Origin of the sequence: Burkholderia sp. AU28863 (assembly GCF_002223195.1) — a bacterium.
GTDB lineage: Bacteria > Pseudomonadota > Gammaproteobacteria > Burkholderiales > Burkholderiaceae > Burkholderia > Burkholderia sola.
In genome coordinates this window covers 114,112-227,658 of sequence record NZ_NKFE01000003.1, presented here as the reverse complement: position 1 = coordinate 227,658, position 113,547 = coordinate 114,112, and the positions used below count along the sequence as shown (strand labels likewise).

The window sequence follows — 113,547 nt, the reverse complement described above, 5'->3', positions numbered from 1 at the left end:
TCGGCTGGAAGGGGCTCATCAACGATCCGCATCTCGACAACAGCTTCAAGATCAACGAAGGACTGCGCACCGCGCGCGAGCTGCTGCTGCAGATCAACGAAATGGGGCTGCCGGCCGCGACCGAATACCTCGACATGATCAGCCCGCAGTACATCGCCGACCTGATTTCGTGGGGCGCGATCGGCGCACGCACGACCGAGTCGCAGGTGCACCGCGAGCTCGCGTCCGGGCTGTCGTGCCCGGTCGGCTTCAAGAACGGCACCGACGGCAACGTCAAGATCGCGGTCGACGCGATCAAGGCCGCGTCGCAGCCGCACCATTTCCTGTCGGTGACGAAGGGCGGCCATTCGGCGATCGTGTCGACGGCCGGCAACGAGGACTGCCACGTGATCCTGCGCGGCGGCAAGACGCCGAACTACGACGCGGACAGCGTGAACGCCGCGTGCGCGGACATCGGCAAGGCCGGCCTCGCCGCGCGCCTGATGATCGACGCGAGCCACGCGAACAGCTCGAAGAAGCACGAGAACCAGATCCCGGTGTGCGCCGACATCGGCCGCCAGATCGCGGCGGGCGACGAGCGCATCGTCGGCGTGATGATCGAGTCGCACCTGGTCGAGGGCCGCCAGGACCTGAAGGAAGGCTGCGCGCTGACCTACGGCCAGAGCATCACCGACGCGTGCATCGCGTGGGACGACAGCGTGAAGGTGCTCGAAGGCCTCGCGGACTCGGTGAAGGCGCGCCGCGTCGCGCGCGGCAGCGGCAACTGACGGACGCCGACAGGCTGACCGTATGGCCCCGCCTGTCGGCGAACCGGCCATGCGGCCAGCGTGCGGTCGGCGGGTTGCTCTGCTAGACTAGCTAACATCATCTAGCTAATGAGGGATTGGCCATGTCGACCGTCAACATGCATGATGCCAAGTCGCGGCTTTCCAGCCTCGTGGAAGCGCTTGAATCGGGGCGCGAAGCCGAAGTCGTGATCGCCCGCAATGGTCATCCGGTCGCCCGGCTCGTTCCGTACACCGCGCCGAAGCGGATCGGCGCAGCCCGTCAGTTGCTTGCCGGATTGAACATTCCGACAAGCGTCGACACATTCAATGCCGGCGATGAATCGATCGCCGCCGACTTCGATGTCAGCTCGGACCAGGGGCTTGCACCGTGAAGCTGCTGCTCGATACGCACATCGCGCTGTGGGCGGCTGAAGGCGCGCCGCACCTTTCGGCAAAAGCGGCCGCATTGATCGAACATCCCCAGAACACGCTGTACGTCAGCGCCGCGTCGATTTGGGAAATCGCGATCAAATACCGCAAAGGCAATCTGCCCGTCCATCCGAGAGACGCACGTTCGGCATTTCGGCTTGCGGGTTTTGCAGAGTTGCCGATCAGCAGCGATCACGCCGAGGCAGTCGCCGCGTTGCCGGATTTCCCGGACCATGCCGATCCGTTCGACCGCATGATGGTCGCGCAGGCGCTGCACGAAGGCATGCCGCTCGTCAGTGCCGATCCGAAGGTGTGGCGCTACCATGCAACGCTGATGTTGCGCGCCTGAAGTCGCCCGCACGGCGCCGCAAGTAAAAAGCCCGGCTCACGCCGGGCTTTGTCATTTCGTCGTTGCCTCGGCCGCAACCGGCCGTCAGATCCTCACTCGAGCGCGCCCGACCCGAAGATCTCGGTGTTCACGCGTTCCGGCGCGACGCCGAGCGCGACGAGCGCATCGCGCTGCGCCTTCATGAACGCGATCGGCCCGCAGATGTAGTAGTCCGCGTCCGGCACCAGCGCGTACTGCTGCACACGCTCCGGCGTAAGGCGCCCTTCGAGGTCGTGATCGATGCCGGCACGATCGTTCGGGCCGACCAGTTCATACAGCACCGTGCCCTTCACGTTCGCGTGCTCGCGCGCCGTGTCGTTCAGCCAGTCGCGGAACGCGTGCACCGCGCCCGAACGGCATGCATGGATGAACCGCACGTCGCGCTGGCTGCCTTCGGCGATCAGCGTCGACGCCATCGACATCATCGGCGTGATGCCGACGCCGCCCGAGATCAGCACGACCGGCGTATCCACGTCGCGCTTCAGCGAGAAATCGCCCATCGGCGCGGTCACCTCGACGATCGCACCCTCTTCGACGCCATCGTGCATCAGCGTCGACACCTTGCCGGCCGGGATCGCGTCGGCCTTGCCGGCCTCGCGCTTCACCGAGATGCGCAGCCATTTGCCATGCGGCGCGTCCGACAGGCTGTACTGGCGCGGCTGGTCGACGCCAAGATCGCCGACGAAACGCTTCACCGTGATGTACTGGCCCGGCTCGAAGGTCGGCGCGTCGCCGCCGTCGGCGGGCGTCAGGTAGAACGACGTGATCTCGTCGCTTTCACGCACCTTGCGCGCGACCTTGAACGGGCGGAAGCCGCTCCACGCGGCATTCGCGTACAGGTCGGCCTCGGCGCCGATCAGGATCTGCGCGAGCTGGCCGTACGCGACGCGCCACGCTTCGAGCGTGGCGGCATCGACCGCGTCTCCCAGCACCTCGACGATCGACGCGAGCAGGTTCTCGCCGACGATCGGGTAATGTTCGGGGCGGATGTTCAGGCTCGCGTGCTTGTGCGAGATGCGCGACACCGCGCCGCCCAGCGCGCCGAGGTTGTCGATGTTCGCCGCATACGCATAGACGGCCTTCGCGAGCGTCTCCGGCTGGCTGCCGGTCTTCTGGTGCGTCTGGTTGAACAGGTTCTTCAGTTCCGGATGACGCGCGAACATGCGCTGATAGAAATGCTTCGTGATCGTCGCGCCGTGCTCGGCGAGGACAGGGGCGGTGGCCTTCACACGGGCCATCTGGTCAGCGGTGAGGTGGGTCATGTTCGTTCTCCGTTAAACATGCTCATACAATACATGTTTAAAAACAAGGCCCCCCTCGGGCAAATTGTCGCAGTGCGCAAAACATGACGCCGCGCTAGCGGACGCGCCCGCGCTCCCACAGCACGTCGGCGCCGCCGCCGGCGCGGTTCAGCACGCGCGCCAGCACGAACAGCAAGTCGGACAGCCGGTTCACGTACCGCCGCGGCGCATCATTGAGCGTGTCGCCGCGGCCGAGCGCGACGATCGAGCGCTCCGCGCGGCGGCACACGGTTCGGCAGACGTGCGCGAGCGACGCCGCGCGCGAACCGGCCGGCAGGATGAATTCCTTCAGCGGCGGCAGCGTCGCGTTGTAATCGGCCAGCCACTGGTCGAGGCGCGCGAGATGCGTGTCGTCGAGCACCGCGTGGCCGGGGATGCACAGCTCGCCGCCGAGATCGAACAGGTCGTGCTGGATCGTGACGAGCGCGGTGCGTACGTCGTCCGGCAGCGGCTCGGCCAGCAGCACGCCGAGAGTCGAGTTCAGTTCGTCGACGTCGCCGATCGCGGCGATCCGCGCGTCGTCCTTGCCGATGCGCCGCCCGTCGCCGAGCCCGGTGGTGCCGTCGTCGCCCGTGCGCGTCGCGATCTTGCTCAAGCGGTTGCCCATGCGAATGTCCTCTCGTGCGCGGCCGCGACGCGGCCCGGTTGGCTGGAACGCGATTATCGCAGCCCGCGGCGGGAGGCGCAGCAGGCGTTACAGCGTAGAATGGGCCGACAGTATGACAAGCAGTCAGGAGACATCGTGAACCACCCTGCCCCGCCGGCCGCCACGCACCGCCCGCTGCCCCCCGCCATGCTCGATGCGCTGCGCGCCGCTTTCGGCGAGCGCGTGTCGACCGCCGACGCGGTCCGCGCCCATCACGGCCGCGACGAATCCCCGTTCGATCCGCAACTGCCCGACGCCGTCGTGTTCGCGCGCAGCACCGACGACGTGCGCGAAGTCGTGTCGCTGTGCTCGCTCTACAGCGTGCCGCTGATCCCGTACGGCGCCGGCTCGTCGCTCGAAGGCCACCTGCTGGCGGTGCGCGGCGGCGTGTCGCTCGACCTGTCGGAAATGAACCGCGTGCTGTCGATCAACGCCGAAGACCTGACCGTGACGGTCGAGCCGGGCATCACGCGCAAGGCGCTCAACGAAGCGCTGCGCGACACCGGCCTGTTCTTCCCGATCGATCCGGGCGCCGACGCCAGCATCGGCGGGATGACCGCGACGCGCGCATCCGGCACCAACGCGGTGCGCTACGGCACGATGCGCGAGAACGTGCTCGGCCTCACCGCGGTGCTCGCGGACGGCCGCGTGGTGAAAACCGGTTCGCGCGCGCGCAAGTCGTCGGCCGGCTACGACCTCACGCGACTGTTCGTCGGGTCCGAAGGCACGCTCGGCGTGATCACCGAGATCACGCTGCGCCTGCACCCGCTGCCCGAAGCCGTATCGGCCGCGATCTGCACGTTCCCGACGATGGGCGACGCGGTGCGCACGGTGATCGAGACGATCCAGATCGGCGTGCCGATCGCGCGCGTCGAATTCGTCGACGCGCTGGCCGTGCGCTCGATCAATCGTCACTCGAACCTGACGCTGGCCGAAGCGCCGACGCTGTTCTTCGAATTCCACGGCACCGACGCCGGCGTGAAGGAACAGGCCGAACTCGTGCAGGCGCTCGCCGGCCAGAACGCCGGCCAGGGTTTCGAATGGGCGACGCGCCCCGAGGATCGCACGCGGCTCTGGTCCGCGCGCCACAACGCGTACTTCGCGATGCTGCAGTTGAAACCCGGCTGCCGCGCGGTGACGACCGACGTGTGCGTGCCGATCTCGCAGCTCGCCGCATGCGTCGAGGAAACCGAGGTCGACCTGCGCGCGTCGTCGCTGCCCTGCCCGATCGTCGGCCACGTCGGCGACGGCAATTTCCACGTCGCGATCCTGATCGATCCCGACAAGCCGGAGGAGCTCGCCGAAGCCGAGCGCATCAACGACCGGATCGTCGAGCGCGCGCTGCGGCTGGGCGGCACCTGCACGGGCGAGCACGGCGTCGGGCTGCACAAGATGCGCTTCCTGCCGAAGGAGCACGGCGACAACGCGATCGACACGATGCGCGCGATCAAGCTCGCGCTCGATCCGCGCAACCTGATGAATCCGGGCAAGATTTTCACGTGCTGACCCGGCGGCGCGACATCGCGCCCCACGCAGGAGACCTCATGAACGCTCCCGTCGAACTGTCGAGCGCCGCACGCGCGCAGCGCCAGCGTGAAGTCGTGCAGGCGCTGATGGCCGTGTTGCCGACGCACTGCCTGCTGTACCGCGACGAGGACACGGCGCCGTACGAATGCGACGGCCTGTCCGCGTACCGCCGGCTGCCGCTCGCGGTCGCGTTGCCCGAGACGGAGTCGCAGGTGCAGCGGATCGTGCAGATCTGCCGCCGCATGGACGTGCCGATCGTGCCGCGCGGCGCCGGCACGAGCCTGTCGGGCGGCGCGCTGCCGATCGCGCTCGGCGTCGTGCTGTCGCTCGCGCGCTTCACGCGCATCGTCGAGGTCGACCCGTACGCGCGCACCGCGACCGTGCAGCCCGGCGTGCGCAACCTCGCGATCTCGGAGGCGGCCGCGCCGTACGGCCTGTATTACGCGCCCGATCCGTCGTCGCAGATCGCGTGCACGATCGGCGGCAACGTCGCGGAGAACTCCGGCGGCGTCCACTGCCTGAAATACGGGCTGACCGTGCACAACGTGATGCGCGTGCGCGCGGTGACGATCGACGGCGAGGTCGTCGAATTCGGCTCGCTCGCGCTCGACATGCCGGGCCTCGACCTGCTCGCGGTGATGATCGGCAGCGAAGGGATGTTCGCGATCGTCACCGAGGTCACGGTACGGCTGATCCCGAAGCCGCAGACCGCGCAGCTCGTGATGGCGAGCTTCGACGACGTCGTCAAGGGCGGCGAGGCGGTGGCGGCGATCATCGCGTCGGGCATCATCCCGGCCGGGCTCGAGATGATGGACAAGCCGGCCACGCAGGCCGTCGAGGCATTCACGCACGCGGGCTACGACCTCGACGCGAAGGCGATCCTGCTGTGCGAATCGGACGGCACGCCGGAAGAAGTCGCCGAGGAGATCGTGCGGATGACCGCCGTGCTGCGCGAACACGGCGCGACGCGCATCCAGGTGTCGCGCAACGAGCACGAGCGGCTGCGCTTCTGGTCCGGCCGCAAGAACGCGTTCCCGGCCGCCGGCCGCATTTCCGCCGACTATTACTGCATGGACGGCACCGTGCCGCGCCGCGCGATCGGCCCGCTGCTCGCACGCATCGAGCAACTCGAAACGCGCTACGGGCTGCGCTGCATCAACGTGTTCCATGCGGGCGACGGCAACATGCATCCGCTGATCCTGTACAACGCGAACGATCCCGACGAGCTGCACCGCGCCGAGCAGTTCGGCGCGGAAATCCTCGAATGCTGTGTGGAATTCGGCGGCAGCGTGACGGGCGAGCACGGCGTCGGCATCGAAAAACTCAATTCGATGTGCGTGCAGTTCTCGCCGCAGGAGCGCGATGCGTTCTTCGCGGTCAAGCGCGCATTCGATCCGGCCGGGCTGCTGAACCCGGACAAGGGCATCCCGACCCGCGCGCGCTGCGCCGAATACGGTCGCCAGCACGTGCGCGGCGGGCTGCTGCCGCACCCCGACCTGCCGCGTTTCTGAGCGGCGCGGGTCGCGGCACCGCACCGGCCGCCGCGGTGCGATGGTCCACCGCGCCCGCGCGGCGCGGTCGCGCGCCGGCGCCGGCATGCCGTACGCGAGACGGGGCTTAGGGATAGTCGCGATGTGGAATCGCGCCACCCCGGTACAATCGACCGAACAACAAGTCGAGGCAGCAACGGAACATGGAAGAGGACGACATCGTCGCCGGATGGGCCGAGCGCGTTCGCGCGGCCAGTGCCGACGGCCGGCCGCTGCGGATTCGCGGCGGCGGCACCAAGGACTGGTACGGCCAGGCGCTCGAGGGCGAAATACTCGACACGCGCGCGTTTCAGGGCCTCGTGTCGTACGACCCGGCCGAACTCGTCGTCACGGTCCGCGCGGGCACGCCGCTCGCGCAGCTTGAAACCGTCCTCGCCGAGTGCGGCCAGATGCTGCCGTTCGAGCCGCCGCACTTCGGCCGCGCGGCGACCGTCGGCGGCTGCGTCGCGGCCGGCCTCGCGGGCCCGCGCCGCGCCACCTGCGGCGCCCCGCGCGATTTCGTGCTCGGCGTCACGCTGATGAACGGCCGCGGCGACATGCTGCGCTTCGGCGGGCAGGTCGTGAAGAACGTCGCCGGCTACGACGTGTCGCGGCTGATGGCCGGCGCGCTCGGCACGCTCGGCCTGATGCTCGACCTGTCGATCAAGGTGCTGCCGATGCCGGTCGCCGAAGTCACGCTCAAATTCGAGATGACCGCGACCGATGCGGTGCGCAAGCTCAACGAATGGGGCGGTCATCCGCTGCCGGTCAGTGCGAGCGCGTGGCGCAACGGCACGCTCGTGCTGCGCCTGTCGGGCGCGGAAGCGGCCGTCAAATCCGCGAAAACGCTGCTCGGCGGCGAAGTCGTCGACGCGGTCGAGGCCGAGCGCTTCTGGGCCGGCCTGCGCGAGCACACCGACCCGTTCTTCAACGGCATCCCGCCCGGCTATGCGCTGTGGCGCCTGTCGCTGCCGTCGATCACCGAACCGATGCACCTGCCCGGCACCCAGTTGATGGAATGGGGCGGCGCGCAGCGCTGGTGGATCACCGACGCCGACGCGCAAACCGTGCGCATGAGCGCGAAGCAGGCCGGCGGCCATGCGACGCTGTTCCGCGCGGGCGAGACCTACGACCGCAGCGCGGGCGTGTTCACGCCGCTGCCCGCGCCGATGATGAAGATCCACCGCGGGCTGAAATCTGCCTTCGATCCCGCGCGCATCTTCAATCGCGGGCGGCTTTACCCCGAACTCTGAGGGCAGGATGCAAACGAATCTCGCCGATTTCATCCGCAACACGCCCGACGGCGACGAGGCCGACGCGATCCTGCGCAAGTGCGTGCACTGCGGCTTCTGCACCGCGACCTGCCCGACCTATCAACTGCTCGGCGACGAACTCGACGGCCCGCGCGGACGCATCTACCTGATCAAGCAGATGGTCGAAGGCGCGGCCGTCACGCGCAGCACGCAACAGCACCTCGACCGCTGCCTCACGTGCCGCAGCTGCGAGACGACCTGCCCGTCCGGCGTCCAGTACGGCCGGCTCGTCGAAATCGGCCGCAAGCACGTCGAGGCGCAGGTGGAGCGCCCCGCGCAGCAGCGGCTGATGCGCCGCGTGCTCGCGAGCGTCGTGCCGAACGCCGCGCTGTTTTCGCCGGCGATGCGGCTCGGCCAGCACGTGCGGCCGCTGCTGCCGAAGCGGCTGCGCGACAAGGTGCCGCCGCGCACGCGGCTGCTCGAATGGCCGCATCGCACGCATACGCGCAAGATGCTGATGCTCGGCGGCTGCGTGCAGCCGTCGATGCTGCCGAACATCAACATCGCGACCGCGCGCGTGCTCGACGCGCTCGGCATCGAGACGGTCGTCGCGCCCGACGCCGGCTGCTGCGGCGCGATCCGCCTGCACCTGAACTATCACGACGAAGCGCTCGACGACGCACGCCGCAACATCGACGCGTGGTGGCCCCACGTCGAACAGGGTGTCGAGACGATCGTGATGAACGCGTCGGGCTGCGGCGCGACGGTGCTCGAATACGCGCACCTGCTGCGCGACGATCCGGCCTACGCGGAAAAGGCGCAGCGCATCGTGTCGCTCACGCGCGACATCTCCGACGTGCTGCTCGCGTTCGAGGCCGAACTCGCGACGATCGCGCGGCGCCGCGCGATCCATACGGTCGCGTACCACCCGCCGTGCACGCTGCAGCACGGCCAGCAGTCGCGCGGCAAGGTCGAGCGCCTGCTCGAGACGCTCGGCATCGACGTGCGGCTGCCGGCCGACAGCCACCTGTGCTGCGGCTCGGCCGGCACCTACTCGCTGACGCAACCCTCGCTGTCGTACCGGTTGCGCAAGCAGAAGCTGCTGAAGCTGCAGGCGCTCGAACCGCAGATGATCGTATCCGGCAACATCGGCTGCATCGCGCACCTGCAAAGCGGCACGCAGGTGCCGGTCGCCCACTGGATTCAGCTCGTCGAGCATTTGCTGTACGGCTAGGTCCGTGCGCATCACGGGTGGGCGGGCGCACGCGCGGCGTCCGTATAATGAGCGGATCGATGCGCCGCGTGTCGCGGCGCATCGGCTTCATGTCCGCTTCCGTGCTGCCTCCGTGCCTGCTTTCGTGCCCGTCATGTCCGATCTCGCCGCCCGCCTCGACTCCGTTCACCGCCGCATCGCCGACGCCGCCCGCGCGGCCGGCCGCGATCCCGCCACCGTCTCCCTGCTCGCCGTGTCGAAGACGTTCCCGGCCGACGACGTGCGCGCCGCGCATGCGGCCGGGCAGCGCGCGTTCGGCGAAAACTACGTGCAGGAATCGATCGACAAGATCGACGCGCTCGCCGACCTGCGCGCGAGCCTCGAATGGCATTTCATCGGGCCGCTGCAATCGAACAAGACACGCCCCGTCGCCGAGCGCTTCGACTGGGTCCATTCGGTCGACCGGCTGAAGATCGCCCAGCGCCTGTCGGAACAGCGCCCCGCGCATCTGCCGCCGCTCAACGTGTGCGTGCAGGTGAACATCAGCGGCGAGGCGTCGAAGAGCGGCGTCGCGCCGGCCGACGTGGCCGAGGTCGCGCGCGCGGTCGCCGCGCTGCCGTCGCTGCGGCTGCGCGGCCTGATGGCGATTCCCGAACCGGCCGGCGACACCGACGCGCAACGCGCGCCGCATCGCGCGCTGCGCGCGTTGTTCGACGCGTTGCGCGCCGACGGCCTGCCGCTCGACACGCTGTCGATGGGCATGTCCGCCGATCTCGAAGCCGCGGTGCTCGAAGGCGCGACGATCGTGCGCGTCGGCACCGCGATCTTCGGCGCGCGCGATTACGCGCACTGACCGCCGCGCCCTTTTCCGCCTTTCCGTTCACTCACTCGCTCATTCCCGACATCATGAAAATCGCATTCATCGGCGGCGGCAACATGGCCGCGGCCCTGATCGGCGGCCTGATCAAGCGCGGCGTCGCCGCGGACGGCCTGTACGCCATCGACGTCAACGAAGACGTCCGCGCGCGCGCCGTGCAGCAGTTCGGCATCCGGACCGGCGCGGCCGTCGACGCGACGCTCGCCGATTACGACGCGATCGTGCTCGCGGTGAAGCCGCAGGTGCTGAACGACGTCGCGCAGGCGCTCGCGCCGCACCTGAAGTCGCAGCTCGTGATCAGCATCGCGGCCGGCATCCGCGGCGCGGATCTCGCCCGCTGGCTCGGCGGCTACGCGCGCGTCGTGCGCACGATGCCGAACACGCCCGCGCTGGTCGGCATGGGCGTGACGGGCCTGGCCGCGCTGCCGGGCGTCGACGCGGCCGGCCGCGAACTCGCGTCGAGCGTGCTCGGCGCGGTCGGCGAGATCGTGTGGTTCGACGACGAAGCGCGGCTCGACGCGGTCACCGCGATTTCGGGCAGCGGCCCCGCGTACGTGTTCTATTTCATCGAAGCGCTGCAGGAAGCCGCGCGCCGTCTCGGCATGAACGACGAGCAGGGCCGCGCGCTCGCGGTCGCGACGTTCACGGGGGCCGCGCAGCTCGCCGCGCAATCGGGCGAACCGGCGAGCGTGCTGCGCGAACGCGTGACGTCGAAGGGCGGCACGACCGCCGCCGCGCTCGCGGCGTTCGACGCGCAGGGCGTGAAGGAAGCGATCGTGCGCGGCGCGCTCGCGGCCGAAGCGCGTGCGAAGGAAATGGGCGACGAGCTCGGCCGCGCGTAAGCGCGACAGCGGCGCCGGTTTGGCCGGCTCCGGACGTAAAAAAAGCGACCGTCAGGTCGCTTTTTCGTTGGCGCCGCGCGAAAAGGCGCGCGCCGCGTCGTTCAGCTGCCGGCCAGCAGGTAATGCACGGCGATGCCCGCGAACAGCGCGCCGCCGAGCCAGTTGTTGTGGCGGAACGCCGCGAAGCACGGCATCCGTTCGCGATCCTTGATCAGCGTGTAGTGATACAGCGCGCAACCGACCGCCGCCGCCCAGCCCACCCAGTACGCGAGGCCGAAGCCGAGCGTCACGCCGACCCACACGTAGATGCCGAGCGTCGCCGCGTAGCACGCCATCACGGCCGCGACGTCGAAACGGCCGAACGTCAGCGCGGACGTGCGGATGCCGATCTTGATGTCGTCGTCGCGGTCGACCATCGCATATTCGGTGTCGTACGCGACCGACCAGAAGATGTTCGCGACCAGCATCACCCACGCCAGCACCGGCACCGTGTCCTGCACGGCCGCGAACGCCATCGGGATGCCGAAGCCGAACGCGATGCCGAGATACGCCTGAGGAATCGCGAAGAAGCGCTTCATGAACGGATAGGAGCCGGCGACGAACAGCGCGACGACCGACAATTCCTTCGTCAGCGTATTGAGCGGCAGGATCAGCAGGAATGCGATGAACGACAGCCCGACCGCGATCGCGACGGCTTCCCATGCGCGGATCTTGCCCGACGTCAGCGGCCGGTCGGCCGTGCGCTTCACGTGACGATCGAAATCGCGGTCGGCGTAATCGTTCATCGCGCAGCCGGCCGAGCGCATCAGCAGCGTGCCGAGCGTGAAGATTACGAGCAGCGGCCAGCGCGGGTGGCCGTCCGACGCGATCCACAGCGCGTTGAGCGTCGGCCACAGCAGCAGCAGGCTGCCGATCGGCTTGTCCATCCGGACGAGCCGCAGGTACAGGGGAAAGCGGGCAAGCATGGCGAAGCACCGGGAACGGAATCACGGCATTTTAGAGCCGACCGGTGCCCGGCGTCATGTCGGCGCGATCCGCGGCCGACGGTGGCGGCGGGCCGGCGGGCCGCCGCGGCCCGCTGCGCGCGGCCGCGCCGCAACGCACGTCAATCAGGGGCCAGATTCAACGCCGCCCCGGAGCGGGCCGGCTGCCGTCTCCGGCCGCGCCACGCTTACGCGAGCAGCGACCGCAGCATCCATGCGGTCTTTTCATGCGTCTGCAGGCGCTGCGTGAGCAGGTCGGCGGTCGGCTCGTCGCTCGCCGCGTCGGCGATCGGGAAGATGTCGCGCGCGGTGCGCACGACCGCCTCGTGCCCTTCGACGAGCTGGCGAATCATGTCCTCGGCGGCCGGCACGCCCTTCGCTTCCGGCACCGACGACAGTTTCGCGAATTCGGCGAACGTGCCGGGCGCGACAACGCCCAGCGTGCGAATGCGCTCGGCGACGGAATCGACCGCGAGCCACAGTTCGTTGTACTGCTCCTCGAACATCAGGTGCAGCGTGTTGAACATCGGTCCGGTCACGTTCCAGTGGAAATTGTGGGTCTTCAGGTACAGCGAAAACGTATCGGCGAGCAGGCGCGACAGGCCGTCCGCGATGTTCTTGCGATCCTTGTCGCTGATACCGATGTTGATCTGCGTGGCGTTGCCTTTCTTGGCCATCTTCGGGACTCCTCATTCGACATGTTGAACCGGCGAAAATGCGTCGAGCAATCCGCATGCCGCGTCACGCGGCATCCGTTCGCGACTCGTCATTCTAGCGTCGCGAACCGGTCGTCGCTGCGTTCAGCCGCCGGCGGCCGACACGATCGGCGCCAGTGCATGCAGCGCCTGCGAGACGAGCTCCGCCGCCCCGCCGACGACGATCGCGAAGCCGACGACGTAGCGCGCCAGCTCCACCGGCGAGCGCAGAATGGGCGACGCGGCCGCGCGCACGTTGAGCATCATTTGCGTCATGGTCGTCACTCCTTTGACAATACATCGTTCAGGGAAGAAACGGCCGGTCGCTGGACCGGCCGTTTCACGTTACTGCATTACCGCATTACTGCGTTGGTGCGCGACTGCATCAGCACGCGGCCGGGTTCATGCGAGGTCGAAGCGGTCGAGGTTCATCACCTTGTTCCAGGCCGCGACGAAATCGCGCGCGAACTTCTCCTTCGCATCCGCGCTACCGTACACCTCGGCCAGCGCGCGCAACTGCGAGTGCGAACCGAAGATCAGGTCGACACGCGTGCCCGTCCACTTGACCGCGCCCGTCGCGCGGTCGCGCCCTTCGAACACGTCGTTCGCGGCCGACACCGGCTTCCATTCCGTGCCCATGTCGAGCAGGTTCACGAAGAAGTCGTTCGTCAGCGTTTCCGGACGATCGGTGAACACGCCATGCTTCGCATCGCCGACATTCGCGCCGAGCACGCGCAGGCCGCCGACGAGCACCGTCATCTCCGGCGCGCTCAGCGTCAGCAGCTGGGCCTTGTCGACCAGCAGCGCCTCGGCCGGCGTCTTGTACGCGTGCTTCAGGTAGTTGCGGAACCCGTCCGCCACCGGCTCGAGCACGGCCATCGCGTCGACGTCGGTCTCTTCCTGCGACGCATCCGTGCGGCCCGGCGCGAACGGCACCGTGATCGCAACGCCCGCGCTCTTCGCCGCCTGCTCGACGCCCGCCGCACCGGCCAGCACGATCAGGTCGGCCAGCGACACCTTCTTGCCGCCCGTCTGCGCATCGTTGAACGCCTTCTGCACGCCTTCGAGCGTTTCGAGCACCGCCGCGAGCGCCGCCGGCTGGTTCACTTCCCAGTCCTTCTGCGGCGCGAGGCGGATGCGCGCACCGTTCGCGCCGCCGCGCTTGTCCGAGCCGCGGAACGTCGCCGCCGACGCCCATGCGGTCGACACGAGCTGCGACACCGACAGGCCCGTGGCCAGCACCTTCGCCTTCAACGCGGCGACGTCGGCGTCGTCGATCAGCGGGTGATCGACGGCCGGGACCGGGTCCTGCCACAGCAGGTGTTCAGCCGGCACTTCCGGGCCGAGGTAACGGGAACGCGGGCCCATGTCGCGGTGCGTGAGCTTGAACCACGCGCGAGCGAACGCGTCGGCGAATTCGGCCGGGTTCTCGTAGAAGCGGCGCGAGATCTTTTCGTAGGCCGGATCGAAACGCAGCGACAGGTCGGTCGTCAGCATCGTCGGACGATGCTTCTTCGACGCGTCGTACGCATCGGGGATCACTTCGCCGGCATCCTTCGCGACCCACTGGTGCGCGCCGGCCGGGCTCTTCGTGAGCTCCCACTCGTAGCTGAACAGGTGCTTGAAGAAGTCGTTGCTCCACTGGGTCGGCGTCGACGTCCACGTGACTTCGAGGCCGCTCGTGATCGTGTCCTTGCCCTTGCCCGTGCCGAACGTGCTCTTCCAGCCGAGGCCCTGCTGCTCAATGCCCGCGGCTTCCGGCTCGGGGCCGACGTTCGACGCCGGGCCGGCGCCGTGCGTCTTGCCGAACGTGTGGCCGCCCGCGATCAGCGCGACCGTTTCCTCGTCGTTCATCGCCATCCGCGCGAACGTCTCGCGGATGTCGTGCGCGGCGGCGACCGGGTCGGGGTTGCCGTCCGGGCCCTCCGGGTTCACGTAGATCAGGCCCATCTGCACCGCGGCGAGCGGGCTTTCGAGCTCGCGCTTGCCCGTGTAGCGGCTGTTCGGGCCACCGCTCAGTTCCAGCCAGATCTTTTCCGAACCCCAGTAGACGTCGTCCGGTTCCCACGTGTCGGCGCGGCCGCCCGCATAGCCGAACGTCTTGAAGCCCATCGATTCGAGCGCGACGTTGCCGGTCAGGATCAGCAGGTCGGCCCACGAGATGTTGCGGCCGTACTTCTGCTTGATCGGCCACAGCAGGCGGCGCGCCTTGTCGAGGCTCACGTTGTCCGGCCAGCTGTTGAGCGGCGCGAAGCGCTGCTGCCCGCCGCCCGCGCCGCCGCGGCCGTCGGCCGTGCGGTACGTGCCGGCGCTATGCCATGCCATGCGCACGAACAGGCCGCCGTAGTGGCCGAAGTCGGCCGGCCACCAGTCCTGCGATGCCGTCATCAGCGCGTGCAGGTCCTGCTTCACCGCGGCGAGATCCAGCTTCTTGAACGCTTCGGCGTAGTCGAAATCCGGGTCCATCGGATCGGACAGCGCCGAATGCCGATGCAGGACGTTGAGGTTCAGCTGATTCGGCCACCAGTCCTTGTTCGTCGTGCCGCTGCCTGCGGTGTGGTTGAACGGGCACTTCGTTTCGTTCGACATGCTTTTTCTCCTTGTCTTGCTCGTAGGCCCCCACGTGCCGGGCGCGGTTCGTGGAGCATTGCGGGGGATGAAACGGAACAGGCGGTTCCTCCTGTCGTACTACGGGATGTCGTGCGCGGCCTTCGACACGCGTTCCCGTTGCCACGCACCGCACGCGGGGCGCTCGCGAAAGCGGCTGCCGGCACCCGTCGTGCCGGCGAGGCGGCCGGCTAGTCGGGTATCGGACATGCAATGCTCGCTCATCGCTCGACGGCGGGTGAATCGGGGGAACACAGGACCGGCGTGCGGCGGCACTCATCCGCCATACACACGGTCCGCCAGGTATGCGAACGCAATCGGGCGCAGGCTGCGGACCGCCGCCCTGGCGCGATGTACGACCGTGTCGCGCGACGGGGTGTTCCGCTGCGCGCGCTGCAATACCGACCGCATCATGACATCCTCCTTTGACGCTTGCATTCAACCTGCATCCCGCGCGTCGGTGCGACGCCGATCCATGTAGAGGATTCTATCTATATCTATCAATTACTTGAATTTGATAAATTTCATCTATGCGATAGGGAAAAATAAACGGAGTCGTACGACCCCGTTCATCACGCTGCCACACCTGCATGCGCGAGCGCGTCAGTTCATCGTGGCCGGCATGTCGAGCTTCGCGACCCCCGGCAGCTCGCACGCGGCGATCGCGTCGCTGATCGCGTCGATCGCGGGCATCCGCGTGAAGCTCTTGCGCCATACGAGCACCACGCGGCGGTCGGGCACCGGTTCGTGGAACGGCACGTACGACAGAAGCTCGGCATCGGGGCCGTTCGCGCGCGGGCCGATCTCGGCGACCGACATCCGCGGCAGCACGGTGATGCCGACGCCGCTCGCGACCATGTGGCGAATGGTTTCGAGCGACGAGCCCTCGAAGGTCTTCTGGATGCCGTCGGCCGTCTGCGAGAAACGCATCAGTTCCGGGCACACGCCGAGCACGTGATCGCGGAAGCAGTGGCCGTTGCCGAGCAGCAGCATGGTTTCCTGCTTCAGGTCCTCGGCGTCGATTTCGTCGCGCTTCTCCCACGGATGGCCGGCCGGCAGCGCGACGACGAACGGCTCGTCGTACAGGGGCCGCACCATCAGGCCGGTCTCGGGGAACGGCAGCGCCATGATCGCCGCGTCGATCTCGCCCTGCTTCAGCAGTTCGAGCAGCTTCAGCGTGTAGTTCTCCTGCAGCATCAGCGGCATCTGTGGAACCCGCTGGATCATCTGCTTGACGAGCGTCGGCAGCAGGTACGGCCCGATCGTGTAGATCACGCCCAGGCGGAACGGGCCGACGAGCGGGTCCTTGCCCTGCTTCGCGATCTCCTTGATCGCGAACGTCTGCTCGAGTACGCGCTGCGCCTGGGTGACGATCTGGTCGCCGATCGGCGTCACGCTCACTTCGCTCGCGCCGCGCTCGAAAATCTGCACGTTGAGCTCGTCTTCGAGCTTCTTGATCGCCACCGACAGCGTCGGCTGGCTCACGAAGCACGCTTCGGCCGCGCGGCCGAAATGCCGCTCGCGCGCGACCGCGACGATGTACTTCAATTCAGTCAGGGTCATTGTGGGTCAATCAGAAATATACAGGCGATAGGTTTAATTTATACACCCGTTTGCACCGGTTCGCCAAGTTTCTCTGCATCGCGATGCGTCGAGTGGCGGCGTTCGATCCGGCCCCAAAGTCGGTCGATCAGGCCTTCAGGTACTGTTCGCGCGCGCCGAGCCAGCGCGCGAGATGCTGGGTGACGACCTCCGGATACGCGGCAATCAGCCGCGCCGCGGCCTCGCGGGCCGGATCGATCAGCCAGCCGTCGGTCTCGAGGTTCGCGAAGCGCAGCATCGCCGCGCCCGACTGGCGCGCGCCGAGGAATTCGCCGGGGCCACGGATTTCGAGGTCGCGCCGCGCGATCTCGAAGCCGTCGGTTGTCTCGCGCATCGTCTTCAGCCGTTCGCGACCGGCGATCGACAGCGGCCCGGTGTACAGCAGCACGCACACCGACGCCGCGGTGCCGCGCCCGACGCGGCCGCGCAACTGATGCAGCTGCGCGAGGCCGAAACGCTCCGCGTGCTCGATCACCATCAGCGATGCGTTCGGCACGTCGACGCCGACCTCGATCACGGTCGTCGCGACCAGCAGCTGCACTTCGTTGCGCGTGAACGCATCCATCACGGCGGCCTTGTCGGCCGGCGACAGCCGGCCGTGCACGAGGCCGACCTTCAACTCGGGGAGCGCCGCGGCCAGCGTCTCGTAGGTTTCGACGGCCGTCTGCAGCTGCAGCGTCTCGCTCTCCTCGATCAGCGGGCACACCCAGTACACCTGGCGCCCGGTCAGCGCGGCCTCGCGCACGCGGGCGATCACCTCGTCGCGCCGCGCGTCGCCGACGAGGCGCGTCAGCACCGGCGTGCGACCGGGCGGCAGCTCGTCGATCGTCGACACCTCGAGATCCGCGTAGTACGTCATCGCGAGCGTGCGCGGAATCGGCGTGGCCGACATCATCAGCTGGTGCGGCTGGAAGTCGCGCGCGCCGTTGGCCGCATTCGCGGCCTTCGCGCGCAGCGCGAGACGCTGCTCGACGCCGAAGCGGTGCTGTTCGTCGACGATCACGAGGCCGAGCCGCGCGAATTCGACCGTGTCCTGGATGATCGCGTGCGTGCCGATCACGAGCTGCGCGGTGCCGAGCGCGGCCGCCTCGATCGCCGCGCGTTTCTCCTTCGCCTTCAGGCTGCCCGCGAGCCACGCGACCGTGACGCCGAGCGGCTCGAGCCACGCGCGCAGCTTGCGCGCGTGCTGCTCCGCGAGGATTTCGGTCGGGGCCATCAGCGCGGCCTGGTAGCCGGCATCGATCGCCTGCGTGGCGGCCAGCGCCGCGACGACCGTCTTGCCGCTGCCGACGTCGCCCTGCAGCAGCCGCTGCATCGGGTGCGCGAGCGTGAGGTCGTGCGCGATCTCGTCGACGACGCGCGCCTGCGCGCCCGTCAGCGTGAACGGCAGCGCCGCGTAAAAGCGCGTGGTGAGCGCGTCGGCATCGGTCGCGGTGCGGCGCGGCATCGCGGGCGCGGCGCGCGTGCGGCGCTCCTCGTGCGCCCGCTTGAGCGACAGTTGTTGCGCGAGCAGTTCCTCGAACTTGATGCGCGTCCACGCGGGATGCGAGCCGTCCATCAGCGCGGCTTCGTCGGAATCGACGCCCGGGTGGTGCAGGATGCGCACGGCCTGCGCGAGCGTCGGCACGCCGAGCGGCTTCAGGTAATCGCGCTCGATCTCGGGCGGCAGCAGCTCGGGCAGCGGCGTGCGCTCGACCGCGTTCTCGATCGCCTTGCGCAGATACGCCTGCGACACGCCGGCCGTGCTCGGATAGACGGGCGTGAGCACCTGCGGCAGCGGCGCGTCGGCTTCGACGACGCGCACCGCCGGATGGACCATCTCCATCCCGAAGAAGCCGCCGCGCACGTCGCCGCGCACGCGCAGCCGCTGGCCGACGGCCATCTGCTTGACCTGCGACCCGTAGAAATTCAGGAAGCGCAGCACGAGCTGCTCGCCGTCGTCGTCCTGGATCTTCACGACGAGCTGGCGGCGCGGCCGGTACGCGACTTCGTTGTCGAACACGACGCCTTCGGTCTGCGCGATGCCGCCCGGCAGCAGCTCGCCGATCGGCGTGAGCGTGGTCTCGTCCTCGTAGCGCATCGGCAGATGCAGCACGAGATCGATCGAGCGCGTGAGGCCGAGCTTCGCGAGCTTGTCGGCGGTTTTCACAGGTTTCTCGGCGGCCGGCTTCTTCTTGCGCTTCGTGCCGGATGCGCCGGGCGCGCCAGCTTCGTCGCCGCCCGCGCCCGGTTCGACGTCGGGCGCGGCGGCCGCGGGCTGCGCGAGCCGGCCGTCGGCGCCGCGCTTCGGCCCGGCGCGGCGCGCACCGGCGCCCGGTGCGGGAGGCGCGGGCGTGGCGGCATCGTCCGCGTCGAACGGATCGGCGGAATCGGCGACGGCAGCGGGGGAACGGCGTGGTGACACAGGCATCGGATCGTCTGGGTGCTTCGCAAGGCAAGTACAATAGCGGCTTTCACGTCGTCCGAACCAACGACGCCGGCCAGGCCGCGCATCCCGTCATCATAGCGGCTCGCGCGCCCCATTTACGCGTTTCCGCCCCGCCGGCGACGCCCGCCGGCCGCTTCGAACCAGCCCGCATGTTCACGCTTTCCGATTTCGATTTCAATCTGCCACCCGAGCTGATTGCACAAACCGCGCTGCCCGATCGCACCGCGAGCCGCCTGCTCGAGGTCGACGGCACCGTCGAACCCGCACGCCTCGTCGACCGCCGTTTCGCCGAATTGCCGTCGTGCATCGCGCCCGGCGACCTGCTCGTGTTCAACGATACCAAGGTGCTGAAGGCGCGCTTCTTCGGCCAGAAGGCCAGCGGCGGCAAGATCGAGGTGCTGATCGAGCGCGTGACCGGCACGCACACGGCGCTCGCGCAGATCCGCGCGAGCAAGTCGCCGGGCGCCGGCACGACGCTGCGTCTGGCCGACGCGTTCGACGTGACGGTCGGCGAGCGCGTCGAGCCGTTCTTCACGCTGCACTTCCCCGCGCCGTGCCTCGAGCTGATCGAGCAGCACGGCCGCCTGCCGCTGCCGCCGTATATCGAGCACGATCCCGACGCGACCGACGAAACGCGCTACCAGACCGTCTACGCGAGCAATCCGGGCGCGGTCGCCGCGCCGACGGCCGGGCTGCACTTCGACGAGCCGCTGCTGGAGAAGCTCGACGCGATGGGCGTCGAGCGCGCGACGCTCACGCTGCACGTCGGCGCCGGCACGTTCCAGCCGGTGCGCGTCGAGAACATCGCCGAGCACAAGATGCACAGCGAGTGGTACGACCTGCCGCAGTCGCTCGTCGACAGGATCGCCGCGACCCGCGCACGCGGCGGCAACGTGATCGCGGTCGGCACGACGTCGATGCGCGCGCTCGAAGCCGCCGCGCGCGCGGCCGACGAAGCGGGCCGCCCGCTCGCGGCCACGCAGGCCGAGACCGACATCTTCATCACGCCCGGCTACCGTTTCCGCGTGGTCGACCGGCTCGTCACGAATTTCCACTTGCCGAAATCGACGCTGCTGATGCTGGTGTCCGCGTTCGCGGGCGTCGAGACGATCCGCGCCGCGTACCGGCACGCGATCGAAGAACGCTATCGCTTCTTCAGCTACGGCGACGCGATGCTGCTCACGCGGCGCGACACGCCGGAGGCGCCGGGCGCGTAAGCGCGGCGGGCGCGATCACGCACCGGCCTGCGATTGCGCAGCAGCCGTTGCGCGCCGCGCGGTCGCGCCCAGCGCTGTCGCCCCGTTTTCCCGCCGTACGCGCTACGATGCGCGCACCCGCTTTTCCCCGCCGCCGGTTGCCCAGCGGCGTTTCCAACATGCGCCGAACTGTTCTTCGGTGGCAAGGAGAATGACACGATGACCGAAGGTTCATCCCACGATACGCACGCCCCCGTGCAGGACCGCCCGGCCAACGGGCTCGAATTCGAACTGCTGACGACCGACGGCCACGCGCGCCGCGGCCGCGTGAAGCTCAACCACGGCACGGTCGAGACGCCGATCTTCATGCCGGTCGGCACGTACGGCACCGTGAAGGCGATCCAGCCGCGCGAACTGCACGAGATCAACGCCCAGATCATCCTCGGCAACACGTTTCACCTGTGGCTGCGCCCGGGCCTCGACACGATCGACGCGCACGGCGGCCTGCACGGCTTCATGGGGTGGAACAAGCCGATCCTGACCGACTCGGGTGGCTTCCAGGTGTTCTCGCTCGGCGATCTGCGCAAGATCACCGAGGACGGCGTCACGTTCGCTTCGCCGATCAACGGCGACAAGCTGTTCCTGTCGCCGGAAGTGTCGATGCAGATCCAGAAGGTGCTGAACTCCGACATCGTGATGCAGTTCGACGAATGCACGCCGTACGCGACCAACGGCGTGCCGACCACGCACAAGGAAGCGGCCGACTCGATGCGCATGTCGCTGCGCTGGGCGAAGCGCTCGCTCGACGAATTCGACCGGCTCGGCAACCCGAATGCGCTGTTCGGGATCGTCCAGGGCGGGATGTTCGAGGACCTGCGCGACGAATCGCTCGCGGGCCTTGCCGAACTGGGTTTCCACGGCCTCGCGATCGGCGGGCTGTCGGTCGGCGAGCCGAAGGAAGACATGATGCGCGTGCTGCGGCACGTCGGCCCGAAGCTGCCGGCCAACAAGCCGCACTACCTGATGGGCGTCGGCACGCCGGAGGATCTGGTCGAGGGCGTCGCGAACGGCATCGACATGTTCGACTGCGTGATGCCGACCCGCAACGCGCGCAACGGCTGGCTCTTCACACGCTTCGGCGACGTGAAGATCCGCAACGCGACGCACAAGAACTCGCTGAAGCCGCTCGATGCGACCTGCACGTGCTACACGTGCCAGAACTTCTCGCGCGGCTACCTGCATCACCTGCACCGGGTCGGCGAGATCCTGGGCGCGCAGCTCAACACGATCCACAACCTGCACTACTACCTGCAGTTGATGAGCGAGATCCGCGACGCGATCGAAACGCATACGTTCGACGCATTCCGGCAGCGCTTCGCGGAGGATCGGGCCAGCGGGGTCGACTGACGGGCCGGTGGCCCGCCCGCTGTCCGCCACATAGGACGAGTACTAAATTGAGCCGCCCCGATACCGGTCGCGACCGCCAAACATTACAATTGCCTTTCCAAACAAGCCGCAACGGTATCGGATCCTGCTTTAACAGCTTGATCCGAAAGCGCATTTGCCGCGCCGTTTGCGCATGGGGCCGGTGGTAGAATAACCGGCTTATTTTTCGATCTTCCCCTACGGAGAGACCAACGTGCCGTTCATTTCCAATGCCTTCGCGCAAGGTGCCGGTGGCGCCGAATCGAGCCTGATGAGCTTCCTGCCGCTCATCCTGATGTTCGCGGTGCTGTACTTCATCATGATCCGTCCGCAGATGAAGCGCCAGAAGGAACACCGCAACATGCTCGCGGCCATGGCGAAGGGCGACGAAGTCGTCACGAGCGGCGGCCTCGTCGGCAAGGTGACGAAGGTCACCGAAGGCTACATCGGCGTCGAAATCGCCGAAGGCACCGAAATCACCGTGCAGAAGGCTGCCGTCACGACCATTCTGCCGAAGGGCACGATCAAGTCGCTGTAAGGCTTAACACCGAGCGTCCGGCTCCCCGCGCCGTGCCCGCCTGAGAGAGCGGGCCGCCGCGGCGCCGGACGCGACGCTTTCACGCCAACCACCCGTTCGGCCCCCTCATGAATCGTTACCCACTCTGGAAATATGTCGTGATGGTCGTGGCGCTCGCCATCGGCCTTCTGTACACATTGCCCAACTTCTTCGGCGAAGCGCCGGCGGTGCAGGTGTCGAGCGGCAAGGCCACGGTCAAGCTCGACTCGACCACGCTGACCCAGGTCGAATCGGCGCTCGCGTCTGCGCAGATCAAGCCGGACGACATCACCTTCGAGAACACGGCGACCGGCGCGAACATCCGCGTGCGCCTGAAGGACACCGATACGCAGCTGCGCGTCAAGGACCTGCTGCAGAAGTCGCTGAACACCGACCCGAACGATCCGCAGTACGTCGTCGCACTGAACCTGCAGAGCGCGTCGCCGCGCTGGCTGACCGCGCTGCACGCGCTGCCGATGTATCTCGGCCTCGACCTGCGCGGCGGTGTGCACTTCCTGCTCCAGGTCGACATGACGGGCGCGCTCACGAAGAAGCTCGACTCCGACGCGTCCGACGCGCGCACGCTGCTGCGCGACAAGAACATCCGCGACGGCGGCGTGAGCCGCGTCGAGCAGTCCGTGGTCGTCAACTTCAGCGATGCGCAGACGGCGGAAGACGCCCGCAAGGTGCTCGCCGCGTCGATCACCGAGCTGCAATGGGCGACCCAGCCCGGCGGCGGCGGCACGCAAGTCGTCGGCACCTTCACGCCGGCCGTGCAGAAGGCCGTCGAGGACGCCGCGCTCAAGCAGAACCTGACGACGCTCCACAACCGCGTGAACGAGCTCGGCGTGTCCGAGCCGATCCTGCAGCAGCAAGGCAGCGACCGCATCGTCGTCGAACTGCCGGGCGTGCAGGACACCGCAAAGGCGAAGGACATCATCGGCCGCACCGCGACGCTCGAGGCGCGCCTCGCCGACCCGATCAACACGCACCCGAACCCGAACGACCCCGTGCCGCCGGGCGAGGAGCTGTTCACGCAAGGCAACCAGGTGCCCGTGCTGCTGAAGAAGGACGTGATCTTTACCGGCGACCGCATCATCGACGCATCGGCCGGCTTCGACGAACATCAGCGTCCGTCGGTCAACATCCGCCTCGATTCGGCGGGCGGCCGCGCGGTGCGCACGGTGTCGCGCGAGAACATCGGCAAGCCGATGGCGATGGTGCTGTTCGAGAAGGGCAAGGGCGAAGTGCTGACGGTCGCGACGATCCAGTCCGAACTCGGCGACCGCTTCCAGATCACGGGCCAGCCGACGCCGCAGGCCGCGGCCGATCTCGCGCTGCTGCTGCGCGCCGGGTCGCTCGCCGCGCCGATGGACATCATCGAGGAACGCACGATCGGCCCGAGCCTCGGCGCCGACAACATCAAGATGGGCATCCACTCGGTGATCTGGGGCTTCTGCGCGATCGCCGTGTTCATGATCGCGTACTACATGCTGTTCGGCGTGGTGTCGGTGATCGGCCTGTCGGTGAACCTGCTGCTGCTCGTCGCCGTGCTGTCGCTGATGCAGGCGACGCTGACGCTGCCCGGTATCGCGGCGATCGCGCTCGCGCTCGGCATGGCGATCGACTCGAACGTGCTGATCAACGAGCGCGTGCGTGAAGAACTGCGCGCCGGCCAGCCGCCGCAACTCGCGATCCAGGCCGGCTACGCGCATGCATGGGCGACGATTCTCGACTCGAACGTCACGACGCTGATCGCCGGCCTCGCGCTGCTCGCGTTCGGCTCGGGCCCGGTTCGCGCGTTCGCGATCGTGCACTGCCTCGGCATCCTGACGTCGATGTTCTCCGCGGTGTTCTTCTCGCGCGGGATCGTCAACCTCTGGTACGGCGGCCGCAAGAAACTGAAGTCGCTCGCGATCGGCCAGGTGTGGAAGCCGGAAGGCGCCGCCGCCGCGTCGTTCACCGACGCGGACGAATCGACCGACACCGCGCGCGCCGCGAAGCTCGCCGCCCCGGCGAAGGGCAACGCGCCGCGCGCCGGCAAGCCGCAGCTGCGCAACCGCGCGCAGCAACGCGTGTCGCCGAAGAAACCGGGCTCGACCCAATAAGGCCCCGGAGACGAAGCCATGGAATTTTTCCGCATCCGTAAAGACATTCCGTTCATGCGGCACGCGCTGGTGTTCAACGTGATCTCGCTGGTCACGTTCCTCGCCGCCGTGTTCTTCCTGTTCCACCGCGGGCTGCACCTGTCCGTCGAATTCACCGGCGGGACGGTGATCGAGGTGCAGTACCAGCAGGCCGCGGAGCTCGAGCCCGTGCGCGCGACGCTCGGCAAGCTCGGCTATGCCGACGCGCAGGTGCAGAACTTCGGCACGTCGCGCAACGTGCTGATCCGCCTGCAGCTGAAGGAAGGCCTCACGTCCGCGCAGCAGAGCGACCAGGTGATGGGCGCGCTGAAGGCGCAGAGCCCCGACGTCACGCTGCAGCGCGTCGAGTTCGTCGGCCCGCAGGTCGGCCGCGAGTTGGCGACCGACGGTCTGCTCGCGCTCGCGTGCGTCGTGATCGGCATCGTGATCTACCTGTCGTTCCGCTTCGAATGGAAGTACGCGGTGGCGGGCATCATCGCCAACCTGCACGACGTCGTGATCATTCTCGGCTTCTTCGCGTTCTTCCAGTGGGAATTCTCGCTGGCGGTGCTCGCGGCGATCCTCGCGGTGCTCGGCTACTCGGTCAACGAGTCGGTCGTCATCTTCGACCGGATCCGCGAGACGTTCCGCCGCGAACGCAAGATGAGCGTGCAGGAAGTGATCAACCACGCGATCACGACCACGATGTCGCGCACGATCATCACGCACACGTCGACGGAAATGATGGTGCTGTCGATGTTCTTCTTCGGCGGCCCGACGCTGCACTACTTCGCGCTCGCGCTGACGGTCGGCATCATGTTCGGCATCTACTCGTCGGTGTTCGTCGCGGGCTCGCTCGCGATGTGGCTCGGCATCAAGCGCGAAGACCTGATCAAGGACAAGAAGACCGCGCACGATCCGGACGATCCGAACGCGGGCGCGCAGGTTTAAGCGCCGCGCCGTTTCGGCGGATATACGAAGGCCGGTCCTGTTGGACCGGCCTTTTTTCATGCAAGCGTCGCTGCCCTCTTCTCCCGGCGCGATGGCCCGGGCGGCTTGGCTACGGTGTCGTGCCGGGCTGACTGGTGCCGCCGCGTCGAGATGCCGACGGCACCGTGCTACTTCAACGGCAAGTCAGACACCGCATCGCGTAATTGCGCGGCGCGTCTGTTATTGAGTTCTGCGACACAGGCCAGACGCTGCATCTCAAGTGCATTGCCAATAGCACCGCCGCCCAATGAGGAGGCAAATGCGCATTGCGCTTTGCGATATTTGATGAAAGCTTTCTTCGAGGCGGCCAGCCTGATTTTTGCCAGATTGACGTATTTGACGTCCTCATCCCACTTGGCAAACGCCACACGTACTTTTTCTTCGGCACGCTTTAGCTCGACCTCGCTTGCCTCTTGCTTCCGCTGCAAACATTCTCTTACTCCGGTTATTTCATACGAGCATTCGCCGCGCAGTTCGCGCTCGCTTTGAACTGGAGCATTCGGCGCAGCCATCGAGATGAGCGGGGAAAAGGCAGCTGCTACCAGAAGCGCTATCTTGCGCATACGGTCTCCGTCCCTTTGTGCATCGCTTTCAACACATAATCCAGTTTCGTAGCGTAATTGATATCGCGACCTCCGTTATAGCGTTGTGCTATCAACTTTGTGGAGATCTGCCGCCAGCTTGTGATGACGCGTTGCACAGATGCTTTCTGATACTTCAACGCCTGCCCAGGTCGTAGAACGGTAGCGGTCGGATTGAGCTTTCTCAGCGTATCTACTGTGCTTGCTTGCGCTTTTGCAATCTTGTCGAGGCTATCGCCGGGCTTAACGATGACCTCATAGATTTTGACATCGGCGTTCGACACGCTGCGGTACTCGTAATGGGCCGTTTTCATCAGCAAGTAACCGATCCCCGCACGAATGTTATGTGCCGGCATGCTTCGGACCGACCCCATTGTCAGCTGTCCGTTCCAGGCCGGTGGCAGAATCAAGTCGCCACCTTCGTTTCCCGACAGCAGGGATGCCAGCCCTGGATCGCCAGAGACGCCGATGCGCATGGGCTTGCTGTTCCATTCCGAGTCGGCCGCACCAGATTCGACCCATAGCATCGCCTTGATAAGTTGCCAATCCAACGGCCTGTATCCTGCTATCCCGGAAAGATGGCGGTTGTACTCGTCGACTGCCATCCGGATTTCGCAATCCCAGGAATCCCATCTGGTATCGCCTACCGCCTTGTCGATGCCGTCCTGCCATTTCTCGAAGCCTGTCTTCGATGGTGCTTGACCCGCCATATCAGTCCTTTCCAGTTAATTGCCGGGTGGTGTGCGAAATATCCCGCAAGACTCTACAAAGTGCAGGACAAAATCGCCATAAGACGTGACTGAATTTTGGAAGGCTCATTTTGAGCCTGAGCGGCGCTCGCAGAAATGCCATCAGCTCGCGAGCGCGGCTACATGACTGCATGCTTGGCGGTACAAAAATCGCAGCCGCCTCAAAGGGCGGCTGCCCCCCGCCCGCGTCGCGTCGAAGCGTCACCGAAACCCGAACCGCCGCCGCAGCACGACCAGCGCCGCGAGGCTCAGCACGGCCGCGAACATCAGGTAAAAGCTCGGCGCGGTCTTCATCCCCGTCTCGCGGATCAGCCACGCGATGATGAACGGCCCGAAGCCGCCGAAGATCGTCACCGCGACGTTATACGCGAGCGACATCCCGGTCGTGCGCGTCTGCACCGGAAACACTTCGGACAGGAGCCCCGGCAGCGCCGCGAAGTAGCCGGTCATCAGGAACGCGAGCAGCACCTGCAGCGCGATCAGCGTGCCGAAGCCCGGATGCGCGACGAGATACGCAAACGCCGGATAGATCAGCACGAGGATGCCGATGGCCGGCGCGATCATCACGCGCACGCGGCCGTAGCGATCCGACCAGTGGCCGACGAGCGGCGCAAACGCCATCTGGATCACGCCGACGACGAGAATCGCCGCAAAGGCGGCGGACGGCGCGAGGCCGAGCTGCTTCACGCCGTAGGTCGGCATGAACAGCACGAGATAGGTCGCGACGGTGCCGAGCACGACCACGCCCATCGCCGCGACGAGACGCGCCTTGTGCGACGCGAACGTATCGCGCAGCGGGTTCGCGGTGCCTTCGGCCGCGAGGAATTCGGGCGTCTCGTCGACCTTGGTGCGGATGTAGTACGCGACCGGCCCGAGCAGCAGCCCGAAGAAGAACGGCACGCGCCAGCCCCACGACGCCATCTGGTCGGCCGTGAGTTGCGCGTTCAGCACGGTGCCGAAGCCCGCAGCGAGCAGCGTCGTGAGCCCCTGGCTCGCGACCTGCCAGCTCGCGAAGAAGCCGCGCCGCCCCGGCACGTGCTCGGCGAGGAACGCGGTCGCGCTGCCGAACTCGCCGCCGGCCGAGAAGCCCTGCATCAGCCGCGCGGCGACGAGGATCACCGGCGCGGCGACGCCGATCGTCCCGTAGGTCGGCAGCACCGCGATGATCAGCGTGCCGGCCATCATCAGCAGGATCGACAGCGTGAGCGCGGCCTTGCGGCCCGCGCGGTCGGCATACGCGCCGAGCACGATCGCGCCGAGCGGCCGCATGAAGAACGACACGCCGAACGTGCCGAGCGTGAGCAGCAGCGACACAGTGTCGTTGCCGGCCGGGAAGAACAGCTTCGAGATCGTCACCGCGAAAAAGCCGTAGACGACGAGATCGAACCATTCGAGCGCGTTGCCGATCGACGCGGCGACCACCGCGCGCCACACGCGCGGCGACGAGGCAATGGAGCTGGACTGCGTGACGGCATGCATCGGCGATCTCCTTGTCGTTGTACGTTCTGTTCGGGGCGGCCACCGTCGCGCCGTCGGCCTGCCCGGCGCCGCAGGATTCGCATGGCCACATGCGGCGCTCGGGCGATTATAGGCGCGCAAAAAAAACCGCCGCGCCCCGGTAACGGGAGCGCGGCGGTTAGTCCGCGGCGGCCGGCGCAATGGCCGGCCCCGCCAGCGAGTCTTACTGCTGCTTGACCGCTTCGGCCGTGATCAGCAGCTTCGTCTTCATCTTGAAGCCGTACTGCTTGCCGTAGTCGAGGCCGAAATCGTCGCGGCTGAATTCGCCGACCGCATCGACGCCGCACACTTCACGCTTGAGCATCGGGTGCGGCATGCACTTGAACGAATCGATCTTCAGCGTCAGCGGCTTCGTGACGCCATGCAGCGTCAGGTTGCCGACCACCGACACCGGCTTGTCGCCGTCGAACTTGATCGTGCCCTTGTAGTTCGCCTGCGGGAACTTCGCCGCATCGAAGAATTCGGCCGTCTGCAGGTGCTCGTCGAGCTTCGCGCTGCCCGTGTGGATCGACGCGATATCGGTCGTCACGTCGACCGTACCGGTCTTCGCCGCGCGATCGAGCGTCACGGTGCCGCTCGACTTGTCGAACTTGCCACGCCAGACCGACAGGCCGCCGAAGTGGTCGGCTTCGAAGCTCGGGTACGTGTGGCTCGGGTCGAACTGGTAGGTCGCGCTTTCGGCGAAGGCCGAGAACGACAGCGAGGCGGCCAGCGCGCCGGCGGCGATGATCAGATGCTTTTTCAAACTTTTTCTCCTAGGAACGGCGCCGCGCCCTCGCGCGGCATTCAGTTGACGCGGCAACCAGCCGCTTACTTCGTAGCGACGAGATGGAACTTGATCTGCACTTCGTCCGCGACGATCGACGTGTCCTTCCACTCGCCGGTGCCGACGTTGAAGGCCGAACGCTTGATCGGCAGCACGCCGTCGAAGGTCTGTGTCGCGCCGTTTTGCGCGACCGTGACGGGCACCGTGACGGTCTCGGCCTTGCCCTTGATCGTCAGCTTGCCGGTCACGTTGTACTTGTTGCCGCCGGCCGGCGCGATCGCCGACGACACGAAGGTCGCCTGCGGATAGGTCTTCGCGTCGAACCAGTCCTTGCCGGCGACTTGGTCGTTGTACATCTTGTCGCCGAGGTCGAAGCTCGCGACGTCGATCGTCATTTGCGCGCTGCCCTGCGCGGCTTTCGCCGGGTCGAACTTCACCTGCGCGGAAAACTTCTTGAACGCGCCTTCGGTCGGCACGTTCATCTGCTTCGACACGGCGGACACCTTGCTCTTCGCGAGATCGACGTCGGCATGCGCCGCGCCCGACGCGACAAGCGCCGCCGCGGCGAGCGCGGTCAGCATGGAGCGGGAGAAAGACACTTTCATGGGATCCTTCATTTGGCAAAGGGAAGCATGCGCGACAACAGGCCGTCGCGGTCCAACAACTGGTGCTTGAGCGCCGCGAGCACGTGCATCGCGACGAGCGCAAGCAGAATGTAATTCAAAGAGACGTGCAGCGTCTTGAAGGTTTCCTTGAGCGCCGGATCGGGGTCGATCAGACGCGGCAGCGGCACGACGCCGAGATAGACGACCGGGATGTTCGACGCCGAGCTATACAGGTAGCCCGTCACCGGAATCACGATCATCAGCACGTACAGCAGCATGTGCACGCCGTGCGACGCCGCGCGCTGCCACGCCGGCGTGCCGCCCGGCAGCGGCGGCGGCACGTGGGTCGCACGCCACAGCACGCGCACGACGGCCAGCGCGAACACCGTCACGCCGATCCACTTGTGCCACGAGAAGTACTTCAGCTTGGTCGGCGTGAAGCCGGGGATGTCCGTCATCACCCAGCCGAGCGCGAAGCCGCAGACGATCAGCAGCGCGATCAGCCAGTGCAGTGCGATCGCGGGGTGCGCATAGCGTGCCGGCACGGCCGGCGGCGATTTCGATGCCATCTTGGGTTCCTCAGTTCAGCGAACGGCTGCGCCGGTAAATTCGTCCGACGCATGTCAAGGGCGCCATGCTACCGCAACCTTTTGACGCGCGCGGACTCTGAGGACAGGCGCGCCAGCCGGCTGACGGCTTCCCGTCATGTTACCGACCGGTCACGCAATTCATGATCCTTGACCCATCGAAAAAGCCCTTTTGGTAAGATTGGCGCGGGTTCCGGCCCCGTCGACGCGTTTCCCCAGCCGTCGCGACACCGCCTTTTCCATGCAACGATACGACCTGATTGCCTGCCACGAATGCGACGCACTGTTGCATAAACCGCGCCTCGCCGGCCGCGAGATCGCGCGCTGTCCGCGCTGCGACGCGCTGCTGTATCGCAACAGCACCACGCAGATCGAGCGCATCACCGCGCTCGCGGTCGCGGCGCTCGTCACGTTCATCATCGCGCAGACGTTCCCGATCCTCGAAATGGACCTGAACGGCACGCGCGTGCAGACGACGCTGATCGGCGCGATCGACGCGCTGTGGCATCAGGACATGGCGATCGTCGGCGTGATGGTGTTCTGCTCGACCGTGCTGTTTCCGCTCGTCGAGATGGCCGCGCTGCTTTACGTCCTGCTGCCGATCCGCCGCGGCGTCGTGCCGCCCGGCCTCAACGTCGTGCTGCGCACGATCCAGCTCGTGCGGCCGTGGGGGATGATCGAGGTGTTCATGCTCGGCATCGTGGTCACGATCGTGAAGATGGTGAGCCTCGCGCGCGTCGTGCCCGACGCGGCGCTGTTCGCGTTCGGCGCGCTCACGCTGATGACCGCCGTCGTGCTGATGTTCGACCCGCGCACGGTGTGGGACATCGCCGACGACCTGCGCGCCGGCCGCGCGCCCGGGCAGCCCGACCCCGCCGCGCCGCTGCCGGACGCGCCCCGCCGATGACGCGCCCCACGCCGACCGCCGCCCGCGAGGGCTACGCCAGCTGCCACGCGTGCGGGCTCGTGCAGACGATCGACCACCCGCACGCGCATTGCGCGCGCTGCGGCAGCGCGCTGCACGTGCGCACGCCGAACAGCATCATGCGCACGTGGGCGCTGCTGCTCGCGGCCGCGATCCTCTACATTCCGGCGAACCTGCTGCCGATCATGCGCACGTCGTCGATCGTCGGGTCGCAGCAGGACACGATCATGAGCGGCGTCATCTATTTCTGGACGTCCGGCGACTGGCCGCTCGCCGTCGTCGTGTTCGTCGCCAGCATTCTCGTGCCGATGCTCAAGCTCGGCGTGCTGACGATCCTCGTCACCAGCGCGCAGCGCCGCGCCGCCTGGCGGCCGCTGCAGCGCACGCGCCTCTACCGGATCGTCGAGCGCATCGGCCGCTGGTCGATGCTCGACATCTTCGTCGTGACGCTGACCGTCGCGCTCGTCCATTTCCGTTCGCTCGCCGTCATCACGGCCGGCCCCGGCGCCCTCGCGTTCGGCTCGGTCGTGATCCTGACGATGCTCGCGTCGATGCAGTTCGATCCCCGCCTGATCTGGGATCCAGTCGAAACCTCAGGGAATCACCATGAATAGTCCACAAGGCCCGCAGCACGACGCGCCCCGGCCGCCCGATCCGACGATCTCGACGAAAAGCGGCTGGCTGCCGTCGCTCGTCTGGCTCGTGCCGCTGATCGCCGCGCTGATCGGCATCGGCCTCGTGATCAAGTCCGTGCGCGAGCGCGGCCCGGAAATCACGATCAGCTTCCACAGCGCCGAAGGGCTCGAGCCGGGCAAGACCCAGGTCAAGTACAAGGACGTCGAGATCGGCACGGTCAAGACGATCAAGCTGTCGAAAGACCTGTCGCGCGTGCTGGTCCAGGTGCAGCTCAAGAAGGAAGCCGAGGATTTCGCGGTCAAGGGCTCGCGCTTCTGGATCGTGCGGCCGCGCGTCGGCGCGACCGGCGTGTCGGGGCTCGGCACGCTGCTGTCCGGCGCGTACATCGGCGTCGACGCCGGTCACGGCCAGGACACGCTGACCGACTTCACCGGCCTGGAGACGCCGCCCGCCGTCACGGGCGACCAGAAAGGCACGCAGTACGTGCTGCGCGGCGATTCGCTCGGCTCGGTCGATATCGGCTCGCCGGTCTACTACCGCCGCGTGCAGGTCGGCCAGGTGGTCGGCTTCTCGCTCGACAAGGACGGCACGGGCGTGACGTTCAACGTGTTCGTCAATGCGCCGTACGACCAGTACGTCGGGATGAACACGCGCTGGTGGCAAGCGAGCGGCGTCGACCTGCGGCTCGATTCGAGCGGCCTGAAGCTGAACACGCAGTCGCTCGCGACCGTGATCCTCGGCGGCATCGCGTTCCAGACGCCGCCGAACCAGGGCACCGGCACGACCGCGCCGAACAACACGACGTTCCGTCTCGGCTCCGACGAGGGCGACGCGATGCGCGACCCGGACGGCCAGCCGCTGCAGGTCGTGATGAACTTCAACCAGTCGCTGCGCGGGCTCGCCGTCGGCGCGCCGGTCGATTTCCGCGGCATCGTGCTCGGCGAAGTGACGAACATCGGCATCGACTTCGATCCGAAGACGAAGAACTTCCTGATGCCGGTGACGATGAACGTGTATCCGGAACGCCTCGGCCGCCGCTTCCGCGAGACGATCGAGAGCAAGGGCGAACCGGCGCGCCGCGAAATCGTCGAGCGGCTCGTCCAGCACGGGCTGCGCGGCCAGCTGCGCACCGGCAACCTGCTGACGAGCCAGCTGTACGTCGCGCTCGACTTCTTCCCGAAGGCGCCGGCCGTGAAGATCGACACGGCCCGCCAGCCGCTCGAGCTGCCGACCGTGCCGAACACGCTCGACGAGCTGCAGCTGCAGGTCGCCGACATCGCGAAGAAGCTCGACAAGGTGCCGTTCGACCAGATCGGCGCGAACCTGAACAGCGCGCTCGCGAATGCCGACAAGCTGTTCAAGCAGCTCGACACGCAGGTCGCGCCGCAAGCGCGCGACACGCTGTCGGCCGCGAAGCAGACCTTCTCGACCGCCGAAGCGACGCTGCAGCAGGATTCGCCGCTGCAGTCCGACGTGCGCGGCGCGCTGAAGGAGCTCACGCGCACGCTGCAATCGCTGAACGCGCTCGCCGACTATCTGGAGCGCCACCCCGAATCGCTGCTCAAGGGCAAGCCAGGAGATAAGCAATGACGACACGCGTGAACGGTTTCGCAAGCGGCGCGGCGGCAGTCTTCGCCGCACTGGCGCTCGCCGCGTGCAGCTCGCCGCCCGCGCGGTTCTACACGCTCAGCCCGGCCGACGCCGCGGCGCCGCTGCGCACCGCGCCGGCCAACCCGGCGTTCCTGATCGAGGTGCCGTCGGTCGGCGTGCCCGAGCAGGTCGCGAAGAACCAGCTGGTCGTGCAGAAGAACGCGGCGCAGGTCGACGTGCTGGAGCAGGAACGCTGGGCGGCGCCGCCCGCCGACGAGATCCGCCGCGCGCTGTCGGACGATCTCGCCGCGCAGCTCGGCACGATCGACGTCGCGAATTCCGCGTATCCGGCCGGCGTGCCCGTGTACCGCATCAGCGTGAACGTGCAGCGCTTCGAGTCGTGGCCGGGCAAGCGCGCGGCGATCGACGCCGTATGGAGCGTGCGCTCGCTCGCCTCGCAGGCCGTGATGACCTGCCGCACGAGCGTCGCGGAACCGGTCGCGGACGGCTACGACGCGCTCGTCGCCGGCCACCGGCGCGCGCTCGACGTGATTGCCACCCAGGCCGCGGCCGGCGTGCGTGCGATGGCCGCCCGCCGCGGCGCGGTGTCCGCGGCCGGCGGCAAGACGGCCGCCGCGCCGGCCGTGCCGTGCCCGGCCAACCCGACGGCCGGCGGCGACGCCGGCGCGACGGGCAAGTCCGGCGCATAAGCGAACGCAGACGGCGCGCGGGGAAACGTTCGACACGGCGTTCGCCTGCGCGGGGTCGAACGGCGCGGCGCGTCCCGTCGCACACGCCGAAAGCCGGACGCCAGCGGCACGCCGCCGCAGCCGGCCTCGCGCGCCGCCATCGGCCGGACGGACATGACATTCTTTGTCAAAAGCCGCCGGAACCCGCGCCATGCAATGCGGTCGGCTTGCGTTTTCCGGCCCGATTGACGATCCTACGCACTTTCAGGCTCGCGCCGTTCGTCGTGCGCGCCAGCCAGCGGCGCCGGGCCGCGTTCGGCCCGACCGCCGTGCCTCCCGGCGCCCGCACGCGAATCGCGTGCACCGCGACGGGGCAGCCGCATCGCGGGTCGCCGCGCATCGTCCGGCCACCGGCCCCGTCTCACCCGTTCTCACCGGCGCCGCGCCGTTTCCCCGGCCGGCATCCCGAACCCGCCCGTCCCGGGCTTTCGCTATTCCGTTTATGTTTCGTTCCCTGACGACCCTGATCAAGAAGTGGCGCGCGTCGCGCAATGCCGGCCACCAGCTCGATGCGCTGCTCGCGCACGCCGACGCCGGCGCGTCGTACGCCGAGCGCAGCGAATGGCTGATCGAGCTCGCGCACTGGCTGCGCCGCAACGGCACGGTGCTGGACGCGCCGGCCGAGCGCGACGCCGACACGCGCGCGTATCCGGCCCATGCGCGGCTGCGCTACCTGTTTCACGTGCTCGATCGCAACCCCGCGTGGAAAGCGCACGCGGCGCGCATCCTGCGCGGCATCCTGCGCGAGTGCGACGGCATCTCGCTGCTGTGCGATGCGGGCATGCCCGTGCATTCGGGCTTCTTCGGCGCGCTGTTCGAGCGGATCGACTCGTCGCTGATCCCGCCCGCGCCGAACCGCCGCGAGCTGTCGGCGCTGTTCACGCTGATGTTCCCGACGCCCGAGGACGCGAAATGGATCGACGCGCTGCCCGACGATCTGCTCGCGCGCGTCGCCGAGCTGATCTCGTTCGACGTCACCGACGAAGAGCGCCACGAGCCCGGCTCGTTCTCGCGCGACCTGCTGGCCGCGCTGCACAACCTGACCTGCCAGATCAGCTCGACCGGCCTGTCGCAGACGGTGCGCAGCCGGCTGTCCGACGACGACGCGCGCAAGCCGCTGGAACGCCAGCCGCTCGAATCGCAGCCGTTCTACCGCCTCACGCGCGCGATGCTCGCGGTCGAAACCGCGCATGCGGCCGTCGAGGACGGCGGCGACCCGAGCAAGCTGCTGCACGAGGTGAATTACCTGCGCGTGCTGCTCGACGAATGCCGGATCGCCGTCGACGAGGTGTTCGCGCACCTGTACCGCAACGGCGTGTCGGTCGACATCGTGTTCCAGGTCGAGCGGATGCGCATGCGCATCCTGCGCGCGGAAATGCTGCTCAACGCGTGGATGGCGCGCGACGACCTGCGCGGCATGGCGCACCTGACGGCCGAACTCGTCGATGCGAACCAGAGCAGCCAGAGCGTCGCGCACCTCGTGCGCAGCAACTTCTCGCTGTTCGCGCGCAAGCTCGTCGAGACCAACGCGGACACCGGCGAGCACTACATCTCGCGCGGCCGCGCCGAGTATCTGAAGATGCTGCGGATGGCCGCGGGCGGCGGCCTCGTCACCGTCGCGACCGTGTGCGTGAAGTTCGCGATCACGGGCGCGCACCTGCAGTCGATGCTCGAAGGGTTGCTTGCAGGCATCAACTACGCGGCCAGCTTCATGCTGATGCACTTCCTGCACTTCACGCTCGCGACCAAGCAGCCGGCGATGACCGCGCCGACGCTCGCGCGCGAGCTCGACGACACGGGCCACGACGAAGGCGTGAAGGCGTTCGTCGGATCGGTGATCGCGCTGATCCGCACGCAGGCGGCCGCGATTTCCGGCAACGTGCTCGTCGTGCTGCCGGTGTGCCTGCTCGTGCAGCTGTTCGCGGGCAACGTGCTGCACGCGAACCTGATCTCGCCGGAGAAGGCGCACGCGACGCTGCACTCGTTCTCGCTGCTGGGCCCGACGCCATTCTATGCGGCGCTCACCGGCGTGCTGCTGTGGGCGTCGAGCCTGCTCGCGGGCTGGGCCGACAACTGGTTCGTGCTGCACCGGGTCGGCGACGCGCTCACGTACAACCGCCGGCTGCGCCTGACGCTCGGCGCGGCCGGCGCCGCGAAGCTCGCGCACTTCTGCCGGTCGAACGTCGCGGGCGTGGTCGCGAACGTCGGTCTCGGCCTGATGCTCGGCCTCGTCCCGGCGATCGTCACCGTGTTCATGTTCCCGTTCGAGGTGCGGCACGTGACGCTGTCGGCCGGCTCGATCGGGGTCGCGCTCGGCGTGCTGGGCAAGGGTGCGCTCGGCACGCCCGAGCTGTGGTGGGCCGGCGCGGGCGTCCTCAGCATGGCGATCCTCAACGTGCTCGTGAGCTTCGCGCTCGCGTTCACGATGGCCGTGCGCTCACGCAGCCTGCGCCCGACCAAGGTGCGCGCGCTCGTGGCGGCGATCGTCCGCACGGTGCTGTCGAATCCGCTCGCGCTGTTCTGGCCGGCGGCCAACCCCGCCACGCGCGCCGGCCAGCCGGGCGCGCACTGAGCCGCGGCGGCGCGGCGGCGGCGGCCCGCCCGCCCTTCGCCGCCCGCCCGGCACGCGCGAGCGGCCGTCGCGCCGGCGGCGCCGCGCCGAAACGCCGGCCCCGGTCGCCGCGCCGCGTACAATAGTGGACTTTTGCACGTCCTCACCCGCCTTATGTCCTCGCCCACCCTGTTCGAATTCTTCGCCCCCTGCCCGCGCGGCCTCGAAGCGGCGCTTGCCGCCGAGCTGGCCGAAATCGCCGGCCGCCACCTGAACGGCGCGCCGTTCACCGCGGGCGCGCAGGTGCCGGGCGGCGTCCATTTCAGCGGCGGCTGGGCCGCCGGCATGGCCGCGAACCTCCATTCGCGGATCGCGAGCCGGATCCTGCTGAAGATCGCGCACGGCCCGTACCGCAACGAGCAGGACGTCTACGCGCTCGCGCTCGAGCAGCCGTGGGAACGCTGGTTCGCGTCGACGCAGACGCTGCGCATCGACATCACCGCGATCAAGTCGCCGCTGAAAAGCCTCGAATTCACGACGCTGCGCGTGAAGGATGCGATCTGCGACCGGATGCGCGAGAAAACCGGCTCGCGCCCGAGCATCGACACCGGTGCGCCGGACGTGCGCGTGTTCGCGTTCCTGACCGTCAACGCGTGCACGCTGTACCTCGACACGTCGGGCGAGCCGCTGTTCAAGCGCGGCTGGCGTCTCGACAAGGGTGCGGCGCCGCTGCGCGAGAACCTCGCGGCCGGCATCCTGCGCCTGACGGGCTGGACGCCCGGCACCGCGCTGTACGACCCGATGTGCGGCAGCGGCACGTTCCTCGCGGAAGCCGCGCAGATCGCGCTCGGCGTGGCGCCCGGCGTCGAACGCCGGTTCGGCTTCGAAAAGCTCAAGCAGTACGACATCACCGCGTGGCAGGGGCTGAAGGTCCCGGCGCTGGACGCGAAGCGCGCGGCGCGGGCCAAGCGCGGCGAAGCGCTCGGCGTGTACGGCAGCGACATTTCCGGCGACATGCTCGAGAAGGCGCGCGCGAACCTCGAGCGCGCCGGCGTGCCGTCGGTGTGGCTCAAGCAGGTCGACGCGCGCGGGATGACGCCGCCGTGCGACGGGCCGGGCATCCTCCTCGCGAACCCGCCGTACGGCGAGCGGATCGAAGTGCGCGGGCGCAGCGCGCGCGGCGAGGTGCGCGAAACCGGCCGCAACCGCGGCAACGACGACGCATTCCGCCGCACGCACACCGACGCGCCGGACAGCGAGTTCTTCAATGCGCTCGGCGATGCGCTGAAGCAGCGCTTCACGGGCTGGCAGGCGTTCCTGCTGACGTCCGATCGTTCGCTGCCGGGCCAGTTGCGGCTGCGCGAATCGGCCAAGACGCCGCTGTTCAACGGCGCGCTCGAATGCCGGCTGTTCCGCTTCGACCTGATCGCCGGCAGCGTGAAGGCACGCCCGGCCGCGCCGGAAGGCGACGCCTGACACGCGAACCGGCCGCTGCGGCCGCCTGCTGACACCCAGACGACGCCCGGCACCCGCCGGGCGTTTTTCTTTACGCCGCCGTCCTGCACACCCCCTCGCCTCGCATCCGCGCGGCGCGGTCCCGCCCGACCGGACGCCACCGCAGCCGCCTTTTGTCAGCGCCGCCATGACTACTGACAGCACGCTGTCAGCAGCCCCCCGCCACACTGCAATCCCGGCGCAATGCAAGGCTGGTTTCCATCAAGAACCGAACAACAAGGAGCTCGTCATGACGTCAGCAACCGCCACTGCCACCCCGGAGCGCGCGATCGCGTGGTTCGACATTCCGTCCCTCGATTTCGACCGCGCGATCCGCTTCTACGAAACCGTGCTGCAAACCACGTTGCAGCGCGCGGTCATCGGCGGCGTACCGATGGCGACGTTCGACCGCGACGCGTCGAGCACGGGCGGCAGCATCGTATTCGATCCGCAGCAGATCAAGCCGAGCGCGAACGGCGTGCTCGTCTACCTGAACGCCGGCGAATCGGTCGTCGCGGCGCTCGAACGCGCGAAGCGCGCGGGCGGCGTCGTGCAGGGCTCGGTCGTCGAGTTGCCGAACAACTACGGCTACGTCGGCTATCTGATCGACACGGAAGGCAACCGCGTCGGCCTGCACGCGCCGAAATGCCACTGAGCGCAGCGGTCAGCGGGCCGGCGCGGCGCTATCATCGCGAAGTCCCCGTCGCCAGAGGAATCGAGGTGCTGTCATGACCCGCCGTGCCGACCGCCTGTTCCAGATCGCCGAGCTGCTGCGCGGGCGTCGGCTCACGACCGCGCAGCAGCTGGCCGACTGGCTGTCGGTGTCGCCGCGCACGGTCTATCGCGACGTGCGCGACCTGCAACTGTCCGGGGTGCCGATCGAAGGCGAAGCCGGCATCGGCTACCGGCTGAACCGCAACGCGAGCCTGCCGCCGCTCACGTTCACGGCCGAGGAGCTGTCGGCGCTCGCCACCGGCGCGCGCATGCTCGAGACCTGGGGCGGTGCGCGCTTCGCGAGCGGCGTGCGCTCGGCGCTCGCGAAGATCGCGTCGGCGATGCCGGCCGACAAGCGCACGGCGCTCGACCGCCTGCCCGTGTTCGCGCCGTCGTTCCACATCGACGAGACGTTTTGCGCGAAGGTCGACGCGATCCACCAGGCGATCGACACGCGCCACATCGTCAGCTTCGACTATCGCGACCGGCTCGGCGCGCATTCGCAGCGCCGCGTATGGCCGCTCGGGCTCGTCTACTGGGGCGGGCGCTGGACGATCGGCGCGTGGTGCGAGCTGCGCGACGATTTCCGCACCTTCGACATCGCGCGGATGGGCGACATCACCGTGCACGAGCAGTTTCCGGACATGGAAGGCCGGCGGATCGCCGACTACATGCGAATCGCGGAAGCGCCGATGCGCTGATGCGGCAAGGCGGCGGGCGTACGCCGCCGCCCTTCATGTTCCGGGCGCCAGGTGGCGCCCGGCCCTGCCTGCGTTACCCGCCGAACACCACCGGCCGCTTCGGCCGCTCGTCGACGTGCAGCGAAAACACGTCCGCACGCGCGTAGTGGCCGACGACGTCGAAGTCGTAGCGCGCCTTCACGAGCTCGTCGGTGTCGATGCGCGCGGTCACGAGCCCGGCCTCGCCGATCAGCGGCTCCGTCAGCAGGTCGCCGAGCGGCCCGACGATCACGCTGCCGCCGCGGATCAGCGGCCGCTCGGGGTCCCAGCCCGGCACGTCGATGCCGAGCGCGCGCGGCGACGGCTGCACCTGGCACGCGCTCACGACGAAGCAGCGCCCCTCGTGCGCGATGTGCCGCATCGAGCTCTGCCACACGTCACGCTCGTCGACGGTCGGCGCGCACCAGATCTGCACGCCTTTCGCGTACATCGCGCAGCGCAGCAGCGGCATGTGGTTCTCCCAGCAGATGGCGGCGCCCGCGCGGCCGGCGGCCGTGTCGACCACCGGCAGCGTCGAGCCGTCGCCCTGCCCCCAGATCAGCCGCTCGGTGCCGGTCGGCATCAGCTTGCGGTGCTTGGCGACGAGCCCGTCGCGCGGATCGAAGAACAGCGCCGTGCAGTACAGCGTGCTGCCGCCGCGCTCGATCACGCCGACCACGAGGCTCGCGCCCGTGCGCTGCGACAGCGCGGCCAGTTCGTCGGTTTCCGGCCCCGGTACGTCGATCGCCTGCGCGGTGTAGCGCGCATACGCGTCGCGCCCTTCAGGCAGCCGGTAGCCGAGCCGCGTGCCGAAGATCTCGCCTTTCGGATAGCCGCCGAGCACGGCCTCGGGCAGCACGACCAGCGACGCGCCGCTGTCGCGGATCGCGGTTTCGTAGCCGAGGATCGTGTCGAGCGTGGCGCGCGTGCCGGCGGGCGATGCGCCGATCTGCAGCGCGGCGATGACTGAGGTGGACATTTAGGCGTCTCCGGTAAATGCGGTGAATGGGATGACGCCATCTTTGTCGATATCATTTCATCGATCAAATCGATACAACGATAACTGACATGAATGCAGATGATATCGTCGGCCTCGACCTGAACCTGCTGAAAGTGTTCGAGGCGCTGTACGAGGAAGGCGGCGCGAGCCGCGCGGCGCTGCGGCTCGACCTCACGCAGTCGGCGGTCAGCGCGGCGCTCGGGCGGCTGCGCGTGATCTATGCCGATCCGCTGTTCGTGCGCACCGGCCGCGGGCTCGCGCCGACGCCGCGTGCCGACGAACTGAAGCCGATCCTGTCCGATGCCCTCGACCGCTGCCGCGAAAGCCTCGCGATCGCGGCCGACGGCGGCGAACGCGTCGGCCGCACGATCTCGATCGGGCTGTCCGACGATTTCGAGATCGCGCTCGGGCGCGCGCTGATCGATGCGGTCGCGCGCGAAGCGGCCGGCATCCGGCTGATCTTCCGGCAGACGCACAGCGGCATCGCCGGCGACGCGCTGCTGCGGCACGGCGTCGACGTCGCGATCGCGTCGGGCGGGTTCTCGGCGAACGGGCTCAGCCGGCGCGCGGTCGCCACGGGCGGCTATGCGTGCCTGATCGATCCGGCCGGCCGCGCGCGGGCGCCGCGCACGCTGACGCTCGCCGAATTCCTGCGGCGCGACCACCTGCTCGTGTCGTCGGGCGGCGTGATCGGGATCGTCGACGAGGCGCTGGCCGCGCTCGGACACAAGCGGCGCGTCGCGGCGTCGACCACGCATTTCGCCGCGCTGCCGTACCTGCTCGCCGGCTCCGACGCGGTCGCGACGATCCCCGCGCATGCGGCGCATGCGATCGCGCAATCGACCTCGCTGCGTGCGCTCGCGTGCCCGGTCGACCTGCCGCGCTATCCGGTCGAAATCGGCTGGCGCACGAGCACGCAGCGCGACCCGGCGATCGTGCGCGTGCGCGACACGATCGCCGCCTGCGTCGCACGTCTCGTCGCACCATGAAAAAAGCCCGGCCGGCTTGCGCCGGTCGGGCCTGTCCGGGGCACCGCGCCCGCGTATCGATACGGGCGCCGCATGCCGGCACCTGCGTTATTCGACGGCCTTCACCATGTCCTCGATGACCTTCTTCGCATCGCCGAACACCATCATCGTCTTGTCCATGTAGAACAGGTCGTTGTCGAGGCCCGCGTAGCCGGCCGCCATCGAGCGCTTGTTGACGATCACCGTGCGCGCCTTGTACGCCTCGATGATCGGCATCCCCGCGATCGGCGATTTCGGATCGTTCTTCGCGGCCGGGTTCACCACGTCGTTCGCGCCGAGTACGAGCACCACGTCCACCTGGCCGAATTCGCCGTTGATGTCCTCCATCTCGTGCACGATCTCGTACGGCACTTCCGCCTCCGCGAGCAGCACGTTCATGTGGCCCGGCATCCGCCCGGCAACCGGGTGGATCGCGTACTTCACGTCGATGCCCTTCTCGATCAGCTTGTCGGTCAATTCCTTCAGCGCGTGCTGCGCGCGGGCGACGGCGAGCCCGTAGCCCGGCACGATCACGACCGTTTCCGCGTTGCCGAGCATGAACGACGCATCGTCGGCCGAACCGGACTTCACCGGCCGCTGCTCCTGCGCGCCCGTCGCACCGCCGGCCGACGCTTCGCCGCCGAACCCGCCGAGGATCACGTTGAAGAACGAGCGGTTCATGGCGTGGCACATGATGTACGACAGGATCGCGCCCGACGAGCCGACCAGCGAACCGGCGATGATCAGCATCGCGTTGTTCAGCGAGAAGCCGATGCCGGCCGCGGCCCACCCCGAGTACGAGTTCAGCATCGACACGACCACCGGCATGTCCGCGCCGCCGATCGGGATGATGATCAGCACGCCGAGCACGAACGCGATCGCCGTCATGATGATGAACGGCAGCCACGCCTGCGTGATGAAGAACAGGATGCCGAAGCCGAGCATCGCGATCGCGAGCATCAGGTTGATCAGGTGCTGGCCCGCGTACACGACCGGCGCGCCCTGGAACAGCCGGAACTTGTACTTGCCCGACAGCTTGCCGAACGCGATCACCGAACCGGAGAACGTGATCGCGCCGACGAACGTGCCGATGAACAGCTCGACGCGGTTGCCGTACGGGATGAAGCTCGACGACACCGCATCCTGCGGCACGAGCCCGAACGCTTCCGGCTCCGACACGACCGCATACGCGATGCACACGGCCGCGAGACCGATCAGCGAGTGCATCGCCGCGACGAGTTCCGGCATCTTCGTCATCTCGACACGCGCGGCGACGAATGCCCCGACGCCCCCGCCGACGATCAGCGCGCCGAGCACGAGCGCGAGGCCGAGCGGCAGGTTCGCGCCGAGCCACGCGGCCTGCTTGACGATCAGCGCGATGGTCGTGAGGATCGCGATGGCCATCCCGACCATCCCGAACAGGTTGCCGCGCCGCGCGCTTTTCGGGTTCGACAGCCCCTTCAGCGCCTGGATGAAGCACACCGACGCGACGAGGTACAGCAGCGTAACGACGTTCATGCTCATCGCGCGCCCTCCTTGCCGCCCTCGATACGCTTGGGCTCCTTCTTGCGGAACATCTCGAGCATTCGCCTCGTCACGAGAAAGCCGCCGAACACGTTGACGGCCGCGAGCGCGACCGCGAGCGTGCCGAACAACTTGCCGGTCGCACCGACGGTGAGCGCCGCCGCGAGCATCGCGCCGACGATCACGATCGCCGAGATCGCGTTGGTCACGGCCATCAGCGGCGTATGCAGCGCCGGCGTGACGTTCCAGACGACGTGGTAGCCGACGTACACCGCCAGCACGAAGATGATCACGTTGATCACCGTGTGATTGATGACTTCCATGGTCTCCTCCGTTATTTGCGCGTGAGCTCGCCGTCGCGGCACAGCAGCGTCGCGGCGACGATGTCGTCGGTCAGGTCGATGTTCAGCGCGCCTTCCTTCGTGACGATCAGCTTCAGGAAGTCGAGCAGGTTGCGCGCATACAGCGCCGACGCGTCCGACGCGACCATCGATGCCAGGTTCGTGTAGCCGGCGATCGTCACGCCGTTGTGCACGATCACCTGGTCGGCGACGGTCAGCGGACAGTTGCCGCCCTTGCGACCGTCGATGTCCGGGCCGCGGCCGGCCGCGAGATCGACGAGCACCGACCCGGGCTTCATCGACTGCGCCGTTTCGACCGAGATCAATGTCGGCGCCGGACGGCCGGGAATCAATGCGGTGGTGATCACGATGTCGGCCTGCTTCGCGCGCTCGTGCACGAGCGCGGCCTGGCGGCCGAGCCACGACGGCGGCATCGGGCGCGCATAGCCGCCGACACCTTGCGCGGCTTCGCGCTCTTCGTCGGTTTCGAACGGGACGTCGAGGAATTTCGCGCCGAGCGACTCGATCTGCTCCTTCACGGCCGGCCGCACGTCGGACGCCTCGATCACCGCGCCCAGCCGCTTCGCGGTCGCGATCGCCTGCAGGCCCGCGACGCCCGCGCCGAGAATCAGCACGCGCGCCGCCTTCACGGTGCCCGCGGCCGTCATCAGCATCGGCATGAACCGCGGATACAGCGACGCGGCCACCAGCACGGCCTTGTAGCCGGCGATGTTCGCCTGCGACGACAGCACGTCGAGACTCTGCGCGCGCGTCGTGCGCGGCGCGGCCTCGAGCGCGAAACCGGTCACGCCGGCCGCGGCGAGTTGCGCCGCCTGCTCGCCGTTGAACGGCTCGAGCATGCCGACCAGCACGGCGCCGCGCTTGAGCAACGGCAGTTCGGCGTCGGTGGGCGCCTGGACCTTCAGCACGAGATCGGCACCCAAAGCGGCCGACTGGTCGGTCAATTCGGCGCCGGCGGCCACATAGGCTTCGTCGGGATAGCTGGCGGCGCTGCCGGCCCCTTTCGCGATACTGACCCGATGGCCGGCCGCCGCGTATTTCTTGACGGTTTCCGGCGTCGCGGCCACGCGCGCCTCGTTGGCCCGCGTTTCAGCAGGCACTCCAATATGCATCGTCAGTTCCTCCAGTCATTGTCAGTATTTCTTTTCTTGCGATCTTTACTGCACAACGAGCCGGACAGGCTGACTTACCGGCTCACGAGCAACGGCGTTCACGCTGCACTTTAACCGAAAGCGATGGCCCCGCCAGCACTTTCCGCACGACCGTGCTCGAATGCGACATGAGTCTGGCCGCCGCCGTCACGCGTCGGCGGGATGGACGATCTGCGGGGTCGGATTCGTCTAACGGGCGGCCGGCGGGGAACGACCGGCAGCGTTCGGGCGCAACCGGTAAAATGCCGAACCATGAAACCCGAAATCTGGACCCCGCATGTGACGGTCGCCGCGCTCGTCGAGCGCGCCGGCCGCTTTCTCGTGATCGAGGAAGAAACCTCGACGGGCCTGCGCATCAACCAGCCGGCCGGTCATCTCGAAGCCGGCGAGACGCTCGCCGACGCCGTGATCCGCGAAACGCTCGAGGAAACCGCGCACCCGTTCACGCCCGACGCGCTCGTCGGCGTCTATCTCGCGCATTACGATCGCCCCGGCAGCGCCGGCGCGACCTACCTGCGCTTCACGTTCTGCGGCACGGCCGGCGAACCGGTCGCGGGCCATGCGCTCGACGACGGCATCGTCCGTACGCTATGGATGACGGCCGACGAACTGCGCGCATGCAGCGAGCGCCATCGTTCGCCCGCGGTGATGCGCTGTGTCGACGACTACCTCTCCGGGCGGCGCATTCCGCTCGATTTCGTGCACACGCATTCGGTCGCTCCGCGCCCCGAGGCATTCGAACGTCAGGCGGTCAGCAAATGAGCAAGCGTCGTGTAGTGGTGGGCATGTCGGGCGGCGTCGATTCATCGGTGACCGCATGGCTGCTGAAGGAACAGGGCTACGACGTGGTCGGCCTGTTCATGAAGAACTGGGAAGACGACGACGACGGCGAATACTGCTCGACGCGCCAGGACTGGATCGACGTCGTGTCGGTGGCCGACCTGATCGGCATCGACGTGGAAGCCGTCAACTTCGCGGCGGAATACAAGGACCGTGTGTTCGCCGAGTTCCTGCGCGAATACTCGGCCGGCCGCACGCCGAACCCCGACGTGCTCTGCAACGCCGAGATCAAGTTCAAGGCGTTCCTCGACCACGCGATGTCGCTCGACGCGGAAATGATCGCGACCGGCCACTATGCGCGCGTGCGCGAGCGCGACGGGCGTTTCGAACTGCTGAAGGCCTTCGATCATACGAAAGACCAGTCGTACTTCCTGCACCGGCTGAACCAGGCGCAACTGTCGAAGACGATGTTCCCGCTCGGCGAGATCCCGAAGACGAAGGTGCGCGAGATCGCCGCGCAGATCGGGCTGCCGAATGCGAAGAAGAAGGATTCGACCGGCATCTGCTTCATCGGCGAGCGGCCGTTCCGCGATTTCCTGAACCGCTATCTTCCGACGAAACCCGGCCCGATGAAGACGCCCGACGGCAAGGTGGTCGGCGAGCACATCGGCCTCGCGTTCTACACGTTCGGCCAGCGCAAGGGCATCGGCCTCGGCGGCAGCAAGAGCGGCAGCGGCGAACCGTGGTTCGTCGCCGCGAAGGACATCGCGTCGAACACGCTGTACGTCGTGCAGGGCCACGACCATCCGTGGCTGCTGTCGCGCGAGCTCGTCGCCGGCAACGTGAGCTGGGTCGCCGGCGAGCCGCCGGCGGACGGCTTCGCGTGCGGCGCGAAGACGCGCTACCGGCAGGCCGATGCGGCGTGCACGTTCGGCCGGGCCGCGTTCGGCGGGGCCGCGATAGGTGCCGCGGCCGCCGGCCCGGCAGGCGAAGCGCGCTTCTCGCTCGCGTTCGACGACGCGCAGTGGGCGGTCACGCCCGGCCAGTCGGCCGTGCTGTACGACGGCGAGATCTGCCTGGGCGGCGGCATCATCGAATCCGCGGCCACCGGCCAGCCCGGGCAGGCTGCGGCGGCGGGCCAGGCGCCGGCGCTCGCCGAAGCACGCTGATATCCATTCGGTTTAGACTTGCGGCACGCCGCGCCCGGCGGAACACGATTCCGCCGCGGCCGGCGCGCCGCCTTCGCAGCGTACGCATGGCGGCACCTCAGAATGCTTACGGAGCCCCCCATGCTTTCAAGACGCTACCTCGCGATGTGGTGCGCCGTGCTGCTGCTCGTCGCGGCGGCCGCGCTCGCGTCGGTCCACCTCCTCTCCTGGCTGTGGATCGCCATCCCCATCGCCCTCGTCGCGCTCGGCCTGTACGACCTGAACCAGGACCGCCACGCGATCCTGCGGAACTACCCGCTCTGGGGGCACTTCCGCTTCCTGTTCGAATTCATCCGACCTGAAATCCGCCAGTACTTCGTCGAGGACGACACCGACGAAAAACCGTTCTCGCGCGCGCAGCGCAGCCTCGTCTACCAGCGTGCGAAGAACGTCGCCGACAACCGTCCGTACGGCACCGAGCTGAACGTGAAGGCCGTCGCGCACGAATGGATCAGCCATTCTCTCGCGCCGACGAAACTGCCGAACCACGATTTCCGCATCCGCGTCGGCGCGAATCGCGCGCAACCGTACGACATTTCGATCTTCAACATCTCGGCGATGAGCTTCGGCTCGCTGTCCGCGAACGCGATCCGCTCGCTGAACCTCGGCGCGAAGAAAGGCGGCTTCGCGCACGATACCGGCGAAGGCTCGCTGTCGAAGTACCACCGCGAGAACGGCGGCGACATCATCTGGGAAATCGCGTCCGGCTACTTCGGCTGCCGCAACGACGACGGCACGTTCAACCCCGACAAGTTCGCGAAGCAGGCCGCCGATCCGCAGGTCAAGATGATCGAGGTGAAGCTGTCGCAGGGCGCGAAGCCCGGCCACGGCGGCGTACTGCCGGCCGCGAAGATCACGCCGGAAATCGCCGAGACGCGCGGCGTGCCGATGGGCAAGGACTGCATCTCGCCCGCGACGCACTCGGAATTCTCGACGCCGCGCGGGCTGCTCGAATTCGTCGAGCGGCTGCGCACGCTGTCCGGCGGCAAGCCGACCGGCTTCAAGCTGTGCATCGGCCATCCGTGGGAATTCTTCGGGATCGCGAAAGCGATGCTCGAGACGGGCATCGTGCCCGACTTCATCGTCGTCGACGGCGCGGAAGGCGGCACCGGCGCGGCGCCACTCGAATTCACCGACCACGTCGGCGTGCCGCTGCAAGAAGGGCTGCTGCTCGTGCACAACACGCTCGTCGGGATCGGCGTGCGCGACCGCGTGAAGCTCGGCGCAAGCGGCAAGATCATCACCGCGTTCGACATCGCGCGCACGCTCGCGATCGGCGCGGACTGGGTGAACTCGGCGCGCGGCTTCATGTTCGCGGTCGGCTGCATCCAGGCGCAGCACTGCCACACCGACCGCTGCCCGACCGGTGTCGCGACGCAGGACCCGGTGCGTCAGCGCGCGCTCGTCGTGCCCGACAAGGCCGAGCGCGTCTACAACTTCCACCGCAATACGCTGCATGCGCTGCAGGAACTCGTGCAGGCGGCCGGCCTCGCGCATCCGTCCGAGCTGCGCGCGCATCACATCGTGCAGCGGGTCGCGCCGCACGAGGTGCGCCTGATGTCGCAACTGCTGAAATACCTGAAACCCGGTGCGCTGCTCGACGGCCACACCTGCGGCTTCTCGCTGTACGACAAGTGGTGGCCGATCGCGCGCAGCGATTCGTTCACGCTCGGCGAAGCCGTGTACGCATCGATCGAGTGACGCAAGCGGTCAGCCCGCTCCGGCGGCGGGCGGCCTGCGCCGCAAAAAGAAAAGCGCCCCGCGGGGCGCTTTTCTTTCGTCTGCCGAATGCGTGACGGCCGGGCCGCGGCTCAGTTCTGCGGCAGCGTATCGACGAACGACGGTCGTTGCTGCAGCTTCACGAAATGCTTGTCGAGGTTCGGGTGGCGATCGCGCCAGTCGAGCTCGGGCATCCGGAAGTCGAGATAGCCGAGCGCGCAGCCGAGTGCGATGTCGGCGAGCGTGTAATGATTGCCGACGCACCACGTCTTGCCGCCGAGGCCCTGCGACATCGCGACGAGCGCGTCGTCGATCTTGCGTTGCTGGCGCGCGATCCAGCTCGCGCTGCGCTGCGCTTCGTCGCGCATCGTGTGTTCGAGACGAATCGCGACAGCGGCGTCGAGCACGCCGTCGCCCAGTGCTTCCCAGCAGCGCACTTCGACGCGCTCGCGGCCCGACGGCGGAATCAGCTTGCCGACCGGCGACAGCGTATCGACGTATTCGCAGATCACGCGGGAATCGAACACCGCGGCACCATCCTCCATCACGAGGCACGGGACCTTGCCGAGCGGATTCGACGCATGAATGTTCGTGTCCGGCGCCCACACGTTCTCGAGCTCCAGCTTGTAGTCGATCTTCTTTTCAGCAAGCACGATCCGCGCCTTTCGGACGTACGGGCTGCTGAGCGAACCGATTAATTTCATCATCTGCCTTTTTAAGGGAACCGCCGAGAGTATACGTTGTCGTCGATCATAACCGGCCCGCGCGGCCGGGCAGAAAATCGCCCGTCCGGCCTGTGGAAGGTTTGCAACAGCCGCCGCCGAGCCCCGTCGGGCGGGCCTTCCAGCCGCCGCCCTGACGCGCGGCGTCCGGCGGCGCTACAATCGAACGATGAATGCGCCCCTCGATACCGCCATCGCCGTCGACGTCTACCGCCAGCGCCGTGAACGCGTGCTTGCCGCACTGCGTGCCGCGGGCGGCGGCGTCGCCATCGTCCCCACCGCGCCGGAAATGCTGCGCAACCGCGATACGGCCTACCCGTACCGGTTCGACAGCTACTTCCATTACCTGACGGGCTTCACCGAGCCGGATGCCGTGCTCGTGCTGAACGCGTCCGCGCCGCACGGCGCGCCGGAATCGATCCTGTTCTGCCGCGCCAAGAACGTCGACCGCGAGATCTGGGAAGGCTTTCACTACGGTCCCGACGCCGCGCGCGACGCGTTCGGCTTCGATGCGGCGTTCGCGACCGACGTGATCGACACCGAAATGCCGCGCCTGCTCGCCGATGCGGGCACCGTGCACTACCGGTTCGGCGCATCGGCCGAGTTCGAGCGCCAGCTCGCCGGCTGGATCGACGCGGTGCGCGCGCAGGCACGCACGGGCGTCGCCGCGCCGGACGCGCTGCTCGACCTCACGCCGCTGCTCGACGACATGCGGCTCGTGAAGGACGAACACGAACTCGCGATCATGACGCGCGCCGCGCACATCTCGGCGCTCGCGCACCGCCGCGCGATGCAGGTGTGCCGCCCCGGCATCCGCGAATACGAGCTCGAGGCCGAGCTGCTGTACCTGTTCCGCAAGCACGGCGCGCAGGCGCCCGCGTACGGGTCGATCGTCGCGGCCGGCGCGAATGCGTGCGTGCTGCACTACCCGGCCGGCAACGCGGCCGCGCGGGACGGCGACCTGATCCTGATCGACGCCGCGTGCGAACTCGACGGCTATGCGTCGGACATCACGCGCACGTTCCCGGCCAACGGCCGCTTCTCGCCCGCGCAGCGCACGCTGTACGACATCGTGCTCGCCGCGCAGCAGGCCGCGATCGACGCGACGCGCGCGGGCGTGCCGTTCGAGGCGCCGCACGACGCGGCGGTGCGCGTGCTCGCACAGGGGCTGCTCGACACCGGCATCATCCCGAAAACGCGCTTCTCGAACGTCGACGACGTGATCGCCGAGCGCGCATACACGCGCTTCTACATGCACCGCACGGGCCACTGGCTCGGCATGGACGTGCACGACTGCGGCGACTACCGCGAACGGCTCGCCGCGCGCGACGCGAACGGCGCGCTGCCGTGGCGCACGCTGAAGCCCGGCATGGCGCTGACCGTCGAGCCGGGCCTGTACGTGCGCGCGGCCGACGACGTGCCGCCCGAGTACTGGAACATCGGCATCCGCATCGAGGACGACGCGATCGTGCGCGAGCACGGCTGCGAACTGATCACGCGCGGCGTGCCGGTCGCGGCCGACGAGATCGAGGCGCTGATGCGCGCGGACGCATGACCGGCCGCCGACCGTTACCCCCGTTTCACGAATCAAGATGACGACCGCTTCCTCCCCGGCCACGCCGGATTACGACCTCGCCATCGTCGGCGCGGGCCCCGTCGGGCTCGCGCTCGCCGGCTGGCTCGCGCGCCGCAGCGCGACACAGCATGCATCGATCGCACTGATCGATGCGCGCGAACCGGCCGCGAGCGCGAACGACCCGCGCGCGATCGCCGTGTCGCACGGCAGCCGCGTGCTGCTCGACACGCTCGCGTGGCCCGCCGACGCCACGCCGATCGAACATATCCACGTATCGCAGCGCGGCCATTTCGGCCGTACGCTGATCGACCGCGACGAACACGCGCTCGCCGCGCTCGGCTACGTGGTGCGCTACGGCTCGATCGTGCAGGCGCTCGCGGGCGCCGTGCGCGGCACGCGCATCGACTGGCTGACGTCGACCACCGCACGCGCGCCGCAGCAGGACGCCGACGGCGTCACGCTGACGCTCGACGGCCCGCAAGGCGAGCGCCCGCTGCGCGCGCGCATCGTCATCAACGCCGAAGGCGGGCTGTTCCACGAACAGCAGGCCGATGCGGGCAAGCATCGCCGCGACTACGGGCAGACCGCGCTCGTCGGCACGGTCACGGTTTCGGCGCCGCGCCCGAACGTCGCGTGGGAACGCTTCACGCACGAAGGCCCGCTCGCGCTGCTGCCGCTCGGCGGGCCGCGTCAGGCCGACTACTCGCTCGTGTGGTGCTGCACGCCCGACGAAGCCGCGCGACGCGCCGCGCTACCCGACGACGCGTTCCTGCGCGAGCTCGGCGGCGTGTTCGGCGAACGCATGGGCGCGTTCGTCGCGATCGCCGGGCGCGCATCGTTCCCGCTCGGCCTGAGCGCCGCGCAGACGCTCGTCAGCGGCCGCATCGCGATCGTCGGCAATGCCGCGCAGACGCTGCACCCGGTGGCGGGCCAGGGGCTCAACCTCGGGCTGCGCGATGCGCACACGCTCGTCGACACGCTGTCCGCGCAAGGCTTCGAAGCGACCGCGCTCGCGACCTTCAACGCACGCCGCGCGCTCGACCGGCGCTTCACGATCGGCGCGACCGACACGCTGGCGCGGCTGTTTACGATCGACACGGGCCCGCTTCCGCTGCTGCGCGGCGCGGCGCTCACCGCGCTCGAATTCGTGCCGCCGCTCAAGAAGGCGATCGCGCGCCAGATGATGTTCGGCCAGCGCAACTGACGCACGGCCGCACCGCATAGCCCGTTCGGGCAAACCAGGCAAACCGGGTCAAATCGGCGGGGCATGGGAATACGGTAAAATGCCCGTTTTCCGTCTTCCCTCCCCCTGCCCGCGCGCGTCGCGGGCGGCGCCATTGCGATGCCCGTTATCGGCCCTCACGTATTGCGTAACAACCTGTTCGTCGCCCCGATGGCCGGGGTGACGGATCGTCCGTTCCGCCAGCTGTGCAAACGGCTGGGGGCCGGTTACGCCGTGTCCGAGATGGTCGCGTCCAACGCGCAGCTGTGGAAAAGCGCGAAGACGATGCGGCGCGCGAACCACGAAGGCGAAGTCGAGCCGATCGCGGTGCAGATCGCCGGCGCCGATCCGGCGATGATGGCCGAAGCGGCCCGCTACAACGTCGACAACGGCGCGCAGATCATCGACATCAACATGGGCTGCCCGGCGAAGAAGGTCTGCAACGTCGCGGCCGGCTCCGCGCTGCTGCAGAACGAGCCGCTCGTGCAGCGGATCGTCGAGGCCGTCGTCGCGGCGGTCGGCACCGGGCCCGACGCGGTGCCCGTCACGCTGAAGATCCGCACCGGCTGGGACCGCGAGCACAAGAACGCGATCACGGTCGCGCGCCTGGCCGAAGCGGCCGGCATTTCGATGCTCACCGTGCACGGCCGCACGCGCGCCGACCTGTACCGCGGCGACGCCGAGTACGACACCATCGCGGCCGTGAAGGCGGCCGTACGCATTCCGGTCGTCGCGAACGGCGACATCACGTCGCCCGCCAAGGCGAAGGCCGTGCTCGATGCAACCGGCGCCGACGCGCTGATGATCGGTCGCGCCGCGCAAGGCCGGCCGTGGCTGTTCCGCGAAATCGATCATTTCCTGCAAACCGGCGAACTGCTGCCCCCGCCGCGGATCGACGAGATCCAGCACGTGATGAACGAACACCTGGAAGACCACTACGCTTTCTATGGCGAATTCACCGGCGTCCGTACTGCGCGCAAGCACATCGGCTGGTACACTCGCGGCCTTTCCGGTGCCAACGGGTTCCGGCACCGAATGAACACGCTCGATTCCACCCGCGAGCAGCTCGCCGCCGTCAATGCATTCTTCGAGGCGCAAAAGGCGCTGTCGGACCACCTCGTCTACGTCGATGACGATGCGGAAAACAGCCAGGGCGAGTCGGACGACCATAACCAGTTAGCAGCATGAGCAAGCACAACATCGAACAATGTGTCCGCGAGAGCCTGGACGTGTATTTCCGGGATCTAGACGGCTCCAATCCGCACGACGTCTATGAAATGGTGATGTCCTGCGTCGAAAAGCCGATGCTCGAGGTCGTGCTCGTACAGGCCGGCGGCAACCAGTCGCTCGCCGCCGAGTACCTCGGCATCAATCGCAATACGCTGCGCAAGAAGCTGCAGCAGCACGGCCTGCTGTAGGCGGCCGTCCCGTCCCCGTTTCCCTGGCTATTGGTGGTTCCATCATGATCAAGCAAGCGCTCATTTCCGTTTCCGACAAGACCGGCATCGTCGACTTCGCGAAGTCGCTGTCCGACCTCGGCGTCAAGCTGCTGTCGACGGGCGGCACCGCGAAACTCCTCGCCGACGCCGGCCTGCCCGTGACCGAAGTGGCCGATTACACCGGCTTCCCGGAAATGCTCGATGGGCGCGTGAAGACGCTGCACCCGAAGGTGCACGGCGGCATCCTCGCCCGCCGCGACCTGCCCGAGCACATGCAGGCGCTGGAGCAGCACGGCATCCCGACGATCGACCTGCTGGTCGTGAACCTGTATCCGTTCGTCGCGACGATCGCGAAGGACGACTGCACGCTCGCCGACGCGATCGAGAACATCGACATCGGCGGCCCGACGATGCTGCGCTCGGCCGCGAAGAACCACCGCGACGTGACGGTCGTCGTCGACCCGGCCGACTACGCGGTCGTGCTCGATGAAATGAAGGCGAACGGCAACACCATCGGCTACCCGACCAACTTCCGCCTCGCGACGAAGGTATTCGCGCACACCGCGCAATACGACGGCGCGATCACGAACTACCTGACGAGCCTGACCGACGAGCTGCAGCACGCATCGCGCAGCGCGTACCCGGCCACGCTCAACATGGCGTTCGACAAGGTGCAGGACCTGCGCTACGGCGAGAACCCGCACCAGAGCGCGGCGTTCTACCGCGACCTCGCGACGCCGGCCGGCGCGCTGGCGAACTACCGTCAGCTGCAGGGCAAGGAACTGTCGTACAACAACATCGCGGATTCGGACGCGGCGTGGGAATGCGTGAAGACGTTCGACGCGCCGGCCTGCGTGATCATCAAGCATGCGAACCCGTGCGGCGTCGCCGTCGGCAACGACTCGGCCGACGCGTATGCGAAGGCGTTCCAGACTGACCCGACCTCCGCGTTCGGCGGCATCATCGCGTTCAACCGCGAAGTCGACGAAGCGGCCGCGCAAGCCGTCGCGAAGCAGTTCGTCGAAGTGCTGATCGCGCCGTCGTTCACGGACGCCGCGAAGCAGGTGTTCGCCGCGAAGCAGAACGTGCGCCTGCTCGAGATCGCACTCGGCGACGGCCATAACGCATTCGACCTGAAGCGCGTCGGCGGCGGCCTGCTCGTGCAGTCGCTCGATTCGCGCAACGTGCAGCCGAGCGAGCTGCGCGTCGTCACGAAGCGCCAGCCGACCGCGAAGGAAATGGACGACCTGCTGTTCGCCTGGCGCGTCGCGAAGTACGTGAAGTCGAACGCGATCGTGTTCTGCGGCAACGGCATGACGCTCGGTGTCGGCGCCGGCCAGATGAGCCGCGTCGATTCCGCGCGCATCGCAAGCATCAAGGCGCAGAACGCGGGCCTGACGCTCGCCGGTTCGGCGGTCGCGTCGGATGCGTTCTTCCCGTTCCGTGACGGCCTCGACGTCGTCGTGGCGGCCGGCGCGACCTGCGTGATCCAGCCGGGCGGCTCGATGCGCGACGACGAAGTGATCGCGGCGGCCGACGAGCACGGCATCGCGATGGTCCTGACGGGCGTGCGCCACTTCCGTCACTGATCGCGGCATGCGGCCCGCACGGCCGCTGCACGAGAACCCGGCGGCCTCACTCCCGCCGGGTTTTTTATTGCGCGGCACCGTCGCGCACGACCGGGCGACCGGCTTGCCGCACCATTCGTTGTAGTATCGCTGCATCACGCCATTCTCCTCACTCATGCGAATTCTCGGCATCGACCCCGGCCTGCGCGTCACCGGCTTCGGCGTCATCGACGTCAGCGGCCACCGGCTCGCCTATGTCACGAGCGGCGTGATCCGCACGCCGACGGCCGACCTGGCCACCCGGCTCGGCACGATCTTTCAAGGCGTCTCGACGATCGTGCGCGAACACGCGCCCGATCAGGCCGCGATCGAAAAGGTGTTCGTCAACGTGAACCCGCAGTCGACGCTGCTGCTCGGCCAGGCGCGCGGCGCCGCGATCTGCGGGCTCGTCGCGGGCGGGCTGCCGGTCGCCGAATACACGGCGCTGCAGCTCAAGCAGGCCGTGGTCGGCTACGGCCGCGCAACCAAGACGCAGATGCAGGAAATGGTCACGCGGCTGCTCAACCTGTCCGGCCAGCCGGGCTCCGACGCCGCCGACGCGCTCGGCATGGCGATCTGCCACGCGCACGGCGGCGACACGCTCAGCACGCTCGGCGGCCTCGCACCGGCGCTCGCGCAGAAAGGGCTGCGCGTGCGGCGCGGCAGGCTCGTCGGCTGACGCCGGCCGCGCGCCGCGGCACGTACGTCGGCTCGACTGCGTCGGCCGCTTTGGCTGCGTCGGCCGCCTCGACCGTTCTACCCACGCCCGACACGCCCGCGACACGCGCCGCTTCGGCCTGACGGCCGCGCCCATCGGCATTGCGCCGCGCGTGCGCTACACTCGCGCTTTCTTCCTCGCATCCCGTCCTCCATGATCGGTCGCATCGCCGGCATCCTGCTCGAAAAGAACCCGCCTCATCTGCTCGTCGACTGCAACGGCGTCGGCTACGAAATCGACGTGCCGATGAGCACCTTCTACAATCTGCCGCAAACGGGCGAGCGCATCGTGCTGCTCACGCAGCAGATCGTCCGCGAGGACGCGCACCTGCTGTACGGCTTCCTGACGCCGCAGGAGCGCACGACCTTCCGCGAACTGCTGAAGATCACCGGCATCGGCGCGCGCATGGCGCTCGCCGTGCTGTCCGGCATGAGCGTGCAGGAGCTTGCTCAGGCCGTGACGATGCAGGACGCCGCCCGCCTCACGCGGCTGCCCGGCATCGGCAAGAAGACGGCCGAGCGCCTGCTGCTCGAACTGAAGGGCAAGCTCGGCGCCGATCTCGGCGCGCTCGCCGGCGCCGCGTCGCCGTCCGACCATGCGACCGACATCCTCAACGCGCTGCTGGCGCTCGGCTACTCCGAGAAGGAAGGCCTGGCCGCGATCAAGAACGTGCCGGCCGGCACCGGAGTGTCCGAAGGCATCAAGCTCGCGCTGAAGGCGCTGTCGAAGGCGTAACGCGGTCGATCCGGCCGTCGAAGCCAGTGTCGCGCCGCCGCGCGGCGCCCGCCAGTCGGCCGTTCGGCCAGGTGGTCCGGGCGCCGTCGCGCGGTACAATGACCGCATGATTGAAACCGACAAACTCGCCACCGAACAGCGGATCATCGCCGCCACGCCCGCCTCGTCGCACGAGGAGGTGTTCGAACGTGCGTTGCGGCCGCGCCAGCTCGACGACTACGTCGGCCAGGAAAAGGTGCGCGGCCAGCTCGAGATCTTCATCGAAGCCGCGAAGCGCCGCGCCGAGCCGCTCGACCACGTGCTGCTGTTCGGGCCGCCGGGTCTCGGCAAGACGACGCTCGCACACATCATCGCGCGCGAGATGGGCGTGAACCTGCGCCAGACGTCGGGCCCCGTGCTCGAGCGCGCGGGCGATCTCGCCGCGCTGCTGACGAACCTCGAAGCGAACGACGTGCTGTTCATCGACGAGATCCACCGGCTGTCGCCGGTCGTCGAGGAAATCCTGTATCCGGCGCTCGAGGATTACCAGATCGACATCATGATCGGCGAAGGCCCGGCCGCGCGCAGCGTGAAGCTCGACCTGCAGCCGTTCACGCTGGTCGGCGCGACCACCCGCGCGGGCATGCTGACCAATCCGCTGCGCGATCGTTTCGGGATCGTCGCGCGCCTCGAGTTCTACGACGCCGAACAACTGTCGCGCATCGTGCGGCGTTCGGCGTCGCTGCTGAATGCGCAGATCGATCCGAACGGCGCGCTGGAAATCGCGAAGCGCTCGCGCGGCACGCCGCGGATCGCGAACCGGCTGCTGCGCCGCGTGCGCGACTTCGCGGAAGTGAAGGCCGACGGCCAGATCACCGCGGCCGTTGCCGACGCCGCGCTCGCGATGCTCGACGTCGATCCGGTTGGCTTCGACCTGATGGACCGCAAGCTGCTCGAAGCGATCCTGTACAAGTTCGACGGCGGCCCGGTCGGCATCGACAACCTCGCGGCGGCGATCGGCGAAGAGCGCGACACGATCGAGGACGTGCTCGAACCATACCTGATCCAGCAGGGCTTCCTGCAGCGCACGCCGCGCGGGCGCGTCGCGACGCTGCTCACGTATCGCCACTTCGGGCTGTCGGTGCCCGATGCCCGCCGCACCGAACGCGACGAGTGGGATACCCCGGACGGGAAGTAATCCGTCGCCCGAGCCGCACCCGCCATGACGACGCCGCCCAGCCGCCACCCCACCACCGTGCCGGGCCCGCGCTGGGCGGAGCCGATCCGCAAGCGGCTCGTGGCCGGCATCACGCACCTGACGGCCGGCGGCGGCGGCCCGTCGATCGATCTCTCTTCGCCGCCTGGCGACCCGGGGCTGTTCGGCCCCGACGCCGTGTGCTGGCGCGTGCATGCCGATTTCACGTCGATGATGACGGGCGGCATCGCCGCGCTGCTGCTGCAGGCGCTCCACCCGCTCGCGCTCGCGGGCGTCTGGGATCATTCGTCGTTCCGCACCGACATCTTCGGCCGCTTGCGGCGCACCGCCACGTTCATCACGGGGACGACGTTCGGCAGCCGCGCGGACGCGCTCGCGCTGATCGAGCGCGTGAAAGCGATCCACGCGCACATCTCGGGCAGCGCGCCGGACGGACGGCCCTACCGCGCCGACGATCCCGCGCTGCTGACTTGGGTGCATGTCGCGGAAGTGTCGAGCTTCCTCGCCGCGCACCTGCGTTACGTGAATCCGGCGCTGTCAGGCGAACTGCAGGACCGCTATTACGCGGAGACGGCGCTGATCGCCGAGTTGCTCGGCGCCCGCGAGGTGCCGCGTTCGCGCGCCGAGGTGGCCGCCTATCTCGCGCGCATGCTGCCCGAACTCGAAGCCGGGCCGCGTACGTTCGACGTGATGTCCATCCTGCTGAACGTGCCGGTCGCGAAGCCGGCGCTGCGGCCGGCCGCGTCGCTGGTGATGCATGCCGGGATCGACCTGCTGCCGCCGTGGGCGCAGCGCATGCTCGGCGTGTCGACGTTCGCGCCGTTGCGGCGCGCGGTGGTCCGGCCCGGCATACGCGCGGTCGCGCCCATACTGCGCTGGGCGCTCGTGAACGGCGCGTCGAAGCGTGCGCGCCGCCGCGCGACGGCCTCCCCGTCCGACGGCACCCCGTCTGCCTGACGATCCGTTTATTCCGATCATTTCAATTTGCCGTCAAATAGCTGTGACAAGCTGACGGGCTTGCACCCGCGCGCGCTCGCACGGTCTGCTCGTCACCGATGTCCAGTGACCCGCGCGACGTCCCGCCGCCCACCGACCAACGCCTGATGCCCGCGATGCCACGCCTGCCGATCCGTTTCGCCGTTGCCGCCAGCCTGTCCACCGTCTTCGCCCTCGCCGCGTGTGGGGGCGACGATGTCGCCGCCGTCGCGCGCATGGACGCACAACCGCCGTCCGGCGACACGACGCCCGCACCGGCCCTCACAACGCCCGCGACCACCCCGCCGCAACCGGGCCAGTGGAAAGCCGCCCGCGCCGGCGACCTGATCGACGTGACGCTCGGCGATCTTCATCCGACGCAGGGTGCGATCGGCTACGACCAGGTCTACTACAAGCTCGGCCGCTACGAACGGCAGCCCGACAAGAAGTTCGACGACTTCTGCGCGGACGAAGGCCTCGGCGGCATCGCATCGAGCGGCTACACGGCCCGATCGTCGCTGCGCGAGCCGGCCAGCTATGCGTGCGCGAGGACCGACGCGAACGGCCGCGACCGCTCGGTGCTGAACCCCGTCGTGATCGGCCCGAACGGCGATGCGCTGTACCTGACCGACGGCCACCACGGCCTGTCGACTTACTACGAGACGCCCGACGGCGGCCCGGCGCTGCACGTGCACGTCGTCGTCAAGGACAACCTCAGCGACTACTCGGGCGACGCGTTCTGGCAGCAGATGCAAAGCCGCGGCTATCTGCGCCTGAAGAACGGCGAAGGCAAGCCGATCACGACCGCGCAACTGCCGACCGGCCTCGGCCTGACACTCGGGATGACGAACGACCGCTATCGGTCGCTCGTCTATTTCACGCGCGACATCGGCTACAGCAAACCCGCACAAGCGACCGACTACCTCGAGTTCTACTGGGCCGACTGGCTGCGCGCGCAGCCGGGCACGTTCGCGCTGGCCGGCTACGACCTGACGCGGCCCGGCGCGACCGATCCCGATCCGGCGAAGGCCGACACGGGCTATCTGAATGCGGTCTGGCATGCGTCGACGCGGATGGTCGCGGCCACGGACCCCGTGATCGACGGCAAGACGGGCGCCGACCTCGGGCGCGCCGATGCGATCAACGGCGGGAAGAAATACAGCAAGGGGGAATTCGACAAGCTGCGCCAGCCGATCACGGCCGACAAGCCCGGCAAGATCGCGTACGCGCTCGACTACAAGACACGCCACGGGCTGCCGCGGTAGGCGTCACACCGGAGGGAACGGAACCCCGGCCCGTGCCGGACGGCGGGGCCCGCGTGCTCAGAGCACCTTGCGGTACCCGTCGTCGTCGCTCGCGGCTTCGAGATGCGACACGTCGGCCCACTGCACGACCTGCGCGCGGCCATCCACGTAATCGACGACGTTGATGCTGGTGTTGAGCAACGGATAGTTGCGCGGCGCCGACAGCTCGATCCCGTTCGCGAAGCGATACACGCAATCGAGCACGCCGCCGTGCGCGACGCACGCGATCCGGCCGCCCGGATGCGCGGCGACGATCGGTTCGAGCGCATGCAGCACGCGGTGATAGAACGCACGCTGCGACTCGCCGCCCTCCGGCGCGAAGCCGGGATCGCGCGTCTGCCACGCCGCATACGCGTCCGGAAACAGCGCCTCGATCTCGGTGCTGTCGTGCCCCTGGAACGCGCCATACGAGCGTTCGCGCAACCCTTCGCGCAGCAGCAGCGGCAGCCCGAGCACATCGGCGAACGGTTGGGCGGTCTGTTGCGCGCGCATCAGGTCGCTCGAATACACCGCGTCGATCCGCGCGCCGTCGCGCGCCTCCCGGCCGAGCCGTGCAGCCAGCCGCTGCGCCTGCGCGAGCCCCGTGTCGGCCAGCGGGATGTCGATATGCCCCTGGATGCGCTTGATGCGGTTCCAGGCCGTCTCGCCATGGCGGATGAAAAGAACCTGCGTGGTGGCCATCGCGGCGCGTCTCCGGAGAAGAATCAGGGCCGCACTTGCAGCCAGAACGTCACGGGGCCGTCGTTGACGAGCGACACCTGCATGTCCGCGCCGAACTCGCCCGTCTCGACGATCGGGTGCCGCATACGCGCGGCCGCGACGAAATAGTCGAACAGCCGCGCGCCTTCGTCGGGCGGCGCGGCCGGCGTGAAGCTCGGACGCAGCCCGCTGTTGGTATCGGCCGCGAGCGTGAACTGCGACACGAGCAGCAGGCCGCCTGCACGACCTTCGCCGTCGATGTTCGATACCGGCAGGTTCATCTTGCCGGCTGCGTCGCTGAACACGCGGTAGCCGAGCAGCTTCGCGAGCAGCTTGTCGGCCGCGGCCTCGGTATCGCCGCGCTCCGCGCAGACGAGCGCGAGCAGGCCCGCGCCGATCTCGCCCGTCGTCCGGCCGCCGACGCGCACGTCGGCGCGCGTCACGCGCTGGAGCAGCGCGATCATGCGGTCAGCGTGACGCGTGCGAAGCGGCGCTTGCCGACCTGCACGACGAACTCGCCGGCCTCGACCTTCAGGCCCTTGTCCGACACGGTCGCGCCGTCGATCTTCACGCCGCCCTGCTCGATGTTGCGCAGCGCTTCGCTCGTCGACGGCACGAGGCCCGCCTGCTTCAGCAACTGCCCGATCGCGAGCGGCGCGCCGGCCAGCGTGATCGACGGAATGTCGTCCGGCACGCCGCCCTTCGCGCGGTGGTTGAAGTCCTCGAGTGCGCGCTCGGCGTCGGCCTGCGAATGGAATCGCGCGACGATTTCCTGGGCGAGCAGCACCTTGAAGTCGCGCGGGTTGCGGCCGCCTTCGGCCTCGCGCTTGAAGCCGGCGATTTCATCGAGGCTGCGGAACGACAGCAGCTCGAAGTAACGCCACATCAGCGTGTCCGAGATGCTCATCAGCTTGCCGAACATGTCGGTCGGCTTCTCGCTGATGCCGACGTAGTTGCCCTTCGACTTCGACATCTTCTCGACGCCGTCGAGGCCTTCGAGCAGCGGCATCGTCAGGATGCACTGCTGTTCCTGGCCGTACTGCTTCTGCAGTTCGCGGCCGACCAGCAGGTTGAACTTCTGGTCGGTGCCGCCGAGTTCGAGGTCGGCGTTCAGCGCGACCGAATCGTAGCCCTGCATCAGCGGGTACAGGAATTCGTGGATCGAGATCGGCACGCCGCCCTGGAAGCGCTTCGTGAAATCCTCGCGCTCGAGAATCCGCGCGACCGTGTAGCGCGACGCGAGCTTGATCATCCCGTCCGCGCCGAGCGGCATCGACCATTCGCTGTTGTAGCGGATCTCGGTCTTGTCGCGATCGAGCACGAGCGCGGCCTGCTCGAAGTAGGTCTTCGCGTTCGATTCGATCTGCTCGCGCGTGAGCGGCGGACGCGTCGCGTTGCGGCCCGACGGGTCGCCGATCAGCGACGTGAAATCACCGATCAGGAAGATCACCGTATGGCCGAGGTCCTGCAACTGGCGCATCTTGTTCAGCACGACCGTATGGCCGATGTGGATGTCCGGTGCGGTCGGATCGAGGCCGAGCTTGATGCGAAGCGGCGTGCCGGTGGCCGCGCTGCGCGCGAGCTTCTGCGCGAACTCTTCCTCGATCAGCAGCTCGTCGACGCCGCGCTTCGTGACGGCGAGCGCATGCCGGACTTCGTCGGTGATCGGGAAAACGGGCTTGGAACTGGGTTCGGTGCTCATCGGTGCCAGGAAGAATGTCGCAAAAACAGGGATTTTCCCATAACTTGCGCGCGCATCGCTTAACGACGCGTCACGTTACGCGGATAATCGGGCGCAAGGCGCGCGGGACCGGCCCGCGCCGCACGATCCAGGAGAACCCAACGTGCCGCAACGACCGCCGCAGCATGCCCATCCCGCAGACGGCATCTACTTCGGGCTGATGTCGGGAACCAGCATGGACGGCGTCGACGGCGTCGCCGTGCGTTTCGAGGCCGGCCGCGCGCCGGCCGTGCTCGCGGAAGCGTTCGTCGGCTTCGCGCAATCGCTGCGCGACGCGCTGTTCGCGCTGCAGCAGCCCGGCGACAACGAGATCGACCGCGAATCGCTCGCGGCGAATGCGCTCGTCACGCGCTATGCGGTCTGCTGCCATGAATTGCAGCGCACGGCCGGGCTGTCGCGCGACGAGATCCGCGCGATCGGCGTGCACGGCCAGACGGTGCGCCATCGCCCCGAGCGCGGCTATACGCGCCAGCTCAACAATCCGGCGCTGCTCGCCGAGCTGACCCAGATCGACGTGATCGCCGATTTCCGCAGCCGCGACGTGGCCGCCGGCGGCCACGGCGCGCCGCTCGCGCCGGCCTTCCATGCGACGGTGTTCGGCGCGCCGGGCGAAACGCGGGTCGTCTGCAATCTCGGCGGGATCAGCAACATCACGATCCTGCCCGACGCGGGCGGCGACGTGCGCGGCTTCGACTGCGGCCCGGCGAATGCGCTGATCGATGCATGGGCGACCCGCCATCTGGGCAAGCCGTACGACGACGGCGGCAAGTTCGCCGCACGCGGCGCCGTCCACGCGCCGCTGCTCGACGCGCTGCTCGACGAACCGTATTTCACCGCGCCGCCGCCGAAAAGCACCGGACGCGACCTGTTCAATCCCGCGTGGCTCGATGCGAAGCTCGCCGGATTCCCGCAGCTTGCGCCGGAGGACGTGCAAGCCACGCTCACCGCGCTCACCGCCGTGTCGGTCGCACGCGACATCGCGCAGCACGCACCGGGCTGCCAGGCCGTGTTCGCATGCGGGGGCGGCGCACGCAATCCGGTGCTGCTCGATGCGCTCCGGCACGCGCTGCGCGAGGCCGGCGTGCCGGCCGCCGTCGACACGACGGCCGCGCTCGGCGTGCCGCCGCAGCAGGTCGAAGCGCTCGCGTTCGCGTGGCTCGCGTACCGCTTCACCGCGCGCCAGCCCGGCAATCTCGCGACGGTCACCGGCGCCGCCGGCAACCGCGTGCTCGGCGCGCTCTATCCGCGCTGATACGATGCGCGCCGCGGGGCGGGCGCCGCAGCGCGAGCGAACAAAAAACGGGGCATGAAGCCCCGTTTTTCATTCCGGCGAACCGGCGCGGATCTGCCGTGCGCTCAGACCGAGAACGACGAACCGCACCCGCAGGTCGTGGTCGCGTTCGGGTTCTTGATCACGAACTGGGCGCCGTTGAGGTCGTCCTTGTAGTCGATCTCGGCGCCGACCAGGTACTGGTAGCTCATCGAGTCGATCAGCAGCTGGACGCCGTTCTTGTCCATCACGGTGTCGTCCTCGTTGACTTCCTCGTCGAACGTGAAGCCATACTGGAAGCCGGAACAGCCGCCACCCTGCACGAACACGCGCAGCTTGAGGTCGGGATTGCCCTCTTCGTCGATCAGTTGCTTGACCTTGTCGGCCGCGGCGTCGGTGAAGACGAACGGCAGCGGCATATCGGTCGTCGTTGCTGCGGATTCGGTAACAGCGTTCATTCGAACTCTCCAAAAAGCTTTAGCCGCTATTGTAGGGCCGATCAGAAGATCGTGCTGAAGTCCATGAAATCAATAGGTTCTTGTCGATTTCGTCAAACGCGCCCGCGCCGGGGCCGCCCCAGCGGCCCGGAAGCGGACATAAAAAAACCGCCAGCGTGAAAGCTGGCGGTTTTTTCCGGCGGACGCCGCCCGAAAGCGGCGAGGCCATGAAGCGGGATTAACGCTTCGAGAACTGCTTCGCGCGGCGTGCCTTGCGCAGACCGACCTTCTTACGCTCGACTTCACGCGCATCGCGCGTGACGAAGCCTGCGCTCGACAGCGACGGCTTCAGCGTCGCATCGTAGTCGATCAGTGCACGGGTGATGCCGTGGCGCACTGCGCCTGCCTGACCCGTTTCGCCGCCGCCGTTGACGTTCACCTTGATGTCGAACGTCTGGCCGTGGTTCGTGAGTTCCAGCGGTTGACGCACGATCATCAGCGACGTTTCGCGCGAGAAGTAGTCAGCGATGGGCTTGCCGTTGACGATGATGTCGCCCTTGCCAGCCTTGATGAAGACACGTGCGACTGCGCTCTTGCGGCGGCCCGTACCGTAGTTCCAGTTACCGATCATGTGGGTCCCCTTAGATCTCGAGCGCCTTCGGCTGTTGAGCCGAGTGCGGATGCGTCGCTTCTGCGTAGACCTTCAGCTTCTTGATCATCGCGTAGCCGAGCGGGCCCTTCGGCAGCATGCCCTTGACCGCCTTCTCGAGCGCGCGGCCCGGGAAGCGTTCCTGCATCTTGCCGAACGTCGTTTCATAGATACCGCCCGGGTAGCCCGAGTGACGGTAGTACTTCTTGTCCAGCGTCTTGTTGCCCGTGACCTTCAACTTGCTCGCGTTGATGATGATGATGAAATCACCAGTGTCGACGTGCGGGGTGAACTCAGGCTTGTGCTTGCCGCGCAGACGGCGTGCCACTTCGCTGGCAACACGGCCGAGAACCTTATCCGTCGCGTCAATCACGTACCATTCGCGCGTCACCTCATGGGCTTTTGCGGAAAACGTCTTCATGATCGATCCAAAAAAAATGCTTTGCCCGATGTGTTCTTCCTGCTTGTCTGTGTGCGCTTCGAGGCGCGGTGCAGGCTCTCCCTGTTCTTTTTCCGTGGGCATGAATGCGGAAAAGCCCTGAATTATAAAGGAAATACGGCTGCGTGGTCAAAGAGAATCCACGCCCCGTGTTCGCGGCGGCCGAAATGGGCCAAAATCCGGTCGTGCCCCGACAAGCCAGGCGAACCGAGCGCCTGGGGCGGCACCCATCGACGCGCGGCACATGACCTTGCCGCGCCAGACCGGCCAAACCCGAAAAACAACAAATCAGCATGATGAAACAACGACTTACGCCCTTCGTCGCGGCCGCCCTGCTGGCCGCCGCGGCGCCCGCCGTCGCCGCCTCCGGCTGCGAAGCCAAGCTCGACGCGCTCGATGCGCGCATCGCCGAAGCCCGAACCGCCCATGCCGAAGACCGCATCGTGCGCCTGCGCGCCGTGCGCGAACGCGTCCGCCATTTCTGCGCACGCGGCCACGGCCATGCGTCGGCCGCCGCCGCGCCCGCGACCGATGCCGGCGCGCGCGGCACGCCGCCGGACGCAACGTCGCAACCGGCCGCGCGACAGCCCGCGTGACGGCGCGGTGCCGGCGCGCGCAAGCCGCGCGCCGATGTTTGCATGGGACGAAAAAAAGCCCGAACGGCTGGTTCGGGCTTAATCCACCTCAGGAGGAGGGTGGAGGAGACATTCGGAGGTTGCCGCAGCGCGACAACCAATGTGGCTCATTATACGAATGCCCGCCCGACTCCACAAGAAAATTTGCATTGCGAAATCAATTCCCACGATACGGGATCGCAACCAAACCGCTGACACGAATGGATTTTTATTTAAAATCAATCGTATCAGTGCATCACACACGACCTGGAACCGCCAGCATCTAGAGCAAAACCCCTAAATTCGGTAGGGAAAGCGCCGCTCGCCGCCCCGCTTGCTCGGCGCCGGCGTTGCTCGTCGTGCAGCGCATCAGCCGACCGTTGCGCCGCGGGCTACAATGCCGGATCGAATTCGAATCAGGCAACGCTGGAGCGCAAGCATGGAATGCAAAGTAAGCTGGATGGGCCAGGACGGCATGGCGTTTTCCGCCGAGACCGGCAGCGGGCATCTCGTCACGATGGACGGCGCGCCCGAAGGCGGCGGCCACAACCTCGCGCCGCGTCCGATGGAGATGGTCCTGCTCGGCACCGGCGGCTGCACGGCTTATGACGTCGTGCTGATCCTGAAGAAGAGCCGCCAGGAAGTGAGCGGCTGCTCGGTCACGCTGAAGGCCGAGCGCGCGAGCGAAGATCCGAAAGTGTTCACGAAGGTGCACTTCCACTTCACGGTCACCGGCCGCAACCTGAACCCGGCCACGGTCGAGCGCGCGATCAACCTGTCGCACGACAAGTATTGCTCCGCGTCGATCATGATCGCGAAGACGGCCGAACTCACGCATTCGTTCGACATCGTCGCCGCCTGATCGCACAGCGCGCACGAAAAAAGGGCCGGCGCTCCGCAGGGAGCGCCGGCCCTTTCGCATTCGAACGGCAAAGCAGGCCGATAAGCCGGATTCTGTGCACGCTGCGCGCCGAAGCGCGCAACGCGTGGCAGCCATTCCTCTAGGCGCGCCATTGCTGACGCGCTCAAGCTTCCTACCCGCAGACGAGACGGGGGCCCCGTCCTGCATCCGAAAATGCGCGCCTGCCTACTTGGAATTGCTCCGGGTGGAGGTTACCGTGCCGGCGGACGTCGCCGTCGCCGCGGTGCGCTCTTACCGCACCGTTTCACCCTTACCTGATCCCGGCTTGCGCCGGGCCATCGGCGGTTTGCTTTCTGTTGCCCTGTTCCGCGTGTCGCCACGGATGGCCGTTAGCCATCACCCTGCCCTGTGGAGTCCGGACTTTCCTCGCCCCCGCGCGCCCGAAGGCGGCGAGGCCGCGACTGCCTGGCCTGCTTTGCGACGCGCATTCTAGCACTGCGCGCCACCGGCGGCAGCGCGCGAGCGGCGGCCGCGGCGAAACACGGTCGGATCGTCGTAGAACGTGGCGTCGGCGTTCGCCGCGCACCAGCCCGGCACGCCGAGCACCGGCAGCGGCGCGAAATCGCGACTCGTCAGCGGGCGCGTCGTCAGTTCGGCGGCGATCCGCGCGTCGACATGCGCGCGCCGTTGCGCGTCGGACCACGAAAAATAGTCGGCGCCCACGTCGACGATCCACGCGTGCGCGGTGCAGGACTTGTAGGGAGCGACGAGCTGTTCGAGCAGCGCATGGCCGACCAGCCGCGCTTCGCAACGCGTGCCCCACGCATCGCGCGCGGCCACCAGCAGCCGCGGCCAGTCGAAGCCGCGCAGCGCGTCGGCGAGCGCACGGTCGGCGGTGACGAACAGCGCCGCGTTCTCGTCGAACAACGTGAGCGCATCGCGCAACGTGCCCCGCACGGGGCCGACGCCGCCCGCCGCGTCGATCGCGGCGGCCTGGCGCGCGTTCAGCGCGGCCTTGGTGCACGGGTAGGCGAACCAGACGAGCGCATTGAAGAAGTCGTGAAGATTGTGGCGGGTCGGCACGCGGCCGGTGTCCGCAATATGGGTCTCGTACGCGATGCCGGACGGCAGCTCGGCCTGCGGCACGAAGCGCAGCGGCCTGCCGCGACCGGTGACGCGATCGCCGCCTGGCGACACACCGGCGGACGCGCCGTTCAACGCATCGAGCAGCGCGGCCTCGCCCGCACGGGCGGCCGCCTGCCATGCGCGGCCCGGCGCCCGGTAAGGCGCGAGCCACGGCGCGGACCAGTCGATCCGCGCGAAATCCGCCGCCGCACGACCGGCCGCGGGGCCGGGTTCGCGCGGCGGCGCGCAGCTCACGCGAGTTTCCAGCCGATCGTCTCGCCGCCGCGCAGCGGCACGACCGGCGTATCGCCCGCGAAGATCTCGCGCGGCAGTTCCCACGCCTCGCGGCGCAGCGTGACCGTCTCGGCGCTGCGCGGCAGCCCGTAGAAATCAGCGCCGAAGAAGCTCGCGAACCCTTCCAGCTTGTCGAGCGCGCCGGCGGTGTCGAATGCTTCCGCGTACAGCTCGAGCGCGTGCAGCGCCGTGTAGCAGCCCGCGCAGCCGCACGCGGCTTCCTTCACGCCGCGCGCATGCGGCGCGCTGTCGGTGCCGAGGAAGAAGCGCGGGTTGCCCGACGTCGCGGCCTCGACCAGCGCCACGCGATGCGTCTCGCGCTTCAGCACCGGCAGACAGTAGTAATGCGGGCGAATCCCGCCGACGAACAGCGCGTTGCGGTTGTACAGCAGGTGATGCGCGGTGATCGTCGCGCCGAGCAGGCCGGGCGCCGCGTCGGCATCGCGCACGTAGTCGGCCGCGTCCTTCGTCGTGATGTGCTCGAACACGACCTTCAGGCCCGGGAAATCGCGGCGCAGCGGCGTCATCACGCGGTCGATGAACACCTTTTCACGGTCGAACAGGTCGATCGACGCATCGGTCACCTCGCCGTGCACGAGCAGCGGCATGCCGGTTTCCTGCATCGCCTCGAGCGTCTTCGCGCATTTCGCGAGATCGGTGACGCCATGGTCTGAATTCGTCGTAGCGCCTGCCGGGTACAGCTTCACGCCGTGCACGAAACCGCTTTCGCGCGCGCGGCGGATTTCGTCGGGCGGCGTGTTGTCGGTCAGGTACAGCGTCATCAGCGGTTCGAACGTCATCCCGGCCGGCAGCGCGGCGAGGATGCGCGCGCGATAGGCCTGCGCCTGCGCGGTGGTCGTGACCGGCGGCTTCAGGTTCGGCATCACGATGGCGCGGCCGAACTGGCGGGCGGTGTGCGGCAGCACGGCGGCGAGCATGTCGCCGTCGCGCAGGTGCAGGTGCCAGTCGTCGGGACGGGCGAGCGAAAGCGTCGCCGGGGAGGAAGCGTTCGAGGCAGTCATAGGAGGCGTCGTGAAGAACGGGCTTGCGATCGGCGGGGCCGGAACGCGCGTGCGCGGGCCGATTGACGGCAAACCGCAACACGGGGCCTTTGGCCAGCGGAATCCGCTTTTTACCGCTCAGGGCTCGGTGATATGCTAGAAGCGCATTGTACCGGGGTTCGCCCGGTTCGTTACCTCTGCTTCAGCCTGCCGCCCCACGTAAAATGTGCCAACTCCTTGGAATGAACTGCGCCGCGCCGACGGACGTCACATTCTCCTTCACAGGTTTCGCGGCCCGGGGCGGGCTCACCGATCACCATGCCGACGGCTGGGGCATCGCGTTCTTCGAAGACAAGGCGTGTCGCCTCTTCATCGATCACCAGGCATCGGCCACGTCGCCGATCGCCGAAATGGTGAAGCGCTACCCGATCAAGTCCAAGAACACGATCGCGCACATCCGCAAGGCGACGCAAGGGCACATCCTGCTCGAGAACAGCCATCCGTTCATGCGCGAACTGTGGGGCCGGCACTGGATCTTCGCGCATAACGGCGACCTGCAGGACTACGCGCCGGACATGGACGGCAGCGTCTACCATCCGGTCGGCACGACCGACAGCGAACAGGCGTTCTGCGTGCTGATGCAGGGGCTGCGCGAGGCCTTTCCCGGCGCGCAGCCGCCGCTGCCCGAGTTGTTCGAGCGGGTCGGCGAACTGACGCGCGGCATCACCGATCACGGCGTGTTCAATTTCCTGATGTCGAACGGCCAGGCGCTCTTCGCGCACTGCTCGACGCGGCTGCACTACCTCGTGCGGCGCTGGCCGTTCTCGACCGCGCATCTCGTCGACGAAGACCTGTCGATCGACTTCGCGAAATACACGACGCCCGAGGATCGCGTCGCGGTGATCGCGACGCAGCCGCTCACCGACAACGAAGTCTGGACCGCATTCGAGCCGGGCGAGTTGATCATGTTCCAGTGCGGCGACGTCGCCGCGCGGATGCAGATTCCGGTGCCCGAGCGCGTGCTCGAGAAGCTGCGCAACCCGTCGCTCGACGCGTCGGCGTCCGCGCCGCGCACGGTGATGCGCGAAGCGCTCGCCACCGCGGCCGACGGCGATTCCGACGACGCGATCGATTTCTGAAGCGCGGCATCGGCCGCGTCTGCTTCCTGCTCCCTTCCTGCTTGCCGCGCGTGCGTCGTACGATGCGTCCGACGACATCAGTCATCGGCGCAAATCGCCCCGCTCCGGCCGATACGGTTTCATTTCGACCACCGCCCTGCGCAATGGCTCGACGTCTCGCAACATTCGCTTGATTTTATTAATTTTCAAGTGAAAATAAGTAAAAGACGAAGCGAACGAAATAACCGTCAATTAAAACAAAAAATCCCGGGCCCGCATTTTATCGCGCCTCATCCGCTGGAACCGTGCGCTATCCCACAAACTCCCGCAGCCCTCCCGGCTTTTAACGAAATCCCCCCAAACCGCCACCACCAAGGCTTTCGGTTCGATCAACCACACAAATCAAAAATACCACGCATTACGGTTCGCATCATTACAGTTTCCCCTTTCTCGATAATCGACGACCACCCGAATCAGTAGACTCGCCCCATCCTCGGTGTAACGAAACACGATTGGCGCGACACGCAGCCATAGCCGCCGCACGCCCCCTTCGGATCATTTCCCCACCGCGGAATGCGAATTCGCCGGATCGCGGCGAATGCCACTTCAAAAAGAAGAAAGAGGGGTATGTCGTGAATCACTCATTTCGATCGATATGGAGCGACGCCGCGGGCTGCTGGGTCGCGGTGGCGGAAACGGCTCGGGCGCGCGGCAAGCGCTCGGGCAGCGAATCGGGCTCGAGTCAGCGCACGGCGCACGGGGCAGCGGACCGCGTGGCACACCGCTCGCCGTTGCGCGTCGCGGCGGTCGGGGCCGCACTGGCCGCGCTGTCGACCGGCGTTGCGCACGCATCGACCTGCGGCGACGGCGCGGCCGCCGCGAGCGGCAGCACCTGCGCACTCGGCAGTTTCAGCCCGACCGTCAACGACAACCTGGCCGGCGCCACGACCGTGTCGGGCGGCGACACGGTCGGCGTGACAGGCGCATGGACGGGCGCCCCCGGCGACCCGGGCTATACGCTGACGCCGCTCGGCAGCGCGACCATCGTGTCGGGTAACCCGAACCAGCCGCTGATCTCGCTCGGCGGCAAGACGCAAAGCGTCAGCACGCCCGACTCGATCACGGCCACCCACACGTCGGTCGCCACCTACAACTCGGCCGAATTCGCCGCATCGACGGCCGGCGCGGCCAACGTGCCCGTGTATCACGACGTGAACGGCGGCCAGTACGTGAACACGCGGATCGGCACCGTCGACGGCACCGGCGGCACGCTGAACGTGTCGATCGGCCATTCCGCGAATGCGCCCGACGCGACCGGCAACGCGATCTCGATCGCACCGAAGCAGACCGACCTGACCTTTGCGGACGGCACCGGAGTGGCAAAAAGCGTCGTCAACTGGAATTCCCGCAACCAGATCTGGCTCGGCACCGGCGACTATCTCGCCAGCGGCGGCCCGGTCGGCCAGCTCCAGCTCGACGTGCCGGCCTACACGGGCACCTTCACCGCGTTCGACGGCAGTCGCTGGACCGTCACCGACGCCGCCTCGCTCGCCGCCTACAACGACTTTCTCGTGCGCTCGGTCCAGAGCGGCGCGCTCGGCTCGCAGGCCGCCTACGACACCGCGTTCGGCCAGGCGGTCACGTTCTCGCAGCAAACCTTCCAGTACGCGAACAACGTATCCGCCGGCGACAAGAACACGCTGCCGATCGATCACCTGTCAGTGATGCACGGCGCGGGCGCGAACGCGACGCTGCACATCGGCAAGGACGGCCAGATCGACTTCCGCGGCACCAACACGATCGAATCGAGCTCGGCCGTGCTCGCGGAAAACGGCGCGCACTTCGTCAACGACGGGCGCTTGTCGGGCGACTTCACGCTGGTACGCCTCCTGAGCGGCGCGAGCGGCGTCAACAACGGCGTGATCTCGTCCGGCTACGCGTCCGGCAACAACGTCGACACGAGCGGCAGCACGCCACCCGACAATTTCGGCTTCCACGCGTACACCGAGGGCAACGGCGTGTACGCGAGCGGCTCGGGCACCACGTTCGCGAACCACGGCGTGATGAACGTCGGCGCATGGACGCTCGACGGCAACCGGCCCGACCTGCAGAACTACGCGGTGGCCGCGACGGACGGCGCGCGCGCGTCGAACGCCGGCACGATCAACGTCGGCGTCAACGCGACGACGCTCGACAGCCAGGTGATCGGCGGCCTCGTGGCCGGCGGCAGCTTCACGAACGAAGCCGGCGGCACGATCTATCTCGGCCGCGCCGCGCAGTACGACGCCACGTCCCCCGAAGCGGCAAACGACGTCGCGCTGTCCGCGCATGCGTACGGCATCCTGCTCGGCGCGTCGGGCACCGCCAGCAACCTCGGCACGGTCGTGATCGGCTCGCAGACGCAGAATGGCGCCGCGCTGGCGAGCATCGGCTCCGCTTCCGGCACGCTGACCAACGCGGGCGCGATCGTCGTCAACGGCGCCGCGCCCGGCACGCCGCTCGCCAACGTCGGCATGCTCGCGGCCGACACCGCCGCGACCGTGACCAACACGGGCACGATCACGCTGAATGGCGTGAACGGCATCGGCATCATGGTCGTCGGCACCGGCACGAACGCGACGACTGCCACGTCGACCGGCACGATCGACGTGGCCGGCGGCCTCGACCCCGCGTCGGACACGCGCAACTACGGCGTCTGGGCCGAAGGGCCGCTCGCGAAGGCCGCGCTCGACGGTGCGCTGAACCTGACCGGCACCGGCGCGATCGGCGTGCATGCACGCTCGGGCGCGACGATCGACGTCGGCGCGAACGCGGTGCCGGCCTTCAGGTCCGGCACGAACCAGATCGGCTTCTACGCATACGGCGCGGGTTCGAAAATCAACGTCGCCGCGCAGCACCTGAGCGTCGACACCGACGACTCGACGCTGTTCCGCGTCGCGGGCGGCGCGGCCTACACGGGCGCGTCGGCGGCCGGCACGCTGACGACCGACGTCAACGGCCAGCGCTCACGCGGTGTACTCGCGACCGACGCCGGCACCACGCTGTCGACCGGCAACGCGGTCTACCACGTCAATGGCACGAACGGCGTCGCGATCGCCGTGGAAGGCGGCGCGAAGGGCACGATCGACGCGGGTGCGACGATCGACCTGAACGCGGCCGGCGCGACCGCGGGCATCGTCGACGGCCAGGCGCACGACCTCGCCGGCGCGAACGCCGGCGCGCCGGTCGCGACGACGCTGACCAACCATGCCGCCGTCACGTCGTCGACCGCCGGCGTGACCGGCTTCGTCGCGCAGAACCTCGGCACGCTCGAGAACCGCAGCACGGTGCTGCTGACCGGCGCGGGCTCGACGGGCGTCGTGGCCGGCACGCTGGGCACGGTAAACAACGCGTCGACGATCCGCGTCGCCAACGGCACGGGCGCGCTCGTGCAGGGCGCGTCGGCCACGCTCGCCAATGCGGGTTCGATCGAAGCCGACGACGGCGTCGCGGGCGTACGCCTGACGGGCGCCGGCGCATCGGTCGCGCTGTCGGGCGCCGGCACCGTCATCGCGAACGGCAGCGCCGACGGTGTGCTGATCGACTCGACCGTCACCGGCGGCGGTATCGCGGCCGGCGCGACGTCGATCGCGGTCGGCGGCTCCGGCAGCGGGATCCGCAACCTCGGTGCGAATGCAACGATCGCGCTGTCCGGCACGCAGATCGCCACGACCGGCAACGGCGCCGCCGGCGTCACGTCGACCGGCGCCGGCGCGCGCATCGCGGCCGACGCGGCCACGGTCGTGCGCACGAGCGGCGCCGACGCGCGCGGCCTGTTCGTGTCGGGGGCCGATTCCGCGCTCGCGGCCAACGGAACGACCGTCGCGACGACCGGCACGAACGCCCATGCGATCGTCATGGACGGCGGCGCGACGGCCCTGCTGTCGGGCGCGAAAATTTCCGCCTCGGGTGCCGCGGCCGACGGCATCGTCGCGCAAAACGGCGGCCGCATCGCCGATACGGGTTCGTCGCTCGCGAGCGCGGCCGGCAACGGCGCAACCGCGAACAGCGGCGGCGTGCTCGCGTTGACCGGCACGGCGCTCACGGGCGCGACGGCCGGCGTGCTGACGTCCGACACGCTCTCGAACGGCGCGACCAGCTCGGTGCTCGTCGACGGCGGCAGCGTGACGTCCGCCGCCGGGCCGGCCTTCGCCGCGCGCGGCGGCACGGCCGACATCGCGGTGCACAACGGTACGGTCGTCACCGCGGGCAACGGCACGCTGCTGAACCTCGCGAACGGCAGCAACGTGACGTTCAATGCATCGGCGGTGAACCTCGCGGGCGACATCGTTTCCGACGCGTCGAGCACGGGCAACGTGTTCCTCGCGAACGGCACGACGCTGACCGGGAAGATCGACCCGGTCGCGCTGACGGTCGACGGCACGAGCACGTGGCGCATGACGGGCAGCTCGGTACTGAGCAGCCTGAACAACGCGGGCCTCGTCGCGTTCGCCGCGCCGACCGGCTCGCCGACGTTGACCGGCAGCTACAAGACGCTGACGACCGGCGGCTACGTCGGCAACGGCGGCACGATCGCGCTGAACACGTATCTCGGCGCCGACGCGTCGCCGACCGACCGGCTGATCGTGAACGGCGGCGCGGCAAGCGGCACGACCGGCCTGAAGATCGCCAACACGGCCGGCACCGGCGCGCAGACGACCGGCGACGGGATTCCGGTGGTCGTCACGGCCAACGGCGGCACGACCGCCGCGTCGGCGTTCCATCTCGCGGGCCCGGTGCAAGCGGGCGCGTACGAGTACCGGCTCTATCGCGGCGGGCAAGGCGATGCGAACGGCTGGTACCTGCGTTCGCAGCTCGACCAGACCGACCCCGGCGGCCCGATCCGCCCGTCCGGCGGCGGCGACGGCGGCATCGACGGCAACGGCGGCACGCTCGCGTATCGTCCGGGCGTCTCCGGCTACGCGATGACGCCGCTCTTGAACGCCGACTACGGCTTCTCGACGCTCGGCAAGCTGCACGAGCGCGTCGGCGACATCTACAACGTCGAGAAGCAGCAGCCCGGCAATCGCGACGGCGTGTGGGGGCGCATCGGCGGCCAGAGCCTCGATGCGAACGCGGGCCGTTTCTCGGCCGACGAACGTACGTTCTTCGCGCAGTTCGGCAAGGACTGGACTGTCGACCAGACGCCCAACGGCGCCGGCAGCACGCATGCGGGCGTGACGGCCAGCGTCGGCGTGTCGAACGCGAGCTTCAGCGACATGGCGCGTGCGGGCTCGCCCAACCTGTCGACGTCGACGGGCTCGGTCGAGATGCACGCGCAGAGCGTCGGCGGCTACTGGACGCGCTACCTGTCCGACGGCACCTACTTCGACAGCGTCGGGCAGGTCACGCACTACGGCAACCGCTATCGCGACAGCTACGGCAACGAGGCGTCGCAGAACGGCTTCGGCGTCGCACTGTCGCAGGAAGTCGGCAAGCCGTTCGCGATCGGCGCGTTGCCGGTCGCGGTCGAGCCGCAGGCGCAACTGATGTATCAGTATCTGAAGCTGAACGGGTTCAACGACAACGTGTCGGCCGTATCGGGCACGACGACCAACGCGCTGCGCGGCCGCGTCGGCGTGCGCATCTTCCGGCCGAACCTCCAGTCGAGCGCGGGCGGCGGCGCCGCGACGCCGTACTTCACCGCCGACGTGCTGCACGACTTCCTGTCGCCGGGGCAGACCGTCGTCGGCGGCACGCTGTTCGCGACGCATCTCGGGCGCACCTGGTACGAGCTCGGCGTCGGCGTGACCGCCGGCTTCGGCAAGTCGGGCGAGCTGTACGCGAATGCGAAGATCGCGCGCAACATCGGCGGCGATTACCGGCGCGGGATCGTCGGGCAGGTCGGCTACCGGTACAGCTGGTAACGCCCGGCGGCGGACGAAAAAAAACCGCCCGGCTGCATGCCGGGCGGTTTTCGCATGGGCGTGCGCCAGATGCGCGAACGCTCAGTGCAGGATCTTCGCGAGGAAGTCCTTCGCGCGTTCCGATTTCGGATTCGAGAAGAAATCGTCCTTGCGGTCGTCCTCGACGATCGCGCCCTTGTCCATGAAGATCACGCGGTGCGCGACCTTCTTCGCGAAGCCCATCTCGTGCGTGACGACCATCATCGTCATCCCTTCCTGCGCGAGTTCGACCATCACGTCGAGCACTTCGTTGATCATCTCGGGATCGAGCGCGGACGTCGGCTCGTCGAACAGCATCGCGATCGGGTCCATCGACAGCGCGCGCGCGATCGCGACACGCTGCTGCTGACCGCCCGACAACTGGCCCGGGAACTTGTGCGCATGCGCCTTCAGGCCGACGCGATCGAGCAGCTTCATGCCCTTCTCCGCCGCTTCGTCCTTGCCGCGGCCGAGCACCTTGATCTGCGCGAGCGTCAGGTTCTCGGTGATCGACAGGTGCGGAAACAGCTCGAAATGCTGGAACACCATCCCGACCTTCGAGCGCAGCTTCGACAGGTTCGTCTTCTTGTCGCCGACCGACTGGCCGTTCACGAGGATCTCGCCCTGCTGGAACGGCTCCAGGCCGTTTACGGTCTTGATCAGCGTCGACTTGCCGGAGCCCGACGGGCCGCACACGACGACCACTTCGCCTTTCTTGACCTCGGTCGTGCATTCGGCGAGGACCTGAAACTGGCCGTACCACTTCGAAACGTTCTTGATGGAAATCATCTTGTGACCTTTTTCTGGAGACCCTTGACGAGAGCAGACGCCAACGAGCAAATCACGAAATAGCATGCGCCGGCGAACAGGACCATCTCGACGGTCGTGCCGTCGCGATCGCCGATGTTGGCGGCCGTGCGGAAGAAGTCCGCGAGACTGATCACGTACACGAGCGACGTATCCTGGAACAGGACGATCGCCTGCGTGAGCAGCAGCGGCACCATCGCGCGGAACGCCTGCGGCAGGATCACGAGGCGCATCGCCTGCGCGTAGTTCATGCCGAGCGCGAACGCGGCATTCACCTGCCCGCGCGGCACCGCCTGGATGCCGGCGCGGATGATCTCGGAATAATACGCGGCTTCGAACAACGAGAACGCGACCATCGCCGATGCAAGGCGGATGTCGATCGTCGGCGACAGCCCGAGCACGCCCTGCAGCACCTGCGGCACGATCAGGAAGAACCACAGCAGCACCATCACGAGCGGGATCGAGCGGAACACCGTCACGTACGCTTTCGCGAACCACGCGAGCGGCTTCACGCCGGACAGCCGCAGCAGCGCCAGCAGCGTGCCCCAGACGATCCCGACCACGATCGCGATCAGCGTGATCTTGAACGTGACGATCGCGCCCGACCACAGCGTCGGCAGCGCGCCGGGAATACTACTCCAGTCGAACTGATGCATCACTTGCCTCCGATGTAGCCGGGCAGCCGCGTACGGCCTTCGATCCAGCGCATGAACGCCATCACGACGAGGTTGATGACCACGTACGCGAGCGTCACGGCGATGAACGACTCGTAGGTCTGCGCGGTGTAGTCGACGAGCTGGCGCGCCTGCGCGGACAGGTCGAGCAGGCCGATCGTCGACGCGACGGCGGAGTTCTTGAAGATGTTCAGGAATTCCGACGTGAGCGGCGGCACGATGATCCGGTACGCGACGGGCAGCAGCACGTAGCGATACGTCTGCCATTGCGTGAAGCCCATCGCGAGGCCGGCCGCGCGCTGGCCCTTCGGCAGCGCGTTGATGCCCGAGCGCACCTGTTCGCACACGCGCGCGCCGGTAAACAGGCCGAGACAGACGATCGACGCGGTAAAGAACTGCGTGCCGGGCGGCAACTGCTTGATCCAGGTGCCGATCGATGCGGGCAGCAACTCGGGTATCACGAGATACCAGACGAAGAACTGCACGATCAGCGGGATGTTCCGGAAGATCGACACGTACACGGTGCCGATCGCGGCGAGCCACTTGTTCGGCACGGTGCGCAGCACGCCGAACAGCGACCCGACGATCAGCGCGATGACCCAGGCGACGAGCGACACTTCGATCGTCACCCAGAAGCCGGACATCAGCCATCCGAAATAAGTCGTCGGCTCGCCGGTCGACACGGGGCTCAGAAAGATGCCCCAGTTCCAGTGGTAAGACATGGGCAAGACTCCAGCAAAAAGAAACGGAAGAAGCGTGGCCTCTTCCGTTTCAGTAGCGTCATTTCTGCATCAACGGCCGTGTGGTCAGTCGAGCGCCTTGTCGTTCGGGTTCGCGTACAGCTTCTTCATCGACTCGGACAGCGGGAAGTTCAGGTTCAGCCCCTTCGGCGGGATCGGGTTCTCGAACCACTTCGCGTAGATCTTCGCGGCTTCGCCCGACTTCTCGACTTGCGAGATCGCGTCGTCGACGACCTTCTTGAAGTCGGCGTCGCCCTTGCGCATCATGCAGCCGTAAGCTTCTTCCGATTGCGGCGTGCCGACGATCACCCATTCGCCCGGCTGCTTCGCCTTCGCGCGCTCGCCCGCGAGCAGCGCGTCATCCATCATGAACGCGACCGCGCGGCCCGATTCCAGCGTGTTGAACGAATCGCCGTGATCCTTCGCGCTGATGATGTTCATGCCGAGCTGCTTGTCGTTGTTCATCTTGCGCAGCAGGCGCTCCGACGTCGTGCCGGCGGTCGTCACGACCGTCTTGCCCTTCAGGTCGGCGAAATCCTTGACGCCCGAATCCTTCTTCGTCATCAGGCGCGTGCCGATCACGAAGATCGTGTCGGAGAACGCGGCTTGCTGCTGACGCTCGAGGTTGTTGGTCGTCGAGCCGCACTCGATGTCGACCGTGCCGTTCTGCACGAGCGGGATGCGGTTCTGCGACGTGACGGGGATGTTCTTCACCTGCAGGTTCGGCAGGTTCAGCTTCTTCTTCACCGCGTCGACGATCTTCAGCTGGAACTCGCGCGAATAGCCGACCACCTGCTGGTTCTGGTCGTAATAGGAGAACGGAATCGACGATTCGCGGTGGCCCAGCGCGATCACGCCCGTGTCCTTGATCTTCTTCAGCGTGCCCGTCTCCTGAGCGTACGCGCCGCTTGCGAACGCGCAAAGCGCCGCCACCATCAGGACTGCCTTGTGGTATTTCATTTTTGGTCATCTCCTTGGCTAAAACCCGCGCCAGTGTATCAAAGTAATATTTTTGAAAGTACTGGTTGTTTACCGCACTACGAATCGCCCTGTGCGAAGCCGTCCTCCCGGCTCCGGACGCTCCAGATGCGCGCGCGGGCGGTGCCGGATTCGGCACCGCCCGCGAGGGTTCACATCCGCAATCGGGTGGATTGCGTCATGAATCGGTCATCGTCGACGATCAGGGACGCCCGGTTAGGGACGCCCCATCGGGGACGCCCCATCAGGGGTAGAGGCCGCGCATTTCGCGCGCCATCAGGATGCGCTTGCACGCGACGATGAACGCCGCCGTACGCACCGTCACCTTGTGCTCTTCCGCGACCGCCCACACGCCGGCGAACGCTTCGCGCATCACGCGCTCGAGACGATGGTTGATTTCGTCTTCCGTCCAGAAGAAGCTCGAGAAATCCTGCACCCACTCGAAGTACGACACGGTCACGCCACCTGCGTTCGCGATCACGTCGGGAATCACGAGCACGCCGTTCGCGCTCAGGATGTCGTCCGCCGCGGTCGTCGTCGGGCCGTTCGCGCCTTCGACGATGATCTTCGTGCGGATCTTCGCCGCGTTCTTCTCGGTGATCTGGTTTTCCAGCGCCGCCGGGATCAGGATGTCGGTCTCGACCGTCCAGAACTCGTCGTTCGGCATCGGTTCCGCGCCTTCGAAGCCCGCGACGCCGCCCGTGCGGGCGACGTGGTCGAGCAGCTTGTTCGAATCGAGGCCGGCCGGCTGATAGATCGTGCCCGTGTGATCCTGCACCGCGATCACCTTCGCGCCCGCTTCCTGGAACAGCTTCGCCGCGATGCCGCCGACGTTGCCGAAGCCCTGCACCGCGATGCGCGCGCCTTCGATTTCGAGGCCCTTCTTCTTCGCCGCTTCCGAGCCGACGACGAACACGCCACGGCCCGTCGCTTCCTTGCGGCCGAGCGAACCGCCGAGCGCGATCGGCTTGCCGGTCACGACGCCGGTCGACGTCTGGCCCTGGTTCATCGAGTACGTGTCCATCATCCACGCCATCACCTGTTCGTTGGTGTTGACGTCCGGCGCCGGAATGTCGGTGTTCGGCCCGATGATGATGCCGATTTCGCTGGTGTAGCGGCGCGTCACGCGCTCGAGCTCACCACGCGACAGCTTGCGCGGGTCGACGCGGATGCCGCCCTTCGCACCGCCGTACGGCACGTTCACGGCCGCGTTCTTCACCGACATCCATGCCGACAGCGCCATCACTTCCGACAGCGTCACGTCCTGGTGGTAGCGCACGCCGCCCTTGCCCGGGCCGCGCGACACGTTGTGCTGCACGCGATAGCCTTCGAAGTGCGCGACGGTGCCGTTGTCGAGCTCGATGGGGCAGTCGACGATCAGGATGCGCTTCGGACGCTTCAGCGTTTCGAGCCAGCGCGACAGCGAACCGAGGTACGGCGCGACGCGATCGACCTGCTGAAGGTAGTTGCCCCACGGGCCGAGATCGTCGGCGTGCAGGTAGGACGGGATGGACTGCTGTTGCGAAGACATGGAAGCTCCAACGTTCAACGGATTGCGCACATTGTCGAAAAACCCGTTTTTTTTATCCAATGCCGTTTGATTATTCGATTATGCGTTTCTTGCATGATCGCGATTTTCCGCAAATCCGCGGTCGATTTGCGCAAGAACGCCCGCGATCGGGCAGGCATCGCGTTCGTGGAAAACCGGCTTGGACCGGCGCGGGCCGGACGGCGGGCCGACCGGCGCCGGGAGGCCCGCCGTCAGCCGGGCGGGCCGATCGGCCGGGTTAACCGCCGACGGTTAACCGGGAGTATCGCCGGCGGTCTCGCGCAGTTCGTCGCGCACGACGTCCCACAACGCACGCACAAGCTTCTGCCGCGGATCGTCGCCCTGCAGCGCGAGCTTGTCGCAGTACAGCCGGATCTCCATCGTCAGCGTGAACGGATGCGCGCCGCCGCGCACCGACCGGTCGAGACGGATCAGCCGGCCGCCCGCGACCGCGTCCTCGACCGCGCTGTGCGGCAGGAACGCGACGCCGTGGCCCGCGAGCGCCATCGCCTTCAGCCCTTCGGCCATGTCGGTTTCGTACACGCGGTCGAGGAACAGCCGCGTCGGCGCGTTCGCGACGATGACTTCGGTCATCCGGCCGAGATACGCGTTCGGCGTATACGACAGGTACGGCACGCGCGCATCGGCCGTGCCCGGCAGCGTATGGCGCGGCCGGCCCGCGCGGCCGGGTGCCGAGAACGGGCTGATCGGCTCGCTGCCGAGGACAAGCATGTCGTAGCGGGCCGGGTCGAGCGCGACCGGGTGGCTCGGGTGGTGGTAGCCCATCACGAGATCGCAGCCGCCCTCGACGAGCGACAGCACCGCGTCGTGCACGTTCAGCGCACGCAGCCGCGTGTGGACCTGGCCCATCTTCGCCTCGATCCGCTCGAGCCAGCGCGGAAAATACGTGAGCGACAGCGTGTGGGGCACCGCGAATTCGATCGTCGGCACCGGCGTGCCGACGTGGCCGCGCAACAGTGTGCGCGCCTCGTGCGCCTGCGACAGCATCGTCAGCGCCTGCTCGTAGAAGATCTGGCCGGCCTGCGTGAGCCGCGTCGGATAGACCGAACGATCGATCAGCTCGGTCGCGAGCCATGCCTCGAGCGCCTGGATGCGCCGCGAAAACGCCGGCTGCGACACGTGCCGCAGCTCGGCCGACCGGCTAAAGCTGCGCGTTTCCGCGAGCGAGACGAAGTCTTCGAGCCATTTCAGTTCCATGCAGGCGGGCGCGGCGGGCGGCGGTCGGGAAGAAGCCTGCATTCTACCGGCGGGCGGGCCCGGCCGGCGGCTCGGCGCGCGGGCCGGCGAGCCTGCGCGGGCGGGCGCCGGCACGCCGTTCGCGCGCCGCCCGGGCGTCGTGCGCCCGCGGCAAGCGCGGCCGGACCGGTTCGGCCGGAATCGACGCGCGCCGATGGTAAAATGCCGGATTCTCCTCCCCTCGTTCGCCCCGGCCCCCAAAGGCCCTGCCCGATCATGTCCGACACTCGTCCCGATACGCTTTTCGCCCTCACCGCGCTCTCGCCCATCGACGGCCGCTACGCCAGCAAGACCGAAGCGCTGCGCGACTGGCTCTCCGAAGCCGCCTTCATGCGCCACCGCGTCACCGTCGAGGTGCACTGGCTGATCGCACTCTCGCGCGCCGGCTTCGCGGAAGTCCCGCGCTTCTCGGAAGCCTCCGAGCAGTTCCTGCTGCAGCTCGCCGAGCGCTTCACCGCGCACGACGCCGCGCGCATCAAGGAAATCGAGCGCGTGACGAACCACGACGTGAAGGCCGTCGAATACTGGCTGAAGGAATCGGTGAAGGGCCAGGCCGAACTCGAGAAGGCGAGCGAATTCATCCACTTCGCGTGCACGTCCGAGGACATCAACAACACGTCGCACGGGATGATGCTCGCCGGCGCGCGCGAACACGTGATCCTGCCGGCGCTGCGCACGGTCTACCAGCGCCTCGTCGCGCTCGCGCACGCGCACGCCGAACAGCCGATGCTGTCGCGCACGCACGGCCAGCCGGCCAGCCCGACGACGCTCGGCAAGGAACTCGCGAACGTCGCCGCGCGCCTCGCCCGCGCGATCGCGCGCATCGAGAAGGTCGAGATCCTCGGCAAGATGAACGGCGCGGTCGGCAACTTCAACGCGCACCTGTCCGCGTATCCGGAATTCGACTGGGAAGCGTTCTCGCGCGACGTGATCGAAAACCGCCTGAAGCTCACGTTCAACCCGTACACGATCCAGATCGAGCCGCACGACTACATGGCCGAACTGTTCGACGCCGTGGCGCGCGCGAACACGATCCTGCTCGACCTCGACCGCGACGTGTGGGGCTACATCTCGGTCGGCTACTTCAAGCAGAAGACGAAGGCGGGCGAAATCGGCTCGTCGACGATGCCGCACAAGGTCAACCCGATCGACTTCGAGAATTCGGAAGGCAACCTCGGCCTCGCAAACGCGACGCTGCGCCACCTCGCCGACAAGCTGCCGGTGTCGCGCTGGCAGCGCGACCTGACCGACTCGACGGTGCTGCGCAACATGGGCGTCGCGCTCGGCTACTCGCTGCTCGCGTACGACTCGCTGATCCGCGGCCTCGACAAGCTCGAAGTGAACCCGCAGCGCCTGAACGAAGATCTCGACAACTGCTGGGAAGTGCTCGCGGAGCCGGTGCAGACGGTGATGCGCCGCTACGGCATCGAGAACCCGTACGAGCAGCTGAAGGAACTGACGCGCGGCAAGGGCATCACGCGCGAAGCGCTGCAGGAATTCGTCGGCACGCTCGCGATCCCGCAGGATGCGAAGGATCGCCTGCTCGCGATGACGCCGGCGTCGTACATCGGCAAGGCCGTCGAACTCGCGAAGCGGATCGCGTAAGCGCCGCCGTCACCTGACGCAAAAAAGCCCGATGCGAATTGCCTTCGCATCGGGCTTTTTGCTTTTGGGCCGGTCAGAACGAGATCATCCGCCCCGGGTTGAGCGCGCTCATCACGCTCATCGCGGCCTTCGCGGCGGGAATCGCGATCGGCGACAGCTGCCGGCCGAGCGGAATCGCGCGATGGTCGATGCCCGTGAGCATCGAGAAGTCGTCGTTGCGGCCGACGAAATCGTCGCAGATCGCCTTGCCGATCCGCACCGTCTGGGCAACGCCGTGCCCGCTCCAGCCCTGCACCATGTACATCGGCACGCGGCCGTCGGTCTTGCGGCTGTCGGTCGCGCCGTTCAGCGTGAAGTCGCTGACGCCGCTCCAGCAGTAGTCGAGCGCGAAGCGGCCGTCGTGCTGTGGAAACACCGCGTTCAGCCGCGTCAGCAGATACGCGTTGACGTCGGGCTGCGCCCGGCAGCTGCCGGTGCCCTGCCCGCCGAACAGCAGGCGGTTGCCGCGCACCGGCCGGTAGTAGTCGATCTGGAACTGCGTGTCGTACACCGGCATGCCGGCCGGCATCAGCGTCGCGACGTCGACGTCGAGCGGCGCCGTCACGCTCACGTACGTGAAGAACGGCACCGTGGTCGCCGCGCCGTCGTCGAGCAAACGGAACGTCGTGTTGTGCAGCGCGAGCACCACCCCCTTGCGTGCGGTGATGGTGCCGCCCGGCGTCGTCGCGACGACGCCGGCGGGCGTCTCGTCGAGCTCGAGCACTTCGGTGCCTTCGAACAGCGCGCCGCCGTTCAGCCGGAAGCCGTGCACGAGGCCGCGCACCAGCGCGAGCGGGTGAATCTGCCCGCCGATCGCGTCGATCGCCGCGCCGTGATACAGCCCCGAGCGCACGTATTCGTCGTGCAGCTGATGGCGGCCGACGAGCGTCACGCCCGCATCGCCGAGATGGCGGCGCGCATCCGCGCCGTCGAGCAGCGCGCTCATGTGGCCGGGGTGGACCGCCGCCGTCACGTGGCCGCGCTTGCGGTCGAGATCGAGCGCGTAACGCGCGCCGATCCCGTCGATCAGCTCCATCGATTCGGCCGACGCGAAGCGCCACAGCCGCTTCGCGTCGTCGTGCGACAGGTTCTCGATCATGTCGGCGGCTTCCCAGCGCGCGAGGCCGGGCGTCAGTTGCCCGCCGTTGCGGCCCGACGCGGCCGAGCCGACGTGATGCTTGTCGACGAGGATCGTGTCGACGCCCGCTTCCGCGAGATGCAGGGCGGCCGATGCGCCGAGCAGGCCCGCGCCGATCACGAGCACGTCGCAGACGGCGTCGTGCGCGAGCGGCGCGCTGTTTTCATGGCGCGACAACGACGCCTCGTACCAGTTGGCCGGGCGTTCGCCGTCGTAGCGGGCCGGATCGCACCAGTTCCAGTTGTCTTTTTCGATATTCAGTTGCGTTTGCTCGAAACGCGCTTCGCCCTGGATCAAGGGCTTGTTGTTGGACGTCATGATTGCACTTGCATGGTCTTGGGCCGCCTGTCGAAGAGCCTGTTGGCTTCGCGGGTGGGGGCAGCCGGTTCCACATGGGGGTCAACGAGAAAGGGGGCGCGATGGCCCGTGTTGACGGCGGCACGCTCGTGCCGCCTGGATCCCGGACTGTGCGAAAGCACGTATTGAAAGGTGCCGGGACACCCAATTTCTACACCGCAGAAATAATTCTACAGTGTAGAATAAGCTTTCGTCAAGTTTACAGCCGGTACCACGCCGGCCGGCCTGCCCGCCCCGATGAAAGACAAACCCGCCCCGGGGCCGCGCGGCCTCGACAAGGACGCGCTCGTCGCGGCCGCGCTCGCGCTGCTCGAAGACGTCGGCGAAGCCGCGTTCAGCGTGCGCAAGCTCGCGCAATCGGTCGGCTGCGACCCGATGAGCGTGCTGTATCACTTCAAGTCGAAGGACGGCCTGAGCCGCGCGATCGCGAATGCGCTGTCGCGCTCGCTCGTGCCGGTCGATCCGTCACTGCCGTGGCGCGAACGGCTGCGCGACCTCGCGCGCCAGTACCGCGCGCTCGCGCTGCGCTACCCGGCCGCGTTCGCGCTACTGCAGCGGCACATGAGCACGGGGCCGGCCGACCTCGCGCACATCGAGGCCGTGCATCGCGCGCTGACCGACGCCGGCATCCCGCGCGCGGCGCTGCCGTCGGTATGCGTCGGCTGGTACGCGAGCGTGATCGGCCTGGCCGCCGCCGAAGCGGGCGGCCTCACGCGTCCCGCGAACGAGGTCGAGCTCGCGGAAATGCACGCGCTGTCCGACGTCGCGCATCCGCTCGTCAAGTCGGCCGCGCCGCTCTATGCGCAGCTCGATCCGGCGGTCGTGCACGACACGATGCTCGACGTGCTGCTCGACGGCATCGCGCAACGCACACACATGGCCTGACCGGCGTCCGCGCCGCCAACGAAAAAAGCGCCCGAAGGCGCCTTTTCGATGACGATGACCGCGAACCGCGCTCAGTGCTGATGCGCGAGGCCGATCTTCAGCATGACCTGATCGACGATCTGCTCGGGGGTCAGCTCGATGCTGACTTCGATCGCTTCGTCCGGCCCCGGCTCCTCGAGCGTGTCGAGCTGGCTCTTCAGCAGCGACGGATCGAAGAAATGGCCGGTGCGGCTCTTCAGGCGCTCCTGCAGCACTTCGAACGAACCCTTCAGATACACGAACCGCACGTCGGTGTCGGTGCCGCGCAGCACGTCGCGGTACGAGCGCTTCAGCGACGAGCACGTGAACACGGCCGTTTCGCCCGCGCGCTGCTTTTCCTCGATGGCCGCACGGATCGTGCGCAGCCACGGCCAGCGGTCTTCATCGGTCAGCGGAATGCCGTGGTGCATCTTTTCCTTGTTCGCCGCGCTGTGAAACGCGTCGCCATCGGTATAGCTGCACGACAGGCGTTCCGCCAGCATTTCGCCGATTCGCGACTTGCCCGCGCCCGACACGCCCATTGCGATCAGAATCATTGACTACCCCTTGTTACAGAACCACGCTCAGCAGCAGCGTAAAGCTCAGACCGAGCACCGAGATGATGGTTTCAAGCAGCGACCAGGTCTTGAACGTCTGGCCGACCGTCATCCCGAAATATTCCTTGATCAGCCAGAAGCCGCCGTCGTTCACGTGCGAGAAGATCAGCGAGCCCGAGCCCGTCGCGAGCACGAGCAGCTCCGGCCGGACCGCCGCGCCCGACGCCGCCGCGATCGGCGCGACGATGCCGCAGGCGGTGGTCATCGCGACCGTCGCCGAACCCGTCGCGAGACGCATCAGCGCCGCGACGAACCAGCCGAGCAGCAGCGGCGACAGGTGCGCGTGCTTCGCGGTTTCGACGATCTGCTGCGAGATCCCGCTGTCGCGCAGGACGCCGCCGAAGCCGCCGCCCGCGCCGACGATCAGCGTGATGCCGGCGATCGGCGCCAGGCACTCGCCGCAGAACTTCTGGATCTGGTCGCGGTTGAAGCCCTGCTTCGCGCCGAAGGTCCAGAAGCTCACGAGCACGGCGATCAGCAGCGCGACGTCGGAGTTGCCGGCAAAACGCAGCAGGTTGTTCGGCAGCGACTTCGGCGTGAACACCAGGTCGGCCCAGCTGCCGACGAGCATCAGCACGACGGGCAGCAGGATCGTGAACAGCGTGATGCCGAAACTCGGCAGTTCGCGCTTGCGGCCATCCGCGTTCGAATCGACGAATTGCGATGCGAGCGGGTTGTTTTCCGGCAGCTTCACGAATTTCGAGATCATCAGCGCGAACAGCGGGCCCGCGATGATCGCGGTCGGCACGCCGACGACGAGGCCGAATGCGATCGTCTTGCCGATATCGGCGCCGTATTGCTGGACGGCCAGCAGCGCGGCCGGGTGCGGCGGGATCAGCCCGTGCACGACCGACAGGCCGGCCACCATCGGCAAGCCGACAACGAGCAGCGACTTGCCGGTGCGCTTCGCGACGTTGAACGCGATCGGGATCAGCAGCACGAAGCCGACTTCGAAGAACACCGGCAGGCCGACGATGATCGCGACGAACATCATCGCCCAGTGGATGTTCTTTTCACCGAACCAGTCGATCAGCGTGGTCGCGATCCGCTCGGCGCCGCCCGATTCGGCCATCATCTTGCCGAGCATCGTGCCGAGGCCGACGACGATCGCGATGTGGCCGAGCGTGCCGCCGGTACCCGTTTCGAACGACTTGACGATCTTGTCCATCGGCATGCCGACGACGAGGCCAAGGCCGAGCGAAACGATGATCAGCACCAGGAACGGGTAGATCTTGTAGCGCGCGATCATCAGGATCAGCGCGGCAATCGCGATCAGCGTGAATACGAGCAGCATGCTGCCTTGGACGGCCCCCATGTGGCACTCCTCCTAGAATTGTTCGAACCGGGCGAGTCGTTGCGAGTATGCCCGGCTATGCAGGTCTCCGAAACACGGGGGTACCCCCCCGTCAGGACGCTGAATTTTACTTATCTTTGCGATCTGCGGATAGAACCGGTTCCATCAGCAAAAACCCTCGGAAAAACAAGCATTAACGCTTGCTTCCGAGGGTCGATTCTTCATTTCATACAAGCATTAGCGCGGCAACTGGCTCGCCGCTTGCGCGAGGCGCGTGACTTCGGCCCAATCCTGCGCGGCGAGCGCGGCCTTCGGCGTGAGCCAGGAGCCGCCGACGCACACGACGTTCGGCAGCTTCAGGAAGTTCGGCGCCGTATCGACCGTGATGCCGCCGGTCGGGCAGAACTTCAGCGCCGGGAACGGGCCGTGGAACGCCTGCAGCATCGGCACGCCGCCCGCCTGCTGCGCGGGGAAGAATTTCACGATGTCGTAGCCGAATTCGAGCGCCTGGATGATGTCGCTCGGCGTCATCACGCCCGGCAACAGCGGCAAGCCCGCGTCGAGCGACGCGAGATGCAGTTCCTTCGTCAGGCCAGGCGACACGCCGAACGTCGCGCCCGCGCGCTTGGCCTGCGCGCAGTGCTCGGGCTTCGTGATCGTGCCGACGCCGACGACGATGTCGTCCGCGAGCTGGCTCGCGCGCTGGATCGCCTCGAGGCCCGCCGGCGTGCGCAGCGTGATCTCGAGCACCTTCACGCCGCCCGCGTGCAATGCGCGCGACACGTTTTCGCCCTGCTCGACCGAGTCGAATGCGAGCACCGGAATAACCGGGCCCAGCTTCACGATTTCAGCAATCGTCTTCATTGAATTGGCTCCTTGAAATTCATGCGGCGACGCTGGCGGCCGTTTCGCCGACCAGCGTCCCGAAAACCGATGCGCCCTGCTCGGCCGGTGCGGCCGCCGCGCGGAACACGCCGAACAGTTCGCGGCCGAAACCGACTTCGTTCTCGGCCTGGTGCTGCGGCTGCGCGACCGGGCGCGCGTGCCATTCGGCGTCGTCGAGCTCGATGTCGAGCACGCCGGCCTCCGCGTCGATCACGAGCATGTCGCCCGTCTTCACCTTGCCGATCGGGCCGGCCAGCAGCGCTTCCGGCGACACGTGGATCACGGCCGGCACCTTGCCCGACGCGCCCGACATGCGGCCGTCGGTGACCAGCGCGACGTGGAAGCCCTGATCCTGCAGCACGCCGAGCAGCGGCGTCAAACGGTGCAGTTCGGGCATGCCGTTCGCGCGCGCGCCCTGGAAGCGCACCACCGCGACGAAATCGCGCTTCAGCTCGCCGCGATCGAACGCTGCCTGCACGGCTTCCTGCGAGTCGAACACGATCGCGGGCGCCTTCACCTTGCGGTGCTCGGGCGCGACCGCCGAGATCTTGATCACGCCGCGGCCGAGCCGGCCCTGCATCAGGCGCAGGCCGCCGTCCGGCTGGAACGGGTCGCGAATGCCGCGCAGCACCTTCGTGTCGTGGCTCTCGGCCGCGCCGTCGACCCACGTCAGCTTGCCGTCGATCAGCTTCGGCTCCTTCGTGTAGTGCGCAAGGCCCTTGCCGGCGACCGTCGTCACGTCCTCGTGCAGCAGCCCGCCTTCGAGCAGGTTGCGCACCAGGAACGCGACACCGCCCGCCGCGTGGAAATGGTTCACGTCGGCCTTGCCGTTCGGGTAGATCTTCGCGAGCAGCGGCACGACCGCCGACAGCTCGTCGAAGTCGTTCCAGTCGATCAGGATGCCGGCCGCGCGCGCGATCGCGACGAGGTGCAGCGTGTGATTGGTCGAGCCGCCCGTCGCGAGCAGCGCGACGATCCCGTTGACGATCGCCTTCTCGTCGATCACATGACCGATCGGCGTGTACTGGCCGCGCTCGACGGTCAGGTCGAGCACGCGACGCGCGGCCTCGGCCGTCAGCGCGGTGCGCAGCGGCGTGTGCGGATGGACGAATGCCGAGCCCGGCAGGTGCAGCCCCATCAGCTCCATCAGCATCTGGTTGCTGTTCGCGGTGCCGTAGAACGTGCAGGTGCCGTGGCCGTGATACGCGGCCGATTCGGCTTCGAGCAGCGCGTCGCGGCCGACCTGGCCGGTCGCGAACTGCTGGCGGATCTTCGCCTTGTCGTCGTTCGACAGGCCGCTCGTCATCGGGCCGGCCGGCACGAAGATCGTCGGCAGATGGCCGAACTGCAGCGCGCCGATCAGGAGGCCCGGCACGATCTTGTCGCAGATGCCGAGGCAGAGCGCCGCGTCGAACATGTTGTGCGTGAGCGCGATCGCCGTGCCCATCGCGATCGCTTCGCGCGAGAACAGCGACAGCTCCATCCCCGGGTTGCCCTGCGTGACGCCGTCGCACATCGCCGGCACGCCGCCCGCGAATTGCGCGACCCCGCCGTTCTCGCGCGCGGCCGCCTTGATGATGTCGGGAAAATCCTTGTACGGCGCGTGCGCGGACAGCATCTCGTTGTACGAGGACACGATGCCGATGTTCGGCTCGCGAATCGCCTTGATCGAGAACTTGTCGTTCCCCTCGAGGCCCGCGAAGCCGTGCGCGAGGTTCGCGCACGACAGCGCGCCGCGTGCCGGGAACTTGCCTTGCGCGCCGTCGATGCGCTGCAGATAGGCGGAACGGGTCGATTGGCTGCGGGCGATCACGCGTTCGGTGACCTTCGCCAGAGTGGGGTGCAGCGACGTCATGCTGGGCGCTCCTGTATGCCGGCCGACACCGGCGGTTGGAATCGTGGGGACGGTCGAGCTTCGTCGATCGAACGAAGCAAGTCTAGTAGAAAAACTACAAGCACGCAATGCGGATCGACGTACGTGCAACCGTTATTCCCGCTACCAGCAAGGCTCCAATCGGTAAAAACCCTAATTCGCGTGGCTAGCCTCGCATTCAAACCAGTGCGATTGCGCTAGTATTTTCATGTAGATTTTCTACAATTTGAGTGCGATACACTCGCTCATCCGAACCTGATTTCCACATGCCGTCCCATGCTGCCCCGCATTGAAGCGATCCGCGCCGAGTTGCGCCCGTCCGAGCGCAAGCTCGCCGACTACATCCTCGCCGCGCCGCGCGAGGTGCTCGACCTCGCGATGACCGAGCTGTCGACCCGCGCGGGCGTCAGCCAGCCCACCATCGCACGCTTCTGCCAGGCGCTCGGCTGCAGCGGCTTTCGCGAATTCAAGATCCGGCTCGCGCAGAGCGTCGCGCCGGGCGTGTCGTCCGTATACCGCGACGTCGAGCCCGACGAGCCGGCGCCCGGCATCATCGGCAAGGTGTTCGACCGCACGATCGGCGCGCTGATCGAGGTACGCAACAGCCTGTCGGCGGGCAGCGTCGCCGATGCGATCGCGCTGCTGTCGAACGCGTCGCGCATCGAGTTCTACGGCGCCGGCGGCTCGGGCATCGCCGCGCAGGACATCCAGCACAAGTTCTTCCGGCTCGGCGTGCCGAGCGTCGCGTATTCGGACCCGCACACGTTCTCGATGTCGTCGGCGCTGCTCGGCCCGCACGACGTCGTCGTCGCGATCTCGAACACCGGCCGCACGCGCGACATCGTCGACGCCGCGCGCTCGGCGCTCGCATGCGGCGCGAAAATCGTCGCGATCACGCAGAGCCATTCGCCGCTCGCGAAGCTCGCGACGGTCAGCCTCGCGTCGAACGTCGCCGAGGAAACGGACGTGTTCTCGCCGATGACGTCGCGGATGTCGCATCTCGCGATCGGCGACATCCTCGCGGTCGGCGTCGCGCTGTCGCGCGGGCCGGCGCTGATGGAACGGGTCGGCCGCGCGAAGGAGGCGATCACGCGGCGCCGGATCGACGACCCGACCAAGGACTAGCCGTCGCGAAACGCCGCGCGTAAACGACGAACGGCGCCCCGAGGGGCGCCGTCGCACATGATTCGATGGCGGCGTACTCGCCGGCCGCGCCGCTCAGAACGGCTTGATCACGACCAGCGCGACCGCCGCGAGCATGCCCAGCACCGGCAGCTCGTTGAACACGCGATACCACTTGTCGGTGCGGCGGTTCTCGCCGCGCTCGAACACCCGCAGCAGGTGCCCGCAATACGCGTGGTAGACGATCAGCAGCAACACCACCGTCACCTTCGCGTGAATCCAGCCCTGCCCCTGCCCGATGCCGATCACGAGCCACAGCCACAGCCCGCACGCGAGCGCGGGCACCGCGATCATCGTCATGAAGCGGAACAGCTTGCGCGCCATCAGCAGCAGGCGCCGCACCGCGGCCGGATCGGTCTCCATGGCCAGGTTCACGTAGATGCGCGGCAGGTAGAAGAGCCCCGCGAACCACGCGGCGATCAGAACGACATGGAACGTCTTGACCCAGAGCATTGCCATCGATTGTGCGCCTCGCGGTTGACTTACTGACGGCCTTCGCCGTGCCCGAGCACGACGTACTTCAGCGACGTCAGCCCCTCCAGGCCGACGGGGCCGCGTGCGTGCAGCTTGTCGTTCGAGATGCCGATTTCCGCGCCGAGGCCGAATTCGAAACCGTCCGCGAAGCGCGTCGACGCGTTGACCATCACGCTCGCCGAATCGACTTCGCGCAGGAAGCGCATCGCGCGGTCGTGATCCTCGGTGACGATCGCATCCGTGTGATGCGAGCCGTAGTGGTTGATGTGCTCGATCGCGGCGTCGAGGCCGTCGACGACCTTGATCGCGAGCACCGGCGCCAGATATTCGGTATGCCAGTCTTCTTCCGTCGCGTCGACGAGCGGGCCGATGCCCGCATCGGCGAGCACCGCGCGCGCGGCCGCATCGACGCGCAGTTCGACCTGCTTGTCGCGATACAGCGTGCCGAGCGGCGGCAGCAGCTGCGCGGCGATGCCGCTCGCGACGAGCAGCGTCTCCATCGTGTTGCAGGTGCCGTAGCGATGCGTCTTCGCGTTGTCGCAGACGGTCAGCGCCTTCGCGAGATCGGCACGATCGTCGACGTACACGTGGCAGATGCCGTCGAGGTGCTTGATCATCGGCACGCGTGCCTCGTTGATCAGCCGTTCGATCAGGCTCTTGCCGCCGCGCGGCACGATCACGTCGACGAATTCGGTCATCGTGATCAGCTTGCCGACCGCCGCGCGATCGGCCGTCGCGACGACCTGCACCGCATCCTGCGGCAGCCCGGCCGCTTCGAGCCCTTCGCCGATCAGCTTCGCGAGCGCCGCGTTCGACTCGAGCGCTTCGGAGCCGCCGCGCAGGATCGTCGCGTTGCCCGACTTGAGGCACAGCGCGGCCGCGTCGATCGTCACGTTCGGGCGCGACTCGTAGATGATGCCGATCACGCCGAGCGGCACGCGCATCTGGCCGACCTGGATCCCGCTGGGGCGAAACTTCAGGTTGCCGATCTCGCCGATCGGATCGGCCAGCGACGCAACCTGGCGCAGCCCTTCGACCATCGTGTTCAGCGCCTTGTCCGACAGCGTCAGGCGGTCGACGAACGCCGCATCGAGCCCCTTTTCACGGGCGCGGGCGACGTCGCGTGCATTCGCATCCTTCAGCGCCTGCGCGTCGCGTTCGATCGCGCGGGCCACGGCGTCGAGCGCCGCGTTCTTCGCGGCCGTGCTGGCGCGCGCCATCGCGCGGGAAGCGTGCCGGGCGCGACGGCCCAGGTCGGTCATGTACTGATCGATATCCATCGTGTGACTCGAGAAGCGAGCCGCGCGGAGCGGCATGAATTCGTGGGGGAAGCGGGACGGCCATCCGGGGACGGCCATCCGGCGGGGTAACGGCCGCAAACCGCGCCGCGCCGGGCGGCGCCCCGGTCATCAAAGCATTGTAAGCGGGTTGCGCAGCGCGCGCTGAAGGCCCGAACGGGACTTAGCGTCGCACGCGACCCGCGGTCGGCGGTCGCTCGCCGCGGGCGCCCGCGACCGTCATCGCGAGCTGGAACAGCCCGTCCCACGGGTCGGGGGGCGGTTCGTCCTGCGTGCGGCGGCCCGGCGTGACGGCCGTGAGCCCCTTGACCTGCCGGTCGAGCTTCGCGGCAAACGCGAGCGCCTTTTCGAGCACCGCTTCCGACACGCGGTTCAGCGCGGGCGCGATCAGCCGCTCGCGCGGCCCCCACACGCGGTTCTCGCGCAGCAGCGCCGCGAGCGGCTTGCCGGCCGTCGTGCCGCGCTTGATCCGCAGCAGCGTGCGCAGTTCCTCGACGACGGCCCACATCACGAGCACGATCGCCTCGCCCTCGCCCTTCAGCCCGTCGATCATCCGCGCGAGCCGCGCGGCGTCGCCGGCGAGCATCGCTTCGTTCAGCTTGAACACGTCGTAGCGCGCGACGTTCAGCACCGCGTCGTGCACCTGCTCGAACGACAGCGCGCCCTGCGGATACAGCAGCCCGAGCTTCTGGATTTCCTGGTGCGCGGCGAGCAGGTTGCCCTCGACGCGCTCCGCGATGAACTGCAGCGCGCGCCGCCCGTCGTCGCCGGACGCGACGCGCTGGCCCTGCATCGACAGACGCTGGCCGATCCAGTTCGGCAGTTGCGCACGATCGACCGGATCGATCTTCAGCGCGACGCCGCCGTTCTGCAGCGCGGTAAACCATGCGGATTTCTGCGTGGCCGCATCGAGGCGCGGCAACGTGACGAGCATCAGCGCGTCCGGATTGGGCGTGGCCGCGAGCGTCTTCAGCGCATCGGCGCCCTCCTTGCCCGGCTTGCCCGACGGAATGCGCAGCTCGATCAGCTGGCGCTCGCCGAACAGCGACATCGCCTGGGTCGCGCCGAGCAGCACGCTCCAGTCGAAGCCGCGCTCGACCGTATGCACCGAACGCTCGGTGAAGCCGGCCGCGCGCGCGGCCGCACGAATGCGGTCGCACGCTTCCTGCGCGAGCAGCGGCTCGTCGCCGTAGACGGTATAGAGCCCGGCCAACCCCTTCGCGAGGTGCGGCTCCAGCGCATCAAGTCGCAATTGCATCGCTGCGTGCGCCCGCGATCAGAGCGGCGGCGGCGGCAGCGGCGCGCGCGGCGCCACGCCCGGCACCACGTCCTCCGGCGCCGGCGTCAGCGAATGGACGATCGCGAGACGCCGCATCAGCTGATCGACCGCGTCGTTCTGCATGTCGCCGTACAGGATGTCGGCTTCCTGCGCCTTCGCGTTCGTGTACTGGTCGCTGTACGTCATCGCGCGGTTCAGCGCGATCGCGCTCGGCGGGATCAGCACGGTGCCGTCCTTGCTGGTCAGCGTGTAGTTCAGCGTGTAGAACAGCGCGTATTCCTGCGCGGAGCCGTACTTGTTGAGCGTCAGCGTGTTCTGGCCACGCGACTCCCACATGCGCAGCACGGCGTCGGCGTCGTCCGCCGACTTGACGATCTTCGTGTCGCTGCCGGCCTCGACGAGGCGCGTGAGCCGCGCCCCGACGGACGCCGGCGCACCGGCCACGAACAGGTGCTTGAACGCGTAGTCCTGCTGGCCGCGCAACTGGAAGCCGCATGCCGACAGCACGACCGCGCTGCCGACGAGCATCAAAAACGATCTGCGGATCACCTTCGCTCCTTCTGGGTACGTCCGACGGCCGGCGGCCGTCAGACGACGATGTTCACGAGGCGGCCCGGCACGACGACGATCTTCTTCGCCGGCTTGCCGTCGCTGAATTTCGCGAATGCCTCGTCGGCCACCGCCGCCGCTTCGATCGCGTCGCGGCTCGCGTCCTTCGCGACCTTCAGCGCGCCGCGCACCTTGCCGTTCACCTGCAGCACGAGTTCGATCTCGGCCTGCTCGAGCGCGGCCTCGTCGACCTTCGGCCACGGCGCATCGAGCAGCGGGCCGAATTCGTCCGCGTAGCCGAGCGCCTTCCACAGCTCGAACGTGACGTGCGGCACGACCGGGTACAGCACGCGCAGCAGCACGCCGTACGTCTCGCGCAGCACGGCGGGCGTCGCGCCCTTCGCGCCGTCGATCGCGTTCAGCATCTTCATCGCGGCCGACACGACCGTGTTGTACTGCAGGCGCTGGTAGTCGAAATCGGCCTGCTTCAGCACGCTGTAGATCTCGCGGCGCAGCGCCTTGTCGGCATCGCCGAGCGTCGCTGCGTCGAAACCGGCGCGGGCGGCGAGCGCTTCGCGATTGCCGTAGCCGAAGCTCCACACGCGGCGCAGGAAGCGGCTCGCGCCTTCGACGCCCGCGCCCGACCACTCGAGCTGCTGCTCCGGCGGCGCGGCGAACATCGTGAACAGACGCGCGGTATCGGCGCCGTACTGGTCGATCAGCAGCTGCGGATCGACGCCGTTGTTCTTCGACTTCGACATCTTCTCGATGCCGCCGAGCACCACCGGCTGACCGTCCGCATTCAGCGTCGCGCCGACCGGGCGGCCCTTGTCGTCGTGCGTGACCGTCACGTCGAGCGGGTTGTACCAGGTCTTCTTGCCCGCCGCGTCTTCGCGGTAGTACGTCTCGTTCAGCACCATCCCCTGCGTGAGCAGGTTCTTCGCCGGCTCGCCGAACTTCACGAGGCCGAGGTCGCGCATCACCTTGGTCCAGAAGCGCGAATACAGCAGATGCAGGATCGCGTGCTCGATGCCGCCGATGTATTGATCCATCGGCATCCAGTAATCGGTGCGCGCGTCGACCATGGTCTCGGCGTCCGGCGCCGTGTAGCGCGAGAAGTACCACGACGAATCGACGAAGGTGTCCATCGTGTCGGTTTCGCGCTTCGCGGCCGCGCCGCACTTCGGGCACGTGCAGTTCAGGAACGCTTCCGACTTCGCGAGCGGGTTGCCCGAGCCGTCCGGCACGAGATCTTCCGGCAGCACGACGGGCAGGTCCTGCTCCGGCACCGGCACGTCGCCGCACGACGGGCAGTGGATGATCGGGATCGGCGTGCCCCAGTAGCGCTGGCGCGACACGCCCCAGTCGCGCAGGCGCCACGTGACCTGCTTGTCGCCGAAGCCGCCGGCGTTCAGGTCGGCGGCGACCGCATCGACCGCTTCCGCGTAGCGCAGGCCGTCGTACTTGCCGCTGTTCACGCAGACCGCGGTTTCCTTGTCGCCGTACCACTCCTGCCATGCGTCGAGCGAGTACGTCTGCCCTTCGCTCGCGATCACCTGCTTGATCGGCAGATCGTATTTCTTCGCGAACGCGAAATCGCGCTCGTCGTGGCCCGGCACGCCCATCACCGCGCCTTCGCCATAGCTCATCAGCACGTAGTTGCCGATCCACACCTCGACCGGCTCGCCGGTGAGCGGGTGCTTGACCGAGAAGCCGGTCGCGACACCCTTCTTCTCCATCGTCGCGACGTCGGCCTCGGCGACACCGCCGCGCTTGCATTCTTCGATGAACGCGAGCAGTTCCGGCTTGTCCTGCGCGAGGCGCGTGGCGAGCGGGTGCTCGGCCGCGATCGCGCAGAACGTGACGCCCATGATCGTGTCGGCGCGCGTCGTGAACACGCGCAGCAGCTTCTGCTCGCCGTCGAGTTCGTACGGGAAGCCGAAGTTCACGCCGAAGCTCTTGCCGATCCAGTTCTGCTGCATGATCTTCACGCGCTCGGGCCAGCCGAGGCCGTCGAGGTCGTTCAGCAGCTCATCCGCGTACTGCGTGATGCGCAGGTAGTACATCGGGATCTCGCGCTTCTCGACGAGCGCGCCCGAGCGCCAGCCGCGGCCGTCGATCACCTGCTCGTTCGCGAGCACGGTCTGGTCGACCGGGTCCCAGTTCACGGTGCCCGTCTTCTTGTACGCGATGCCCTTCTCGAGCATCTTCAGGAACAGCCACTGGTTCCACTTGTAGTACTCGGGCTTGCACGTCGCGATTTCGCGCGACCAGTCGATCGCGAGGCCCATCGACTGCATCTGGCCCTTCATGTAGTCGATGTTGTCGTAGGTCCACTTCGCGGGCGGCACGCCGTTCGCCATCGCGGCGTTCTCGGCCGGCATCCCGAACGCGTCCCAGCCCATCGGCATCAGCGTGTTGTAGCCGTTCATCCGCAGATAGCGGTACATCACGTCGTTGATCGTGTAGTTGCGCACGTGACCCATGTGCAGCTTGCCGGACGGATACGGCAGCATCGACACGCAGTAGAACTTCGGCTTCTGCGAATCTTCCTTCGTCTTGTAGGCATCGGCTGCGCGCCAGTCGCCCTGGGCGGCGGCTTCGACGTCGGCGGGTACGTATCTCTCGTGCATGGTGTGGTTCGGGCTAGGCTTTAAGCGGCGCGACGGCTCGCGCGCAGGATTGGATCGAAAATCGTGCGTGCCCGGCGGCACTGCAGGTTCGCTGTTGCGGGACCTGTTCGGGGTTTCCGGATATTTTCCGGGTTACCGGGAAAATTCCGGGTTACCTGGAAAAAACCTGCCAACCGGGAAAAACGTTGATTATACCGTCAGCGCCGGCCCATCCGGCCGGTCTTGCGGCGCGCGGCCCGTTCCCGCGGCGGGCGCGGACCCGCGTGGTGATCATCCGCGCGGCGGTTCGCCGGCGCGTCAGTGTCGCGCGCCCGCGGCGGCGGGCGCCGCGGTACCCGCCGGCGGCACGTCGGTCACGAAGCCGATCCGCGTGAGCCCCGCGGCCTGCGCGGCGCCCATCACCTGCGCGATCACGTCGTAGCGCGTCGCGCGCGACGCGCGCAGCCGCAACTCGGGCGGCGCGGCGCCCGCGGCGGCCGCCCGGAACCGCGCGGGCAGCGCGTCGAGCGCCACGGGCGCGTCGTCCCAGTAGAGCTTGCCCGCGTCGTCGATGGACAGCGTGACGGACTGCGGCGTGTCGCGCGCGACGCTCGCCGCGACCTTCGGCAGGTCGAGCCGGATCGCATGCGTCATCAGCGGCGCGGTGATGATGAAGATGACGAGCAGCACGAGCATCACGTCGATCAGCGGCGTCATGTTGATCTCCGCCATTGGCGCGGACGTCTTGTGGTGTTCGAGCCCGCCGAATGCCATGGTCGTTCCTCCGGAGCCGGCGCGTCAGGCGCCCTGCGCGCACACGAATACGTGCAGATCGCGCGCGAAGCCGTCGAGTTCCTCGGCGAGTTGCCGGACGAGCCGGCCGAGGATGTTGTACGCGAGCACCGCGGGAATCGCGACGACGAGCCCGAACGCGGTCATGATCAGCGCCTCGCCGACAGGCCCCGCGACGTTCTCGATCTGCGCCTGCCCGCTCGCGGCGATGCTGCCGAGCGCGTGATAGATGCCCCACACGGTGCCGAGCAGCCCGACGAACGGCGAGGTGCTGCCGATCGACGCGAGCAGCACCTGGCCGAATTCGAGGCGCCGCTGCGAGCGCAGCATCGCATGACGCAACGCGCGCAGCACGCGTTCGCCGCGCTCGACGCGCGCGGCCAGCGCGGCCGGGTCGTGGTCGTCGGCCGCGTCGCGCGCGGCTTCGGCGAGCGGCACGAACACGCGCTCGCGATCGGCGCCGGCCAGCGCGGCGATGCCCGCATCGAGCGACGGCGCGCGCCAGAACGCGGCGAGCGCGCGCGGCCCCTGCCGCTTCGCGCGGACCAGCAGCCAGGCTTTCATGAAGAGGAAGCACCAGCTGGCGACAGACATCGCCAGCAGCACATAGGAGACGGCATGCGTGATCGCATCGCCGCTTTCGAGGTAGTGGACAACGCCGGTGGGAATCGCCATCGGAGTTTCCTCGCGGGGTCAGCGCAGGCCGAGCACGTCCTGCATGTCGAACAGGCCGGCGCCGCGCGCCGACAGGAAGCGGACCGCACGCAACGCGCCCTGCGCGTACGACACGCGGCTCGACGACTTGTGCGTGATCTCGATGCGCTCGCCGATCCCGGCGAACAGCACGGTGTGGTCGCCGACGATGTCGCCGCCGCGCACCGCGGCAAAGCCGATCGACGACGGATCGCGCTCGCCCGTCACGCCGTGGCGGCCGTACACCGCGCAGTCGTCGAGCGAGCGGCCGAGCGCGCCGGCGACGGCCTCGCCCATCATCAGCGCGGTGCCCGACGGCGCGTCGACCTTGTGGCGGTGATGCGCTTCGATGATCTCGATGTCGTAGCCGTGCGAGAAATGCTGCGCCGCGAATTCGAGCAGCTTCAGCGTGACGTTCACGCCGACGCTCATGTTCGCCGCGAACACGATGCCGATCTTGGCCGCCGCGGCCTGCAGCTCGGCCTTCTGCTCGGCGCTGAAGCCGGTCGTGCCGATCACGAGCCTCACGTCGTGGCGCAACGCGGCCTCGATGTGCGCCATCGTGCCTTCCGGACGCGTGAAATCGATCAGATAGTCGGCCTGCGCGAACACGGCGTCGAGGTCGTCGGTCAGCCTGATCCCGGTGTCCTTGCCGAGAAACGCACCGGCATCCTGGCCGAGGAACGGCGAACCGGCGCGGTCGAGCGCACCGACGAGCTGCGCGTCGGCATCGTTGAGAACGGCTTCGATCAGCATCCGGCCCATTCGGCCCGATGCACCGGCAATCGCAATCTTCATGGCTTTCTAAACGACAGGTCTAAAGGCGGGCGGCGCATGCCGCCCCGTTTCCGCACGCCGGCCGCTTACTGCGCCGGTGCGGTGAGCGGCTGGTTCTGCAGGTTGTCCGAGCCTTGCGGGCCGACCGGCGGCGCCGCTTCGTTCGTCGCGTTCGGCTGCGGCGGACGATGGAACTGGAACTGCGGCTGGATCGCCGGCGCGGCGCCCGGCGGCTGGCCGCCCGGTACGGGCGCGCCGCCCGAGGCCTGCGCGGCCGGCGTGAACCGGCGCGACGCCGAACCCTGGCCCGACACCTGGTTGGTCGCGCGGTTCGCCGCGCGCGCCGCCTGCGCGTTCGCATCCTGGTCGACCACCGCGCCGGACGCCGGCTCGGCGGCCGGGCTCGCGGCAGCAGCAGCCTGCGCGGCACTCGCGGCCGCCGCGGCTTCGGACGCCTTCTTCGCCGCGGCAGCGGCCTTCGCCTTCTTGCCGCCGCGGTCGCCGTCGATGTCGGCGAGCAGGTCGAGCTCGGACGGCAGGTTGTCGGCGCCGGTCCAGCTCGCGACGCGATCGCCCGAGAAGTTGATGACGAGGTCGCGCTGCTGGACGATCGACGTCGAGCCGCGCTTGAAGTAGAAGAGGTAATCCCAGCGATCCGCGTGGAACATGTCCGCGAGCAGCGGCGTGCCGAGCAGTGCGCGGACCTGCTCGCGCGTCATGCCGACCTGCAACTGTGCGGCCTTCTCCTGCGACACGAAGTTGCCCTGCACGACGGTGATCCGATACGGCGTGATGCTCTGCGCGATGCGCTGCGTCACGCTGTCGTACGACGAACAACCCGCCAGCGCGACGACGGCGGCGGCAGCGATGATGGCACTCCGCATGCGACTCCTCTGAAAGTGCGAAAGCGATTCTGGGATCATTTCCTTCACCGTGCTGGCCCGCGTGCAGGCCGCGCGTATATCTGGAACGGCGAAAAGCCGGTAACATTGAAGCCCTGCATTGTACTCTAGGGATGCCTAGCCATGACCAATCCGACGGATCTCAAGAATATCGGGCTAAAGGCCACCCTACCGCGCCTCAAGATTCTCGAGATTTTCCAGCAGAGCCCCGTGCGTCACCTGACGGCCGAAGACGTCTACCGCAACCTGCTCAACGAGCAGCTCGACATCGGGCTCGCCACCGTCTATCGCGTGCTCACGCAGTTCGAGCAGGCCGGCCTGCTGTCGCGCAGCAACTTCGAATCCGGCAAGGCGGTGTTCGAGCTGAACGAAGGTTCGCACCACGACCACCTCGTGTGCCTCGATTGCGGCCGCGTCGAGGAATTCTTCGACGCCGAGATCGAGAGCCGCCAGCAGGCGATCGCGAAGGAGCGCGGCTTCCGGCTCCAGGAGCACTCGCTCGCGATGTACGGTTCGTGCACGACCGAGAACTGCCCGCACCGCAAGCACTGAATCGCGCCACCCGCACACAGCACGGCCCGGCCGGCATCTCGCCGCCCGGGCCGTGTGCTTTTTCGGCGCACGTGCCGTGCGCCCGGCATGCTTACAAAAGCCCTTCGGCGCGCGCGCAGGCAGGCTCGAGATCGAGCGCCCACGCGCGTTCCAGCGGGATCTCGTCGCAGTTCGGCTGCGGGCCGCCGCGATCGACGATCACGAAATCGCTGACCGCGTCGAGCGCGAGCAGCGGATGGTGCCAGACGCCCTTCGCATAATTGACGCCCTGCCAGCCCTCGGCCAGGAAAGCGCGCATCGCGTCGGGCCGGAATTCGCCGGCCGGCGCGACGACGATCGCGTAGCGCGACACCGCCGCGAGCGGGATGAACGCCTGGCTGCCGTGCGGATGGCGCTCCATCAGCGTGACCGCGACCGGCAGCGCGCGCGGCTGCGCACGAAACACGCTGACGAGCGGCCGACCGCCGTCCGCGCACACATCGATCGTCGCGAGATCGTGAAAGCGCTCGGTCGTGCCGCCGTTGATCGGGAAATGCCGCGCGCCTTCGAGCGCGATCACGTCGCCGAACGGCGCGAACGCTTCGCGGGTCAGGCGCTCGACGCGCAGGATCGGGGTTCCGCTCATGCCGCTGCCTCCTTCAAGCCGGCTCGCCCCACAGACGCAGGCGCGACACGCCGCCGTCCGGGAAGATGTTGAACCGCACGTGCGTGACGGGGCCGAGCGCCGCGAGCTGGTCGAACGTGTGCACGTGATCCATCTGCAGCTTCTGCTCGCCGAGCAGCTCGGCCCAGAACATCGCCTGCGTGACGAGCGAATCGTCGGTGCCGCCCGTCACGTGCGCGGCCTGCAGCGAGCAGCGGTCGGGGAAATTGCCCTTGAAGAACGCCGTATCGACCTCGACGCGCCGGATGATGCCCGGCCGCGCGAGCGCGACGATCGCCCAGTCGTTGCCGGGCTCGCGGCGGCGCCGCGTTTCCCAGCCGTCGCCCATGTTCGCGCCGCGCCCCGGCATCAGCATCTGCGAGGCCGGGCCGAAGTGCTGGTTGTTCGCCGCCACGAGATAGCCGCCGTTCTCGATCGCCGCGAGATCGATGAGCTCGCCCGTCGGCACGTGACGCCAGTCGCGCTGCGGCTGGCCGTACACGCGCAGCCGCGCCAGCCCGCCGTCCGGATACAGGTTCACGCGCAGGTGCGTGACCGGCCGCGCATCGTCGACGCTCACGTAGTGATGCGAATTACCCTGCAGCGTCGTCGCGGGAACGATCGTGCGCCATTCGGCGTCGTCGGGCGGCGTGTCGCCGTCCACCGCGCAGGCCTCGATCGACGCGGCCGGCGGAAAGTTGCCGGTGAAGTGGCTCGTGTCGAGATCGACGCCATGGATCACGCCCGGCCGCGCGAGGCGCACCACGCAGAAATCGTGGCCGGTCGTGCGCTTGCGGCGCGTTTCCCAGCCGTCCATCCACTTGCCGTGGTCGTCGTACTTGCCGGGAATGAACACGGCCGGCTCGGGATTGAGCATGCGCTCCTTCGGCGCGAAGAATTCGTCGCTGGCGAAGAGCGCCTGCGCGCCGAGGCGCGGGTCGGCGAGGTTCATGTAGCGCCGCGTGAAAGCCGGTGCGTTCGGATCGAGAATGGGGGCTGCCATGTCGTCTCCATTGTTTTGAGAAGCGCCGGCGCATCAGCGCGCCGGTCGCATGAAGTTCGGTCGCGCGGCGCGGCCGGGGAAGCCGCGCCGCCCGGGCGTCGCGCTCAGAGCGCGTGGGCCTGATCGCCTGCGACCGGTGCGGCGCCGCCCGGCGCGTCGGCCACGTAGCGCAGCTCGCGGTTCAGCACGCGCGTCGCGCGGGCGCGGTCGATGTCGTTCTCCCATACCGCGACGACCACCGTCGCGACGCAGTTGCCGATCAGGTTGGTCAGCGCGCGGGCGATGCCGACGAACCAGTCGACCGGCAGGATCAGCACGAGGCCGAGCACCGGAATCGCGGGAATCGCCGACAGCGTCGCCGCGAGAATCACGATCGCCGAGCCGGGAATGCCGTGCGCGCCCTTCGACGTGACGAGCGACACGAGCAGCACGACGATCAGGTCGTGCGTGGACAGCGGCGTGTTGGTGGCCTGCGCGATGAACAGCACGGCGAGCGTCAGGTAGATCGAGAAGCCGTCGAGATTGAACGAATAGCCGGTCGGGATCACGAGGCCGACCGTCGAATCCTTGATGCCCATGTATTCGAGCTTGCTCATCACCTGCGGCAGCACCGCGTCCGACGACGCCGTGCCGAGCACGATCGACAGTTCCTCGCGCAGGTAGCGGATCAGCTTGAACACCGAGAAGCCCGCGAGCCGCATCACCACGCCGAGCACGACCGTGACGAACACGAAGCAGCTCAGGTAGAACACCGCAACCAGGTAGCCGAGCTGCTTGAGCGACGCGACGCCGTACTTGCCGGTCGTGAACGCGATCGCGCCGAGCACGCCGAGCGGCGCGAGCTTGATGATGAAGCCGATGATCCGGAAGAACACGTGCGACAGTTCCTCGATCAGCGAATTGACGCGCTGCGCCTTGTCGCCGAGCAGCGACAGCGCCGAGCCGAACAGCACCGCGAACACGAGGATCTGCAGGATGTCGCCCTTCGCGAACGCGTCGATCGCGGTGTCGGGGATGATCTTCATCAGGTAGCCGGCCGTGTCCTTCAGGCTTTCGGCGTTTTTAGCGTACGTCGACAGCGACGCCGCATCGAGCGAGCGCAGGTCGATGTTCATCCCGACGCCCGGGCGCGTGACCCATGCGAGGACGAGCCCGATGCCGAGCGCGAGCGTCGTCATCACCTCGAAGTAGACGACGGCCTTCAGGCCGACCCGGCCGACCTTCTTCAGGTCGCCCGCATTGGCCATTCCGCTCACCACGACGCAGAACACGATCGGGCCGATGACCATCTTGATCAGCTTCAGGAAGCCGTCGCCGAGCGGGCGCAGCGACTCGGCGAAATGCGGGAAGAACGCGCCGAGCGCGACCCCGAGTATCAGTGCGACGACTACCCGGCCAAACAGCGAATTGAGGAATTTCGACACGGCGCTCTCCCGATCCAACGGTTGCAGTTTCGTCTGTTCATACTGGTAAGACCAGTGATGTTATGGTGGATAGTAGGAAGCCGATATAGTCGCGTCAAGGACGGACAAAATAGGGATTTCCCGCCCCCGCGCACGTGCGGGCGGCGCGTCGGAAAGGGGCGGATCGTGGCTTTCCCGTAGCCGGTCGTGCACGGCCTGCGTGCGGATTACAATGCCGGTCAGACCGGCCATCGTTCACACCATGAAAAATGTTCCGCATACCGTGACCGACACCGCCATCGCGACGATCCGCGACCGGATCGAGGCAGGCGTGTACCCGGTCGGCAGCCTGCTGCCGGCCCAGCGCCAGCTCTCCGAGGAGCTGGAGATCAGCCGCGCGTCGCTGCGCGAGGCGCTGTCGACGCTCGAGGCGCTCGGGATGCTGCGCATCCGCGCGGGCAAGGGCGTGTACGTCGAAAGCGCGCAGGCGTCGGCCGCGCATCCGTGGCGATTCGCCGAGCAGTCGTCGCCGCCCGACACCTACCAGATGCGCTACGCGCTCGAAGGGTTCGCCGCGCGGATGGCCGCGCACGTCGTCAGCGACGACGACATCGCGTGGTTTGAGGACAACCTCGCCGACCTGCACGTCGCGCTGACCGACAGCGCACTCGACGAGGCATCGCGGCTCGACTTCGACTTTCACATGCGGATCATCCATCTGGCCGGCAACGCGGCGATCGAGTCGATCCTGCGCAGCAGCGCGGACATCATGAAGGAAAGCCAGCGCATGCCCTTCTACCGGCGCGAGCTGCTGCTGTCGACGTGGCACGAGCACCGCGCGATCGTCGACGCGTTGATCGCGCGCGATGCGGCCGCCGCCGGCACCGCGATCGAAACGCACATCGCGAACGCCGCGCAGCGCGCAGGCGTCTTCTTCCCGACGCCCGGCGCGTAATCCTCCGGCGCCGACGCCCGACGAAAAAGGCACGCGCCGCGCATCGCGGGCGTGCCCGTTTGCCAACGGCGCCGCTGCCGTCGCGACGCTAACGCCGCACCGTCAAGCGGCCTCGTTCGCGAAATCGATCAGCACCTTCATCGCACGCTGGCGATCGCCCGCCAGTTCGAACGCGAGGTTCGCATCGCGCATCGGGAACACGCGCGTGACGGCCGGCCGCAGGTCGACGCGCCCCGCGTTGATCAGTTGCACCGCCAGCGCAAATTCCGCGTGGAAGCGGAACGAGCCGCAGATCGACAGTTCCTTCGCGACCACGACGTTCTGCGGCAGGCTCACGTCGCCGCCGAGCCCGAGCTGCACGACGACACCGCGCGGACGCATCACGTCCAGCCCGTCGCGCAGCGCGCGCGCATTGCCCGAACACTCGATCATCACGTCGAACGTGCCCTTGCCGGCGCTGTAGCGTTCGACCCAGCCGCTATCGGCCGCCGCGTTGATCGCCCGGTCCGCGCCGAGCGCGCGCGCCACGTCCAGCGGCGCGTCGACGACGTCGGTCGCGACGATCTCCGCCGCACCGTGCACGCGCGCCGCCGCAACCGCCAGCACGCCGATCGGCCCGCAACCCGACACGAGCACGCGCTTGCCGATCAGCGGGCCCGCGCGCGACACCGCGTGCAGCCCGACCGCGAACGGCTCGGCCAGCGCCGCGAGCGACAGCGGCACGTGGTCGGCGACCTTCACGCATTGCACCGCGTCGCACACGAGCGCGTTACGGAACGCGCCCTGCACGTGCGGCATCCGCATCGCGCTGCCGTAGAAGCGCATGTCGAGACACTGGTTCGGCAGCCCTTCCAGACAGTAGCGGCATGCGCCGCACGGCCGGCTCGGATTGACCGCGACGCGGTCGCCGACCTGCACCGACGTCACGTCCGGCGCCACTTCCGCGACCGTGCCGGCTACCTCGTGGCCGAGCACCATCGGCTGCTGCAGCCGGATCGCGCCGAAGCCGCCATGCCGGAAGTAATGGAGGTCAGAACCGCAGATGCCGCCCATCGCGACGTCGACGCGCACCTGGCCCGGGCCAATCTCGCCCGCGTCCTGCTCCTCGACCCGCAGGTCGTTCGGCCCGTGGATCACGACACACATGCAACGCATACGCACGACATTCTCCTTGTCAGACAGCGCTCGTCAGCCCGCCATCGACGAACAGCGTCTGGCCGTTCACGAAATCGGATGCGGCCGACGCGAGAAAGATCGCCGCGCCGCACAGCTCGTCGACCTGCCCCCAGCGGCCGGCCGGCGTGCGCTTGCACAGCCAGTCCGAAAACGCTGCGTCGTCGACCAGCGCGCGATTCAGTTCGGTTTCGAAATAACCGGGCGCGAGCCCGTTCGCCTGGATACCGTGGCGCGCCCAGTCCGCGCACATCCCTTTGGTCAGCATCCGCACCGCGCCCTTGGTCGCCGCGTACGGCGCGATCGTCGGCCGCGCGAGCTCGCTCTGCACCGAGCAGATGTTGATGATCTTGCCGCGGCCGCGCGCGATCATGTGCCGCGCGACGGCCTGCGCGACGTTGAACACGCCGTCGAGGTTCACGCGCATCAGCGCATGCCAGTCGTCCGGGTCGAATGCGTCGAGCGGCGCGCGCCGCTGGATGCCGGCGTTGTTCACCAGGATGTCGATCGCGCCGACGCGCGCCTCGAAATCGTCGACCGCCGCGCGTACCTGCGCGTGCTCGGCCACGTCGAACATCGCGTGGTCGGCCGCGAAGCCTTCGTCGCGGAACTGGCGCGCGAGCGTCGCGGCCTTCTCTTCATTGCGATCGTTGATGACGATTGCCGCCCCGGCTTCCGCGAGCCCGCGGGCGAGCGTCAGCCCGATCCCGCGGCCGGAACCGGTAATCAGCGCGCGGCGGCCGTCGAGGCGGAACCGGTCAAGCGCGTGGGTCATGGATGTCTCCTCGTGCCAGTCGAGCCGGCTGCCCGTCGCGGCCGGTCTCGCGTGACGGTATCTTCGGCCGCCGGCCGGGTCCACGCCAATGGTCTTTTTTGATCCGGTTATCATGAAAATTGATTACCGTCTTCGTTGATGCCCCCGCCCATGGAACTCAAGCAATTGCGCGCCTTCGTCACGCTCGCGGAAGAGCTGCATTTCGGGCGCGCCGCGCAGCGCCTGTGCATCGTGCAGCCCGCGCTGAGCATGCAGATCAAGGCGCTCGAGGCGGAGCTCGGCGCGCGCCTGTTCGAGCGCGACCGGCACAAGGTCGAGCTGAGCGACACCGGGCGCGTGTTCCTGCCCGAAGCGCGGGCGACGCTGCAGCAGGCTGCGCGCGCGGAACAGACGGCGCGGCTGTCGAGCCGCGGCGAAATCGGTACGCTGCGGATCGCGTTCGTGTCGTCGGTCTTGCCGGCGCTGCTGCCGGCGGTGCTGCGCACGATGCGCGAGCACTATCCGCTGATCGCGCTCGAACTGAAGGACATGCCGACGCCCGACCAGATCGCCGCGCTGCGCGACCGGCGGATCGATTTCGGGATGGTCCGGCTGCCGGCCGCGTATCCGGGTATCGACACGCGCGTGGTGCTCGAGGAAGGGTTCGTCGTCGCACTGCCGCTCGAGCATCCGCTCGCCGCGCGCGACACGATCGCGCCGGCCGACCTGCGCGGCCACCCCACGTTCGTGCTCGCGCGCCGCTACGCGCCGGGCTTTCACGACGACATGCTGCTCGCGCTGAGCCGCGCAGGCACGACGCTCGAGATCGCGCAGGAGTTCGGCGAGTTCACGACGATGCTCGCGCTCGTCGCGGCGGGAATGGGGATCGGGCTGATCCCGGCGCAGGCGGCGAGCGCGCTGCCGCCGAACGTGCTCGCGCGGCCGCTCGATCTGGCCGGTCACCGCAGCGGCATCGGGCTCGCGTGGACCGATCTCGACAGCCCGCTGAAGCGGGCTTTCGTCGATGCGATCGAGCACGTGACGGCGAACGCCAGGCAATAAAAAACCCGGCCGGGAAACCCCGGGCCGGGTTCGTTCGCCACGCCGGCCGCCTTCCGGCGGCCGCGCGACGTGCACGATTACTTCGCGTTCGCGAATGCGATTGCCGTATCGAGCATGCGGTTCGAGAAGCCCCACTCGTTGTCGTACCAGCTCGACACCTTCACGAGGCGGCCCGACACCTTGGTCAGCGTCGCGTCGAACGTCGACGAAGCCGGGTTGTGGTTGAAGTCGATCGACACCAGCGGTGCGTCGTTGTAGCCGAGGATACCCTTCAGCGCGCCTTCCGATGCTTCCTTCATGATCGCGTTGACTTCCTCGACCGTCGTGTCGCGCTTCGCGATGAACGACAGGTCGACGATCGATACGTTGATCGTCGGGACGCGGATCGCGTAGCCGTCGAGCTTGCCGTTCAGTTCCGGCAGCACGAGGCCGACGGCGGATGCGGCACCCGTCTTCGTCGGGATCTGGCTGTGCGTGGCCGAACGCGCGCGGCGCAGGTCTTCGTGATAGACGTCCGTCAGCACCTGGTCGTTCGTGTACGCGTGGATCGTCGTCATCAGGCCGGTTTCGAGGCCGATCTTGTCGTTCAGCGGCTTGACGAGCGGCGCGAGGCAGTTCGTCGTGCACGATGCGTTCGAGATGACGGTGTGCTCGGCCTTCAGCACGTCGTGGTTCACGCCGTAGACGATCGTCGCGTCGACGTCCTTGCCGCCCGGCGCCGAGATGATCACCTTCTTCGCGCCGCCCTTCAGGTGCGCGCTCGCCTTTTCCTTCGTCGTGAAGAAGCCCGTGCACTCCATCACGACGTCGACGCCCAGCTCGCCCCACGGCAGTTCGGCCGGGTTGCGGTTCGCCAGCACGCGGATCTTGTCGCCGTTCACGACGAGGTAGTCGCCGTCGACCGACACTTCGCCCGGGAACTTGCCGTGCGCGGTGTCGTACTGGGTCAGGTGCGCGTTGGTCTTCGCATCGCCCAGGTCGTTGATCGCGACGATCTCGAGATCGTGCTTCTTGCCGTTTTCATAGAACGCGCGCAGCGTGTTGCGGCCGATACGGCCGTAGCCGTTGATTGCGACGCGAATCGTCATGGTTATCTCCTGATGGCTGAAAAAATTCGTTTCGTGCAGCTTCACGGGGCGACGCGCGCAACGGGTGGCGCGCGCCGCACATGCTTTTAGGCCAGCACGGCCTTGGCCGTCTCGACGACGTGTTCGACGGTGAAGCCGAAGTACTTGAACAGCACGCCGGCCGGCGCCGATTCGCCGAACGTGTCGATCCCGACGACGCCGCCTTCGAGGCCGACGTACTTGTGCCAGAAGCTCGTCACGCCCGCTTCGATCGCGACGCGGCGCACGCCGTGCGGCAGCACGCGTTCGCGGTATTCGGCGTCCTGGCGGTCGAACACGTTGGTCGACGGCATCGACACGACGCGCGCCGCGATGCCCTGCTGCGCGAGCGGCTCGACGGCCTTCATCGCGAGTTCGACTTCCGAGCCCGTCGCGATCAGGATGATCTTGCGCGCGACGATCTCTTCATCCCAGTCCTTCAGCACGTAACCGCCCTTCTCGATGTTGGCGATCTGCGCATCGGTACGCGGGTTGAACGCGAGGTTCTGGCGGCTGAAGATCAGGCTCGACGGGCGGTCGGCGGCGACCGCGTGGGTCCACGCGACGGCCGTCTCGACCGTGTCGGCCGGACGCCAGACGTCGTGGTTCGGGATCAGGCGCAGGCTCGACACGTGCTCGATCGACTGGTGCGTCGGGCCGTCTTCGCCGAGGCCGATCGAATCGTGCGTGAACACGAAGATCGACGGCACCTTCATCAGCGCGGCCACGCGCAGCGCGTTGCGGCTGTAGTCGGAGAACGTCAGGAACGTGCCGCCGAACGGCTTGTGGCCGCCGTGCAGCGCGAGGCCGTTGATCGCGGCGCTCATGCCGAATTCGCGCACGCCGTAGTTGATGTGGTTGCCGAGCAGCACGCCCGCGCCTTCCGGATTCGCGCGCACCGCCTTCGACGCCTTCCAGTTGGTCAGGTTCGAGCCGGTCAGGTCGGCCGAGCCGCCGAGCAGCTCGGGCAGCGCGGCGGCGAGCCCTTCGATCGCCTGCTGCGACGCCTTGCGGGTCGCGACCGTCTCGGCGCGCTCGTTCGCGCCGGCGATGATAGCGGCAGCCTTCTCGGCCCAGTCGGCCGGCAGCTTGTTGGCCATCCGGCGCTCGAATTCGGCGGCTTCTGCCGGGAACTTCGCGCGATAGGCGGCGAACGTCGCGTCCCATTCGGACTCCGCGCGCTTGCCGGCTTCCTTCGCGTCCCATGCCGCATAGACTTCCTGCGGAATCACGAACGGCTCCCAGGTCCAGCCGAGCGCCGCGCGCGTCTTCGCGATTTCTTCCGCGCCGAGCGCCGCGCCGTGCACGTCGTGGCCGCCGGCCTTCGTGGCCGCGCCCTTGCCGATCACCGTCTTGCAGCAGATCAGCGTCGGCTTGTCCGACAGCTTCGCCTTCGCGATGGCTGCGTCGACCGCGTCGACGTCGTGGCCGTTCACGTTCGGGATCACGTTCCAGCCGTACGCTTCGAAGCGCTTCGGCGTGTCGTCGTGGAACCAGTTCACGACGTCGCCGTCGATCGAGATGCCGTTGTCGTCGTACAGCGCGATCAGCTTGTTCAGCTTCAGCGTGCCCGCGAGCGAGCAGGCTTCGTGCGAGATGCCTTCCATCAGGCAGCCGTCGCCGAGGAACACGTACGTGTGGTGATCGACGATCTTCGCGCCGTCACGATTGAACTCGTCGGCCATCAGCGCTTCGCCGAGCGCCATGCCGACCGCGTTCGCGAGACCCTGGCCGAGCGGGCCGGTGGTCGTCTCGACGCCCGGCGTGATCCCGTATTCCGGGTGGCCCGGCGTCTTCGAGTGCAGCTGGCGGAAGTTCTTCAGCTCTTCGATCGGCAGGTCGTAGCCGGTCAGGTGCAGCAGCGAGTACAGCAGCATCGAGCCATGACCGTTCGACAGCACGAAACGGTCGCGGTCGGCCCAGTGCGGGTTCGTCGGGTTGTGCTTCAGATGGCGCGACCACAGCGCGACGCCGATTTCGGCCATGCCCATCGGCATGCCGGGGTGGCCGGAGTTCGCTTGCTGGACGGCGTCCATCGCGAGCGCACGGATCGCGTTGGCCATCAGGGTGGTGGAGGCGGGAGACGAAGTCGTCATGTCGAGTCCGGAGAACGAGTCGAGGAAACGGGGGCACGGCGGCATCCGGAAGCTCGAGCGTCAATCGTTCCCGGCGCGCGGTGCGGCGCCTGACGGACGCGAAGCGGACGGAGCCAACGGACGGGGCTGCAAAGCTCGTCATTTTAACAGATGGGCCGACATTTCCCTTGTCGGCGCATAGTGTTCCGGCACGGTTTTCCGTCAAACCGCCCGCCTCCTATAATTCAGGCGTCGGAACTCCCTGCCCCAGCGGCCCGCCCGTGAGCACCACCCTTCTCTTTCACCCGACGCCCGACGCCACCTACGGCTTCCCGAATGCGCGGCGGCTCGCGCACGTCGCATCCGCGCACCAGCAGATCGAGGTCTGGGAAACGCCGCAGCTCGGCCGGCTGTTTACGCTGGACGGCCGGCCGATGACGTCGGTCGGCGACGAGTTCGTCTATCACGAGTGCATGACGCACCCGGCCGCGCTCGCGCATCCGTGCCCGAGGAAGGCGCTCGTGCTCGGCGGCGGCGACGGCGGCGCCGCCCGCCAGTTGCTCAAGCACGCGTGCATCGAGCGGATCGTGATCGCCGAACTCGACGACGAGGTGGTCGGGATGGCGCGCCGCTATCTCGACGACGTGCACCAGGGCGCGCTCGACGACCCGCGCGTCGAGGTCGTGATCGGCGACGCCGCGCATTTCGTCGAATCGACGGTCGAACATTTCGATCTCGTCGTGTTCGACCTCACGCCGCCCGATTCGCCGGCGGCCGGCCTCTATACGCGTGCGTTCTACGCGCGGCTCAAGCGGATCCTCACGCGCTGCGGCGCGATCTCGATGCATCTCGGCTCGCCGGTGTTCCATGCCGCGCGCATCGCCGCGCTGCTCGACGACCTGCGCGCGAGCTTCGCGGTCGTCGATCTGCTGTCCGCGCACGTGCCGCTGTACGGCTCGCAGTGGCTGATGGCGATCGCGAGCGACACGCTCGATGCGGCCGCGCTGTTCGCGCACGACGTCGACGACCGGCTCGCGGCCCGCCGCGTCGGCGGCTTGCGCTATTACGATGCGCGGCTGCATGCGTCCCTCTTTACCCTGCCGCGCGCGCTGCGCGATACACTGGGCGTTCGCCGCTGAACATCCGGACGGCCGCAACGTTCCATTGTTCCAGCATGAGACCGGCGCAGGCGCCGACGCGCCGACACCGTGCAACAGGAGATTTTCATGACCGATCCACGTCCGGCCAACGTGCCTTGGTTGACGCCCTACCTGGCCGTACGCAACGCGCGCACGGCCATCGAGTTCTTCAAGGCCGCATTCGGCTTCACCGTACGCGACGTGCACGACGAGGACGGCGCGATCATGCACGTCGAGATGGCCTATCGCGGCCAGTTGATCGTGATGTTCGCGCCCGAAGGCGCGTTCGGTTCGCCCGCGCTCACGCCGAAGCGCGCGAACGCCACCGCGCCGCAATCGTTCTATCTGTATGTCGACGACGTCGACGCCACCTGGCAGCGCGCGCTCGATGCGGGCGCGAAATCGCTGAGCGCGCCGCAGGACCAGT

104 protein-coding genes and 1 other RNA gene (2 of these 105 cut by a window edge) are annotated in these 113,547 nt (G+C 67.8%); 49 read left to right on the top strand and 56 right to left on the bottom strand.

The genetic code is table 11. The features are described 5' to 3' along the window. The 3 genes from aroG to CFB81_RS03350 form a co-directional block, all read left to right on the top strand. A protein-coding gene (aroG, locus tag CFB81_RS03360; protein ID WP_069616699.1) for a 3-deoxy-7-phosphoheptulonate synthase AroG crosses the window boundary here: on the top strand, positions 1–767 show its 3' portion. 307 nt of this gene lie to the left of the window's left edge; 767 of the gene's 1,074 nt are visible here — the last part of the coding sequence; its start codon lies off the left edge, out of view; its stop codon occupies positions 765–767. Positions 768–889: 122 nt separating this feature from the next. Continuing rightward, positions 890–1,159 (top strand): type II toxin-antitoxin system Phd/YefM family antitoxin, encoded by a 270-nt coding sequence (locus tag CFB81_RS03355; RefSeq protein WP_089434574.1) that lies wholly within the window; start codon positions 890–892, stop codon positions 1,157–1,159. Further along, entirely contained in the window at positions 1,156–1,545 is a 390-nt protein-coding gene (locus tag CFB81_RS03350; protein ID WP_069616701.1) for a type II toxin-antitoxin system VapC family toxin, read from the top strand. The genes CFB81_RS03355 and CFB81_RS03350 overlap by 4 nt, the downstream gene beginning before the upstream one ends. 92 nt (positions 1,546–1,637) lie before the next feature. Here the strand turns inward: CFB81_RS03350 and hmpA are convergent, their stop codons facing one another. Together hmpA and CFB81_RS03340 are read right to left on the bottom strand one after the other, a co-directional pair. Further along, a complete protein-coding gene (gene hmpA, locus CFB81_RS03345; RefSeq protein ID WP_089434573.1) occupies positions 1,638–2,846 on the bottom strand; it encodes an NO-inducible flavohemoprotein in 1,209 nt (402 codons plus the stop codon). Between the two features lie 94 nt (positions 2,847–2,940). After that, positions 2,941–3,492: a cob(I)yrinic acid a,c-diamide adenosyltransferase gene (locus tag CFB81_RS03340; protein WP_069616703.1), complete on the bottom strand. Its 552-nt coding sequence runs from the start codon at positions 3,490–3,492 to the stop codon at positions 2,941–2,943. A gap of 135 nt (positions 3,493–3,627) precedes the next feature. On the opposite strand from CFB81_RS03340, the gene CFB81_RS03335 reads away from it, so the two are divergent. The 6 genes from CFB81_RS03335 to proC all read left to right on the top strand — a co-directional run bounded on the left by CFB81_RS03335 (position 3,628) and on the right by proC (position 10,772). Beyond that, positions 3,628–5,037, top strand: a complete 1,410-nt coding sequence (locus CFB81_RS03335; protein WP_089434572.1) for an FAD-binding oxidoreductase — start codon at positions 3,628–3,630, stop codon at positions 5,035–5,037. A gap of 38 nt (positions 5,038–5,075) precedes the next feature. After that, positions 5,076–6,569: an FAD-linked oxidase C-terminal domain-containing protein gene (locus tag CFB81_RS03330; RefSeq protein WP_069616705.1), complete on the top strand. Its 1,494-nt coding sequence runs from the start codon at positions 5,076–5,078 to the stop codon at positions 6,567–6,569. Between the two features lie 182 nt (positions 6,570–6,751). Next, positions 6,752–7,840: a glycolate oxidase subunit GlcE gene (gene glcE / locus CFB81_RS03325; protein WP_089434571.1), complete on the top strand. Its 1,089-nt coding sequence runs from the start codon at positions 6,752–6,754 to the stop codon at positions 7,838–7,840. Positions 7,841–7,847: 7 nt separating this feature from the next. Next, entirely contained in the window at positions 7,848–9,074 is a 1,227-nt protein-coding gene (gene glcF, locus CFB81_RS03320) for a glycolate oxidase subunit GlcF (RefSeq protein ID WP_089434570.1), read from the top strand. Positions 9,075–9,207: 133 nt separating this feature from the next. Then, complete coding sequence (locus tag CFB81_RS03315) at positions 9,208–9,906, top strand: YggS family pyridoxal phosphate-dependent enzyme (protein WP_059574303.1); 699 nt, start codon at positions 9,208–9,210, stop codon at positions 9,904–9,906. A 53-nt stretch (positions 9,907–9,959) separates the two neighbouring features. After that, positions 9,960–10,772 carry a pyrroline-5-carboxylate reductase gene (gene proC / locus CFB81_RS03310; protein ID WP_089434569.1) on the top strand — a complete coding sequence of 271 codons (813 nt, stop codon included), beginning with the start codon at positions 9,960–9,962 and terminating at the stop codon, positions 10,770–10,772. 101 nt (positions 10,773–10,873) lie between these two features. Here the strand turns inward: proC and ubiA are convergent, their stop codons facing one another. The 7 genes from ubiA to recG form a co-directional block, all read right to left on the bottom strand. Further along, a complete protein-coding gene (gene ubiA, locus CFB81_RS03305; protein ID WP_069616709.1) occupies positions 10,874–11,737 on the bottom strand; it encodes a 4-hydroxybenzoate octaprenyltransferase in 864 nt (287 codons plus the stop codon). A 206-nt stretch (positions 11,738–11,943) separates the two neighbouring features. Further along, on the bottom strand, positions 11,944–12,432 hold the full coding sequence (gene dpsA, locus CFB81_RS03300; RefSeq protein WP_069616710.1) for a non-specific DNA-binding protein DpsA: 489 nt from the start codon (positions 12,430–12,432) through the stop codon (positions 11,944–11,946). 123 nt (positions 12,433–12,555) lie between these two features. Further along, complete coding sequence (locus tag CFB81_RS36005; RefSeq protein WP_179235902.1) at positions 12,556–12,726, bottom strand: hypothetical protein; 171 nt, start codon at positions 12,724–12,726, stop codon at positions 12,556–12,558. Positions 12,727–12,852: 126 nt separating this feature from the next. Further along, positions 12,853–15,039, bottom strand: coding sequence for a catalase/peroxidase HPI (katG, locus tag CFB81_RS03295; RefSeq protein WP_089434568.1), 2,187 nt, complete (start codon positions 15,037–15,039; stop codon positions 12,853–12,855). Between the two features lie 99 nt (positions 15,040–15,138). Beyond that, positions 15,139–15,267 carry a hypothetical protein gene (locus CFB81_RS36440; RefSeq protein WP_256975919.1) on the bottom strand — a complete coding sequence of 43 codons (129 nt, stop codon included), beginning with the start codon at positions 15,265–15,267 and terminating at the stop codon, positions 15,139–15,141. A gap of 393 nt (positions 15,268–15,660) precedes the next feature. Further along, entirely contained in the window at positions 15,661–16,620 is a 960-nt protein-coding gene (locus CFB81_RS03290) for a LysR substrate-binding domain-containing protein (RefSeq protein WP_069616712.1), read from the bottom strand. 127 nt (positions 16,621–16,747) lie between these two features. Next, positions 16,748–19,069 (bottom strand): ATP-dependent DNA helicase RecG, encoded by a 2,322-nt coding sequence (gene recG / locus CFB81_RS03285; protein ID WP_089434567.1) that lies wholly within the window; start codon positions 19,067–19,069, stop codon positions 16,748–16,750. Between the two features lie 167 nt (positions 19,070–19,236). On the opposite strand from recG, the gene queA reads away from it, so the two are divergent. The 5 genes from queA (at position 19,237) to secF (ending at position 25,341) form a co-directional block, all read left to right on the top strand. Further along, positions 19,237–20,304, top strand: coding sequence for a tRNA preQ1(34) S-adenosylmethionine ribosyltransferase-isomerase QueA (gene queA / locus CFB81_RS03280; protein WP_089434566.1), 1,068 nt, complete (start codon positions 19,237–19,239; stop codon positions 20,302–20,304). Between the two features lie 198 nt (positions 20,305–20,502). Continuing rightward, positions 20,503–21,690 carry a tRNA guanosine(34) transglycosylase Tgt gene (tgt, locus tag CFB81_RS03275; RefSeq protein WP_069616715.1) on the top strand — a complete coding sequence of 396 codons (1,188 nt, stop codon included), beginning with the start codon at positions 20,503–20,505 and terminating at the stop codon, positions 21,688–21,690. Between the two features lie 232 nt (positions 21,691–21,922). Then, positions 21,923–22,246: a preprotein translocase subunit YajC gene (gene yajC, locus CFB81_RS03270; RefSeq protein WP_006476868.1), complete on the top strand. Its 324-nt coding sequence runs from the start codon at positions 21,923–21,925 to the stop codon at positions 22,244–22,246. Positions 22,247–22,353: 107 nt separating this feature from the next. Continuing rightward, positions 22,354–24,372, top strand: a complete 2,019-nt coding sequence (secD, locus tag CFB81_RS03265) for a protein translocase subunit SecD (protein WP_089434565.1) — start codon at positions 22,354–22,356, stop codon at positions 24,370–24,372. Positions 24,373–24,390: 18 nt separating this feature from the next. Further along, on the top strand, positions 24,391–25,341 hold the full coding sequence (secF, locus tag CFB81_RS03260; RefSeq protein WP_050011793.1) for a protein translocase subunit SecF: 951 nt from the start codon (positions 24,391–24,393) through the stop codon (positions 25,339–25,341). Positions 25,342–25,508: 167 nt separating this feature from the next. On the opposite strand, the gene CFB81_RS03255 is transcribed toward secF, so the two are convergent. The 6 genes from CFB81_RS03255 to CFB81_RS03230 all read right to left on the bottom strand — a co-directional run bounded on the left by CFB81_RS03255 (position 25,509) and on the right by CFB81_RS03230 (position 30,168). After that, on the bottom strand, positions 25,509–25,943 hold the full coding sequence (locus tag CFB81_RS03255) for a lysozyme inhibitor LprI family protein (protein ID WP_089434564.1): 435 nt from the start codon (positions 25,941–25,943) through the stop codon (positions 25,509–25,511). Then, on the bottom strand, positions 25,931–26,671 hold the full coding sequence (locus CFB81_RS03250) for a LysM domain-containing protein (protein WP_089434563.1): 741 nt from the start codon (positions 26,669–26,671) through the stop codon (positions 25,931–25,933). The genes CFB81_RS03255 and CFB81_RS03250 overlap by 13 nt, the downstream gene beginning before the upstream one ends. 240 nt (positions 26,672–26,911) lie before the next feature. Further along, positions 26,912–28,189: an MFS transporter gene (locus CFB81_RS03245; RefSeq protein ID WP_069616720.1), complete on the bottom strand. Its 1,278-nt coding sequence runs from the start codon at positions 28,187–28,189 to the stop codon at positions 26,912–26,914. A 202-nt stretch (positions 28,190–28,391) separates the two neighbouring features. Next, complete coding sequence (locus CFB81_RS03240; RefSeq protein WP_006476873.1) at positions 28,392–28,973, bottom strand: YceI family protein; 582 nt, start codon at positions 28,971–28,973, stop codon at positions 28,392–28,394. Positions 28,974–29,038: 65 nt separating this feature from the next. Beyond that, positions 29,039–29,599 (bottom strand): YceI family protein, encoded by a 561-nt coding sequence (locus CFB81_RS03235; protein ID WP_069616721.1) that lies wholly within the window; start codon positions 29,597–29,599, stop codon positions 29,039–29,041. 8 nt (positions 29,600–29,607) lie between these two features. Beyond that, the gene (locus CFB81_RS03230) at positions 29,608–30,168 is read right to left on the bottom strand and encodes a cytochrome b (RefSeq protein ID WP_089434562.1); all 561 of its coding nucleotides are present in this window, start codon (positions 30,166–30,168) and stop codon (positions 29,608–29,610) included. 259 nt (positions 30,169–30,427) lie between these two features. On the opposite strand from CFB81_RS03230, the gene CFB81_RS03225 reads away from it, so the two are divergent. From CFB81_RS03225 to CFB81_RS03185, 8 genes are all read left to right on the top strand, one after another. Then, positions 30,428–31,093, top strand: coding sequence for a paraquat-inducible protein A (locus CFB81_RS03225; RefSeq protein WP_069616723.1), 666 nt, complete (start codon positions 30,428–30,430; stop codon positions 31,091–31,093). Next, positions 31,090–31,725, top strand: coding sequence for a paraquat-inducible protein A (locus tag CFB81_RS03220; protein WP_069616724.1), 636 nt, complete (start codon positions 31,090–31,092; stop codon positions 31,723–31,725). The genes CFB81_RS03225 and CFB81_RS03220 overlap by 4 nt, the downstream gene beginning before the upstream one ends. Further along, a complete protein-coding gene (locus CFB81_RS03215; protein WP_069616725.1) occupies positions 31,718–33,337 on the top strand; it encodes an intermembrane transport protein PqiB in 1,620 nt (539 codons plus the stop codon). The genes CFB81_RS03220 and CFB81_RS03215 overlap by 8 nt, the downstream gene beginning before the upstream one ends. Next, positions 33,334–34,047 carry a membrane integrity-associated transporter subunit PqiC gene (locus CFB81_RS03210; RefSeq protein ID WP_069616726.1) on the top strand — a complete coding sequence of 238 codons (714 nt, stop codon included), beginning with the start codon at positions 33,334–33,336 and terminating at the stop codon, positions 34,045–34,047. The genes CFB81_RS03215 and CFB81_RS03210 overlap by 4 nt, the downstream gene beginning before the upstream one ends. 481 nt (positions 34,048–34,528) lie before the next feature. Next, positions 34,529–36,658, top strand: coding sequence for a site-specific recombinase (locus tag CFB81_RS03200; RefSeq protein WP_089434560.1), 2,130 nt, complete (start codon positions 34,529–34,531; stop codon positions 36,656–36,658). Positions 36,659–36,811: 153 nt separating this feature from the next. Beyond that, positions 36,812–38,113 carry a class I SAM-dependent RNA methyltransferase gene (locus CFB81_RS03195; RefSeq protein ID WP_089434559.1) on the top strand — a complete coding sequence of 434 codons (1,302 nt, stop codon included), beginning with the start codon at positions 36,812–36,814 and terminating at the stop codon, positions 38,111–38,113. A gap of 268 nt (positions 38,114–38,381) precedes the next feature. Further along, positions 38,382–38,786, top strand: a complete 405-nt coding sequence (locus CFB81_RS03190) for a VOC family protein (protein WP_006476880.1) — start codon at positions 38,382–38,384, stop codon at positions 38,784–38,786. A 73-nt stretch (positions 38,787–38,859) separates the two neighbouring features. Next, positions 38,860–39,546: a YafY family protein gene (locus tag CFB81_RS03185; protein WP_069616730.1), complete on the top strand. Its 687-nt coding sequence runs from the start codon at positions 38,860–38,862 to the stop codon at positions 39,544–39,546. Positions 39,547–39,619: 73 nt separating this feature from the next. Here the strand turns inward: CFB81_RS03185 and CFB81_RS03180 are convergent, their stop codons facing one another. Continuing rightward, entirely contained in the window at positions 39,620–40,543 is a 924-nt protein-coding gene (locus CFB81_RS03180; RefSeq protein WP_089434558.1) for a carbon-nitrogen hydrolase family protein, read from the bottom strand. A gap of 89 nt (positions 40,544–40,632) precedes the next feature. Between CFB81_RS03180 and CFB81_RS03175 the strand changes: the two genes are divergently transcribed. Continuing rightward, complete coding sequence (locus CFB81_RS03175; RefSeq protein ID WP_089434557.1) at positions 40,633–41,553, top strand: LysR family transcriptional regulator; 921 nt, start codon at positions 40,633–40,635, stop codon at positions 41,551–41,553. Positions 41,554–41,640: 87 nt separating this feature from the next. On the opposite strand, the gene CFB81_RS03170 is transcribed toward CFB81_RS03175, so the two are convergent. The 3 genes from CFB81_RS03170 to CFB81_RS03160 are packed head-to-tail and all read right to left on the bottom strand — an operon-like array spanning position 41,641 to position 44,569. Continuing rightward, positions 41,641–43,095 carry an NAD(P)(+) transhydrogenase (Re/Si-specific) subunit beta gene (locus CFB81_RS03170; protein WP_089434556.1) on the bottom strand — a complete coding sequence of 485 codons (1,455 nt, stop codon included), beginning with the start codon at positions 43,093–43,095 and terminating at the stop codon, positions 41,641–41,643. Further along, positions 43,092–43,418: an NAD(P) transhydrogenase subunit alpha gene (locus CFB81_RS03165; RefSeq protein ID WP_069616734.1), complete on the bottom strand. Its 327-nt coding sequence runs from the start codon at positions 43,416–43,418 to the stop codon at positions 43,092–43,094. Before CFB81_RS03165 ends, CFB81_RS03170 begins: the two co-directional genes overlap by 4 nt. 11 nt (positions 43,419–43,429) lie before the next feature. Further along, positions 43,430–44,569 carry a Re/Si-specific NAD(P)(+) transhydrogenase subunit alpha gene (locus CFB81_RS03160; protein ID WP_069616735.1) on the bottom strand — a complete coding sequence of 380 codons (1,140 nt, stop codon included), beginning with the start codon at positions 44,567–44,569 and terminating at the stop codon, positions 43,430–43,432. Between the two features lie 291 nt (positions 44,570–44,860). On the opposite strand from CFB81_RS03160, the gene CFB81_RS03155 reads away from it, so the two are divergent. The 3 genes from CFB81_RS03155 to CFB81_RS03145 all read left to right on the top strand — a co-directional run bounded on the left by CFB81_RS03155 (position 44,861) and on the right by CFB81_RS03145 (position 48,297). Next, entirely contained in the window at positions 44,861–45,370 is a 510-nt protein-coding gene (locus CFB81_RS03155) for an NUDIX hydrolase (protein ID WP_069616736.1), read from the top strand. Continuing rightward, the gene (gene mnmA / locus CFB81_RS03150; protein ID WP_089434555.1) at positions 45,367–46,557 is read left to right on the top strand and encodes a tRNA 2-thiouridine(34) synthase MnmA; all 1,191 of its coding nucleotides are present in this window, start codon (positions 45,367–45,369) and stop codon (positions 46,555–46,557) included. The genes CFB81_RS03155 and mnmA overlap by 4 nt, the downstream gene beginning before the upstream one ends. Before the next feature lie 120 nt (positions 46,558–46,677). Then, on the top strand, positions 46,678–48,297 hold the full coding sequence (locus tag CFB81_RS03145; RefSeq protein ID WP_069616738.1) for an FMN-binding glutamate synthase family protein: 1,620 nt from the start codon (positions 46,678–46,680) through the stop codon (positions 48,295–48,297). A gap of 110 nt (positions 48,298–48,407) precedes the next feature. Here the strand turns inward: CFB81_RS03145 and CFB81_RS03140 are convergent, their stop codons facing one another. Then, positions 48,408–49,019: a glutathione S-transferase family protein gene (locus tag CFB81_RS03140; protein WP_089435312.1), complete on the bottom strand. Its 612-nt coding sequence runs from the start codon at positions 49,017–49,019 to the stop codon at positions 48,408–48,410. A 187-nt stretch (positions 49,020–49,206) separates the two neighbouring features. Here CFB81_RS03140 and CFB81_RS03135 point away from each other — a divergent pair, with 187 nt between their 5' ends. From CFB81_RS03135 to CFB81_RS03090, 10 genes are all read left to right on the top strand, one after another. After that, a complete protein-coding gene (locus CFB81_RS03135; protein WP_089434554.1) occupies positions 49,207–50,592 on the top strand; it encodes an aminopeptidase P N-terminal domain-containing protein in 1,386 nt (461 codons plus the stop codon). A gap of 37 nt (positions 50,593–50,629) precedes the next feature. After that, on the top strand, positions 50,630–51,817 hold the full coding sequence (locus tag CFB81_RS03130; protein WP_089434553.1) for a UbiH/UbiF/VisC/COQ6 family ubiquinone biosynthesis hydroxylase: 1,188 nt from the start codon (positions 50,630–50,632) through the stop codon (positions 51,815–51,817). Between the two features lie 138 nt (positions 51,818–51,955). Then, entirely contained in the window at positions 51,956–53,023 is a 1,068-nt protein-coding gene (gene dusB / locus CFB81_RS03125; RefSeq protein WP_069616741.1) for a tRNA dihydrouridine synthase DusB, read from the top strand. Further along, positions 53,020–53,253 (top strand): Fis family transcriptional regulator, encoded by a 234-nt coding sequence (locus CFB81_RS03120; RefSeq protein ID WP_006476892.1) that lies wholly within the window; start codon positions 53,020–53,022, stop codon positions 53,251–53,253. Before dusB ends, CFB81_RS03120 begins: the two co-directional genes overlap by 4 nt. A 44-nt stretch (positions 53,254–53,297) precedes the next feature. Continuing rightward, positions 53,298–54,863: a bifunctional phosphoribosylaminoimidazolecarboxamide formyltransferase/IMP cyclohydrolase gene (purH, locus tag CFB81_RS03115; RefSeq protein ID WP_050013802.1), complete on the top strand. Its 1,566-nt coding sequence runs from the start codon at positions 53,298–53,300 to the stop codon at positions 54,861–54,863. Between the two features lie 154 nt (positions 54,864–55,017). Continuing rightward, the gene (gene ruvC / locus CFB81_RS03110) at positions 55,018–55,560 is read left to right on the top strand and encodes a crossover junction endodeoxyribonuclease RuvC (RefSeq protein ID WP_069616742.1); all 543 of its coding nucleotides are present in this window, start codon (positions 55,018–55,020) and stop codon (positions 55,558–55,560) included. A 192-nt stretch (positions 55,561–55,752) separates the two neighbouring features. Further along, positions 55,753–56,334, top strand: a complete 582-nt coding sequence (gene ruvA, locus CFB81_RS03105; RefSeq protein WP_031402135.1) for a Holliday junction branch migration protein RuvA — start codon at positions 55,753–55,755, stop codon at positions 56,332–56,334. Between the two features lie 106 nt (positions 56,335–56,440). Next, complete coding sequence (ruvB, locus tag CFB81_RS03100) at positions 56,441–57,511, top strand: Holliday junction branch migration DNA helicase RuvB (protein WP_089434552.1); 1,071 nt, start codon at positions 56,441–56,443, stop codon at positions 57,509–57,511. Positions 57,512–57,535: 24 nt separating this feature from the next. After that, positions 57,536–58,486 carry an oxygenase MpaB family protein gene (locus CFB81_RS03095; protein ID WP_089434551.1) on the top strand — a complete coding sequence of 317 codons (951 nt, stop codon included), beginning with the start codon at positions 57,536–57,538 and terminating at the stop codon, positions 58,484–58,486. Between the two features lie 155 nt (positions 58,487–58,641). After that, positions 58,642–59,769: a ParB/Srx family N-terminal domain-containing protein gene (locus tag CFB81_RS03090; RefSeq protein WP_089435311.1), complete on the top strand. Its 1,128-nt coding sequence runs from the start codon at positions 58,642–58,644 to the stop codon at positions 59,767–59,769. Between the two features lie 57 nt (positions 59,770–59,826). Here the strand turns inward: CFB81_RS03090 and CFB81_RS03085 are convergent, their stop codons facing one another. The 3 genes from CFB81_RS03085 to tyrS are packed head-to-tail and all read right to left on the bottom strand — an operon-like array spanning position 59,827 to position 62,209. Beyond that, the gene (locus CFB81_RS03085) at positions 59,827–60,489 is read right to left on the bottom strand and encodes a histidine phosphatase family protein (protein ID WP_089434550.1); all 663 of its coding nucleotides are present in this window, start codon (positions 60,487–60,489) and stop codon (positions 59,827–59,829) included. A gap of 23 nt (positions 60,490–60,512) precedes the next feature. After that, positions 60,513–60,971, bottom strand: a complete 459-nt coding sequence (gene dtd, locus CFB81_RS03080) for a D-aminoacyl-tRNA deacylase (RefSeq protein WP_089434549.1) — start codon at positions 60,969–60,971, stop codon at positions 60,513–60,515. After that, positions 60,968–62,209: a tyrosine--tRNA ligase gene (gene tyrS / locus CFB81_RS03075; RefSeq protein ID WP_089434548.1), complete on the bottom strand. Its 1,242-nt coding sequence runs from the start codon at positions 62,207–62,209 to the stop codon at positions 60,968–60,970. The genes dtd and tyrS overlap by 4 nt, the downstream gene beginning before the upstream one ends. Before the next feature lie 142 nt (positions 62,210–62,351). Between tyrS and CFB81_RS03070 the strand changes: the two genes are divergently transcribed. Next, positions 62,352–63,500 (top strand): anhydro-N-acetylmuramic acid kinase, encoded by a 1,149-nt coding sequence (locus CFB81_RS03070; protein ID WP_089434547.1) that lies wholly within the window; start codon positions 62,352–62,354, stop codon positions 63,498–63,500. Between the two features lie 104 nt (positions 63,501–63,604). On the opposite strand, the gene erpA is transcribed toward CFB81_RS03070, so the two are convergent. The 3 genes from erpA to rplM form a co-directional block, all read right to left on the bottom strand. Then, positions 63,605–63,976: an iron-sulfur cluster insertion protein ErpA gene (gene erpA / locus CFB81_RS03065; protein WP_034187117.1), complete on the bottom strand. Its 372-nt coding sequence runs from the start codon at positions 63,974–63,976 to the stop codon at positions 63,605–63,607. Positions 63,977–64,193: 217 nt separating this feature from the next. Continuing rightward, on the bottom strand, positions 64,194–64,586 hold the full coding sequence (gene rpsI, locus CFB81_RS03060; protein ID WP_006476904.1) for a 30S ribosomal protein S9: 393 nt from the start codon (positions 64,584–64,586) through the stop codon (positions 64,194–64,196). Positions 64,587–64,596: 10 nt separating this feature from the next. Then, on the bottom strand, positions 64,597–65,025 hold the full coding sequence (rplM, locus tag CFB81_RS03055; RefSeq protein ID WP_009687896.1) for a 50S ribosomal protein L13: 429 nt from the start codon (positions 65,023–65,025) through the stop codon (positions 64,597–64,599). 311 nt (positions 65,026–65,336) lie between these two features. Here rplM and CFB81_RS03050 point away from each other — a divergent pair, with 311 nt between their 5' ends. Continuing rightward, positions 65,337–65,639: a DUF1090 family protein gene (locus CFB81_RS03050; protein WP_069616748.1), complete on the top strand. Its 303-nt coding sequence runs from the start codon at positions 65,337–65,339 to the stop codon at positions 65,637–65,639. Positions 65,640–66,054: 415 nt separating this feature from the next. Next, entirely contained in the window at positions 66,055–66,519 is a 465-nt protein-coding gene (locus CFB81_RS03045; protein WP_074801272.1) for an OsmC family protein, read from the top strand. A gap of 65 nt (positions 66,520–66,584) precedes the next feature. On the opposite strand, the gene rnpB is transcribed toward CFB81_RS03045, so the two are convergent. The 3 genes from rnpB to pyrC form a co-directional block, all read right to left on the bottom strand. Next, positions 66,585–66,996: RNase P RNA component class A (gene rnpB, locus CFB81_RS03040), an RNA gene on the bottom strand. Positions 66,997–67,008: 12 nt separating this feature from the next. Beyond that, complete coding sequence (locus CFB81_RS03035; protein WP_089434546.1) at positions 67,009–67,899, bottom strand: DUF3025 domain-containing protein; 891 nt, start codon at positions 67,897–67,899, stop codon at positions 67,009–67,011. Then, positions 67,896–68,960 (bottom strand): dihydroorotase, encoded by a 1,065-nt coding sequence (gene pyrC, locus CFB81_RS03030; protein WP_069616750.1) that lies wholly within the window; start codon positions 68,958–68,960, stop codon positions 67,896–67,898. Before pyrC ends, CFB81_RS03035 begins: the two co-directional genes overlap by 4 nt. Before the next feature lie 203 nt (positions 68,961–69,163). On the opposite strand from pyrC, the gene CFB81_RS03025 reads away from it, so the two are divergent. Beyond that, on the top strand, positions 69,164–70,078 hold the full coding sequence (locus CFB81_RS03025; RefSeq protein WP_069616751.1) for a class II glutamine amidotransferase: 915 nt from the start codon (positions 69,164–69,166) through the stop codon (positions 70,076–70,078). A gap of 611 nt (positions 70,079–70,689) precedes the next feature. Continuing rightward, a complete protein-coding gene (locus tag CFB81_RS03020; protein WP_089434545.1) occupies positions 70,690–75,963 on the top strand; it encodes an autotransporter outer membrane beta-barrel domain-containing protein in 5,274 nt (1,757 codons plus the stop codon). A gap of 81 nt (positions 75,964–76,044) precedes the next feature. On the opposite strand, the gene CFB81_RS03015 is transcribed toward CFB81_RS03020, so the two are convergent. The 6 genes from CFB81_RS03015 to CFB81_RS02990 form a co-directional block, all read right to left on the bottom strand. Then, a complete protein-coding gene (locus CFB81_RS03015) occupies positions 76,045–76,770 on the bottom strand; it encodes an amino acid ABC transporter ATP-binding protein (protein WP_069616753.1) in 726 nt (241 codons plus the stop codon). After that, positions 76,767–77,444 (bottom strand): glutamate/aspartate ABC transporter permease GltK, encoded by a 678-nt coding sequence (gene gltK, locus CFB81_RS03010; protein WP_059581074.1) that lies wholly within the window; start codon positions 77,442–77,444, stop codon positions 76,767–76,769. Before gltK ends, CFB81_RS03015 begins: the two co-directional genes overlap by 4 nt. After that, positions 77,444–78,184: an amino acid ABC transporter permease gene (locus CFB81_RS03005; RefSeq protein ID WP_069616754.1), complete on the bottom strand. Its 741-nt coding sequence runs from the start codon at positions 78,182–78,184 to the stop codon at positions 77,444–77,446. The genes gltK and CFB81_RS03005 overlap by 1 nt, the downstream gene beginning before the upstream one ends. An 84-nt stretch (positions 78,185–78,268) precedes the next feature. Beyond that, on the bottom strand, positions 78,269–79,162 hold the full coding sequence (locus CFB81_RS03000; RefSeq protein WP_069616755.1) for a glutamate/aspartate ABC transporter substrate-binding protein: 894 nt from the start codon (positions 79,160–79,162) through the stop codon (positions 78,269–78,271). A 262-nt stretch (positions 79,163–79,424) separates the two neighbouring features. Then, positions 79,425–80,711: a Glu/Leu/Phe/Val dehydrogenase gene (locus CFB81_RS02995; protein WP_027807464.1), complete on the bottom strand. Its 1,287-nt coding sequence runs from the start codon at positions 80,709–80,711 to the stop codon at positions 79,425–79,427. A 270-nt stretch (positions 80,712–80,981) separates the two neighbouring features. Further along, complete coding sequence (locus tag CFB81_RS02990; protein WP_069616756.1) at positions 80,982–81,947, bottom strand: LysR substrate-binding domain-containing protein; 966 nt, start codon at positions 81,945–81,947, stop codon at positions 80,982–80,984. 255 nt (positions 81,948–82,202) lie between these two features. On the opposite strand from CFB81_RS02990, the gene purB reads away from it, so the two are divergent. After that, entirely contained in the window at positions 82,203–83,591 is a 1,389-nt protein-coding gene (gene purB, locus CFB81_RS02985; RefSeq protein WP_050013818.1) for an adenylosuccinate lyase, read from the top strand. Positions 83,592–83,664: 73 nt separating this feature from the next. Here the strand turns inward: purB and CFB81_RS02980 are convergent, their stop codons facing one another. Continuing rightward, positions 83,665–85,086 (bottom strand): FAD-binding oxidoreductase, encoded by a 1,422-nt coding sequence (locus CFB81_RS02980; protein ID WP_089434544.1) that lies wholly within the window; start codon positions 85,084–85,086, stop codon positions 83,665–83,667. 276 nt (positions 85,087–85,362) lie between these two features. On the opposite strand from CFB81_RS02980, the gene CFB81_RS02975 reads away from it, so the two are divergent. Continuing rightward, a complete protein-coding gene (locus CFB81_RS02975) occupies positions 85,363–86,010 on the top strand; it encodes a TetR/AcrR family transcriptional regulator (RefSeq protein ID WP_069616758.1) in 648 nt (215 codons plus the stop codon). Positions 86,011–86,081: 71 nt separating this feature from the next. Here CFB81_RS02975 and CFB81_RS02970 read toward each other — a convergent pair whose 3' ends face one another. The 4 genes from CFB81_RS02970 to edd all read right to left on the bottom strand — a co-directional run bounded on the left by CFB81_RS02970 (position 86,082) and on the right by edd (position 90,679). Then, positions 86,082–86,585, bottom strand: coding sequence for a gluconokinase (locus CFB81_RS02970; RefSeq protein WP_059581058.1), 504 nt, complete (start codon positions 86,583–86,585; stop codon positions 86,082–86,084). Between the two features lie 13 nt (positions 86,586–86,598). Beyond that, positions 86,599–87,960 (bottom strand): GntP family permease, encoded by a 1,362-nt coding sequence (locus CFB81_RS02965; protein ID WP_069616759.1) that lies wholly within the window; start codon positions 87,958–87,960, stop codon positions 86,599–86,601. Between the two features lie 216 nt (positions 87,961–88,176). Continuing rightward, on the bottom strand, positions 88,177–88,803 hold the full coding sequence (gene eda / locus CFB81_RS02955) for a bifunctional 4-hydroxy-2-oxoglutarate aldolase/2-dehydro-3-deoxy-phosphogluconate aldolase (protein WP_006483410.1): 627 nt from the start codon (positions 88,801–88,803) through the stop codon (positions 88,177–88,179). A 19-nt stretch (positions 88,804–88,822) separates the two neighbouring features. After that, positions 88,823–90,679 carry a phosphogluconate dehydratase gene (gene edd / locus CFB81_RS02950; protein ID WP_069616760.1) on the bottom strand — a complete coding sequence of 619 codons (1,857 nt, stop codon included), beginning with the start codon at positions 90,677–90,679 and terminating at the stop codon, positions 88,823–88,825. 294 nt (positions 90,680–90,973) lie between these two features. Here edd and CFB81_RS02940 point away from each other — a divergent pair, with 294 nt between their 5' ends. Next, positions 90,974–91,822, top strand: a complete 849-nt coding sequence (locus CFB81_RS02940) for a MurR/RpiR family transcriptional regulator (RefSeq protein ID WP_089434542.1) — start codon at positions 90,974–90,976, stop codon at positions 91,820–91,822. 93 nt (positions 91,823–91,915) lie between these two features. Here the strand turns inward: CFB81_RS02940 and CFB81_RS02935 are convergent, their stop codons facing one another. From CFB81_RS02935 to CFB81_RS02895, 9 genes are all read right to left on the bottom strand, one after another. Next, positions 91,916–92,338 carry a CopD family protein gene (locus tag CFB81_RS02935; protein WP_089434541.1) on the bottom strand — a complete coding sequence of 141 codons (423 nt, stop codon included), beginning with the start codon at positions 92,336–92,338 and terminating at the stop codon, positions 91,916–91,918. Positions 92,339–92,361: 23 nt separating this feature from the next. Beyond that, positions 92,362–93,633, bottom strand: coding sequence for a glutamate-5-semialdehyde dehydrogenase (locus CFB81_RS02930; protein WP_069616761.1), 1,272 nt, complete (start codon positions 93,631–93,633; stop codon positions 92,362–92,364). Between the two features lie 181 nt (positions 93,634–93,814). After that, entirely contained in the window at positions 93,815–94,909 is a 1,095-nt protein-coding gene (gene holA / locus CFB81_RS02925) for a DNA polymerase III subunit delta (protein ID WP_089434540.1), read from the bottom strand. Positions 94,910–94,927: 18 nt separating this feature from the next. After that, positions 94,928–95,479, bottom strand: coding sequence for an LPS assembly lipoprotein LptE (gene lptE, locus CFB81_RS02920; RefSeq protein ID WP_069616763.1), 552 nt, complete (start codon positions 95,477–95,479; stop codon positions 94,928–94,930). A gap of 38 nt (positions 95,480–95,517) precedes the next feature. Continuing rightward, on the bottom strand, positions 95,518–98,112 hold the full coding sequence (gene leuS, locus CFB81_RS02915) for a leucine--tRNA ligase (RefSeq protein ID WP_089434539.1): 2,595 nt from the start codon (positions 98,110–98,112) through the stop codon (positions 95,518–95,520). A gap of 297 nt (positions 98,113–98,409) precedes the next feature. After that, complete coding sequence (locus CFB81_RS02910; protein ID WP_069616765.1) at positions 98,410–98,865, bottom strand: biopolymer transporter ExbD; 456 nt, start codon at positions 98,863–98,865, stop codon at positions 98,410–98,412. Positions 98,866–98,889: 24 nt separating this feature from the next. After that, positions 98,890–99,558, bottom strand: a complete 669-nt coding sequence (locus CFB81_RS02905) for a MotA/TolQ/ExbB proton channel family protein (protein ID WP_089434538.1) — start codon at positions 99,556–99,558, stop codon at positions 98,890–98,892. An 18-nt stretch (positions 99,559–99,576) separates the two neighbouring features. Beyond that, entirely contained in the window at positions 99,577–100,374 is a 798-nt protein-coding gene (gene dapB, locus CFB81_RS02900) for a 4-hydroxy-tetrahydrodipicolinate reductase (RefSeq protein WP_069616767.1), read from the bottom strand. A gap of 65 nt (positions 100,375–100,439) precedes the next feature. Beyond that, the gene (locus CFB81_RS02895; RefSeq protein ID WP_069616768.1) at positions 100,440–101,237 is read right to left on the bottom strand and encodes an outer membrane protein assembly factor BamE; all 798 of its coding nucleotides are present in this window, start codon (positions 101,235–101,237) and stop codon (positions 100,440–100,442) included. 141 nt (positions 101,238–101,378) lie between these two features. Between CFB81_RS02895 and fur the strand changes: the two genes are divergently transcribed. Further along, entirely contained in the window at positions 101,379–101,807 is a 429-nt protein-coding gene (gene fur / locus CFB81_RS02890) for a ferric iron uptake transcriptional regulator (RefSeq protein WP_006400349.1), read from the top strand. A 91-nt stretch (positions 101,808–101,898) separates the two neighbouring features. On the opposite strand, the gene CFB81_RS02885 is transcribed toward fur, so the two are convergent. From CFB81_RS02885 to CFB81_RS02875, 3 genes are all read right to left on the bottom strand, one after another. Then, complete coding sequence (locus CFB81_RS02885; protein ID WP_089434537.1) at positions 101,899–102,432, bottom strand: ureidoglycolate lyase; 534 nt, start codon at positions 102,430–102,432, stop codon at positions 101,899–101,901. Positions 102,433–102,445: 13 nt separating this feature from the next. Then, positions 102,446–103,453: an allantoicase gene (alc, locus tag CFB81_RS02880; RefSeq protein WP_089434536.1), complete on the bottom strand. Its 1,008-nt coding sequence runs from the start codon at positions 103,451–103,453 to the stop codon at positions 102,446–102,448. Between the two features lie 104 nt (positions 103,454–103,557). Continuing rightward, positions 103,558–104,877 carry a C4-dicarboxylate transporter DctA gene (locus CFB81_RS02875; RefSeq protein ID WP_069616842.1) on the bottom strand — a complete coding sequence of 440 codons (1,320 nt, stop codon included), beginning with the start codon at positions 104,875–104,877 and terminating at the stop codon, positions 103,558–103,560. 211 nt (positions 104,878–105,088) lie between these two features. Between CFB81_RS02875 and CFB81_RS02870 the strand changes: the two genes are divergently transcribed. Beyond that, on the top strand, positions 105,089–105,811 hold the full coding sequence (locus CFB81_RS02870) for a FadR/GntR family transcriptional regulator (RefSeq protein ID WP_179234852.1): 723 nt from the start codon (positions 105,089–105,091) through the stop codon (positions 105,809–105,811). 102 nt (positions 105,812–105,913) lie between these two features. Here the strand turns inward: CFB81_RS02870 and CFB81_RS02865 are convergent, their stop codons facing one another. Both CFB81_RS02865 and CFB81_RS02860 read right to left on the bottom strand, forming a co-directional pair. Next, positions 105,914–106,972, bottom strand: coding sequence for an L-idonate 5-dehydrogenase (locus CFB81_RS02865; protein WP_089434534.1), 1,059 nt, complete (start codon positions 106,970–106,972; stop codon positions 105,914–105,916). 13 nt (positions 106,973–106,985) lie between these two features. After that, positions 106,986–107,759 carry an SDR family NAD(P)-dependent oxidoreductase gene (locus tag CFB81_RS02860; RefSeq protein ID WP_089434533.1) on the bottom strand — a complete coding sequence of 258 codons (774 nt, stop codon included), beginning with the start codon at positions 107,757–107,759 and terminating at the stop codon, positions 106,986–106,988. A 150-nt stretch (positions 107,760–107,909) separates the two neighbouring features. On the opposite strand from CFB81_RS02860, the gene CFB81_RS02855 reads away from it, so the two are divergent. Further along, the gene (locus tag CFB81_RS02855) at positions 107,910–108,800 is read left to right on the top strand and encodes a LysR family transcriptional regulator (protein ID WP_089434532.1); all 891 of its coding nucleotides are present in this window, start codon (positions 107,910–107,912) and stop codon (positions 108,798–108,800) included. A 77-nt stretch (positions 108,801–108,877) separates the two neighbouring features. Here CFB81_RS02855 and gap read toward each other — a convergent pair whose 3' ends face one another. Together gap and tkt are read right to left on the bottom strand one after the other, a co-directional pair. Next, positions 108,878–109,888 carry a type I glyceraldehyde-3-phosphate dehydrogenase gene (gene gap, locus CFB81_RS02850; RefSeq protein WP_006476940.1) on the bottom strand — a complete coding sequence of 337 codons (1,011 nt, stop codon included), beginning with the start codon at positions 109,886–109,888 and terminating at the stop codon, positions 108,878–108,880. An 86-nt stretch (positions 109,889–109,974) separates the two neighbouring features. Continuing rightward, complete coding sequence (gene tkt, locus CFB81_RS02845) at positions 109,975–112,047, bottom strand: transketolase (RefSeq protein ID WP_069616774.1); 2,073 nt, start codon at positions 112,045–112,047, stop codon at positions 109,975–109,977. Between the two features lie 215 nt (positions 112,048–112,262). Between tkt and speE the strand changes: the two genes are divergently transcribed. Together speE and CFB81_RS02835 are read left to right on the top strand one after the other, a co-directional pair. Then, positions 112,263–113,120, top strand: coding sequence for a polyamine aminopropyltransferase (speE, locus tag CFB81_RS02840; protein WP_069616775.1), 858 nt, complete (start codon positions 112,263–112,265; stop codon positions 113,118–113,120). 87 nt (positions 113,121–113,207) lie between these two features. After that, on the top strand, positions 113,208–113,547 hold the 5' portion of the coding sequence (locus CFB81_RS02835) for a glyoxalase/bleomycin resistance/extradiol dioxygenase family protein (RefSeq protein ID WP_089434531.1). Its footprint extends 77 nt past the window's final position; only the first 340 of its 417 coding nucleotides appear in the window; its start codon is at positions 113,208–113,210; the stop codon falls past the right edge of the window.

What these genes read in the sequence shown, in the direction of transcription:
- CFB81_RS03355 (WP_089434574.1), top strand. Translation starts at nt 890, where the DNA reads ATGTCGACCGTCAACATGCATGATGCCAAGTCGCGGCTTTCCAGCCTC.
- hmpA (WP_089434573.1), bottom strand. Translation starts at nt 2,846, where the DNA reads ATGACCCACCTCACCGCTGACCAGATGGCCCGTGTGAAGGCCACCGCC.
- CFB81_RS03340 (WP_069616703.1), bottom strand. Translation starts at nt 3,492, where the DNA reads ATGGGCAACCGCTTGAGCAAGATCGCGACGCGCACGGGCGACGACGGC.
- CFB81_RS03330 (WP_069616705.1), top strand. Translation starts at nt 5,076, where the DNA reads ATGAACGCTCCCGTCGAACTGTCGAGCGCCGCACGCGCGCAGCGCCAG.
- glcE (WP_089434571.1), top strand. Translation starts at nt 6,752, where the DNA reads ATGGAAGAGGACGACATCGTCGCCGGATGGGCCGAGCGCGTTCGCGCG.
- glcF (WP_089434570.1), top strand. Translation starts at nt 7,848, where the DNA reads ATGCAAACGAATCTCGCCGATTTCATCCGCAACACGCCCGACGGCGAC.
- CFB81_RS03315 (WP_059574303.1), top strand. Translation starts at nt 9,208, where the DNA reads ATGTCCGATCTCGCCGCCCGCCTCGACTCCGTTCACCGCCGCATCGCC.
- proC (WP_089434569.1), top strand. Translation starts at nt 9,960, where the DNA reads ATGAAAATCGCATTCATCGGCGGCGGCAACATGGCCGCGGCCCTGATC.
- ubiA (WP_069616709.1), bottom strand. Translation starts at nt 11,737, where the DNA reads ATGCTTGCCCGCTTTCCCCTGTACCTGCGGCTCGTCCGGATGGACAAG.
- dpsA (WP_069616710.1), bottom strand. Translation starts at nt 12,432, where the DNA reads ATGGCCAAGAAAGGCAACGCCACGCAGATCAACATCGGTATCAGCGAC.
- CFB81_RS36005 (WP_179235902.1), bottom strand. Translation starts at nt 12,726, where the DNA reads ATGACGCAAATGATGCTCAACGTGCGCGCGGCCGCGTCGCCCATTCTG.
- katG (WP_089434568.1), bottom strand. Translation starts at nt 15,039, where the DNA reads ATGTCGAACGAAACGAAGTGCCCGTTCAACCACACCGCAGGCAGCGGC.
- CFB81_RS36440 (WP_256975919.1), bottom strand. Translation starts at nt 15,267, where the DNA reads ATGTCCGATACCCGACTAGCCGGCCGCCTCGCCGGCACGACGGGTGCC.
- CFB81_RS03290 (WP_069616712.1), bottom strand. Translation starts at nt 16,620, where the DNA reads ATGACCCTGACTGAATTGAAGTACATCGTCGCGGTCGCGCGCGAGCGG.
- recG (WP_089434567.1), bottom strand. Translation starts at nt 19,069, where the DNA reads ATGCCTGTGTCACCACGCCGTTCCCCCGCTGCCGTCGCCGATTCCGCC.
- queA (WP_089434566.1), top strand. Translation starts at nt 19,237, where the DNA reads ATGTTCACGCTTTCCGATTTCGATTTCAATCTGCCACCCGAGCTGATT.
- tgt (WP_069616715.1), top strand. Translation starts at nt 20,503, where the DNA reads ATGACCGAAGGTTCATCCCACGATACGCACGCCCCCGTGCAGGACCGC.
- secD (WP_089434565.1), top strand. Translation starts at nt 22,354, where the DNA reads ATGAATCGTTACCCACTCTGGAAATATGTCGTGATGGTCGTGGCGCTC.
- secF (WP_050011793.1), top strand. Translation starts at nt 24,391, where the DNA reads ATGGAATTTTTCCGCATCCGTAAAGACATTCCGTTCATGCGGCACGCG.
- CFB81_RS03255 (WP_089434564.1), bottom strand. Translation starts at nt 25,943, where the DNA reads ATGCGCAAGATAGCGCTTCTGGTAGCAGCTGCCTTTTCCCCGCTCATC.
- CFB81_RS03250 (WP_089434563.1), bottom strand. Translation starts at nt 26,671, where the DNA reads ATGGCGGGTCAAGCACCATCGAAGACAGGCTTCGAGAAATGGCAGGAC.
- CFB81_RS03245 (WP_069616720.1), bottom strand. Translation starts at nt 28,189, where the DNA reads ATGCATGCCGTCACGCAGTCCAGCTCCATTGCCTCGTCGCCGCGCGTG.
- CFB81_RS03235 (WP_069616721.1), bottom strand. Translation starts at nt 29,599, where the DNA reads ATGAAAGTGTCTTTCTCCCGCTCCATGCTGACCGCGCTCGCCGCGGCG.
- CFB81_RS03230 (WP_089434562.1), bottom strand. Translation starts at nt 30,168, where the DNA reads ATGGCATCGAAATCGCCGCCGGCCGTGCCGGCACGCTATGCGCACCCC.
- CFB81_RS03225 (WP_069616723.1), top strand. Translation starts at nt 30,428, where the DNA reads ATGCAACGATACGACCTGATTGCCTGCCACGAATGCGACGCACTGTTG.
- CFB81_RS03220 (WP_069616724.1), top strand. Translation starts at nt 31,090, where the DNA reads ATGACGCGCCCCACGCCGACCGCCGCCCGCGAGGGCTACGCCAGCTGC.
- CFB81_RS03215 (WP_069616725.1), top strand. Translation starts at nt 31,718, where the DNA reads ATGAATAGTCCACAAGGCCCGCAGCACGACGCGCCCCGGCCGCCCGAT.
- CFB81_RS03210 (WP_069616726.1), top strand. Translation starts at nt 33,334, where the DNA reads ATGACGACACGCGTGAACGGTTTCGCAAGCGGCGCGGCGGCAGTCTTC.
- CFB81_RS03200 (WP_089434560.1), top strand. Translation starts at nt 34,529, where the DNA reads ATGTTTCGTTCCCTGACGACCCTGATCAAGAAGTGGCGCGCGTCGCGC.
- CFB81_RS03195 (WP_089434559.1), top strand. Translation starts at nt 36,812, where the DNA reads ATGTCCTCGCCCACCCTGTTCGAATTCTTCGCCCCCTGCCCGCGCGGC.
- CFB81_RS03190 (WP_006476880.1), top strand. Translation starts at nt 38,382, where the DNA reads ATGACGTCAGCAACCGCCACTGCCACCCCGGAGCGCGCGATCGCGTGG.
- CFB81_RS03185 (WP_069616730.1), top strand. Translation starts at nt 38,860, where the DNA reads ATGACCCGCCGTGCCGACCGCCTGTTCCAGATCGCCGAGCTGCTGCGC.
- CFB81_RS03180 (WP_089434558.1), bottom strand. Translation starts at nt 40,543, where the DNA reads ATGTCCACCTCAGTCATCGCCGCGCTGCAGATCGGCGCATCGCCCGCC.
- CFB81_RS03175 (WP_089434557.1), top strand. Translation starts at nt 40,633, where the DNA reads ATGAATGCAGATGATATCGTCGGCCTCGACCTGAACCTGCTGAAAGTG.
- CFB81_RS03170 (WP_089434556.1), bottom strand. Translation starts at nt 43,095, where the DNA reads ATGAGCATGAACGTCGTTACGCTGCTGTACCTCGTCGCGTCGGTGTGC.
- CFB81_RS03165 (WP_069616734.1), bottom strand. Translation starts at nt 43,418, where the DNA reads ATGGAAGTCATCAATCACACGGTGATCAACGTGATCATCTTCGTGCTG.
- CFB81_RS03160 (WP_069616735.1), bottom strand. Translation starts at nt 44,569, where the DNA reads ATGCATATTGGAGTGCCTGCTGAAACGCGGGCCAACGAGGCGCGCGTG.
- CFB81_RS03155 (WP_069616736.1), top strand. Translation starts at nt 44,861, where the DNA reads ATGAAACCCGAAATCTGGACCCCGCATGTGACGGTCGCCGCGCTCGTC.
- mnmA (WP_089434555.1), top strand. Translation starts at nt 45,367, where the DNA reads ATGAGCAAGCGTCGTGTAGTGGTGGGCATGTCGGGCGGCGTCGATTCA.
- CFB81_RS03145 (WP_069616738.1), top strand. Translation starts at nt 46,678, where the DNA reads ATGCTTTCAAGACGCTACCTCGCGATGTGGTGCGCCGTGCTGCTGCTC.
- CFB81_RS03140 (WP_089435312.1), bottom strand. Translation starts at nt 49,019, where the DNA reads ATGAAATTAATCGGTTCGCTCAGCAGCCCGTACGTCCGAAAGGCGCGG.
- CFB81_RS03135 (WP_089434554.1), top strand. Translation starts at nt 49,207, where the DNA reads ATGAATGCGCCCCTCGATACCGCCATCGCCGTCGACGTCTACCGCCAG.
- CFB81_RS03130 (WP_089434553.1), top strand. Translation starts at nt 50,630, where the DNA reads ATGACGACCGCTTCCTCCCCGGCCACGCCGGATTACGACCTCGCCATC.
- dusB (WP_069616741.1), top strand. Translation starts at nt 51,956, where the DNA reads ATGCCCGTTATCGGCCCTCACGTATTGCGTAACAACCTGTTCGTCGCC.
- CFB81_RS03120 (WP_006476892.1), top strand. Translation starts at nt 53,020, where the DNA reads ATGAGCAAGCACAACATCGAACAATGTGTCCGCGAGAGCCTGGACGTG.
- purH (WP_050013802.1), top strand. Translation starts at nt 53,298, where the DNA reads ATGATCAAGCAAGCGCTCATTTCCGTTTCCGACAAGACCGGCATCGTC.
- ruvC (WP_069616742.1), top strand. Translation starts at nt 55,018, where the DNA reads ATGCGAATTCTCGGCATCGACCCCGGCCTGCGCGTCACCGGCTTCGGC.
- ruvA (WP_031402135.1), top strand. Translation starts at nt 55,753, where the DNA reads ATGATCGGTCGCATCGCCGGCATCCTGCTCGAAAAGAACCCGCCTCAT.
- ruvB (WP_089434552.1), top strand. Translation starts at nt 56,441, where the DNA reads ATGATTGAAACCGACAAACTCGCCACCGAACAGCGGATCATCGCCGCC.
- CFB81_RS03095 (WP_089434551.1), top strand. Translation starts at nt 57,536, where the DNA reads ATGACGACGCCGCCCAGCCGCCACCCCACCACCGTGCCGGGCCCGCGC.
- CFB81_RS03090 (WP_089435311.1), top strand. Translation starts at nt 58,642, where the DNA reads ATGCCACGCCTGCCGATCCGTTTCGCCGTTGCCGCCAGCCTGTCCACC.
- CFB81_RS03085 (WP_089434550.1), bottom strand. Translation starts at nt 60,489, where the DNA reads ATGGCCACCACGCAGGTTCTTTTCATCCGCCATGGCGAGACGGCCTGG.
- dtd (WP_089434549.1), bottom strand. Translation starts at nt 60,971, where the DNA reads ATGATCGCGCTGCTCCAGCGCGTGACGCGCGCCGACGTGCGCGTCGGC.
- tyrS (WP_089434548.1), bottom strand. Translation starts at nt 62,209, where the DNA reads ATGAGCACCGAACCCAGTTCCAAGCCCGTTTTCCCGATCACCGACGAA.
- erpA (WP_034187117.1), bottom strand. Translation starts at nt 63,976, where the DNA reads ATGAACGCTGTTACCGAATCCGCAGCAACGACGACCGATATGCCGCTG.
- rpsI (WP_006476904.1), bottom strand. Translation starts at nt 64,586, where the DNA reads ATGATCGGTAACTGGAACTACGGTACGGGCCGCCGCAAGAGCGCAGTC.
- rplM (WP_009687896.1), bottom strand. Translation starts at nt 65,025, where the DNA reads ATGAAGACGTTTTCCGCAAAAGCCCATGAGGTGACGCGCGAATGGTAC.
- CFB81_RS03050 (WP_069616748.1), top strand. Translation starts at nt 65,337, where the DNA reads ATGATGAAACAACGACTTACGCCCTTCGTCGCGGCCGCCCTGCTGGCC.
- CFB81_RS03045 (WP_074801272.1), top strand. Translation starts at nt 66,055, where the DNA reads ATGCCGGATCGAATTCGAATCAGGCAACGCTGGAGCGCAAGCATGGAA.
- pyrC (WP_069616750.1), bottom strand. Translation starts at nt 68,960, where the DNA reads ATGACTGCCTCGAACGCTTCCTCCCCGGCGACGCTTTCGCTCGCCCGT.
- CFB81_RS03025 (WP_069616751.1), top strand. Translation starts at nt 69,164, where the DNA reads ATGTGCCAACTCCTTGGAATGAACTGCGCCGCGCCGACGGACGTCACA.
- CFB81_RS03015 (WP_069616753.1), bottom strand. Translation starts at nt 76,770, where the DNA reads ATGATTTCCATCAAGAACGTTTCGAAGTGGTACGGCCAGTTTCAGGTC.
- gltK (WP_059581074.1), bottom strand. Translation starts at nt 77,444, where the DNA reads ATGCATCAGTTCGACTGGAGTAGTATTCCCGGCGCGCTGCCGACGCTG.
- CFB81_RS03005 (WP_069616754.1), bottom strand. Translation starts at nt 78,184, where the DNA reads ATGTCTTACCACTGGAACTGGGGCATCTTTCTGAGCCCCGTGTCGACC.
- CFB81_RS03000 (WP_069616755.1), bottom strand. Translation starts at nt 79,162, where the DNA reads ATGAAATACCACAAGGCAGTCCTGATGGTGGCGGCGCTTTGCGCGTTC.
- CFB81_RS02995 (WP_027807464.1), bottom strand. Translation starts at nt 80,711, where the DNA reads ATGTCTTCGCAACAGCAGTCCATCCCGTCCTACCTGCACGCCGACGAT.
- CFB81_RS02990 (WP_069616756.1), bottom strand. Translation starts at nt 81,947, where the DNA reads ATGGAACTGAAATGGCTCGAAGACTTCGTCTCGCTCGCGGAAACGCGC.
- purB (WP_050013818.1), top strand. Translation starts at nt 82,203, where the DNA reads ATGTCCGACACTCGTCCCGATACGCTTTTCGCCCTCACCGCGCTCTCG.
- CFB81_RS02980 (WP_089434544.1), bottom strand. Translation starts at nt 85,086, where the DNA reads ATGACGTCCAACAACAAGCCCTTGATCCAGGGCGAAGCGCGTTTCGAG.
- CFB81_RS02975 (WP_069616758.1), top strand. Translation starts at nt 85,363, where the DNA reads ATGAAAGACAAACCCGCCCCGGGGCCGCGCGGCCTCGACAAGGACGCG.
- CFB81_RS02970 (WP_059581058.1), bottom strand. Translation starts at nt 86,585, where the DNA reads ATGATTCTGATCGCAATGGGCGTGTCGGGCGCGGGCAAGTCGCGAATC.
- CFB81_RS02965 (WP_069616759.1), bottom strand. Translation starts at nt 87,960, where the DNA reads ATGGGGGCCGTCCAAGGCAGCATGCTGCTCGTATTCACGCTGATCGCG.
- eda (WP_006483410.1), bottom strand. Translation starts at nt 88,803, where the DNA reads ATGAAGACGATTGCTGAAATCGTGAAGCTGGGCCCGGTTATTCCGGTG.
- edd (WP_069616760.1), bottom strand. Translation starts at nt 90,679, where the DNA reads ATGACGTCGCTGCACCCCACTCTGGCGAAGGTCACCGAACGCGTGATC.
- CFB81_RS02940 (WP_089434542.1), top strand. Translation starts at nt 90,974, where the DNA reads ATGCTGCCCCGCATTGAAGCGATCCGCGCCGAGTTGCGCCCGTCCGAG.
- CFB81_RS02935 (WP_089434541.1), bottom strand. Translation starts at nt 92,338, where the DNA reads ATGGCAATGCTCTGGGTCAAGACGTTCCATGTCGTTCTGATCGCCGCG.
- CFB81_RS02930 (WP_069616761.1), bottom strand. Translation starts at nt 93,633, where the DNA reads ATGGATATCGATCAGTACATGACCGACCTGGGCCGTCGCGCCCGGCAC.
- holA (WP_089434540.1), bottom strand. Translation starts at nt 94,909, where the DNA reads ATGCAATTGCGACTTGATGCGCTGGAGCCGCACCTCGCGAAGGGGTTG.
- leuS (WP_089434539.1), bottom strand. Translation starts at nt 98,112, where the DNA reads ATGCACGAGAGATACGTACCCGCCGACGTCGAAGCCGCCGCCCAGGGC.
- CFB81_RS02910 (WP_069616765.1), bottom strand. Translation starts at nt 98,865, where the DNA reads ATGGCATTCGGCGGGCTCGAACACCACAAGACGTCCGCGCCAATGGCG.
- CFB81_RS02905 (WP_089434538.1), bottom strand. Translation starts at nt 99,558, where the DNA reads ATGGCGATTCCCACCGGCGTTGTCCACTACCTCGAAAGCGGCGATGCG.
- dapB (WP_069616767.1), bottom strand. Translation starts at nt 100,374, where the DNA reads ATGAAGATTGCGATTGCCGGTGCATCGGGCCGAATGGGCCGGATGCTG.
- CFB81_RS02895 (WP_069616768.1), bottom strand. Translation starts at nt 101,237, where the DNA reads ATGCGGAGTGCCATCATCGCTGCCGCCGCCGTCGTCGCGCTGGCGGGT.
- fur (WP_006400349.1), top strand. Translation starts at nt 101,379, where the DNA reads ATGACCAATCCGACGGATCTCAAGAATATCGGGCTAAAGGCCACCCTA.
- CFB81_RS02885 (WP_089434537.1), bottom strand. Translation starts at nt 102,432, where the DNA reads ATGAGCGGAACCCCGATCCTGCGCGTCGAGCGCCTGACCCGCGAAGCG.
- alc (WP_089434536.1), bottom strand. Translation starts at nt 103,453, where the DNA reads ATGGCAGCCCCCATTCTCGATCCGAACGCACCGGCTTTCACGCGGCGC.
- CFB81_RS02870 (WP_179234852.1), top strand. Translation starts at nt 105,089, where the DNA reads ATGCCGGTCAGACCGGCCATCGTTCACACCATGAAAAATGTTCCGCAT.
- CFB81_RS02860 (WP_089434533.1), bottom strand. Translation starts at nt 107,759, where the DNA reads ATGACCCACGCGCTTGACCGGTTCCGCCTCGACGGCCGCCGCGCGCTG.
- CFB81_RS02855 (WP_089434532.1), top strand. Translation starts at nt 107,910, where the DNA reads ATGGAACTCAAGCAATTGCGCGCCTTCGTCACGCTCGCGGAAGAGCTG.
- gap (WP_006476940.1), bottom strand. Translation starts at nt 109,888, where the DNA reads ATGACGATTCGCGTCGCAATCAACGGCTACGGCCGTATCGGCCGCAAC.
- tkt (WP_069616774.1), bottom strand. Translation starts at nt 112,047, where the DNA reads ATGCCGCCGTGCCCCCGTTTCCTCGACTCGTTCTCCGGACTCGACATG.